The 114,937-nt window shown below is 64.5% G+C and carries 93 protein-coding genes (1 of these 93 only partly in view); 48 read left to right on the top strand and 45 right to left on the bottom strand.

Features of this window, described 5'->3' with window-relative positions; translation table 11 throughout:
- Window positions 1-178: 178 nt before the first annotated feature.
- The 7 genes from gabT to C4K38_RS16285 all read left to right on the top strand — a co-directional run bounded on the left by gabT (window position 179) and on the right by C4K38_RS16285 (window position 8,146).
- Window positions 179-1,468: a 4-aminobutyrate--2-oxoglutarate transaminase gene (gabT, locus tag C4K38_RS16315; RefSeq protein WP_041983656.1), complete on the top strand. Its 1,290-nt coding sequence runs from the start codon at window positions 179-181 to the stop codon at window positions 1,466-1,468.
- A gap of 96 nt (window positions 1,469-1,564) precedes the next feature.
- Window positions 1,565-2,224, top strand: a complete 660-nt coding sequence (locus C4K38_RS16310) for an HAD family hydrolase (protein ID WP_009049165.1) — start codon at window positions 1,565-1,567, stop codon at window positions 2,222-2,224.
- 43 nt (window positions 2,225-2,267) lie between these two features.
- The gene (locus C4K38_RS16305) at window positions 2,268-2,756 is read left to right on the top strand and encodes an Lrp/AsnC family transcriptional regulator (protein ID WP_009049164.1); all 489 of its coding nucleotides are present in this window, start codon (window positions 2,268-2,270) and stop codon (window positions 2,754-2,756) included.
- Between the two features lie 434 nt (window positions 2,757-3,190).
- Window positions 3,191-3,973 carry a DUF4198 domain-containing protein gene (locus C4K38_RS16300; protein ID WP_231998533.1) on the top strand — a complete coding sequence of 261 codons (783 nt, stop codon included), beginning with the start codon at window positions 3,191-3,193 and terminating at the stop codon, window positions 3,971-3,973.
- Window positions 3,974-4,051: 78 nt separating this feature from the next.
- Window positions 4,052-5,257, top strand: coding sequence for an acetyltransferase domain-containing protein (locus C4K38_RS16295; protein ID WP_038578859.1), 1,206 nt, complete (start codon window positions 4,052-4,054; stop codon window positions 5,255-5,257).
- A gap of 81 nt (window positions 5,258-5,338) precedes the next feature.
- The gene (locus C4K38_RS16290; RefSeq protein WP_053279282.1) at window positions 5,339-6,682 is read left to right on the top strand and encodes an OprD family porin; all 1,344 of its coding nucleotides are present in this window, start codon (window positions 5,339-5,341) and stop codon (window positions 6,680-6,682) included.
- Between the two features lie 204 nt (window positions 6,683-6,886).
- Window positions 6,887-8,146 carry a T6SS phospholipase effector Tle1-like catalytic domain-containing protein gene (locus C4K38_RS16285; RefSeq protein ID WP_053279281.1) on the top strand — a complete coding sequence of 420 codons (1,260 nt, stop codon included), beginning with the start codon at window positions 6,887-6,889 and terminating at the stop codon, window positions 8,144-8,146.
- 14 nt (window positions 8,147-8,160) lie between these two features.
- Here the strand turns inward: C4K38_RS16285 and C4K38_RS16280 are convergent, their stop codons facing one another.
- From C4K38_RS16280 to C4K38_RS16265, 4 genes are read right to left on the bottom strand one after another with little or no spacing between them, the layout of a single operon-like run.
- A complete protein-coding gene (locus C4K38_RS16280) occupies window positions 8,161-8,613 on the bottom strand; it encodes a response regulator (protein WP_009049159.1) in 453 nt (150 codons plus the stop codon).
- Window positions 8,610-10,952: an ATP-binding protein gene (locus C4K38_RS16275; RefSeq protein ID WP_053279280.1), complete on the bottom strand. Its 2,343-nt coding sequence runs from the start codon at window positions 10,950-10,952 to the stop codon at window positions 8,610-8,612. The genes C4K38_RS16280 and C4K38_RS16275 overlap by 4 nt, the downstream gene beginning before the upstream one ends.
- Complete coding sequence (locus C4K38_RS16270) at window positions 10,949-11,617, bottom strand: response regulator (protein WP_053279279.1); 669 nt, start codon at window positions 11,615-11,617, stop codon at window positions 10,949-10,951. Before C4K38_RS16270 ends, C4K38_RS16275 begins: the two co-directional genes overlap by 4 nt.
- Complete coding sequence (locus tag C4K38_RS16265) at window positions 11,614-12,798, bottom strand: sensor histidine kinase (protein WP_053279278.1); 1,185 nt, start codon at window positions 12,796-12,798, stop codon at window positions 11,614-11,616. The genes C4K38_RS16270 and C4K38_RS16265 overlap by 4 nt, the downstream gene beginning before the upstream one ends.
- Window positions 12,799-12,968: 170 nt before the next feature.
- Here C4K38_RS16265 and C4K38_RS16260 point away from each other — a divergent pair, with 170 nt between their 5' ends.
- Window positions 12,969-13,493 carry an SgcJ/EcaC family oxidoreductase gene (locus C4K38_RS16260; protein ID WP_053279277.1) on the top strand — a complete coding sequence of 175 codons (525 nt, stop codon included), beginning with the start codon at window positions 12,969-12,971 and terminating at the stop codon, window positions 13,491-13,493.
- A gap of 63 nt (window positions 13,494-13,556) precedes the next feature.
- On the opposite strand, the gene C4K38_RS16255 is transcribed toward C4K38_RS16260, so the two are convergent.
- Complete coding sequence (locus C4K38_RS16255; RefSeq protein WP_053279276.1) at window positions 13,557-14,561, bottom strand: AraC family transcriptional regulator; 1,005 nt, start codon at window positions 14,559-14,561, stop codon at window positions 13,557-13,559.
- Between the two features lie 250 nt (window positions 14,562-14,811).
- On the opposite strand from C4K38_RS16255, the gene C4K38_RS16250 reads away from it, so the two are divergent.
- The gene (locus C4K38_RS16250; protein WP_053279275.1) at window positions 14,812-15,579 is read left to right on the top strand and encodes an EAL domain-containing protein; all 768 of its coding nucleotides are present in this window, start codon (window positions 14,812-14,814) and stop codon (window positions 15,577-15,579) included.
- A gap of 204 nt (window positions 15,580-15,783) precedes the next feature.
- Here the strand turns inward: C4K38_RS16250 and C4K38_RS16245 are convergent, their stop codons facing one another.
- The 4 genes from C4K38_RS16245 to C4K38_RS16230 form a co-directional block, all read right to left on the bottom strand.
- On the bottom strand, window positions 15,784-16,089 hold the full coding sequence (locus C4K38_RS16245) for a YceK/YidQ family lipoprotein (RefSeq protein WP_053279613.1): 306 nt from the start codon (window positions 16,087-16,089) through the stop codon (window positions 15,784-15,786).
- Window positions 16,090-16,335: 246 nt separating this feature from the next.
- Window positions 16,336-17,637 carry an NAD(P)/FAD-dependent oxidoreductase gene (locus C4K38_RS16240; protein ID WP_053279274.1) on the bottom strand — a complete coding sequence of 434 codons (1,302 nt, stop codon included), beginning with the start codon at window positions 17,635-17,637 and terminating at the stop codon, window positions 16,336-16,338.
- The gene (locus C4K38_RS16235; RefSeq protein WP_053279273.1) at window positions 17,634-18,722 is read right to left on the bottom strand and encodes a polyamine ABC transporter substrate-binding protein; all 1,089 of its coding nucleotides are present in this window, start codon (window positions 18,720-18,722) and stop codon (window positions 17,634-17,636) included. The genes C4K38_RS16240 and C4K38_RS16235 overlap by 4 nt, the downstream gene beginning before the upstream one ends.
- A 127-nt stretch (window positions 18,723-18,849) precedes the next feature.
- Window positions 18,850-20,208: a glutamine synthetase family protein gene (locus C4K38_RS16230; RefSeq protein WP_053279272.1), complete on the bottom strand. Its 1,359-nt coding sequence runs from the start codon at window positions 20,206-20,208 to the stop codon at window positions 18,850-18,852.
- Window positions 20,209-20,352: 144 nt separating this feature from the next.
- Between C4K38_RS16230 and C4K38_RS16225 the strand changes: the two genes are divergently transcribed.
- Window positions 20,353-21,258 (top strand): helix-turn-helix domain-containing protein, encoded by a 906-nt coding sequence (locus C4K38_RS16225; protein ID WP_053279271.1) that lies wholly within the window; start codon window positions 20,353-20,355, stop codon window positions 21,256-21,258.
- A gap of 43 nt (window positions 21,259-21,301) precedes the next feature.
- Here C4K38_RS16225 and C4K38_RS16220 read toward each other — a convergent pair whose 3' ends face one another.
- On the bottom strand, window positions 21,302-24,010 hold the full coding sequence (locus C4K38_RS16220; RefSeq protein ID WP_053279270.1) for a patatin-like phospholipase domain-containing protein: 2,709 nt from the start codon (window positions 24,008-24,010) through the stop codon (window positions 21,302-21,304).
- A 290-nt stretch (window positions 24,011-24,300) separates the two neighbouring features.
- On the opposite strand from C4K38_RS16220, the gene C4K38_RS16215 reads away from it, so the two are divergent.
- From C4K38_RS16215 to C4K38_RS16120, 20 genes are all read left to right on the top strand, one after another.
- Window positions 24,301-26,445 (top strand): phosphocholine-specific phospholipase C, encoded by a 2,145-nt coding sequence (locus C4K38_RS16215; RefSeq protein WP_053279269.1) that lies wholly within the window; start codon window positions 24,301-24,303, stop codon window positions 26,443-26,445.
- Between the two features lie 228 nt (window positions 26,446-26,673).
- Entirely contained in the window at window positions 26,674-27,183 is a 510-nt protein-coding gene (locus C4K38_RS16210) for a sigma-70 family RNA polymerase sigma factor (protein WP_053279268.1), read from the top strand.
- Window positions 27,183-28,157, top strand: a complete 975-nt coding sequence (locus tag C4K38_RS16205; protein ID WP_053279267.1) for a FecR domain-containing protein — start codon at window positions 27,183-27,185, stop codon at window positions 28,155-28,157. The genes C4K38_RS16210 and C4K38_RS16205 overlap by 1 nt, the downstream gene beginning before the upstream one ends.
- Before the next feature lie 68 nt (window positions 28,158-28,225).
- On the top strand, window positions 28,226-30,649 hold the full coding sequence (locus C4K38_RS16200) for a TonB-dependent receptor (RefSeq protein WP_053279266.1): 2,424 nt from the start codon (window positions 28,226-28,228) through the stop codon (window positions 30,647-30,649).
- Between the two features lie 363 nt (window positions 30,650-31,012).
- The gene (locus C4K38_RS16195; protein ID WP_053279612.1) at window positions 31,013-32,389 is read left to right on the top strand and encodes a diaminobutyrate--2-oxoglutarate transaminase; all 1,377 of its coding nucleotides are present in this window, start codon (window positions 31,013-31,015) and stop codon (window positions 32,387-32,389) included.
- A 222-nt stretch (window positions 32,390-32,611) separates the two neighbouring features.
- Window positions 32,612-34,411, top strand: a complete 1,800-nt coding sequence (locus C4K38_RS16190) for an IucA/IucC family protein (RefSeq protein ID WP_053279265.1) — start codon at window positions 32,612-32,614, stop codon at window positions 34,409-34,411.
- Entirely contained in the window at window positions 34,404-35,624 is a 1,221-nt protein-coding gene (locus C4K38_RS16185) for a type III PLP-dependent enzyme (protein WP_053279264.1), read from the top strand. The genes C4K38_RS16190 and C4K38_RS16185 overlap by 8 nt, the downstream gene beginning before the upstream one ends.
- Entirely contained in the window at window positions 35,621-37,036 is a 1,416-nt protein-coding gene (locus tag C4K38_RS16180) for a DHA2 family efflux MFS transporter permease subunit (protein WP_053279263.1), read from the top strand. Before C4K38_RS16185 ends, C4K38_RS16180 begins: the two co-directional genes overlap by 4 nt.
- 18 nt (window positions 37,037-37,054) lie before the next feature.
- On the top strand, window positions 37,055-38,923 hold the full coding sequence (locus tag C4K38_RS16175) for an IucA/IucC family protein (protein WP_172833176.1): 1,869 nt from the start codon (window positions 37,055-37,057) through the stop codon (window positions 38,921-38,923).
- Window positions 38,917-39,690 (top strand): HpcH/HpaI aldolase family protein, encoded by a 774-nt coding sequence (locus C4K38_RS16170; RefSeq protein ID WP_053279261.1) that lies wholly within the window; start codon window positions 38,917-38,919, stop codon window positions 39,688-39,690. The genes C4K38_RS16175 and C4K38_RS16170 overlap by 7 nt, the downstream gene beginning before the upstream one ends.
- A 4-nt stretch (window positions 39,691-39,694) precedes the next feature.
- Window positions 39,695-41,578, top strand: coding sequence for an IucA/IucC family protein (locus tag C4K38_RS16165; RefSeq protein ID WP_053279260.1), 1,884 nt, complete (start codon window positions 39,695-39,697; stop codon window positions 41,576-41,578).
- Complete coding sequence (locus C4K38_RS16160; RefSeq protein WP_053279259.1) at window positions 41,571-42,464, top strand: ABC transporter substrate-binding protein; 894 nt, start codon at window positions 41,571-41,573, stop codon at window positions 42,462-42,464. The genes C4K38_RS16165 and C4K38_RS16160 overlap by 8 nt, the downstream gene beginning before the upstream one ends.
- On the top strand, window positions 42,461-43,456 hold the full coding sequence (locus C4K38_RS16155; RefSeq protein ID WP_053279258.1) for a FecCD family ABC transporter permease: 996 nt from the start codon (window positions 42,461-42,463) through the stop codon (window positions 43,454-43,456). The genes C4K38_RS16160 and C4K38_RS16155 overlap by 4 nt, the downstream gene beginning before the upstream one ends.
- Window positions 43,449-44,480 carry a FecCD family ABC transporter permease gene (locus C4K38_RS16150; RefSeq protein WP_053279257.1) on the top strand — a complete coding sequence of 344 codons (1,032 nt, stop codon included), beginning with the start codon at window positions 43,449-43,451 and terminating at the stop codon, window positions 44,478-44,480. Before C4K38_RS16155 ends, C4K38_RS16150 begins: the two co-directional genes overlap by 8 nt.
- 10 nt (window positions 44,481-44,490) lie before the next feature.
- Window positions 44,491-45,282 (top strand): ABC transporter ATP-binding protein, encoded by a 792-nt coding sequence (locus C4K38_RS16145; RefSeq protein ID WP_009043984.1) that lies wholly within the window; start codon window positions 44,491-44,493, stop codon window positions 45,280-45,282.
- Window positions 45,279-46,058: an IucA/IucC family C-terminal-domain containing protein gene (locus C4K38_RS16140; RefSeq protein WP_053279256.1), complete on the top strand. Its 780-nt coding sequence runs from the start codon at window positions 45,279-45,281 to the stop codon at window positions 46,056-46,058. Before C4K38_RS16145 ends, C4K38_RS16140 begins: the two co-directional genes overlap by 4 nt.
- Window positions 46,055-46,669 carry an RraA family protein gene (locus tag C4K38_RS16135; RefSeq protein WP_053279255.1) on the top strand — a complete coding sequence of 205 codons (615 nt, stop codon included), beginning with the start codon at window positions 46,055-46,057 and terminating at the stop codon, window positions 46,667-46,669. Before C4K38_RS16140 ends, C4K38_RS16135 begins: the two co-directional genes overlap by 4 nt.
- A gap of 392 nt (window positions 46,670-47,061) precedes the next feature.
- Window positions 47,062-49,623 carry a nitrite reductase large subunit NirB gene (gene nirB / locus C4K38_RS16130; protein WP_053279254.1) on the top strand — a complete coding sequence of 854 codons (2,562 nt, stop codon included), beginning with the start codon at window positions 47,062-47,064 and terminating at the stop codon, window positions 49,621-49,623.
- A complete protein-coding gene (gene nirD, locus C4K38_RS16125) occupies window positions 49,623-50,012 on the top strand; it encodes a nitrite reductase small subunit NirD (RefSeq protein WP_053279253.1) in 390 nt (129 codons plus the stop codon). The genes nirB and nirD overlap by 1 nt, the downstream gene beginning before the upstream one ends.
- A 95-nt stretch (window positions 50,013-50,107) precedes the next feature.
- On the top strand, window positions 50,108-50,548 hold the full coding sequence (locus tag C4K38_RS16120; protein WP_053279252.1) for a CBS domain-containing protein: 441 nt from the start codon (window positions 50,108-50,110) through the stop codon (window positions 50,546-50,548).
- Window positions 50,549-50,623: 75 nt separating this feature from the next.
- Here C4K38_RS16120 and C4K38_RS16115 read toward each other — a convergent pair whose 3' ends face one another.
- From C4K38_RS16115 to C4K38_RS16085, 7 genes are all read right to left on the bottom strand, one after another.
- Window positions 50,624-51,046, bottom strand: coding sequence for an NUDIX hydrolase (locus C4K38_RS16115; protein WP_053279251.1), 423 nt, complete (start codon window positions 51,044-51,046; stop codon window positions 50,624-50,626).
- A gap of 149 nt (window positions 51,047-51,195) precedes the next feature.
- Window positions 51,196-51,657 carry a DUF6392 family protein gene (locus tag C4K38_RS16110; protein WP_053279250.1) on the bottom strand — a complete coding sequence of 154 codons (462 nt, stop codon included), beginning with the start codon at window positions 51,655-51,657 and terminating at the stop codon, window positions 51,196-51,198.
- A 39-nt stretch (window positions 51,658-51,696) separates the two neighbouring features.
- On the bottom strand, window positions 51,697-52,158 hold the full coding sequence (locus C4K38_RS16105; RefSeq protein WP_053279249.1) for a DUF6392 family protein: 462 nt from the start codon (window positions 52,156-52,158) through the stop codon (window positions 51,697-51,699).
- Complete coding sequence (locus C4K38_RS16100; RefSeq protein ID WP_331711841.1) at window positions 52,159-52,668, bottom strand: DUF6392 family protein; 510 nt, start codon at window positions 52,666-52,668, stop codon at window positions 52,159-52,161.
- On the bottom strand, window positions 52,661-53,122 hold the full coding sequence (locus tag C4K38_RS16095; RefSeq protein ID WP_053279248.1) for a DUF6392 family protein: 462 nt from the start codon (window positions 53,120-53,122) through the stop codon (window positions 52,661-52,663). The genes C4K38_RS16100 and C4K38_RS16095 overlap by 8 nt, the downstream gene beginning before the upstream one ends.
- A 38-nt stretch (window positions 53,123-53,160) precedes the next feature.
- Window positions 53,161-53,634: a DUF6392 family protein gene (locus tag C4K38_RS16090; protein ID WP_053279247.1), complete on the bottom strand. Its 474-nt coding sequence runs from the start codon at window positions 53,632-53,634 to the stop codon at window positions 53,161-53,163.
- Window position 53,635: 1 nt separating this feature from the next.
- Window positions 53,636-55,027, bottom strand: coding sequence for an S-type pyocin domain-containing protein (locus C4K38_RS16085; RefSeq protein ID WP_053279246.1), 1,392 nt, complete (start codon window positions 55,025-55,027; stop codon window positions 53,636-53,638).
- A gap of 273 nt (window positions 55,028-55,300) precedes the next feature.
- On the opposite strand from C4K38_RS16085, the gene C4K38_RS16080 reads away from it, so the two are divergent.
- Window positions 55,301-55,531: a hypothetical protein gene (locus tag C4K38_RS16080; protein WP_053279245.1), complete on the top strand. Its 231-nt coding sequence runs from the start codon at window positions 55,301-55,303 to the stop codon at window positions 55,529-55,531.
- 5 nt (window positions 55,532-55,536) lie between these two features.
- On the top strand, window positions 55,537-56,292 hold the full coding sequence (locus C4K38_RS16075; RefSeq protein ID WP_053279244.1) for a phytanoyl-CoA dioxygenase family protein: 756 nt from the start codon (window positions 55,537-55,539) through the stop codon (window positions 56,290-56,292).
- An 11-nt stretch (window positions 56,293-56,303) separates the two neighbouring features.
- Here C4K38_RS16075 and C4K38_RS16070 read toward each other — a convergent pair whose 3' ends face one another.
- Window positions 56,304-57,206 (bottom strand): LysR substrate-binding domain-containing protein, encoded by a 903-nt coding sequence (locus tag C4K38_RS16070; RefSeq protein ID WP_053279243.1) that lies wholly within the window; start codon window positions 57,204-57,206, stop codon window positions 56,304-56,306.
- Window positions 57,207-57,366: 160 nt separating this feature from the next.
- On the opposite strand from C4K38_RS16070, the gene ydiJ reads away from it, so the two are divergent.
- On the top strand, window positions 57,367-60,435 hold the full coding sequence (ydiJ, locus tag C4K38_RS16065) for a D-2-hydroxyglutarate dehydrogenase YdiJ (RefSeq protein ID WP_053279242.1): 3,069 nt from the start codon (window positions 57,367-57,369) through the stop codon (window positions 60,433-60,435).
- A 187-nt stretch (window positions 60,436-60,622) separates the two neighbouring features.
- Here ydiJ and C4K38_RS16060 read toward each other — a convergent pair whose 3' ends face one another.
- The 8 genes from C4K38_RS16060 to C4K38_RS16025 form a co-directional block, all read right to left on the bottom strand.
- On the bottom strand, window positions 60,623-60,847 hold the full coding sequence (locus tag C4K38_RS16060) for a hypothetical protein (protein WP_025808827.1): 225 nt from the start codon (window positions 60,845-60,847) through the stop codon (window positions 60,623-60,625).
- A gap of 199 nt (window positions 60,848-61,046) precedes the next feature.
- Window positions 61,047-62,582 (bottom strand): FAD-dependent oxidoreductase, encoded by a 1,536-nt coding sequence (locus C4K38_RS16055; RefSeq protein WP_053279241.1) that lies wholly within the window; start codon window positions 62,580-62,582, stop codon window positions 61,047-61,049.
- Between the two features lie 228 nt (window positions 62,583-62,810).
- A complete protein-coding gene (locus C4K38_RS16050; RefSeq protein ID WP_053279240.1) occupies window positions 62,811-63,269 on the bottom strand; it encodes a metallophosphoesterase family protein in 459 nt (152 codons plus the stop codon).
- Between the two features lie 299 nt (window positions 63,270-63,568).
- Entirely contained in the window at window positions 63,569-64,468 is a 900-nt protein-coding gene (locus C4K38_RS16045; protein ID WP_053279239.1) for a hypothetical protein, read from the bottom strand.
- On the bottom strand, window positions 64,465-65,433 hold the full coding sequence (locus tag C4K38_RS16040; protein WP_053279238.1) for a hypothetical protein: 969 nt from the start codon (window positions 65,431-65,433) through the stop codon (window positions 64,465-64,467). The genes C4K38_RS16045 and C4K38_RS16040 overlap by 4 nt, the downstream gene beginning before the upstream one ends.
- A 4-nt stretch (window positions 65,434-65,437) precedes the next feature.
- Window positions 65,438-67,120, bottom strand: a complete 1,683-nt coding sequence (locus tag C4K38_RS16035; RefSeq protein ID WP_053279237.1) for a hypothetical protein — start codon at window positions 67,118-67,120, stop codon at window positions 65,438-65,440.
- A gap of 105 nt (window positions 67,121-67,225) precedes the next feature.
- A complete protein-coding gene (locus C4K38_RS16030; protein ID WP_053279236.1) occupies window positions 67,226-69,523 on the bottom strand; it encodes a hypothetical protein in 2,298 nt (765 codons plus the stop codon).
- Window positions 69,524-69,897: 374 nt separating this feature from the next.
- Entirely contained in the window at window positions 69,898-71,289 is a 1,392-nt protein-coding gene (locus C4K38_RS16025; RefSeq protein ID WP_053279235.1) for an aldehyde dehydrogenase family protein, read from the bottom strand.
- Between the two features lie 101 nt (window positions 71,290-71,390).
- Between C4K38_RS16025 and ptrR the strand changes: the two genes are divergently transcribed.
- A complete protein-coding gene (gene ptrR, locus C4K38_RS16020) occupies window positions 71,391-72,287 on the top strand; it encodes a putrescine utilization regulator PtrR (RefSeq protein WP_053279234.1) in 897 nt (298 codons plus the stop codon).
- Here the strand turns inward: ptrR and C4K38_RS16015 are convergent.
- Complete coding sequence (locus C4K38_RS16015) at window positions 72,284-73,807, bottom strand: sensor domain-containing diguanylate cyclase (protein ID WP_053279233.1); 1,524 nt, start codon at window positions 73,805-73,807, stop codon at window positions 72,284-72,286. The genes ptrR and C4K38_RS16015 overlap by 4 nt on opposite strands.
- A gap of 561 nt (window positions 73,808-74,368) precedes the next feature.
- Here C4K38_RS16015 and C4K38_RS16010 point away from each other — a divergent pair.
- The 5 genes from C4K38_RS16010 to C4K38_RS15990 all read left to right on the top strand — a co-directional run bounded on the left by C4K38_RS16010 (window position 74,369) and on the right by C4K38_RS15990 (window position 79,055).
- A complete protein-coding gene (locus C4K38_RS16010) occupies window positions 74,369-75,367 on the top strand; it encodes an NAD-dependent epimerase (RefSeq protein WP_053279232.1) in 999 nt (332 codons plus the stop codon).
- Window positions 75,368-75,448: 81 nt separating this feature from the next.
- Window positions 75,449-76,189, top strand: coding sequence for a glycosyltransferase family 2 protein (locus C4K38_RS16005; protein ID WP_053279231.1), 741 nt, complete (start codon window positions 75,449-75,451; stop codon window positions 76,187-76,189).
- A 1-nt stretch (window position 76,190) separates the two neighbouring features.
- Window positions 76,191-76,493, top strand: a complete 303-nt coding sequence (locus C4K38_RS16000) for a lipid-A-disaccharide synthase N-terminal domain-containing protein (RefSeq protein ID WP_053279230.1) — start codon at window positions 76,191-76,193, stop codon at window positions 76,491-76,493.
- 63 nt (window positions 76,494-76,556) lie between these two features.
- Window positions 76,557-78,020, top strand: a complete 1,464-nt coding sequence (locus C4K38_RS15995; RefSeq protein WP_053279610.1) for an ArnT family glycosyltransferase — start codon at window positions 76,557-76,559, stop codon at window positions 78,018-78,020.
- Window positions 78,021-78,095: 75 nt separating this feature from the next.
- Window positions 78,096-79,055, top strand: a complete 960-nt coding sequence (locus C4K38_RS15990; protein WP_053279229.1) for an SdiA-regulated domain-containing protein — start codon at window positions 78,096-78,098, stop codon at window positions 79,053-79,055.
- Window positions 79,056-79,142: 87 nt separating this feature from the next.
- On the opposite strand, the gene C4K38_RS15985 is transcribed toward C4K38_RS15990, so the two are convergent.
- Window positions 79,143-81,557: a DUF3772 domain-containing protein gene (locus C4K38_RS15985; protein ID WP_053279228.1), complete on the bottom strand. Its 2,415-nt coding sequence runs from the start codon at window positions 81,555-81,557 to the stop codon at window positions 79,143-79,145.
- A gap of 494 nt (window positions 81,558-82,051) precedes the next feature.
- Between C4K38_RS15985 and C4K38_RS15980 the strand changes: the two genes are divergently transcribed.
- The 4 genes from C4K38_RS15980 to C4K38_RS15965 are packed head-to-tail and all read left to right on the top strand — an operon-like array spanning window position 82,052 to window position 87,950.
- The gene (locus tag C4K38_RS15980; protein ID WP_053279227.1) at window positions 82,052-84,127 is read left to right on the top strand and encodes a type VI secretion system Vgr family protein; all 2,076 of its coding nucleotides are present in this window, start codon (window positions 82,052-82,054) and stop codon (window positions 84,125-84,127) included.
- Window positions 84,124-84,978, top strand: coding sequence for a DUF4123 domain-containing protein (locus tag C4K38_RS15975; protein ID WP_053279226.1), 855 nt, complete (start codon window positions 84,124-84,126; stop codon window positions 84,976-84,978). The genes C4K38_RS15980 and C4K38_RS15975 overlap by 4 nt, the downstream gene beginning before the upstream one ends.
- Window positions 84,978-85,751 carry a hypothetical protein gene (locus tag C4K38_RS15970; RefSeq protein ID WP_081001516.1) on the top strand — a complete coding sequence of 258 codons (774 nt, stop codon included), beginning with the start codon at window positions 84,978-84,980 and terminating at the stop codon, window positions 85,749-85,751. Before C4K38_RS15975 ends, C4K38_RS15970 begins: the two co-directional genes overlap by 1 nt.
- Window positions 85,752-85,763: 12 nt before the next feature.
- Window positions 85,764-87,950, top strand: a complete 2,187-nt coding sequence (locus C4K38_RS15965; RefSeq protein WP_053279225.1) for a lipase family protein — start codon at window positions 85,764-85,766, stop codon at window positions 87,948-87,950.
- Between the two features lie 170 nt (window positions 87,951-88,120).
- Here the strand turns inward: C4K38_RS15965 and C4K38_RS15960 are convergent, their stop codons facing one another.
- Window positions 88,121-89,140: a helix-turn-helix domain-containing protein gene (locus tag C4K38_RS15960; protein ID WP_053279224.1), complete on the bottom strand. Its 1,020-nt coding sequence runs from the start codon at window positions 89,138-89,140 to the stop codon at window positions 88,121-88,123.
- Between the two features lie 78 nt (window positions 89,141-89,218).
- Between C4K38_RS15960 and C4K38_RS15955 the strand changes: the two genes are divergently transcribed.
- Complete coding sequence (locus C4K38_RS15955; RefSeq protein WP_053279223.1) at window positions 89,219-90,085, top strand: phytanoyl-CoA dioxygenase family protein; 867 nt, start codon at window positions 89,219-89,221, stop codon at window positions 90,083-90,085.
- 48 nt (window positions 90,086-90,133) lie between these two features.
- Here the strand turns inward: C4K38_RS15955 and C4K38_RS15950 are convergent, their stop codons facing one another.
- Entirely contained in the window at window positions 90,134-91,477 is a 1,344-nt protein-coding gene (locus C4K38_RS15950; RefSeq protein WP_124345286.1) for an erythromycin esterase family protein, read from the bottom strand.
- Between the two features lie 330 nt (window positions 91,478-91,807).
- On the opposite strand from C4K38_RS15950, the gene C4K38_RS15945 reads away from it, so the two are divergent.
- Window positions 91,808-92,557 carry an SDR family NAD(P)-dependent oxidoreductase gene (locus tag C4K38_RS15945; RefSeq protein WP_053279222.1) on the top strand — a complete coding sequence of 250 codons (750 nt, stop codon included), beginning with the start codon at window positions 91,808-91,810 and terminating at the stop codon, window positions 92,555-92,557.
- Here the strand turns inward: C4K38_RS15945 and C4K38_RS15940 are convergent.
- Both C4K38_RS15940 and C4K38_RS15935 read right to left on the bottom strand, forming a co-directional pair.
- Window positions 92,554-93,516, bottom strand: coding sequence for an AraC family transcriptional regulator (locus C4K38_RS15940; RefSeq protein ID WP_053279221.1), 963 nt, complete (start codon window positions 93,514-93,516; stop codon window positions 92,554-92,556). The two genes, C4K38_RS15945 and C4K38_RS15940, sit on opposite strands and share 4 nt — an antisense overlap.
- Before the next feature lie 108 nt (window positions 93,517-93,624).
- Window positions 93,625-94,518 carry a LysR family transcriptional regulator gene (locus tag C4K38_RS15935; RefSeq protein ID WP_053279220.1) on the bottom strand — a complete coding sequence of 298 codons (894 nt, stop codon included), beginning with the start codon at window positions 94,516-94,518 and terminating at the stop codon, window positions 93,625-93,627.
- Between the two features lie 150 nt (window positions 94,519-94,668).
- Between C4K38_RS15935 and C4K38_RS15930 the strand changes: the two genes are divergently transcribed.
- Both C4K38_RS15930 and C4K38_RS15925 read left to right on the top strand, forming a co-directional pair.
- The gene (locus tag C4K38_RS15930; RefSeq protein WP_009049100.1) at window positions 94,669-95,442 is read left to right on the top strand and encodes an SDR family NAD(P)-dependent oxidoreductase; all 774 of its coding nucleotides are present in this window, start codon (window positions 94,669-94,671) and stop codon (window positions 95,440-95,442) included.
- A gap of 43 nt (window positions 95,443-95,485) precedes the next feature.
- On the top strand, window positions 95,486-96,793 hold the full coding sequence (locus C4K38_RS15925) for an MFS transporter (protein ID WP_053279219.1): 1,308 nt from the start codon (window positions 95,486-95,488) through the stop codon (window positions 96,791-96,793).
- Window positions 96,794-96,890: 97 nt separating this feature from the next.
- Here the strand turns inward: C4K38_RS15925 and C4K38_RS15920 are convergent, their stop codons facing one another.
- The 13 genes from C4K38_RS15920 to C4K38_RS15860 form a co-directional block, all read right to left on the bottom strand.
- Window positions 96,891-98,027: an MFS transporter gene (locus tag C4K38_RS15920; protein WP_231998534.1), complete on the bottom strand. Its 1,137-nt coding sequence runs from the start codon at window positions 98,025-98,027 to the stop codon at window positions 96,891-96,893.
- Window positions 98,028-98,284: 257 nt separating this feature from the next.
- The gene (locus C4K38_RS15915) at window positions 98,285-98,998 is read right to left on the bottom strand and encodes an SGNH/GDSL hydrolase family protein (RefSeq protein ID WP_053279218.1); all 714 of its coding nucleotides are present in this window, start codon (window positions 98,996-98,998) and stop codon (window positions 98,285-98,287) included.
- Window positions 98,999-99,130: 132 nt separating this feature from the next.
- Window positions 99,131-101,623 carry a TonB-dependent receptor plug domain-containing protein gene (locus C4K38_RS15910; RefSeq protein ID WP_053279217.1) on the bottom strand — a complete coding sequence of 831 codons (2,493 nt, stop codon included), beginning with the start codon at window positions 101,621-101,623 and terminating at the stop codon, window positions 99,131-99,133.
- Window positions 101,624-101,657: 34 nt separating this feature from the next.
- Entirely contained in the window at window positions 101,658-102,155 is a 498-nt protein-coding gene (locus C4K38_RS15905; RefSeq protein WP_053279216.1) for a RidA family protein, read from the bottom strand.
- Window positions 102,156-102,195: 40 nt separating this feature from the next.
- Window positions 102,196-103,770: a flavin monoamine oxidase family protein gene (locus C4K38_RS15900; RefSeq protein WP_053279215.1), complete on the bottom strand. Its 1,575-nt coding sequence runs from the start codon at window positions 103,768-103,770 to the stop codon at window positions 102,196-102,198.
- A 34-nt stretch (window positions 103,771-103,804) separates the two neighbouring features.
- Entirely contained in the window at window positions 103,805-105,952 is a 2,148-nt protein-coding gene (locus tag C4K38_RS15895) for a TonB-dependent receptor (protein WP_053279214.1), read from the bottom strand.
- A 412-nt stretch (window positions 105,953-106,364) separates the two neighbouring features.
- Window positions 106,365-107,324 carry a D-isomer specific 2-hydroxyacid dehydrogenase family protein gene (locus C4K38_RS15890; RefSeq protein WP_053279201.1) on the bottom strand — a complete coding sequence of 320 codons (960 nt, stop codon included), beginning with the start codon at window positions 107,322-107,324 and terminating at the stop codon, window positions 106,365-106,367.
- Window positions 107,321-108,508: an acyl-CoA dehydrogenase family protein gene (locus C4K38_RS15885; protein WP_053279200.1), complete on the bottom strand. Its 1,188-nt coding sequence runs from the start codon at window positions 108,506-108,508 to the stop codon at window positions 107,321-107,323. Before C4K38_RS15885 ends, C4K38_RS15890 begins: the two co-directional genes overlap by 4 nt.
- A gap of 36 nt (window positions 108,509-108,544) precedes the next feature.
- On the bottom strand, window positions 108,545-109,540 hold the full coding sequence (locus tag C4K38_RS15880) for an ABC transporter substrate-binding protein (RefSeq protein WP_053279199.1): 996 nt from the start codon (window positions 109,538-109,540) through the stop codon (window positions 108,545-108,547).
- Window positions 109,537-110,889, bottom strand: coding sequence for an LLM class flavin-dependent oxidoreductase (locus C4K38_RS15875; RefSeq protein ID WP_053279198.1), 1,353 nt, complete (start codon window positions 110,887-110,889; stop codon window positions 109,537-109,539). Before C4K38_RS15875 ends, C4K38_RS15880 begins: the two co-directional genes overlap by 4 nt.
- 27 nt (window positions 110,890-110,916) lie before the next feature.
- Window positions 110,917-111,888: an ABC transporter substrate-binding protein gene (locus C4K38_RS15870; protein ID WP_053279197.1), complete on the bottom strand. Its 972-nt coding sequence runs from the start codon at window positions 111,886-111,888 to the stop codon at window positions 110,917-110,919.
- Window positions 111,889-112,008: 120 nt separating this feature from the next.
- Entirely contained in the window at window positions 112,009-113,592 is a 1,584-nt protein-coding gene (locus tag C4K38_RS15865) for a rhodanese-related sulfurtransferase (RefSeq protein ID WP_053279196.1), read from the bottom strand.
- The gene (locus C4K38_RS15860) at window positions 113,589-114,197 is read right to left on the bottom strand and encodes a cysteine dioxygenase family protein (protein ID WP_053279195.1); all 609 of its coding nucleotides are present in this window, start codon (window positions 114,195-114,197) and stop codon (window positions 113,589-113,591) included. Before C4K38_RS15860 ends, C4K38_RS15865 begins: the two co-directional genes overlap by 4 nt.
- Before the next feature lie 233 nt (window positions 114,198-114,430).
- On the opposite strand from C4K38_RS15860, the gene C4K38_RS15855 reads away from it, so the two are divergent.
- Window positions 114,431-114,937, top strand: the 5' portion of a protein-coding gene (locus C4K38_RS15855) for a LysR family transcriptional regulator (RefSeq protein WP_009049085.1). 399 nt of this gene lie beyond the right edge of the window; the window shows 507 of its 906 coding nt (coding positions 1-507); the start codon lies at window positions 114,431-114,433; the stop codon falls past the right edge of the window.

Genomic DNA, 114,937 nt, shown 5'->3' with positions numbered 1-114,937 from the left:
GCTTCGAGGCCCTGGCCGGCAGATTCGGCGGGGCTGAAGGAATCTGCCGTTTGCCGGGGTGAAAACAGTGGATCCGGATTTCTCAGGGGCCAAGTTCGGCTAAGTCGGTTCCGCCGAAGCCTTAATCTGAAGCCATCGCAACCGCTTCCCGGTTGCCTGGCTCAGTATGAGGAACGCCATGAATAGCAAGGTCGACGAAACACCTCATTTGCTCCAGCAGCGCGATCAGTTCGTGCCGCGGGGCGTGGTCACTGCCCATCCGCTGGTCATCGACCGCGCCGAGGGCTCCCAGGTGTGGGACGTGGACGGCGAGCGCTATCTGGATTTCGTCGGCGGGATCGGCGTGTTGAACATCGGCCACAACCACCCGCGGGTGGTGGCGGCGGTGCAGGCGCAGTTGCAGAAAGTCTCCCACGCTTGCTTCCAGGTGGTGGCCTACAAACCGTACCTGGACCTGGCCCGGCGCCTGAGCCAGATGATCGGCGGCGCCGAGCCCTACAAGGCGGCATTCTTCACCTCTGGCGCCGAGGCCGTGGAGAACGCGGTGAAGATCGCCCGCGCCCATACCCAGCGTTCGGCGGTGATCGCCTTTCGTGGCGGTTTCCATGGCCGCACCTTGCTCGGCAGCACGCTGACCGGCATGAGCCAGCCGTACAAGCAGAACTTCGGCACCGCCCCCGAGGTGTTCCATACGCCGTACCCGAACGCCTATCGCGGGGTCAGCAGCGAGATGGCCCTGCAGGCGTTGCAGGAGCTGTTCGCCACCCAGGTCGCACCCGAGCGCGTGGCGGCGATTATCATCGAACCGGTGCAGGGCGACGGCGGTTTCCTCGCCGCTCCGGCGGAGTTCCTCCAGGCCTTGCGCGCCCTGGCGACGCAACACGGCATCGTGCTGATCCTCGATGAAATCCAGACCGGCTTCGGCCGCACCGGCAGCTGGTTCGGCTTCCAGCACGCCGGTATCCAGCCGGACCTGGTCACCGTGGCCAAGAGCCTGGCCGGTGGCTTGCCATTGTCCGGCGTGGTGGGCAAGGCGCAGATCATGGACGCGCCGCTGCCCGGCGGCCTCGGTGGCACCTACGGCGGCAACGCCCTGGCCTGCGCCGCGGCGCTGGCGGTGCTGGATGCCTACGAAGAGGAACAGTTGCTGGCCCGTGGCGTGGCGCTGGGCTTGCGCCTGCGCGAAGGGTTGCTGAGCCTGCAGAGGCTGTACCCGTGCATCGGCGATGTGCGTGGCAGCGGTTTCATGCTGGCGCTGGAACTGGTCAAGAACGATGCGGCGCACAGCCCCGATGCCGAGTTGACGCAACGGCTGATCGACCAGGCGCGCCTGGGTGGGTTGCTGGTGATCAAGTGCGGGGTGCACCGTAACGTCCTGCGCTTCCTGGCACCGCTGGTAACAACTCCCGAGCAGATCGACGAAGCCCTGGCGATTCTCGATGCCGCGCTGGCACGAGTCTTGAACTGAGCTGATGCCCCGGTCGGCGCCGGGCTGCCGGGCGCCACCGATGGGCATTTTTGGAGCATGGATCGATGGAACGCATCATAGGAGGCTGTACACGCCATGGGGCTGACTGATTATCGTGCGTTGCTGATCGACTGCGACGCGGTCCTGGTGGACCGTGACTCGGGGGTCTGGGCGGCCTTGCAACCCTTGCTCGACAGTCGCCGTGGGCAACCGGACAAGGAGCAGGTGCTGGGCGAGTTCGCCGAGACGGTGCGGGGCCTGTACCCGCGCTTCGCCGAGCTGGGGTTCAGCGGCCTGCTGTGTTTCGCCCATCGCCAGCTGGCCGAACGCTGGGGCCTGAAGGCGTCCTGGGAGGAGGGCATGAGCTTCGCCCGTTCGGTGGCGGGCTGGTCTCTGTTCGAGGATGCACCGGGGGCGATGCTGTACCTGCGCAAGTTCTATCGGCTGCTGGTGCAGGGCGATCGCGATGCCGAGGATCGCGCGCTGTTGTGCGAGCGGCTGGGGATCGCCCAGGACGATTTCATCTCCCTGGCCAGCCAGCCGTTGCAGGATCGCCAGTGGCTGGCGGACAACGACCTGCGGGCCCAGGACATCCTCCAGGTGACCCGGCCGCCGGCCGCCGCGGCGCAAGCGACGGCGGGCCTGTGCCTGATCTGCCGTGCCGGCAGCCGCAACCCGCAACCCTGCGCCGCCGACTACTGCATCAACAGCATGGCCGACCTGGTGGCCCAGCATCAGGCGTCGTTACGGCGCTGATCTTGCTTGTCGATTGCATCCCACAGCAATCAAGAGGTAAACGATGGAAGGTTTAGTCAAACTGGACCGTATTGATATCAACATCTTGGTTGAGCTGCAAAAAGACGGACGCATGACCAATGTCAGCCTCGCCGACGCCGTGGGGTTGTCGGCCAGTCCGTGTCTGCAGCGGGTCAAGCGCCTGGAATCGGCCGGCTACATTTCCAGCTACAAGGCACACCTGAACCTGGCCAAGATCACCGACTCGGTCACGGTGTTCACCGAGATCACCCTGAGCGACCACAAGCGCGAGGACTTCGCCAAGTTCGAGTCCAATATCCGCCTGGTGGACGAGGTGCTGGAGTGTCATCTGATCAGCGGCGGCTACGACTATCTGGTGCGGTTCATGACCCGCAGCATCCAGCATTATCAGGAGGTGGTGGAAAGCCTGCTGGACAAGAACATCGGTATCTCGAAGTACTTCAGCTACATCGTCATCAAGTCGCCGGTCCTCAAAGACGGCGTGCCCCTGCGTAAATTATTGCGCCACTGACTCGTTCTTCTCTCAAAATGAAATGTTATCTGATAACATTTTGCCGTCTGATCAATCACTCATGCGCGCGCCTCTCACCGGGCGCGCTTGCGTCTGGGCCGGCCATTTTGCCTGGCCGGTGAGTGCACAGCGGGTTACGCGCAAGCAAGCGACACCGGCCATGCAGGCCTCGCGTGCACCCCGATCGGACAATCCACGCACCGTTTACCCCTAGATGCTTCAGCCTGGCGCACACCGCATAAATCGCTGTTTGCCTTGAGAAAACAGCAGGCAACGGGCTTGTGCCGCGGCAAATCGGAACAAAGCACAGAACGGCCTGCGCTGTAATGCCAGCCAGTGGTAGGTGCGCATCGTCTCCCCGGGAAGTTCAACGCCATCAGAGCGGGGGCGGCGATTCGTTGAATGAGAGCACAAAGGAGCGCAACACGATGCGAATGAGTACGGCAAATACCTTGATAGGGCTGGGCGCGCTGATGCTGGCCAGCGGTACCCAGGCTCACCAGATCTGGTACGAACACACGCCGGGGCAGCCCCTGACGCTGTATTACGGCGAGTACGACAAGAACATGCTGGAAGTGACCCCCGGTGGCCTCGATCGCTTCCGCCAGCTCAAGGGCTGGTCGGCGGCGAATCCGCTGCCGGCCCCGGCATTGGGTCTGAGCCTGGGCCTGCAACGCCAGTCGTTCAGCGTTGACCATCAGCCCAAGGCCGATGAAAGCCTGCTGGCGCAGGACTCGCAGTATCCGCTCTTCGACCTGCATGAAGGCGGCAAGACCCTCAAGACTCATTGGACGCCCGCCACCCGCTGGGTCGGCGACCTGCGCGCGCGCCAGCCGGAACTGGCGCTGGACATCGTCCCCACCGGCGTGGCCGCCGCGGGCAAGGCGCAGTTCCAGGTGTTCTATGAACTCAAGCCGCTGGCCGCCCAGGAAGTGATCCTGGAAACCGGCTCCGGCGAGGTCTTCACCCAGACCAGCGACCAGGACGGCAAGGTCAGCTTCGCGCTGCCGTGGCAGGGCACCTATGTGGTGGCCGCCGAATACAAGGACCGCACCCCGGGCACTCGCCAGGGCCCGGACAGCCAGGCCGAGGCCTACGACCTCAAGAGCTTCAGTTCCACGCTGTCGTTCCACCAGCCACAGGGCAAGCCGCCGTTGCCACGGGCGCCTGCAACGCTGCCGGCCTCGGAAGTCGCGCGCTTGAAAAAGCAATCCTGACCCGCTGCCCCGACCCCTGTGCCGTGTCGGCGACAGAGGGTTGCCCAGGCTTAACGACCTTCAACATGAGTGACTGATATGACTCTTTCTACTGGATTGGCAGGGCAGGCGGGCGTTGCGTCCCCTGCGCTGGCGGGCAGCGTGGCCAAGGCCAATACGCGGATGCTGGCGATCGATGCCCTGCGCGGCTTCGTCATGCTGTGCATGCTGGTGGACCACGTGCGCGAGACCTTCCTCCTGCATCGCCAGGTCACCGACCCGATCGACGCCCTGAGCGTGACCCCGGACCTGTATTTCACCCGCCTGCTCAGTGAGATCTGCGCGCCGGTGTTCATCTTCCTCACCGGCCTGTCGGCCTGGCTCTACAGCCAGAAACACAGCCTCGGGGAAACCTCGGTGTTTCTGCTCAAGCGCGGCCTGTTCCTGGTGTTCCTCGAACTGACCTTCGTGTGTTTTGCCTGGAACGCCGAGTTCCCGCCCAAGACCCTGTGGCTGCAGGTGATCTGGTGCATTGGTATCTGCATGATCGTGCTGGCCGGCTTGCTGCACTTCAAACGCGGCTGGCTGATCGTGCTGGGGGTGGCCATAGTCGCCGGGCACAACCTGCTGGATGACGTGGTGGTGGGCCCCGAGTCGCCGTTCTTCGTGCCCTGGTCGATCCTGCACCAGCGGGTGTTCATCGACATCACCGAGTTCACCCGGGCCCGCACCACGTACCCGGTGCTGCCGTGGATCGGCGTGATCCTGCTGGGCTGGGCCATCGGCCCGTGGTTCGGCAAGGACATGCAACCGGCGGCGCGGATTTCGCGGTTGCTCAAGGTCGGCGTCGGCCTGCTGGTGGCGTTCGTGTTCATTCGCTACCTGAACGTCTACGGCGAGAAGCCCTGGGTCCAGACCGGCGATGCGCTGCGCACCTTCATGAGCTTCATGAGCGCCAAGAAATACCCGCCGTCGCTGATGTTCCTGATGCCGACCCTGGGCCTGGGGCTGATCCTCCTGGCGTACTTCGAGAAGGTCCAGGAACGCTGGTCGACCGCGCAACTGGCGATCTACGGCGGCGCGCCGATGTTCTTCTACCTGCTGCACCTGTACGTGCTCAAGGCCATGTACCTGGTGGCCGTGGCCATCTGGGGCGCCAACCAGGGCACTTACTACGGCTTCGACAACCTGTCCGGGGTCTGGCTGTGGAGCCTGATCCTCGGCGTGCTGCTGTTCTTCCCGACGCGCTGGTTCGCAGGCCTCAAGCAGCGTCGCCGCGATATCGCGATCCTCAAATACCTTTGAGTTGGGGTCCCGGTGGTGCGCCCGTACAGCGGCGCACTGCCTGATATCGCCCGCCATTTATCGATTTTCGGGAGTTCGACAGTGAAGACCTTGACCCGACACACCCTGCTGTTGGCATTGGGAGGCCAGAGCCTGCTCGCGCTGGCCGCGGAGCAGGACAATGCCAAGGGTTTTATCGAAGACAGCCAGTGGAGCCTGTTCAACCGCAGCCTCTACGACCGTCGCGACTATGAGCACGGTTCCTTGAGCAACGGCGCGCGCAATGCCTACAAACCCCGCGCCGAACGCAGCGACCTGGCGCAGGAGTGGGCTTACGGCCTGATGGCCGACTACAGCTCCGGTTTCACCCAGGGCACGCTCGGCTTCGGCCTGGATGCCCACGTCTATTCCGGCTGGAAACTCGACAGCGGCGGTGGCCGGGCCGGCAAGGCGCGGCTGCTGGGGGTGGACAACGACGGCCATCCCAAGGATGAATTCAGCCGTGGCGGCGCGGTGGCCAAGCTGCGTTTTTCCTCCACCGAACTGCGCTACGGCGAGCAGCGGGTCAAGACCCCGGTGTTCGGTTCCTCCGACAGCCGTCTGCTGCCCGAGACCGCCACCGGCTGGTTCCTCACCAGCCGCGAACTGAGCCATACCACGCTGTACGGCGGCCACTTCAACGAAAGCACCGACCGTAACGCCAGCAGCCACGACCAGGGTTTCGTGGTCAATTATTCCAACGGCAAGCAGGGCGACAGCTTCGACCTGATCGGCGTGCGCAACACCTCGATCAAGGGCCTCAACGCCAGCCTGTTCAGCGCCTTGTACGAAGACACCTGGCGCCAGCAGTACCTTGGCGCGCTCTACAACCTGCCGCTGAGCCAGGGCCAGGACCTGACGTTCGATTTCAACCTGTACCGCACCCAGGACACCGGCAAGGCCCTGTCCGGGCGCATCGACAACACCACCTGGAGCCTGATGTCGACCTACAGGAGCGGCACCCACAGCTTTGGCCTGGGCTACCAGAAGGTCGACGGCGACACGCCTTACGACTACGTCACCCGCGGCGCGATCCTGCTCAGTAACGCGGTGGCCCTGTCGGACTTCAATGCCCCCGAAGAAGCCTCCTGGCAGGCCCGCTACGACCTCAACATGGCCGGCTACCAGGTTCCCGGCCTGACTTTCAGCGCCCTGTATGTGCGTGGCAGCGGCATCGACGGCAGCCACATGGACCCGCGCGGCGGCTACGCCTGGCTGGGCTACGGCGAAGGCGGCAAGCACTGGGAGCGCGACCTGCAGGCCAAGTACGTGGTGCAGTCCGGGCCGGCGAAAAACCTCGCCGTCACCCTGCGCCACGCCGTGCACCGTGGCAACAAGGCCCAGGCCGAACTGGATGCCGACCAGCTGCGGCTGGCGATCGAGTATCCGTTGGGCGGCAGGTTCTAGGGCCAGGCAAGGCCTGTCAGTGACCAGCCCCTCCCGGTGGAGGGGTTTTTATGGCCGGGCGCCGTTAATGCTGCTATGCCTTGGATAGCCCTTCAGGCTTTACCGCAGCAGTTGTCATGACACGGACGTAGGGTGACACCGGTCCTCGCCTGGCCGACTGGCCGCGCGGGAACCTCACTTGACGACTCTCGAGGGAACCAGGTCGTGGACAACACAAGGATCAAGGCGCGCCAGCTGATTGTTTGCATCGACGGCACCAACAACCGTTTCAGTGACGAGCCGACCAACGTGGTCCGGCTGTTTCGCTCGCTGCCCAAGGACAGCGAAACGCTGCTGGCCTATTACGACCAGGGCGTGGGCACCTTCGGGCTCAGCGAAACCCTGTTCGAATGGCAGAAGGTGCCGTCGCGCATCGCCGGGCTGATGTTCGGCTGGGGTATCAAGCGCAACGTGCTCAATGCCTATCGCTTCCTGATGGAGAACTACAGGGACGGCGACCAGATTTTCCTTTTCGGTTTCTCCCGCGGCTCCTACGCGGTGCGGGTGCTGGCGGCGCTGCTGTATACCATCGGCCTGTTGCCGGCCCATCAGGCCCAGTTGATGGACTTTGCCTGGTCACTGCTGACCACTCGCCAGCGATCCGCTGATAATTCCAAACCGAATCGCCAACGGGCCATGAGTTACACCTGGTGGCGCATGAGCGCGGATAAAAAGCCGGACTTCGACTTGATGGAGGCGTTCAAGGGCAGCTTTGCCCGGAAGGTGAGCATTCACTTTCTCGGGCTGTTCGACACCGTGAGTTCGGTGGGCTGGGTGTATGACCCGCTGATCGTTCCCTACACCCGCAGGAACGAGGACGTGAAGATCATCCGCCATGCGGTGTCCCTGGACGAACGCCGCAGCTTTTTCCGGCAGAACCTCTGGGCAGAAGGCAAGGGGGTGAACCTGAAACAGGTCTGGTTCGCCGGCGTGCATTCGGATGTGGGCGGCGGTTACCCGGTCGGCGAGTCGCAGCTGGCGCTGATTGCCTTGCGCTGGATGATCGGCGAGTGCCTGGAGGCCGGGTTGAGCATCGATGCCGAAGCCTGTCGCGCCGAACTCTATCCAGCATCCTCGGTGCTACGGGATCCGCTGGCCCAGGCCCACAATTCCCTGACCCGCAACTGGCTGATCGCCGAGTGGGTGCCACGCCTGGTCTGGAACCCGAAGACCCACAAGCGAACCCTTGAGTACGGTTCGATGCCGCCGTTCGGCAAAGCCCGGTCGCGGGAGATTCCCACCCCTGAAAACGGACAGAAAATCCGGGTCCATGCCTCAGTGGCCGCTCGGCTGAAGGGGCCGCTGAACAGCGACCAGCCGTGGGGCAGCCAACTGAGCTACCAGCCGCAAAACCTGCCGGACATCGATTCCGAGTCGATCGAGCAGGTGGGCGACTCGCCGAGGCTGGATGAGTACAACCTCTAAGGCTGCCAACCCACTCACTGCCGATGCCGGCGCAGCAGCTCGATCTGCTGCGCCGGTACCTGCTGGCGCAGGGCTTTGTACAGGGCGCGGGTTTCCAGCAGGTTCCAGATCCGCAGCAGGGTTTCCAGGGCGTCCAGCGGCTTGCTGATGAAGTCGCGGGCGCCCAGGGCCAGGGCCCGCAGGCGGGTGTCGCGGGTGGCGTCGGCGGTCAGCACCAGGATCGGCAGGTAGTCGTCGGCCGGGATCCGCCGGTTGAGCTGTTCGAGCACGGCGAAGCCATCGAACTCGGGCATGTGCAGGTCGAGGATCACCAGGTCCGGCTCGAAGCTGTTGAACAGGTCCAGGGTGCGCAGTGGCTGGGTGCTGCTCAGCACGTTGTGCAGGCCTTCGCGGGCCAGCAACTGCTCCATCAGGTCGAGGTTGGGGCGCTGGTCGTCGATGATCAGGATGCGCAAATCGTGGTTCATGCGGGCTCCGGTAGATGTTGCTCAAGGTGGGCGAGAAACGCCGGGATATGAATGGGCTTGGTCAGGATCGCCGTGGCCCCGGCCTGCAACAGGGCGCGGTGGGTCAGGGCGCTGGCGTCGGCGGTGATCATCAGCACCGGGGTACTGGCGGTGGTCGGCGATTCCCGCAGCCGGCGCAGCACCTCCAGGCCTTCCAGGTCAGGCAGGCTGACGTCCAGCAGGATCAGCTGCGGTGCATGCTGGCGCGCCAGGTCCAGGCCCATCTGGCCCTGCATGCTCGACAGCAGGCGAATGCCGGGGCGGCGTTGCAGCAGGGTTTCGATCAGCGCCAGGCTCGACAGGTTGTCTTCGATGCACAGCACCTGGCCACGGTATTCCACAGTCTCGACCCGGGCCGGCAGCACCGACACCGGTTGCTCCAGCGCCTGCTGCTCCAGGGCCAGATGCGCGCCGGCCGCGGCCACCTGGACAAAGGGCATCTGCAAGGTAAAGCAGCAGCCCTGGCCCGGCGAACTGTGCACCCGCAGGCTGCCGTCCATCATCTCCAGCAGGCTCTTGCTCAGGGCCAGGCCCAGGCCGGTGCCTTCCACCCGCGGGTCGGCACCCAGGCGCTCGAAGGGCCGGAACAACTGGTCCAGGCGCTCCAGGGGAATGCCGGCGCCGGTGTCGCTGACCGCCACCTCGACCCGGGTGCCCAGGACCTTGACCGCGATCCGCACCTGGCCCTGGGGCCGGTTGTACTTGATGGCGTTGGACAGCAGGTTGAGCAGCACCTGGATCAGCCGCTGGCGGTCGGCGATCACCCCGCTGCGTTCATTCAGCGCGGGCAGGGCGGCCAACTGGATGCCGGCGTCGGTGGCCATCGGCGAAACCAGGGTCAGGGCCTCGTGCAGCACCGAGGCCAGGGCGATCGGCTCGACATTTAGCGGCAGGTGCCCGGCCTCGATGCGGGCGATGTCCAGCACCTCGTTGATCAGGGTCAGCAGGTGCTGGCCGGCGCGCAGGATATGCCCGACCTGGGGCCGCTGGCCGCTGGGCGAGTCCATGTCCAGCAACTGGGCGAAACCGAGGATGGCGTTGAGCGGGGTGCGCAGTTCGTGGCTCATGCGCGAGAGGAATTCGCTCTTGGCCCGGCTGGCGCTTTCGGCTTCTTCGCGGGCGGTGCGCAAGGCGATTTCCGCGGCGCGACGGTCGGTGATATCGCGAGTGATCTTGGAAAATCCGCGCAGCGCGCCACTGGCAGCGTACTGCGCGGTGATCACCACGCTGGCCCAGAAGCGGCTGCCGTCCTTGCGGCAGCGCCAGGCTTCTTCCATGTAGTGACCGTCGCGGGTGGCCTCGCGCAGGGCCATGTCCGGGTGCGCCGGGCATTCTTCCGCCAGGTAGAACAGCGAGAAATGCCGGCCGAGGATTTCCTGTTCGCTGTAGCCCTTGATCCGCTCGGCGCCGGCGTTCCAGGTGGTGACCCGGCCCTGGGTGTCGAGGGCGAAGATCCCGTAGTCCTTGACCCCATCAATGATCAGCCGCAGGCGTTCCTCGTTGTCGCGCAGGGCCCGCTCGCGTTCGGCCAGCAGTTGCCCAGCCTCCACCAGGCGGGTGCCGAGCTGGCCGATTTCGTCCTGCTCCGGGGCTTGCGGCCGCAACGGTTGACCGAGGGCCAGGCGCTGGGCGTTGCCTTGCACCTGCTGCACCCGGGCGACTATGCCCTTGGACAGGAACAGCACCGCGACAATAGCCCCGAACAGGCCGCAGACCGCCGCCAGCAGCGTGGCCAGCAGCAGGCGCATGCGGGTCGCCGAGGCCGCCGCGCTGCGTTCGGCGAGCAAGCCGTCCTCGCGGATGCGCATGGCGCTGATCTGCTCACGCAGCACGTCCAGCACCTGTTTGTTCTCGATCAGGATCGCCGTGATGCTGGCGCTGTCGTCGGGCCGGCCGTTGCGCAGGGCCACCAGGCCGTCGAGCTTGTTGCCGATCAGCGGGGTGATGGCCTTGAGGTGGTCGCGCATGCGCGCGTCGCGAATGTTGCTGTCCAGCCGTTGCAGCGCGGCCTGGATCAGCGGCTGGGCGCGTTCGTAGCTGGGCAGGAAGTCCTCGCGGCGGGTCAGCAGGTAGCCGCGCACGCTGGCCGCCGCTTCGGCCAGCAGGGTATGCACGGTCTGGATATCGCCCTGGACCAGCAGCACCCGGCGCACGTCTTCCTCGGCGCGGGCGGTCTGGCGTTCGGTGATATAGATCAGCACCAGCGACAGCAGGAGGATCACCAGCGGCAGGGAAATCACCACCAGGGCCTTGCTGCGCAGGGGCAGGTCGAGCCAGTGCCGGCTGGCCAGCAGCCTCATGGCCAGTCTCCCGCGGGCTGCGCCACCAGCCCCAGGGCGATGCCGCGCACCGCGGCCTGGGTGCGGTCCGCCGCGCCGAGCTTGCCGATCACCCGTTCCACATGGGCCTTGGCGGTGCCGGTGGTGATGCCGAGTTTTTCGCCGATCTCGCGGTTGCTGAAGCCGCCGGCCACCAGCCCCAGCACCTGGCGCTCGCGGGCGGTCAGGGCGGCAGCCTGGGTGCCGCTGCCGGCGTTGCGTTCGGCCATGCGCCGCAGCAGCCGGGCGCTGACCGTACTGTTGAGGGCTTCCTCGCCCTGGGCCACCCGCTGCAGGGCGCCGAGCACTTCGCTGCGGCTGGCGTCCTTGAGCAGGTAGCCGACCGCGCCGGCGGCAATCGCCGCTTCCAGGTGATCGGGGCTGTCGTCCATGGTGAAGATCACCACCTTGATCGCCGGTTGCCGCTGTTGCAGCAGGCGCGCGGCGCCCAGGCCGTTGAGCAGCGGCATGCGGATGTCGAGGATGGCGATGTCCGGTTGCAGGCGTTCGCACAGGTCGAGGGCTTCCTGGCCATCGCGGGCCTGGCCGACCACCTCGAACTGCGGGTGGCCGGCGAGCAGAGCGACAAAACCGGTGCGGGTGACTTCGTGATCGTCCGCCAGCACCAGGCGCAGGGCAGGGCTCATGGGTGTTCTCCAACTGTGGGCAGCGGCACCCGGGCTTGCAGGCGGGTGCCATTGCCGGGGGCGCTGTGCCAGGACAGCTCGCCGCCCAGCAGGTTGGCGCGCTCTTGCATCGCCGCCAGCCCCAGGTGTTGGCCGCCGCAGCTGGACAGCGGAGTGTCCAGGGCGAAGCCGACGCCGTTGTCTGCCAGCGCCAGCCTGGCTTGGCCGTCCACCAGTTGCAGGCTCAACTCCGCACGGCTGGCCCGGGCATGCTTGAGGATGTTGTTGATGCCTTCCTGGGCGATGCGAAACAGGGCGATCTCGCTGGCGCCCGACAGGCGCGCGCTGGACTGTTGCTGCCAGTGCACCTCGATGCCGGCGTCGCGCAGGCGGTCGGCTTCCTTGTCGATGGCCTTGTACAGGCCAAAGTCGTCCAGCACGTTGGGGCGCAGGCCGCCGATCAGTTGCCGGCCCTCGCCGACGCAGCCCTGGGCCAGGGTCAGGATGGTCTGCAACTCGTTGTGCAGCTCCTCGGCCAATGTCGGGCAGCGCCCGGCAAAACCCTGCAGACGCTGGTGCAGCCCGGCCAGGGTTTGCGCCAGACCGTCGTGCAGGTCGTAGGCCACGCGCTTGCGTTCGTCTTCCTGGGCGCTGAACAGGCGGTGCACCAGTTCCGACATGGTTCTTTCCCGGGCTTGCAGGGCTTCCAGCAAACGCTGGTTTTCCAGATGCGCGGCCAGCAGGGTGGCCAGCAGTTGCAGGGATTCCAGGTCCTCGCTGTCGGGCGCGGCCAGGGCCACGCTGTTGGCCAGCAGCAGGGCGCCGAAGGCCTGGCCGTCGGCGCCGGGCAGGGGAATGCGCAGCACCTGGGGCAGGGCGGCATCGCTCTGCGGCAGCCATTCGGGGTGCAGGGTCGCAGACTTGGCCAAGGGGTGCAGGGCGGCCAGGCGTTCGCTGCTGCCATGCTGGGCGGTGGCCCGGGGCGGCTGGGCGGCGTGCCACTCCAGCAGCAGGCCGTGGTCCATCGCCATAAAGGCGCAGGCCCGTTGCAGGGCGCGCTGGCGCATGGCCGCGGGCGGCAGTTGGGTCAGTTCCTGGCCGGTGTCCACCAGCAGGCGCAGGCGCGCCGCGCGGCTTTGCGACTGGCGATACTGGCTGCGAATGGCCAGGGCGCTGCCGGGGTCGTGGGTCGGGCTTTGCATGAAAAACAGGCTCCAGCGTGAAGGGCGTGCGCTCGCGAGCAGGCATTAGACCCGCTTGCCGGCCGTGGGCCTATCTGCCGAATGGCATAGGCCACAGGCACCGGTTGGCCGATGGCGAGGCTGCGCCGGGTGGGCAAAGTGGGCGCATTGAAACCCACTGGAGCCTTCCGATGAAACTGCCAACTACCGCCATTGCCCTGTTGCTGGCCCTGACCGCGCCCCTGGCCCAGGCCCTGGACGCCACGCCTTATGTGTACCGTACCGTCGCCGCGCAGCCGCAGAGCCAGGGCGACCGGGAGATCGCCGGCCTGTTCGATCGCTGGAACGCGGCCCTGCAAACCGGCAGCGCAAAAAACGTAACCAGTCTTTACGCCGCCGACGCGATCCTCCAGCCGACCGTGTCGAACCAGGTGCGCACCACCCCGGCGCAGATCCAGGACTACTTCGAGCATTTCCTCGCGGGCAAGCCGGTGGGCCAGATCAACTTCCGGGAAATCCGCCACCTGGGCCCGGACGCGGCCATGGACAGCGGCGTCTACACCTTCACCCTGCACGAGGCCGGTGGCGCGACCCGCCAGGTGCAGGCGCGCTACACCTTCCTCTACGAGCGCATCGACGGCCAGTGGAAGATCCTCAACCACCACTCTTCGGCCATGCCCCAGGCGCAGCCGCAATTGCAGGCCAGCCATCGCTGAACAGCCACCTGCCGCGCCCTGTAAAAACGCCGGGCCCAGTGCCCGGCGTTTTTGTCTGTGGCTTCAGCCTTCCTGGCGATAACGCCCCGGGGTCATGCCGAACCAGCGGCGGCAGGCCTTGTGAAAGCTGCTCTGGTCACGAAAGCCGAGCAGGGCGCCGATGTACTTGACGCTGCGCGCCGAGTTGCGCAGGAAACTGTGGGCCAGCATCAACCGTGCCTCGTCGAGCAGGGCCGAGAAGTGCATGTCTTCGTTGTCCAGGCGCCGTTGCAGGCTGCGGCTGCTGACTCCCACCAGCTGCGCGATGTGCCGCAGGTCGCTGGGTCCGCCCTGGGCCAGGCGTTCGGACAATACCCGCCGCACCCGCGCGGTCATCGAGCCGTCGAGCAGCAGCTTGAGGCGGGTCCGTGCGTATTCCATGTGCAGCACATCCAGCGCCGGGTCGGCGCTGGGCAGGGCGGTCGCGCAATCGCGCGGGCTGAAGCTCAGGCTGTTGTAGGGCGCGTCGAACTGCAGGTTGGGGCCCAGCAGACGCTCCAGGGCGCGGGTGTCCGGCGGTCGCGGGTAGGTGAAGCTCGCCGCCAGCGGTCGAGGCTTGTGGCCGGGCAGCAGCCAGTGCACCAGGCCCAGGGTCTGTGCGACGCCGGCATCGATAAACGCCCGCGGCACCAGGCCGGGTTCGAGGGCGATGTCGAAGCCGATCAGGGTGACGGCCTGGGGGCTGCGCTCCAGGCACAGGTAAAAGCCGTTGCTGACCAGCGAGTGATAGTCCACCAGGCGTTGCAGCGCGGTGTCCAGGGTGGCGCCGGACATCAGCGCATAGCCGAGCACTTCCAGGTTGGCCGGGTGGGCCTTGGTGTACGCCAGCAGGCCGAGGTCCGGGTTGCCGCAGAGATGCACGGCGTCTTGCAGCAACTCGTAGACCAGCTCCAGCCTGACGCCCGTGGGGTTTTCATGGACCTCCTGGTGGCTGCTGCCGTGGCGCTTGAGCAAGGCCTCGACCTTGACGCCGGCATCGGTCAGGACATCGGCAAGCACCCGGAAACTGGTGCCGGTCATTCTGTGCATAGTACTTCCTGGACTGGTGGCTAATTGATGTCATTGGCGCTGGCGCATGATCGCAATAAACCCTGGGCCACAGTCGAGAAAGGGCGGTGCGGTGTTTCCGAGGACAAACGAAAGGTATCCGGGAACACTTTCGAGTCGCTCGGGCAGGGGGGATCATAAGTGGCAATGAGCCATTATCTCGTCGGGCGCGCCGACGCATCCTGGCCAAGCCCACCCGGCGCGCTGTCGCCGCTTCGACTACGGATCTGTCATGCAAAGCGTCAAAGACTTTTATCGGGAACTGGCGCAGGGGCGACTGGCGCTGGCCTTCCAGCCGGTGGTGTGGCTGCCCGACGCCAGCCGGGTGCTATACCAGGAAGGCTTGCTGCGCCATGTCGAGCAGCCCGGCAATGGCGTCTACCCCTTCGCCATGCTCGAGCGCCATCAGGTGATGCGCGAGCTGGACCGCAGCGTGGTGGGGTGCGTGATCGAGCGCCTGCTGGAGGACGAGCACCTGCGCCTGGGCTGCAATATCTCGGCGCAGAGCGCGATCATCGATCCGTTCTGGTCCGCCACTCTCGCGCAATTGCGCGCCGCCCCTTCGGTGGCCGCGCGGCTGGTGATCGAAATCACCGAAAGCGCCACGCCGCCGAGCACCGAGGCGGCCATCGAGTTTGTCCTGTGCCTGCGCGAGCTGGGCTGCCGGGTGGCGGTGGACGACTTCGGCGCCGGCCTGGGTACCCTGGAATTCATCCGCCAGACCCGCCCCGACATGGTCAAGATCGACCAGGGTTACCTGCAACGCGCCCGCAGCGAACCCAACAGCGTGCAGACCCTGAAACACCTGGTGCAGCTGTGCAAGACCCTGGCGCCCTGCGTGATCATCGAAGGCATCGAGAGCGAAGCCGACCGCGCCCTGGCCACGGCCTGCGGTGGCGAGTGGGGGCAGGGCTACCTGTTCGGCCGGCCACGACTCGACCGGCTGGGCGCGCCGTGCCGGTTGCGTGGGGTGGCGGCCGAGCCTGTGGTGGCGGGCTGAGGGGTGGCGGTTTGCCGATGCTTGTCAGGGATGACAGCGGCGTATTTGCAATCGCCATCGCCGGCAAGTCGGATCGCCGCCCGCTGGCTCCTACAGAATCATGGGGATCATAGTTTCGCGTCTGGCGCGCGCTTCTGTAGGAGCCTGGCTTGCCAGCGATAGCGGCGGACCATTCACCCATGCCGCCAGCGACCGGCCACGGCTTCAGTAATAAACGCCCTTGGCGTCATAGGGCAGCAGCACTGTATCAACCGCCGCGTCCACCGGCAGGCTCACCACCGCCACCAGTGGGCAGACGATGCTCATCCAGCAGTAGATCGTGGCGTAGCCGTCGTAGCCGCGGGCGCCGCGCATGGTCAGCAGCTGGATATTCTGCTGGGTGCCTTTGTAGAAGTCGTAGGAAATGTACTGATTGCTGGCACGGGCCATCAGGGTGCCGCAGCCCGAGAGGGCGAGTGTCCCAAGCAGGACGAGAGCAGTGAGCGCTTTGATGATGCCATTCCTTAGCAAGCCGATTTGCGGCGCGCATCTTCGCACCGCTCGAGGCTTCAGGCCAGCCTGGGGGGCAATGATCGCAGCGAGCTGCCAGGGATGACGACGGCGCATTTGCAACCGCCATCGCCGGCAAGTCGGATCGCCGCCCGCTGGCTCCTACAGGTTTGTGGGACGCCCGGTAGTCCGCATCTGGAACCCGCTTCTGTAGGAGCGAAGCTTGCTCGCGATAGCGGTGGTCCATTCGCTTGCGTAGTTACTGTCTTAGCCCAGCACCTCACGCAACCGATGCCACAGCATGCCCAGCGCCAGCAGCGGCGCGCGCAGGGCCGGGCCGCCGGGGAAGGTCATGTGCGGCACTGCGCTGAAGATGTCCAGGCCCTGGCTGTGACCGGCGTGGATGGCTTCGGCCAGCAGGCGCGCGGTCCAGTGGGTGACGTTGACCCCATGCCCGGAGTAGCCCTGGGCGTAATACACGTTGGGGTACTGGCGCAGGCGCCCGACCTGGGGGAAGCGGTTGGCGGTGATGCCGATCTTGCCGCCCCATTGGTAGTCGATGCGCACGTCCGCCAGCTGCGGGAACGCCTTGAGCAGCTTCGGTCGCATGTAGGCGCCAATGTCCGCCGGGTCGCGCCCGGAGTAATGGCAGGCGCCGCCGAACAGCAGGCGCCGGTCCGCCGAGAGCCGGTAGTAGTCGAGGCCGACCTTCTGGTCGCACAGCGCCAGGTTCTGCGGGATCAGCTCGGCAGCCAGGGCCGGCGCCAGGGGCTCGGTGGCGATGATGTAGCTGCCCGCCGGCAGCACCTTGCCGCTCAGCCGTGGCTCCAGGTCATCCAGGTGGGCGTTGCAGGCCAGCACCAGGCTGCCGGCGCGCACCGTGCCGCTGGCGCAACGCACCTGCACGCGGTCGCCGTGGATCAGCTCCAGCACCGGGCTCTGCTCGAAGATCCGCACCCCCAGCGACCGGGCCAGGGCGGCTTCGCCGAGCACCAGGTTGAGCGGGTGCAGGTGCCCGGAACCCATGTCCACCAGACCCCCGGCATACCGCGACGAAGCCACCACCTGGGCCATGTCCTGTGGGGCCACCAGGCGGGTTTCATGCACGTAGCCGAGCGCTGCCAGGTGCTCCTGCTCGGCCCGGAACGCGGCGAACTGGGCCGGGGTGTTGGCCAGCTCGCAGAAGCCCCAGCGCAGGTCGCAGTCGATGCCGTGTTCGCGCACGCGCTGGCCGACCAGCGCCACCGAGTCGATGCCGGCCTGTTCCAGGTAGCGCACGCCCTCGACGCCGACGTAGCGGGCGAAGCCGCTGACGTCGTGGCCGATGCCGCGGATCAGTTGCCCGCCGTTGCGTCCGCTGGCGCCCCAGCCGATGCGCCGGGCTTCCAGGAGAATCACCGACAGGCCGCGTTGCGCCAGTTCGATGGCGGTATTGACCCCGGTGAAACCGCCGCCGATCACGCAGACATCGGCGTTCAGGTCCGCGCTCAGGGGCGGGTAGTCCGGCAGCGCGTTGGCCGAGGCGGCGTAATAGGAACGGGTGTGTTGCGCGTGGCTGTGCTGGTTCATTTGTTGGACTTCACTTTGCTCCAGGCGCGGGTCATCAGGCGCATGGTCTGCGGGCTCTGGGTGCTGGAGATATACAGCTTGTCGAGCACCGCCTGGGGTGGGTAGACCTCGGGGTTGTTCACCAGCTCAGGGTCCATGAATTGCTGGGACGCCGGATTGGGGTTGGCGTAGCCAACGTAGGCGCTGACCTTGGCGATCACGTGCGGGTCCAGCAGGTCGTTGATGAAGGCATGGGCCTCCTTGGGGTTGCTGGCGTCCGCCGGGATCGCCAACAGGTCGAACCACAGGTTGCTGCCTTCCTTGGGAATCGAATAGGCGATCTTCACCCCGTTCTTGGCTTCCTTGGCGCGGTTGGCGGCCTGGAACACGTCGCCGGAATAACCGAAGGCCAGGCAGATATTGCCGTTGGCCAGGTCCGAGACGTACTTGGAGGAGTGGAAATAGGTGATGTAGGGACGGATCGCCAACAGCTTGGCCTCGGCTTTCTTGTAGTCCTCGGGGTTCTCGCTGCGCGGGTCCAGGCCCAGGTAGTTGAGCATCGCCGGGAACACTTCGTCCGGCGAGTCCATCATCGACACGCCGCACTGGCTGAGCTTCTTCAGGTTCTCTGGCTCGAAGAACACCGCCCAGGAATCGATATGGTCGACCCCCAGCACCTGCTTGACCTTGTCGAGGTTGTAGCCGATGCCGTTGGTGCCCCACAGGTAAGGCACCGAGTATTGGTTGCCGGGGTCGTTCTGTTCCAGCAGGGTCAGCAGTTTCGGGTCGAGGTTCTTCCAGTTCGGCAACTGCGCGCGGTCCAGCTTGAGAAAGGCCCCGGCCTTGACCTGCCGCGCCAGGAAGTGGTTGGACGGCACCACCACGTCATAGCCGGTGCGGCCGGCCAGCAGCTTGCCCTCCAGGGTTTCGTTGGAGTCGAAGACGTCGTAGATCACCCGGGTCCCGGTTTTTGCCTGGAAGTCGGCGAGGGTGGTCTCGCCGATGTAGTCGGTCCAGTTGTACACGCTGACTTTCGATTCAGCCTGGGCCGTGGCGCCAAACAGCACTGTCAGGGCCAGCGGAACCACTGATTTCCATAGACGCATAGCGATACCCCTTTTTGCGGTTGTTATTGTGTTTGCCAAATTCATGAAGCCGCCTGTGGCCCTGTAGCCGCTGCCGAGCGACAGCGACCACAACGGTGAGCGTGGCAACGCGCCAAGCCGCGCAGCCTCAGACGCTGAGCAACAGGAACTCGCGCTCCCAGGAACTGATCACACGCTTGAAGTTCTCGTGTTCGGCGCGTTTCACCGCCACGTAGCCGCGCACGAACTTGCTGCCCAGGTAACGTTCGATGGTCGGGCACTCTTCCATGCGGGTCAGGGCGTCTTCGATGGTGATCGGCAGGCGCAGGTTGCGCCGCTCGTAGGCCCGGCCTTCCACTGCGGCGCTCGGTTCGATGCCCTCGACCATGCCCAGGTAGCCGCACAGCAGGCTGGCGGCAATGGCCAGGTAGGGGTTGGCGTCAGCGCCGGGCAGGCGGTTTTCCACGCGCATGGCTTCCGGGCTGGAGGTCGGTACGCGCAGGCCGACGGTGCGGTTCTCTTCGCCCCATTCGACGTTGACCGGCGCCGAGGTGTCCGGCAGGAAGCGGCGGAACGAATTGACGTTCGGCGCGAACATCGGCAGCACCTGGGGGATGTACTTTTGCAGGCCGCCGATGTGGTGGCGGAACAGCTCGCTCATGCGGCCCTCGGCGTCGGCGAAGATCGGCTTGCCGGTGGCGCTGTCGACCACGCTCTGGTGCAGGTGCATGGCGCTGCCGGGCTCGTCGGCCACCGGCTTGGCCATGAAGGTGGCGGTGACGTTGTGCTTGAGCGCGGCCTCGCGCAGGGTGCGCTTGAACACGGTGATCTGGTCGGCCAGGTCGAGGGCGTCGCCATGGCGGAAGTTGATTTCCATCTGCGCCGGGCCGTCCTCGTGGATCAGCGTGTCGAGGTCCAGGCCCTGGGCTTCGCACCAGTCGTAGACGTCCTCGAACAGCGGATCGAATTCGTTGGCGGCGTCGATGGAGAACGACTGACGCCCGCTTTCGGCCCGGCCGGAGCGGCCCAGCGGCGCCTTCAATGGCAGGTCCGGGTCTTCGCAGCGCTGGGTCAGGTAGAACTCCATCTCCGGCGCGACGATCGGCTGCCAGCCCTTGTCGGCGTACAGCTGCAGAACTTTTTTCAGCACGTTGCGCGGCGACAGTTCGATGGGGTTGCCGAGCTTGTCGAAGGTGTCGTGGATGACGATGGCGGTCGGTTCGATGGCCCAGGGCACCAGGTAAATGCCCGAAGCGTCGGGGCGGCAGATCATGTCGATGTCCGCCGGGTCCAGCAGGTCGTAGTAGATATCGTCGTCGACGAAGTCCCCGGTTACCGTTTGCAACAGCACACTTTCCGGCAGGCGCATGCCTCGCTCATGCAGGAACTTGTTGGTGGGCGCTATCTTGCCGCGGGCGATACCGGTCAGGTCGCTGACCACGCATTCCACTTCGGTAATCTTGTGTTCTTTCAGCCAGGCAGACAGCTGATCGAAAGGGGCATTCATAAAGACCTCGTAAATGATTGTCGGTGACGCGCCCAGTCGCTTCCCCTGTGGCGCGTTGACGACTATCTTGGGCAAGCCTTGCGGTTCCATCTATCCACTTTAAGCAGCACCAAAGCGCACCAAAAGAGTGCGCAAGGTTCCTTTATGACAGCGTCGACAGCTCTCCAGGTCCAGGCCTTCAACACCTTCGATGTGGCCGATCAGATCCGTGCCACCCCGGGTTGGGTGCAGCATTACCAGCAGATGTCGCCCGGGCATTTCGCCGGGCAGGTGCGTTATCTGGACCTGCAAGGGGTGCAGATCTACGAGGAGTGCATGAACACCCGGGTCGAGCAGAATTTCAGCGCGCCCGAGGACTCCCTGGCGTTCTGTTTCGATCGCAGCGACAACGCCCTGTACCTGCTCAACGGCGAGAGCCGCAATATCTGGATCACCCCGGAGAACTACCAGGAAATCGCCGTGGTGTTCGGCCCGGAATTCGTTCGCGGCCATGGCCTCGACGCGCAGCGCCTCGACGGCCTGTTCCTGGCGCCGCTCAACTGCGGGCAGAACGCCTTGTTCAGCCGCTGGCTCAGCACGACCCTGACCCGCCTGTCGCAGACCCTCGACCCACCCAGCCGCGAAGCCCTGACCCAGCAGTTGCTCGACGACTGCCTGTTTATCCTCGACAACGCCTGTGTGCGCCTGGACGGCGGCGGCCTGCGCCGGCGCGCCGAGGAACGGGCGATCATGCAGCGGGTGGCCCAGTGGGCGGCGGACGGCCCGGAAGACAGCCTCAACCTGCTGGAATTGTCGCAGGTGGCCGGGGTTTCCCTGCGCCAGCTGCAAGGCGCGTTCAGGGCCTTCGCCGGCATGGCGCCAACCCAGTGGCTGCGCCTGCGCCGGCTGAACAGCGCGCACCGCGAACTGCTCAGGCGCGGCCCGGACGAAACCACCGTGGCCGAGGTGGCCATGCGCTGGTCGTTCTGGCACCTCGGACGGTTTTCCAGCAGCTACCGGGCGCTGTTCAAGGAGCTGCCGAGCGAGACCCTGCGCCGCGGCCAGCGTTGAGGCCTTCCTGACTGCAGGCTCGCAGGGCCATCGTCATTTCGCGTCATGCGGGGGGATGCCTGTCTGCCGAAGGGCGGCGGTGGCCATTGCGGCTCGGCCGCGGCGGCTTGGGCTGGTCATCCTCGTGCGCGACGCCCGTAGGGTGTTCGCGCAGGTAGCGCCACAGCGCCTGGGCGATGGTATTGCCGTTGAGCCCATTGCCGAAGACCTCCTGGCCGATGCTCAGGCCGAGCTTGCGATAGCTTTCGAACTGGGCTTCGTCGAAGAACTGGTCGGCGGTGGGCTGGTTGGGGAAGGACTTGTTGAGCAGCGCGTAGTTCTGGACGTCCGGCGATACCGACGCGATCAGCCGCGGCTTGAGCACCAGGATGCGGCTGATCAGGGTGCCCGGCTCAAGGCAGGAGTAGACGTCGAGCAGCAGGGCGCAGCGGCGGTCCGCCTCTGACGGCGCGGTCTTGAAATGCGCCATGCGCCCGAACACGCTGCCCAGCACCTCGTCCTCGGTGATTTGCCTGTCTTCCCTGATCTCCAGGCCGTGGTCGATGCGCGCCAGGCGGATGAAATTGCTCAGGTCGTCGAACTGGTAATCGGGATCGCAGCCACAGTCGCACATCACGATAAGTTCGACCTGGCGCTCCTGGCGCAGCAGTTCGTAGGCCGCCGTGTTCTCGAAGTGGCCGCCGTCGGAGAGGTACTGATAGGCGCGCCGATGGCCATGGAAGTGGGCGGTCAACTCGTAGAACAGGTAGGTCTGGGTCGGCAGCCAGCGCGACATTTTCGCGCCAAAGGTCTCCTTGGTTTCCTGTTGTTTCGCGTCGACGAAGCGGCTGGGCCACCAGTTGCCCAGGCGTACGTTGGCCAGGCCCAGCAGCAACGACATGCCGAGGCTGGTGGCGCGCCCCAGGCCGGTGGTGAAGGCCGCGCCGGAGATGCCTATCCATTGGCCGATGGTCAGCGGGTAGGCGATTTCCGAAGCGGGGATGTTGTCCAGGTCGCGCTGATAGACCTTGCCATCGAGGATAAAGGTCCCTTCACCCTTGACACTGCCTGGCGCCAGGCACAGCGGCTTGCCCTTGCGATCGCGCTGCACCAGTTGTTCGGCGGGGTCGACCGTGAGGTTCATGGTCACGTTGATCAGGTGCAGCGGGCCGGCGCTGGGCGTGCCGTAGTAGTGCTCGACGCTGATGTCGTCGTTGCTCAGCGGCTCGGCCACGCTCATGTGCTTGCGTCGTTGCTCGGGCGTGCCATCGAAGCGCTTGCCGTTGGTGGCGCCCATGTAGGCGCGGATCAGGCGGGCGCTGTAGTAGGCCTGCAAGGACGAGGTGTTGAGGAAACCGACGAAGCGGCTGCTGACCCAGGTCAGGGCCGCCGCGACGCCCGCCAGCAGGGCCAGCCGCAGCATATGGCCGTCTTCCAGCAGATTGAAGCTGCCATCGGCGGTGACCCACACCACGAACAACATCCACACCAGGCAGACCGCCGCCAGCAACAGCATGCCGCCCAGCAGGCTCATGACCTCCAGGGGCAGCAGGCGCAGCCAGTCCGGCAGGATCTTCTCGTCCCGCGACAGCGCCAGGCGGCGCACCAGCCAGATCAGCACCGGGAGAACGCCGATGGTGCCCTGGGTCAGGGTCTGCAGGTGCAGGTAGATGGTTTCGGACAGCGACACCAGGAACGCGGCGAACAGCACCGCGCCGAGGGTCATGATGATCTGCGACAGCACCCGGGTGACCTCGACCCGGTAGTTGCGCACGGTAAAGATCCCGTCTTCGTCGTTGGCCTTGCGGGTCCGGTACTTCAGGCGCCAGACCAGCAGCCAGGCGTAGAGGATGCCCAGCAGCGCGATGACGGCGAACCCGAAGAACAGATAGCGTACGTTCGGCCTGTCGTCCGACTGATGCAGCAGCGCCCAGATGCCGACGAAGACCAGCGCCATCACCGTGCAGGCCGCGATCGCCAGATTGCTCAGGGCCGGAGGGTTGCTCAGGCTGTTTTTCGGCAGCACCAGCCAGTAGGCCAGGCAGCTGGGCAGCAAACCGAGGACAAACACCGCGCCGGGCAGCAGGTACAGATTGGGCAGGTACTTCACCTGTAACAGCATCAGCAACGACAGCAGCAGGACGATCGGCATGCCGATGACGAAGTGCAGCGACAGCCAGTTGCGCCAGGTGATCGCCAGGGCGTAAAGCGCGTCCCCCGAGCCGGTCGGGGTCAGGTAGCGGCCGTTCTCCCGGAGCCAGGCAGTGGGGCCCTTGCCGATGTCTTTGTCGCTGGAATAGTCGATGCCGGTGCTGATGCGTCCCGGCGGCTCGTAGCGCAGGACCTCATAGGCGTTGACCGCCGCGGTCCTGGCCGCTTGCTGGGCAGGCGACAGGTGCGAGGTTTCGGCGCGCTCCTGGGCCTGCTCCCGGCGCAGGCGATTGGGGATGAACAGGCTGGAGAAGAAACTGCCGATATAACCACCGCCGCTGACCGTGGAGAGGTAGTCGAAACGCGGCAGCAGGGTGGTGGTGAGGTTGTCTTGTGGTGTTCTCGACTTTCGTGGGTTGGCCTGTTCCGGCGCATTGGCCCGGGCCATCGCCTGCAGCACCCCCAGGCAAAAGGTGGCGCTGCGGATGCCACCGCCGGACAACGCCAGCCCCCAGGTCTTGAGGGGTTGGCCGTCCGGCGCGGGAAGGTATTTGAGACCCAATGCGGTACGGCGGTTCTCGATACGCTTCCTTTCCCCCTCGTAGTGCTGGGTCGGGTCCATGATTGCTCCTTGCAAACTGAAGTAGTGGCATTGTGCAAATAGGATTAAAGCAGAACGCCGTCACATTTTTCCGAATACAAGGAGCAACTCGGGATGAAGTTCACGAAATATTCTTTATTTAGAAATGTAATTAAAAATCATCGGTTTAGAGAGTTAATACAGCTTTATCAGGATCAATGAATGCCTTGACCCCGGCCTGCAACCGCCGTGTAACTTGCTTGTTACTTGAGGTCACTACTTTGCGTGGGTCGCTATTTCCCGCCCTGTAACTTCAAGGAATTCAACCGCGTATGCCTATTCTCACTCGCAGGAAGCTCATGCAGGCCGCCGCCATCGGATCGGCCTTTACCTTACTGCCAGACTCCATCCGCCAGGCCCTGGCGATCCCCGCCAACAACCGCACCGGCACCATCCGCGATGTCGAGCACGTGGTGATCCTGATGCAGGAAAACCGCTCCTTCGACCACTACTTCGGCACCTTGCCCGGGGTGCGCGGTTTCAGCGACCGCTTCACCATTCCGCTGCCCGGCAAGCGTTCGGTGTGGGAGCAGCAGGGCGTCGGGCGAGTGGTGCTGCCGTATCACCTGGACAGCTCGCGGGGCAACGCGCAGCGGGTCAACGGCACGCCGCATTCGTGGATCGACGAGCACGCGGCCTGGGGCAGCGGGCGCATGAGCGCCTGGCCGACCTTCAAGACCAACACCTCCATGGGCTACTACCGCGAGCAGGAGCTGCCGTTCCAGTTCGCCCTGGCCAACACCTTCACCCTGTGCGATGCCTACCACTGTTCGGTGCACGCCGGGACCAACCCCAACCGCCTGTTCCACTGGACCGGCACCAACGGCCCGACCGGCGCCAACGTGGCGGCGGTGGTCAACGAATGGGACGGCCCGGGTGCGGTGGACGTCGGCTACACCTGGAAAACCTACCCCGAGCGCCTGGAAGAGCGGGGCGTCAGCTGGAAGATCTACCAGTACCTGCCGGACAACTTCGGCGACAACCCCCTGGCCGGTTTCCGCCAGTACCGCCGCGCCAGCGTGGCGGCCGGCAACCCGGCGCAGCCGCCGGAAGACTTCACCGCCTTCGTGCCTTACAGCGATGCGCTGAATGCCCGGGTGCCGCTGTACAAGGGCAATGGCAACACCTTGCCGGCCCGCAGCGGCAGCGACCTGGAGGGCATGATCGCGGGGTTCCGCAACGACGTGCAGCAGGGCAAGCTGCCCAAGGTCAGCTGGATCGTCGCGCCGGCCACCTATTCCGAGCATCCGGGGCCGTCGAGCCCGGTGCAGGGGGGCTGGTTCACCCAGGAAATCCTCAAGGCGCTGACCGACAACCCCGAGGTCTGGAGCAAGACCGTGCTGCTGGTCAACTACGACGAGAACGACGGTTTCTTCGACCATGTGCCGTCGCCCTCGGCGCCTTCACGACGCCTGGACGGCAGCTTCGCCGGCAAATCCACGGTGGATTTCGACAGTGAGGTGTTCACCCACCCGGCGCCACCGGGGACCACCCAGCAACCGCGTCCGGACGGTGGCATCTACGGCCCCGGCCCACGGGTGCCGATGCTGGTGCTGTCGCCCTGGAGCCGTGGTGGCTGGGTCAACTCCCAGGCGTTCGACCACACCTCGGTCCTGCAATTTCTCGAGAAGCGCTTCGGCGTGCGCGAGCCGAACATCAGCGCCTGGCGCCGCGCGGTGTGCGGCGACCTGACCTCGGCCTTCAACTTCGTCAATCCCAACAGCGAGATCCTCCCGCCGCTGCACACCACCACCCGCCAGGCCGCGGACCTGCTGCGCCAGCGCCAGGAACAACTGGCCCAGGTGCCGCTGCCGGACGCCAGCCGCCAGCAATTGCCGCAGCAGCAGCGCGTGGCCCGGCCGTCGCGGGCCTTGCCGTATCGGCTGAATGTCGAGGCCAAGGCCAAGCGCAAGGCATTGAGCCTGACCCTGAGCCTGGAGAACAGTGGCGAGCAGGGCGCGGTGTTCCATGTCTACGATCGCCTGCACCTGCTGGACGTTCCCCGTCGTTATACGGTGGAGGCAGGCAAGCAGCTCAAGGACAGCTGGCAGACCGCCGGGCACTACAAGCTGTGGCTGCTGGGGCCTAACGGTTTCCACCGCAGCTTCCACGGCAACCTGCTGCTGCGTCAGCCCGAGGTGTCGACGTTCAGCCGCGGCAACAACCTGCAGCTGACCTTGAGCAACCCGAGCAAGGAGCCGGTGTCGATCACCATCGACCGTTGCCCCTACACCCATCAGGGGCCGTGGCGTTTCGATGTGCCAGGGCGCAGCGAGATCCACCAGATGTTCGCCTGCCAGGCCAGCGGCGGCTGGTACGACCTGACCCTGCGCGCCGAGGGCGGCTGGCTGCGGCGCCTGGCCGGGCGCCTGGAAACCGGGGCCCACAGCATCAGCGACCCGTTGATGGGCGTGTAAGCCGCGTACCCGTGCCCGGCCCGCAAGGGGCCGGGCACCGTTTCAGCTCCCCGCCAGGCCAGGCGCCTGGAACGCTGCATGCCCCTGGGACCATGGTTCCAGAGCACCCGCCGATTTTCCCCGTCAGATGAAAACTACAAGCGAATCACACGAAAGGACTTGGTTTGCCTTATGAATATTAATTAGAATCAGTCTCATTTGAATAATCCTTCGCGCAGGGCTCTTGACATGATTGAAGCAGCGACGCCACCGGAGCAAAGCCTGGATGCCCTGTACCGCGATCATCGAAGCTGGCTCGAGAGTTGGTTGCGCCAGCGCATGGGCAACGCCTGGGATGCGGCGGACCTGAGCCAGGACACCTTCCTGCGCGTGCTGACCAGCTCCCAGCAACTGGTCGACCTGCGCGAACCGCGGGCCTACCTGGTGACCGTGGGCAAGCGCCTGCTGAGCAACTTCTACACCCGGCGCAAACTCGAACAGGCCTACCTGGACGCGCTGGCCAGCCTGCCCGAAGACAGCGTGCCGTCCCCGGAACAGCGCTGGGTGCTGCTGGAAACCCTGCAAGCCCTCGATGAACTGCTCGACGGCCTTGCGCCCGTGGTGCGCCGGGCGTTTCTCTGGAGCCAGCTGGAAGGGCTGGGCTACCGCGAGATCGCCGAACGCCTCGACGTCTCGGAACGCACCGTCAAGCGCTACATGGCCGAGGCCTACGAACACTGCCTGCTGGTGGAGCTGTGATGCGCTCGGCGCCGTCCAGCGAAACCCGTGAAGTGGCCCGCGCGGCGGCCCAGTGGCTGGCGCTGCTGGAGTCCGGCGCGGCCAACGCCGACGATCACGCCCGCCTGCAGCACTGGCGCAACAGCAACAGCCAGAACGAAAGCGCCTGGCAGAAGGCGCAGCTGCTGCGCCAGCGTTTCTCCGCGCTGCCTTCGGCCCTGGCGCTGGCCACCCTGGATCGTCCCGACCCGTCGCGGCGCGCGGTACTCAAGCGCGCCCTCGGCGTCGCCGCGCTGGTGCCGACCGCCTGGTTGCTGGGGCGCCAGTTGCCGCTGGACGTGTGGCGCGCCGACCTGCAGACCAGCACCGGCGAACACCGCAAATTATCCCTGGCCGATGGCAGTGCCTTGCAGTTGAACACCGCCAGCGCGGTCAACGTCGACTTGGGCGCCCGACAGCTGACCCTGGTGCGCGGTGAGATGGCGCTCAAGGTGGCGGGCAGCGCGCCGCTGACCATCCAGGCGCGTTATGGCCGCATCATCGTCAGCCGCAGCGAAGTCTGCGTGCGCCTCAACGAGCACGATTGCCGGGTGTCGGTGGTCAGCGGCTCGGTGCAGCTGCAACCCTTGTTCGGGCCGCAACTGGTGTTGCGCGAAGGCCAGCGGGTCCGGCTGCGGGCGGAGGGCGCCGGGCAGATCGACGCCTTCGACGCACAGCTGCCGGGCTGGCGCGACGGCGTGCTGATGGCGCAGAACCAGCCCCTGGGGGATTTCCTGCGCGAGCTGAGTCGCTATCGTCCGGGCCTGCTGCGCTGGGAGCCGGAACTGGAAGCCCTGCGCGTCACCGGCAGCTTCCGTCTCGACAACACCGACCGCGTGCTGTCGCTGCTGGCCGCCAGCCTGCCCGTGCAAGTGCATTCGCGCACCCGCTACTGGGTGACGCTGATCCCGCAGAAAAACCAGCCGAAAAACACCCCGCCAAAAAATATTGGCTGAAGCCTGTCCCTTTTTTTCGCCTCGCCGGTCATTCCAGGTAAGTGAACAAAAAACGAGAGCTTCCTCCCATGCCCGCAGTATTGCCTTTCCGTTTGCGCCCGGTTTCGCCGGGCCTGCGTCCGTTGTTGCATTTGGGCCTCATGCTGACCCTGAGTTCCAGTCCGTTGCTTATCCAGGCCAGCTGGGCGGCCGACGCCGCGCGGCGCAGCTACCAGGTGCCGGCCGGCCCGCTGAGCGCCGCGCTGACCCGTTTCGCCGGCCTGGCGGGGGTCAACCTGTCGGTGGACCCGCAATTGGTCAGCGGTCGCAACAGCAGCGGCCTGTCCGGCGAGTATGGGGTGGAAGAGGGCTTTGCCCGCTTGCTGCAGGGTTCCGGCCTGCAACTGCAACCGGTGGGTGAGCAGGCTTACATCCTGACCCCGGCGCCACAAGGCAGCAGCCTGCAACTGGCGCCGACCTCGATTCTCGGCGCCAGCGGCGCGACCGACAGCGACGTCTTCGCCGGCGGCCAGGTGGCGCGCCGTGGCTCCCAAGGCCTGCTGGGCTCGAAGGACTTCATGGAAACGCCGTTCAGCATGACCACCTACACCAGCGAGGCGGTGAAGAACCAGCAGGCGCGGACCCTCGGCGACCTGATCGCCAGCGACCCTTCGGTGCGCGCCACCAACCCGGCGGGCGGCCGCTACGAGCAGTTCACTATCCGCGGCTTCAGCCTGTTCAACAGCGATGTCGCCTACAACGGCCTGTACGGCGTGCTGCCGACCTACACCATCGACATGGAAATGGCCGACCGCGTGGACATCCTCAAGGGCCCGACCCAGCTGATCAACGGCATCTCGCCGCGGGGCAGCGTCGGCGGCGGGATCAACGTGGTGCCCAAGCGCGCCACCGACAAGCCGATCACCGAATTCACCGGCAGCTACGCCTCCGACAGCCAGGTCGGCGGCGCGGTGGACATCGGCCGGCGCTTCGGCGAGGACAACAAATTTGGTGTGCGCCTGAACGCGGTCAAGCAGTCCGGCGACACCAAGTGGGATCACCAGAGCGTCGATCGCGAGATGGCGGTGCTGGGCCTGGACTTCCGCGGCGAGCGCCTGCGCCTGTCGACCGACATCGGCCACACCGAGCGCGATACCGACGCGCCCCAGGAGCGGGTGCAGATCGGCGCCAACGCCAAGGTGCCGGACGCCGACGATGTGCGGCACAACTATGCGCAGTCCTGGAGCAAGGCACGGACCAAGGACACCTTCGGCACGGTGAACGCCGAATACGACGTAAACGACTCGATCATGCTGTACGGCGGCGTCGGCGCGCGCAAAAGCAACCACGACTTCCTGCGCCATGCGGTGTCGATCACCAACGACGCCGGCGACTTCAGCGTCCAGCCCCGCGACTTCACCCGCGACGAAAACGTGCGCACCACCACGGCGGGCGTGCGCAGCTGGTTCCACACCGGCCCGGTGAGCCATGAGGTCAACCTGGCGGCCAGCTACTTCTACATGGATTTCGAAAACGGCGGCGCGCGTTATGCCGCGTCCCCGAGCAACCTCTACAACCCGCGGCCGACGCCGACCCCGTCGCGGCCGACGCGCTTCGACCCCAAGGTCTACACCGAGAACCGCTTCAGCGGCGTGGCGCTATCCGACACCCTGGGCTTCTTCGATGACCGCCTGCTGCTGACCCTCGGCGCGCGCTGGCAGCGGGTCAAGGTCGACGACTGGAGCGACGGCGTCAAAGGCGACACCGCCTACGACGAGGAGAAGGTCTCGCCTTCGGGTGGCCTGCTGTTCAAGGCCACCGATCAGTTGTCGCTGTACGTCAACTACATGGAAGGCCTGAGCCAGGGCAAGATCGCGCCGTCGACCTCGATCAACGAAGACGAAATCTTCCCGCCGTTCATCAGCCGCCAGGTCGAGGCCGGCGCCAAGTACGACGCCGGGGCATTCGCCCTGACCGCCTCGGTGTTCCGCATCAAGCAGCCGGCCTATGAAACCAACGCCACCACCCGGGTCTTCGGCCCGAACGGCAAACGGCAGAACGACGGTGTGGAATTGAGCGTGTTCGGCGAGCCGCTCAAGGGCTTCCGCCTGCTGGGCGGGGTGATGTACATCGACAGCGAACTGAAGGACACCACCAACGGCACCTACGACGGCAACCGCGCGCCGGCCACGCCGAAGTACAACGTCAACCTGGGGGCCGAATGGGATGTGCCGAAGGTCCAGGGCCTGACCCTGACCGCGCGCGGCATCTATTCCAGCTCGCAGTACCTGGACCAGGCCAACAGCAAGGAAATCGACTCCTGGGAACGTTTCGACCTGGGTGCGCGCTACGCATTCAAGCTCGACGACAAGGACATCACCTTGCGGGCCAATGTCGAGAACGTGCTGGACAAGCGTTACTGGAGTTCGGCCGGGGCCTCGGATGACAGCGAGCCGGGGTTGACCCTGGCGACGCCACGGACCCTGTTGCTCTCGGCAACTCTGGGTTTCTGAGAAAACGACGCAGGCAGGCGCCACAGGGAAGGGCGCACCGCTGTGTTGATCGACCATGACCGGCTTCCGGTCGAGGAAGGATGTATGCCCGTTATTACATGATGAACTTGCCCGCCTCTTGAATGAGGTATTGGCCATTTAATGGCAACTAACGAAGTTGTCAGAAAGATGGCAATAACATGGCGAACTCATGGCGTCATTAATGACTTTTTCCAGGTTTATCAACTTGGCTCTTGGTGTGCGCGTAATATTTAACTTATATCCGAAAGCGGTATGTGAATATTCCAAATAAGTTTGAATAAGCAGTTGCGCCTTTTTATTAATGATAATAATTTGCATGTCGAATTTAACGAGGGTGAACAGATGTTGAATGATGGCATATTGCGCACTAGTCCTCTGCAAAAGACCAATGCCGACTATCTGGCCAGACAAGGCAAGTTCGAATCCAATGTGCGCAGTTATCCGCGCAAGTTGCCGCTGGCCATCGCCAAGGCGCATGGGGTCTGGGTCACCGACGTCGAAGGCAAGACCTACCTGGACTGCCTGGCCGGCGCCGGCACCCTGGCCCTGGGGCACAACCACCCGACGATCATGGCCAGCCTCGACAGCTTCCTGGCCTCGGGCATGCCCATGCACACCCTGGACCTGACCACGGTGGTCAAGGACGCTTTCAGCGAAACCCTGCTCAGCCTGTTGCCGGGCCAGGGGCGCGACTACTGCCTGCAATTCTGCGGGCCGTCCGGGGCGGACGCGGTGGAAGCGGCGCTGAAACTGGCCAAGACCCACACCGGGCGGCACAACGTCATCAGCTTCTCCGGGGCCTACCACGGCATGACCCACGGCGCCCTGGCGCTGACCGGCAATACCGCGCCGAAGAACGCCATCGCCGGCCTGATGCCGGGGGTGCAGTTCATGCCGTACCCCCACGAATACCGCTGCCCCCTGGGTATCGGCGGCGAAGCCGGGATCGAGGCGCTGACCCATTACTTCACCCAGTTCATCGAGGACGTGGAAAGCGGCGTGTCCTTGCCGGCGGCGGTGATTCTCGAAGCGGTGCAGGGCGAGGGTGGGGTCAACTGCGCGCCGGCCAGCTGGCTGCAAGCGATCCGCGAAGTGACCCGCAAGCACGGCATCCTGCTGATCCTCGACGAAGTGCAGGCCGGTTTTGCCCGCACCGGCAAGATGTTCGCCTTCGAGCACGCCGGCATCGAGCCGGACATGATCGTCATGTCCAAGGCGGTGGGCGGCGGCCTGCCGATGGCGGTGCTGGGCATCAAGCGCGAGTTCGATGCCTGGGAGCCTGGCAACCACGCCGGCACCTTCCGCGGCAACCAGATGGCCATGGCCGCGGGCCTGGCAACCTTGCAGGTGCTGCGCGAGCAGAACATCGCGGCCCTGGCCGAGCGCCGCGGGCAGTGGCTCAAGGAGCAATTGACGGCCTTGCAGCAGCGCTATCTGGCCTTGGGCCAGGTGCGCGGACGCGGCCTGATGCTGGGCATCGAGATCGTCGACGAGCGTCAGCCGGCCGACCGCCACGGGCATTTCCCGTCGGACCCGAGCCTGGCCGTGGCCATCCAGCAGCACTGCTTCAAACAGGGCCTGCTGCTGGAGCGCGGCGGACGCCGGGGCAACGTGATTCGCCTGTTGCCGCCGCTGGTCATCGACGACGAACAGTGCCAGCAAGTTATCCAGCGGTTTACCCGCGCGGTGGCGGACGCTTTATTGCAGACCCGTTCTTGAAGTGCGATTCCGGGGATTAACCGGATTCGATAAAAGTGTGTCGCTTTTCACACTTTAAGTTCCTGATGGAAGAACTGTCAGATGAAAAGTTTTATTTGAAAGTGCAAGCGGACGATTTCGTCCGACGGGTATCTGTCGGCTTTTCAGTGTGGCCGAAGAGCAACTAACTATTTGCCGCGACATTGCGCAGCCAGTGACCGCACGGGCTACTGTGGAGCACCTATGAATTATTCGGATCGCGATGTTTTATCAAAGCATGTTTTATCGAAGATGGTCAGTGAACTGGCGACCACACGCGCCTTGCTCAATTGCCTGATCAAAGAGTTCGCCTTGCCGGAAAACTGCCTCAGTTACAGCTGGCCGACGCAGATGCAGGGCATTGCGCCCGGCAGTTACCTGGACGGCCTGGAATGGAAGGGCATTCCGCTGACCATCGACCTGCCCAACCGGCAGCAGTTCTTCGTCATGGTCGATCGCCGCGACCACCTGGGCAGCCACCGTTACCTGTCGGACGTGTACGCCCGGCGCGAGGGCGAGACCTGGCGTTGCCTGGCCTTCGCCGAGTTCGTCGAACAATTGCTCGGCGCCTGCGAGCACATGACCCGGGCCAGCAACGACGAGCTGCTGGACCAGGTGCTGCAAAGCCAGTTGCTGACCGCCGCCATCGTCGCCCACAACATGGACGGCCAGGGCCCGGCGCCACTGAGCGGCTACCTGGCCAGCGAGCAGGGCCTGTGGTTCGGCCATCCCAACCACCCGGCGCCCAAGGCGCGGCTGTGGCCGGCGCACCTGGCCCAGGAAACCTACGCCCCGGAATTCCAGGCCGAGACCGCGCTGCACCTGTTCGAAGTGCCGCGCCAGGGCCTGCGGGTGACCGCCAGTGGCCTCAGCGAGGCGCAGGTCATGGCCGGTTTCGCCGACCAGGGTCGGGCGCGCCCGGGGCACGCGATGATCTGCATGCACCCGGTGCAGGCCGAGCTGTTCATGCAGGACCGCCGGGTGCAGCGCCTGCTGGAACTGGGCGAGGTGGTCGACCACGGGCCGACTGGGCCGCTCGCCAGCCCGACGGCGTCGATGCGCACCTGGTACATCGAGGACCATGACTTCTTCATCAAGGGCTCGCTGAACGTGCGCATCACCAATTGCGTGCGCAAGAACGCCTGGTACGAGCTGGAAAGCACGCTGATTATCGACCAGCTGTTCCAGCGCCTGCAGCGGACCCAGGCCGACACCCTTGGCGGGCTGTCGGCGGTGGCCGAGCCGGGCTCCATGAGCTGGGCTCCGTTGCAGGCCAGCGAGGCCGATGCCCATTGGTTCCGCGAACAGACTGGGGCAATCCTGCGGGAGAACTTCTGCCGCAGCGCCGGCGCCGAGCGCAGCGTGATGGCCGGCACCCTGTTTGCCCGCGACATCCATTCGCGGCCGCTGGTGCATGACTTCCTGCAAGGCTTCAACGCCAGCGAACTGGCGGACGAACAACTGGTGGATTGGTTCGACCAGTACCAGGCGCTGCTGCTGCGGCCGGTGCTGGCGCTGTTCTTCAACCACGGCGTGGTGATGGAGCCGCACCTGCAGAACAGCGTGCTGATCCACGACCAGGGCCAGCCGCAACAGTTGCTGCTACGGGACTTCGAGGGGGTCAAGCTCACCGACGAACTGGGCATGGCGCAGATCGAGGTCGGCCTGCACCCGCGGGTGCGCCAGTCGCTGCTGTATTCCCGCGAGCAGGGCTGGAGCCGCATTACTTACTGCCTGCTGATCAACAACCTGTCGGAAGCGGTGCTGGCCCTGAGCTGGGAACGCCCGCACCTGGCGCCGCTGATGTGGCAACGGGTCGAGCAGCAGCTGCGGCGCATCCGCGACGAGCTGGTGCGCCCGGCGCCGGAGCTGGACGCGCTGATCGCCGGCCAGCCGATTGCCTGCAAGACCAACCTCAAGGTGCGCCTGGCCGCCAAGGCCGATCGCCAGGCCGGCTACGTCAACCTGAGTTCGCCGTGGAGCGAGGAGGCCCGTTATGGCTGAGTTGTCCCAGGCGGTCCTGAGCGCCATCGACCAGGCCCGGGCCGGCAGTGCCGACCCGCTGGCGGCCTTTATCTACGATCTGGATGCCTTACAGGCTCATGTGCGCCAGGTGATGGCGGTGTTACCGGCCGGGGTCGAGCTGTATTACGCGATCAAGGCCAACAGCGAAGCGCCGGTGCTGGCGGCGCTGGCTCCGCTGGTCACTGGTTTCGAGATTTCCTCGGGCGGCGAGATCGAGCGGGTGGTGGCCTGTCCGACCCGCAAGCCCTATGTGTTTTCCGGCCCCGGCAAGCTCGATTCCGACCTGCGCGCGGCCCTGGCCCATCAGGTGGAAGCCGTGCACCTGGAAAGCCTCAACGAGATCGAGCGCCTGCAACGCCTGGCCGAAGAGGCCGGGCGGGTGCAGCCGGTATTCATCCGCATCAACCCGCAGTTACCGCAGAACCAGTCGAGCCGGCTGGCCATGGCCGGCACCGCCACGCCGTTCGGCATCGACGAGGCGGAACTGGCCGAGGCCGTGCAAAGAGTCGAGCGGGCCAGCCATCTGCGCCTCAAGGGCTTCCATGTGCACGCCATGTCCCACCAGCAGTCGGTGGAGCGCCATGAGCAGTTGCTGGATTTCTATCTGCAACGCTGGCCGCTGTGGAAGGCCCTGGCGGCGCACCCCGAGCAACTGACCCACCTGAATGTCGGCGGCGGCATTGGCGTCGATTACCTCAGCGGCCAGCAGTTCGACTGGCGGCGTCTGTGCCGCTACCTGGAACGCCGGCTGGCGGAGCAGGGCAGCGAGGCGCCGATTCTGCGCTTCGAGCCCGGGCGCTTTATCAGCGCCTTCTGCGGTTACTACGTGATCGAGGTGCTGGACACCAAGACCAGCCATGGCGAGCATTTCCTGGTGTGCCGCGGCGGCACCCACCAGTTCCGCCTGCCCGCGGCGCAGAGCCACAACCACCCGCTGATTCACCTGCCGCGCACCCCGCAGCCGGCGCACACGGCGGAGCAGGCCTGGACCGTGGTCGGCCAGCTGTGCACGCCCAAGGATGTGCTGAGCCGGGCCCAACCGCTCAAGGGTGTCAGCGTCGGCGACCTGCTGGTGCTGCCCATGGCCGGGGCCTATGGCTACAACATTTCCCACGCCGACTTTCTCTGTCATCCACGGCCGGCGCAGCACTTCCTGCGTCAGGGCGAGCTGCTCGAAGGAGCTGCGCTGTGAGTTTCAAGGCACCGCGCGCTTGGGTGGTGGTCAACGTGCTGCTTGGCACCATGACCGTCAGCCTCAACAACAGCTCGCTGAACCCGGCGCTGCCGGCGTTCATGGAAGCCTTCGCCATCGGCCCGCTGATGGCCACCTGGATAGTCGCGGCCTTCATGACCAGCATGGGCATGACCATGCCGCTCACCAGTTTCCTCAGCCAGCGCCTGGGCCGCCGGCGCCTGTACCTGTGGGGCGTGGCGCTGTTCATCGGCGGTTCGCTGCTCGGTGCATTGGCGGATTCGATTGCCCTGGTGATCACTGCGCGGGTGGTGCAGGGCATCGCCAGCGGGCTGATGATTCCGCTGTCCCTGGCGATCATCTTCTCGGTGTACGCCAAGGACGAGCGCGGCCGGGTCACCGGCCTGTGGGGCGCGGCGGTGATGCTCGCGCCGGCGGTGGGCCCGCTGTGCGGCAGCCTGCTGCTGGAGTGGTTCAGCTGGCGTTCGCTGTTTTTGATGAACGTGCCGATCGGCGTTGTCGCGCTGCTGATGGGCCTCGCGGTACTGCCGGCTGCCGAGCCGGCCGAACGCAAGCCGTTCGACCTGACCGGCTACCTGCTGATCGCCTCGGGCATCGGCCTGCTGATGATCGCCATCAGCCGCCTGCACCACGCCGCCGGGCTGGTGGACCCGTTAAACCTGGGCATGCTGCTGGTGGCGCTGCTGTGTCTGGTGGCCTTTGTCCGCCTGGAGCTGCGCCGCGAGGCGCCGCTGCTCAACCTGCGGATCTTCGCCCTGCGCGGTTATCGCCTGAGCGTGATCATCGCCGTGGTGCAGTCGGTGGGCATGTTTGAGTGCCTGGTGCTGCTGCCGTTGCTGGTGCAGACGGTGCTCGGCTACAGCGCCATCTGGACCGGCCTGGCGCTGCTGTGCACCGCGGTATTCGCCAGCCTGTTCGGGCGCATGGGCGGCAGCGCCCTGGATCGCCACGGGCCGCGGCTGGTGGTGTCCGTTGGCTTGCTGCTGACCGGCCTGTCGACCCTGGCCCTGGGCCTGCTCCGGGCCGATGCGGCGATCGGCCTGGTGTTCGTGTTGATGATGCTGCGCGGCGCCGGCCTGGGCCTGTCCTACATGCCGGTGACCACCGCCGGGCTGAATGCCTTGCCCGAGCCGATGGTCACCCAGGGCGCGGCGATGAACAACATCTCGCGGCGCCTGGTGTCGTCCCTGGCCATCGTCATCGCCTCGCTGTGGCTGGAGTTCCGCCTTGTCGACGGCGGCGTGCAGGCCCAGGCGAACATGTCCGGAGCCATCAGCGAAGTGTTCGTGGTCACCGGCCTGCTGATCCTGCTGGCACTGCCCTGTGCCTGGCGTTTCCCCCTTTCCGACGAGACCGCCGAGGCAGTGCCCGGCGCCCTCGAACACCGTTAACCCTTCTTTGCACAAGGTATGAACATGGCGACTGCAATCTCGACAACCTCAAGCCCGCACTCCGGCCCCGGCGCCTGGCTGGCCAGGGTGGATGGGCGTATCGACGAAAAAGTGCAGCAGCGGGTGGTCGGCCAGCTGTTGCAGGCCCTGTTGTACGAAGGCGTGCTGCCGTTCGACAGCCAGCCGCTGGAAGACGGCCAGCGGCGTTTTGTGGTGCTCGGCGTCGATGGCCGGCAGGAGCGGGTGGAATACCACTGCAACGGCCTGCTCAGCGCCAGCTTCGAGCTGATCCGCCTCGATTCCGCCAGCCTGGAGCGCCTCGACAGCCGCGGCCAGCGCAGCGTACCGGACCTGCACCAGGCCCTGGCCGAACTGCTCGGCGACTACCAGGACAGCCCGCACCTGGGGCGCTTCATCCAGGAACTGGAGCAGACCCAGCTCAAGGACCTGCAAGCCCGCAGCCAGGGTTACCAGGCCGAAAAGCCGGCCCACCAGCTGGACGTGGACGCCCTGGAGCAGCACTTCATGGACGCCCACAGCTATCACCCGTGCTACAAGTCGCGCATCGGTTTTTCCCTGGCCGACAACCAGGCCTACGGCCCAGAGTTCGCCACGCCAATCGCCGTGGTGTGGCTGGCGGTGGCGCGTAACCGCGCCTCGTTCAACCATTCGCAAAAACTCGATTTCCCAGCCTTTATCCGCCAGGAGCTGGGCGCCGATCGCTGGCAGCAGGTCGAGCAGCAACTGGCCAGCCAGGGCAGGGCGCTGGACGACTACCAGCTGCTGCCGGTCCACCCGTGGCAGTGGGAAAACCTGATTGTCTCGACCTTCTACCCGGAGTTGCTCAGCGGCGAGCTGATCTACCTCGGCACCTCGGACGACCAGTACAAGGCCCAGCAGTCGATCCGCACCCTGGCCAACGCCACGGCCAAGGAGCGGCCCTACGTCAAGCTGGCCATGAGCATGACCAACACTTCCAGCACGCGCATCCTGGCTCGGCACACGGTGATGAACGGGCCGATCATCACCGACTGGCTGCAACAGCTGATCACCAGCGACAGCACCGCGCGCCAGCTGGATTTCGTGATCCTCGGCGAAGTGGCCGGGGTCAGCTTCGACTACCAGCACCTTCCACAATCCCGTGGGCCCCAGGCCTACGGCACCCTGGGGGCGATCTGGCGCGAAAGCATCCACCACTACCTGAAGGCGGACGAACAGGCGGTGCCGTTCAACGGCCTGAGCCATGTGGAGAACCGCTACGCCAGCGGGCTGCAGCTGCCCTTCATCGACGCCTGGATCAAGCAGTACGGGCTGCAGGCCTGGACCCGCCAGCTGTTGCAGGTGACGGTGCCGCCGATCATCCACATGCTCTACGCCGAAGGCATCGGCATGGAATCCCACGGCCAGAACATCGTGCTGATCGTCAAGCAGGGCTGGCCGCAGCGCATCGCCCTCAAGGACTTCCACGACGGCGTGCGCTACTCGCCGGCGCACCTGGCGCGCCCCGAGCTGTGCCCGGAGCTGGTGCCGCTGCCGGCCAGCCACGCCAAGCTCAACCGCAATTCCTTCATCCTCACCGATGACGTCAACGCGGTGCGGGATTTCTCCTGCGACTGTTTCTTCTTCATCTGCCTGGCGGAGATGGCGATCTTCCTGCGCCAGCACTACCAGCTCGACGAAGGCCAGTTCTGGCAGATGACCGCTGAGGTGATCCTCGACTACCAGAACGCCCATCCCCAGCACCGCGACCGTTTCGGCCTGTTCGACGTGTTCGCGCCGAGCTACGAGGTGGAAGAGCTGACCAAGCGCCGCCTGCTGGGCGACGGTGAACGGCGCTTCAAGTCGGTGCCCAATCCACTCCATGCCTACAGGCCGCAAGCATGCTGAGAAGCAACCAGCTGAAACGCAAACTGGCGGCCGGGCAGGCGGTGTACGGGCTGATCAGCTCGATCCCGGCGCCGGCGGCCATCGAGCTGATCGCCGAGGCCGGGTTCGACTTCGTGATCATCGACATGGAGCACGTGCTGATCAATCCGGAAACCGTCGAGCACATGATCCGCACGGCAGAGGCCTACGAGCTGACGCCGCTGGTGCGGGTCGCCGACCTCAATCCCAAGACCCTGCTGCGCCTGCTCGACGGCGGCGCCCAGGGCATCGTGCTGCCGATGATCGAATCCGCCGAACAGTTGCAGGCGGCGATTGCCGCCTGCAAATACCACCCGCTGGGCCAGCGCAGCCTCAACGCCGGGCGCCCCGGCAGTTTCGGCAAGCACAGCCTGGCGCAGTACGTGGCCGAGGCTAACGAACAGATCATGCTGGTGGCGATGATCGAAAGCGCCGCCGGCGTGCGCAACGCCGCGCAGATCGCCGCGGTGCCGGGCCTGGACATGATCCTCGAAGGCGCGGCCGACCTCTCGCAATCCCTGGGCATGCCCTGGCAGATCGACCAGCCGCAGGTCCAGCAGGCCCTGCTCGATGCCTGGCAGGCGGCGGACCATGCCGGCGTGCCGTACTGCGCCATTCCCCGACAGCAGGGCGACCTGGGCCGCTGGCGCGAGCGCGGGGTCCGGGCCTTTGTCCTCGGCGACGAACGCGGCATTGCCTTTCGTGCTCTCCAGGCCAGGTTGGCCACCCTTTCTCTAGAAGGAAACTGATCCGATGAACTTCACAACCATGGCCGCCGAACTGGTGATGCAGGACCTGATCGATTGCCTGCTGGCCGAAGATTTCTTTGGCCGCGAACCCTTGCCGCTGCTGACGGCCAGCCAATGGTGCCAGGCCCATCCTGAAGCCCCGGCCCTCGAAGCCCCAACCCTTGAAGGCATGGATGCCCGGCAGCGAATCTGGGAATGGTGCTGCGATGCCCAGGAACAGCGCTTCATCAGCATCGCCCTGCGCCCGGGCATTACCCAGCAGTGGGAAAAGGTCCCGGGCACGCAGGTTCTGGCCCGCCAGGAGCAGCGTTGGACCGCGCTGACTCCGGTGGACTTCATGCGCCGGGTGTTCACCGGCATGGGCCCGCGTTTCCAGGACAACGAAAAGGGCCTGACGCTGTTCCTCGAAGTGCTGCATATCAGCGTCTGGCAGACCGCCCTGTCCCTGGAGCATCGGGTCGACCACCAGGGCCTGATGGCCCAGGACGGCGCCACCTTCTTGCGCACCATGGAGCAGTGGGCTTCGCTGCGCGATCGCCCGTACCACCCGCTGGCCAAGGCCAAGCAGGGCTTGCTGCAGGCCGAATACCAGCAGTACCAGGCCGAGTTCGCCCAGCCGGTGGCGCTGAACTGGGTGGCGGTGCACAAGAGCCTCTTGCAATGCGGCGAGGGCGTGGCGGACCTGGAGCAGGTCTACCCGGCGCGCTACCTGTTGCCCGAAGCCTTGCAGGCACGCCTGGCCGGGGAGCTGCGCGAGCGCGGTATCGGTGACAGCCACGTAGCCTTGCCGGTACACCCGTGGCAGTTCGAGCATGTGTTGCAGGCGCAGCTGGGCGATGCCTTTGCCCGTGGCGACTGCCAGCGCCTGGACTTCAGCGAAGCCACGGTGTTCGCCACCTCGTCGCTGCGTTCGATGACGCCGTGCTTCCCCAGCGCCGACTACCTGAAGCTGCCCATGGCTATCTATTCCCTGGGCGCCTCGCGTTACCTGCCGGCGGTGAAGATGATCAACGGCGGCCTCAGCGAGGCGTTGCTGCATCAGGTGCGGCGCCTCGACCCGGTGCTGGAACAGAGCCTGCACCTGTGCGACGAGAGCAAGTGGTGGGCCTTCATGCCGCCCCAGGCGACCCTGTTCGACGAGGCGCCGCGGCACCTGTCGGCGATGGTCCGCGGTTACCCGCAAGCCTTGCTCGACGACCCGGACTGCCGCCTGCTGCCGATGGCCGCCCTGGGCACGCCATTGCCCGGCAGCAACCGGCACTTCTTCGATGAGTGGATGCAGTACCGCCAACTGCCAGTGACTCAGGCTTCGGTGCTGACCCTGTTCAGCGAACTGTGCCAGCGCTTCTTCGACGTCAACCTGCGCATGTTCCGCCTCGGCATGCTCGGCGAGGTGCACGGGCAGAATGCGGTGCTGGTGTGGAAGGCCGGCCAGGCCCAGGGCCTGCTGCTGCGCGACCACGATTCGCTGCGGATCTTCGTGCCATGGCTGGAGCGCAATGGCATGGCCGACCCGCAATACCGGATCAAGAAAGGCCACGCCAACACCCTCTACCACCAGCGTCCCGAGGACCTGCTGTTCTGGCTGCAAACCCTGGCGATCCAGGTCAACGTGCGGGCGATCATCGACACCCTGGCCCAGGTCTACGCAGTGCCGGCGACCGAGTTGTGGAGCGCCTTGCGCCAGGTATTGGACGGGCTGCTGCAGAGCATCGACTTCGACGACGAGGCGCGGGCGATGATCAGGCACCAGCTGTTCGAAGCGCCGCGTTGGCCGCAGAAGCTGCTGCTGACGCCGATGATCGAACGCGCCGGCGGCCCGGGCAGCATGCCGTTCGGCAAGGGCGAAGTGGTCAACCCGTTCCAGCGGCTGGCCGCCGATGCCTGATCCGCTGCTCCATCCTTGCAGGCGCACGCTGTTGCGCCTGTCCCTGGGGCTGCTGGCATTGCCGCAGATCGCCCGCGCCGAACCGCTGCGCCTGGTCACCCTGTTCCAGGGCGCCACCGACAGTGCCGTGGCGCTGGGCGTGACGCCCTGCGGCGTGGTGGAGTCGTCGAGCGAGAAACCGACCTTCCGCTACCTGCGCCCGGCGCTGGCGAATGTCCCCCAGGTTGGCCTGGAAACCCAGCCCAGCCTGGAGGACATCGTGCTGCTGGAGCCGGACGTGATAGTCGCCTCACGCTTTCGCCACCAGCGCATCGCGCCGCTGCTCGAACGCATGGGCACAGTGCTGATGCTCGAGGAAGTCTTCGAGTTCAAGCGCACCCTGGCGCTGATGGGCGCGGCCCTGAACCGGCAACAGCAGGCCAGCAGCCTGCTGGGGCAATGGCAGCAGCGGGTGGCGAAACTGCGCGAGCAGTTACAGGCGCAGATGGGCGGGCGCTGGCCGCTGACGGTGTCGGTGCTGGACGTGCGCGAGGACCATATCCGCAGTTTCCTGCCGGGCAGCTTCGCCGGCTCGGTGCTCAGCGAACTGGGCTTCGCCTGGAGCCCGATCGCCCGTGAAGCCCGGGGCACCTATTTGAAACTCACCAGCAAGGAGAACTTGCCCGTGGTCGATGCCGACCTGTTTTTCGTTTTCCAGCGCGCGGACAGTCCGGCGGTACAGCGCAACTATGAGCAACTGGTGCATTACCCCTTCTGGCAACAGTTGCACGCCGTACAACAGGGCCAGGTGTGGCGGGTCGATGGCATCGCCTGGAGTTTCTCCGGCGGGATCCTCGGGGCCAACCTGATGCTCGATGACATTGCCCGCCTGGTGGCGCCTTCATGAGTCGTGGCCTGAAACTCGGCTTGGCGTTTGTCGTCCTGCTGCTGTGCGTTGGCCTGAGCCTGGCGGCCGGGGCGACCTGGATCGAACCCTCGCAACTGCTCCAGGGCCTGTTACAGCCGGACAGCCTGAGCGCCGGCCAGCAGTTGATCTTCAACAGTCGCTTGGCGCGCACCCTGATGGCCGTCGCCGTCGCCGTGGGCGCGAGCCTGGCGGTGGCGGGGGCGCTGATGCAGGCGCTGACCCGCAATCCGCTGGCGTCGCCGGGGCTGTTCGGGGTGAACGCCGGGGCGACCTTCGCGATCATCCTCTGCTCGTCGCTGTTTGCCCTGTCGTCCATGAACCAGTGGTTGTGGTGCGCCTTTATTGGTGCCGCGCTGGCCGGCAGCCTGGTGTGGCTGATCGGCAATCGCGGGCAGGGCAGCCTCAACCCGCTGCGCATCGTCCTGGCCGGGGCGGCGATCACCGCGTTGTTTTCCGCCTTCAGCCAGGCGTTGCTGGTGGTCAACGAGGAGGGGCTGGACACCGTGCTGTTCTGGCTCGCCGGGTCGCTGTCCGAGCGTGACCTGGCACCTGCCGCGCCGCTGCTGGTGGGCGTCTCGCTGACCTTGCTGGGGTCGTTGCTGCTGGCCGGGCAGGTCAATGTGCTCAACGCCGGCGAAGCCATCGCCATTGGCCTCGGGCAGCGCACCGGCTTGATCCGCTGGCTGATGAGCGTGCTGATCATCTGCCTGGCCGGCAGTGCGGTGGCGCTGGCGGGCAGCATAGGTTTCATTGGCCTGCTGGTGCCGCACATGGTGCGCAAGAGCCTGTCCATCGACCATCGCTGGTTGCTGCCGGGCTGCGCGGTGCTGGGGGCGATCCTCCTGCTGCTGGCCGACACCCTGGGGCGCCTGGTGATCCTGCCGCAGGAGGTGCCGGTGGGGGTGATGACCGCTTTGTTCGGCGCGCCGTTCTTTATTTTCCTGGCGCGCCGTGGAGGTCGTTATGAGTAATACCCTGACCCTGCGCAGCGCCGGTTTCTCGCGGCGTATCGACCTGGCGACCCTGGGGCGGCTGTTGCTGGCCGTGCTGGTGACGGCGCTGGTGATGCTCGGCGCCTTGTCCCTGGGCAAGCTCAAGCTGTCGCCGGTGGCCGTGCTGGAGCTGCTGTGGCACGGCGGCGACGAGCGCCTGCTGTTTATCGTCGAGCAACTGCGCCTGCCGCGCCTGCTGCTGGCGGCCCTGGTGGGCGCGGCGCTGGCGGTGTCCGGCTTGATTTTGCAGAGCATCATCCGCAACCCGCTGGCGTCCCCCGATCTGCTGGGTATCACCAGCGGCGCCAGTGCCGCGGCGGTGCTGTACCTGTCGTTCTTTTCCCTGCTGCTGGGCCCGCAGTTCTTGCCACTGGCGGCGATGCTCGGCGCTGGATTGGCGGCCCTGGCCATTTATCTGCTGGCCTGGAAGCAGGGCACGTCGCCGCTGCGCCTGGTGCTGATCGGCGTCGGCGTATCGGCGCTGCTGGCGGCGGTGACCACCTTTGTCCTGGTGTTCAGCCCGCTGACCACCACCTTGTCGGCCTATGTCTGGCTCACCGGCAGCGTCTACGGCGCCAGCTGGCCGGAGTCGCGGGCCCTGGGCGGCTGGCTGCTGGCGATCCTGCCGTTGCTGGTGTGGCTGGCGCGCCAGGTGCGGGTGCAACAACTGGACGATGCCTTGGCCCAGGGCATCGGTGTGCGGGTACAGTGGCTGCGCGCCGGCCTGCTGCTGGTGAGCGTGGCCCTGGCCGGGGCGGCGGTGGCCTGGGGCGGGGCGATTGCCTTTGTCGGGCTGATCGCGCCGCATATCGCCAAGCGCCTGGTGGCCCCGGGGTTTGCCGGGCAGGCGGTGATGGCGGCGCTGGTCGGCGCCAACCTGGTGATGCTGGCCGACCTGATCGGGCGCACCCTGTTCCTGCCCCTGGATCTGCCGGCGGGGATCTTTGTCGCGGTGCTGGGCACGCCGTTCTTTCTTTATCTTTTGATCAACCAGCGGCACTAAGGAATTCCCGATGTCCTCGATGGCAACCCAGCAACTGACCCTGGGCTATCAGCGCCAAGTGATTATCGACGGGCTGGACCTGCAACTGCCGGCGGGCCAGGTGTCGGTGCTGATCGGCAGCAACGGCTGCGGCAAGAGCACCCTGCTCAAATCCCTGGCGCGGCTGCTCAAGCCGCAGCAGGGCTCGGTGATCCTCAATGGCGAGGATATCCAGCGCAAATCCACCGCGGCGGTGGCGCGGGAGCTGGCGATCCTGCCGCAGATGCCCAGCGCCCCCGAAGGCATCACCGTGCGCCAGCTGGTGGCCCTGGGGCGTTATCCCTACCAGAACTGGATGCAGCAATGGTCGGCCCAGGATGAAGCCATGGTCGAGCGCGCACTGCTGCAGACCGGGGTGCAGGCCCTGGCGGAGCGGCCGGTGGATGCCTTGTCCGGCGGCCAGCGCCAGCGGGTGTGGATCGCCATGACCCTGGCCCAGGACACCGAGATCGTGCTGCTCGACGAGCCCACCACCTTTCTCGACCTGGCGCACCAGATCGAGGTACTGGACCTGCTGCGCGAACTCAATCGCCAGGAGAACAAGACCATCGTCATGGTCCTGCACGACCTCAACCTGGCCTGTCGTTATGCCGACCATATGGTGGCGGTGCACCAGCGCACCGCGTTCGCCCAGGGCCGGCCCGCCGAGATCCTCACCGAGGAACTGGTCAAGCAGGTGTTCGACCTCAATTGCCGGATCATCCCCGATCCGTTTTTCGGCACGCCGCTGTGCATTCCCTTTGGCCGGGAACTGCCGCAATGAACCTGCAAGCCGCCTTCAACCCGGCAGACTGGAGCGTGCTGAGCGGAGCGCTGCGGCTGAAACCCATGGCGCAATGTGACCGGCAGCGCTCCCTGAGTGCCCGGGCCTTGCTCGACGATGAAACCTGCATCGCGCTGCTCGACCAGTTGGGACCAGTAATCGGTTCGCCGACCCGAGGGATCACCGCCTCGCTGCTGGCCAAGCGTTTTTCCTTCCTCGCCACCGGCGCCTGCCTGTACGCCATGTCGGTGTGCGACCAGGGCCTGCTGCTGTCCCTGGACGATTGCGTGATCGAGTACGGCCACGACGACGGGCTCTGGACTTCGTCGATGCCGTTGCCGGACCGGGCTCCCCAGGCTTATGCCGCGGGCGAGCGCGAAGCCTGGCGCGCTTCCATCGTCGAGTCGTTGTTCGCCGGGCTGCTGGCGCCACTGTGGCAGACCTTCAACCGGGTCAGCGGCATTTCCCGGCGCATCCTCTGGGAAAACACCGCGGTTCGGGTCTATTCGCTGTACGAAAAACGCATGAGCAAGGTCGAGGACCCGCTGATCCGCCTGCGCCACGAAGCCGACTTCGACTGGCTGCTGCACGAGGCCGGGCCGCAGCTGTTCGGCCTGGACTACAACCCGCTGCGGCACTTCCGCCGGCCGCCGACGCAGCTGGAGGAGGGCAAGAGCATCCGCTTTCGCCGGACCTGCTGCTTCTATTACGAGGCCACCGAGCCCGCCGAATACTGCTCCACCTGCCCGCTGCTGCGCCCGAGGAAATGCCGATGATCGCTCCGCGCCAACCACCCACCAGCGCTGCCGTGCTTGAGCATTACCGTGGCATTGCGCCTTCGACCCTCGGCCACTTTGGCGACGAGGGTTACCTGCGCGGAATCCGTCCGCTGTTCGACGGGCTGCGGATGCTCGGCACTGTGGTCACGGTCAAGGTCTTCGCCCCGGATGGCGCCATCCTGCGCGACGCGCTGCTGCTCAGCGAGCCGGGGGACGTGCTGGTGATCCAGTGTGTGGGGGATCAGGAGTGCGCCTGCTGGGGCGAACTACGCACCCTGGCCGGGCTGATCAAGGGCCTGGCCGGGGTGGTGGTGGAGGGCGCGGTCACCGATGTCGCGGCCTTGCGCGAGCATCGCCTGCCGGTGTTCAGCCGTGGCGTCAGTGCCTACACCACCCGCGGCATCGGCGAGCAGGGGGAGGTCAACCACCCGATCGAGGTGGCCGGGGTACAGGTCAACCCGGGGGATATCGCCATCGGCGACGATGACGGTGTGTTCATTCTCGACGGGCAACGGGCCGAGGCGTTGTTGCCGGAGTTGCTGGCTAAAGAAGAGCAGGATCGAGAGCGGCGCGGGGCATTCTTGCAGCGCCTGGCTTCTATCGGCTGAGTTGGGGCGCTGCGGTGGATTTGCACTTTTATAAGGCGTCGCCGACCCGATCTTGCACCAGGCTAAGGCGATTCAGGGCCCCTGGCAGGGTATCCGGGAGCCTTGCAGAATTACCGCGCAAGCCCGCCAGCACGGCGTTTCAAGACTTGCGACGCAGCCTGGCACAAAGGCTGCAAGACAGCCGATAACGCCCCACCGCGCATGTCGCGGGCGGGCCGCCCCGTCGGTCAACGCAGATCGATTGGCCAACAGGCCGCGGGCACTCGGTGAGTCAGGCACAGCAGCCCGATCGCACACCGCAAATAACAGGCAAAGGCGCCTGGAACCGTGAGGTTTCAGGCGCTTTTTTTTGCTTTAAAAAAACCGTGATTGGCTTGGGTCGGGTGCTATTTATGAATGCCATTGTTGCCCCTTTGAACACACACAAAACCCTGATCGTGATCGGCAACGGCATGGTCGGACATCATTGCGTCGAACAGCTGGTGGCGCGCGGCGCCCTCGAGCAGTACCGCCTGCATGTCTTCAGCGAAGAGCCGATGCGCGCCTACGATCGGGTGCACCTGTCCGAGTATTTCACCGGTCGCGACGCCGAATCCCTGGCCCTGGGCGATGCCGCGCTGTACCAGACTCCTGGCCTGACCCTGCACCTGGGGGTGGCGGTGCTGCGCATCGACCGCGCCAACCGCCAGGTGCTCACCGCCGCCGGCCCGGTGCACTACGACAAGCTGGTGCTGGCTACCGGCTCCTATCCCTTCGTGCCGCCGATCAAGGGTGCCGAGGGCGACTCGCGCCTGGTCTATCGCACCCTGGAAGACCTCGACGGTATCCGCGCCGCGGCCGCCAATGCCCGGCGCGGCGTGGTGGTGGGCGGCGGGCTGCTCGGCCTCGAGGCGGCCAACGCCTTGAAGAGCCTGGGCCTGGAAGCCCATGTGGTGGAGTTCGCCCCACGGCTGATGCCGGTGCAGCTGGACGAGCAGGGCGGTCGCGCGCTGAAGGCGCGGATCGAAGCCCTGGGCGTCGGCGTGCATCTGGGCAAGGGCACCCAGTCGATCAGCACCGGCGAGCAGTACCGCTACCGGATGAACTTCGCCGGTGATGACTTTCTGGAAACCGATCTGATTGTGTTCTCCGCCGGGATTCGCGCCCAGGATGCCCTGGCCCGGGACTGCGCCCTGGAGATCGGCCCGCGCGGCGGTGTGGTGGTGGACAACCAGTGCTTGAGCGGCGACCCGCATATCTACGCGATCGGTGAGTGCGCCAGCTGGAACGGCAGCATCTTCGGCCTGGTGGCCCCGGGTTACCAGATGGCCCGCAGCGTCGCCGCCCAGCTGTGCGGCGAGCCTGGCGAGCCTTTCATGGGCGCGGACATGTCGACCAAGCTCAAGCTGCTGGGGGTGGATGTCGGCTCCATCGGCGACGCCCAGGGCCTGACCCCGGGGGCGCGCAGCTACCAGTTCATCGACGAAGCCACGGCCAGCTACCGGCGCCTGGTGGTGGACGCCAGCGGCAAACAGGTGCTCGGCGCGGTGCTGGTGGGCGACAACAGCTACTACGACACCTTGCTGCAATACATGCAGAACGGCATTGCCTTGCCCGCCGAACCGGCCGGCCTGATCCTGCCGTCCAGCGCCGGCGCGCCGACCCTTGGCCCGGGCGCCTTGCCCGAGTCGGCCACGGTCTGCTCCTGCCATAACGTGACCAAGGGCGCGATCTGCTCGGCCGTCGACGGCGGCTGTTCCGACCTCGGCCAGCTCAAGGCGCAGACCAAGGCCTGCACCGGCTGCGGCGGCTGCGCCGGCCTGCTCAAGCAGGTGTTCGAGCACGAGCTGATCGCCCGCGGCGTCAGCGTCGACAAGAGCCTGTGCGAACACTTCGCCTACACCCGCCAGGAGTTGTACGCGCTGGTGCGGGTCGAGGGGATCCTCAGTTTCGACGAGATGCTCGCCAAGCATGGCCGTGGCCACGTCGGCTGCGATATCTGCAAGCCGGCGGTGGGCTCGATCCTCGCCTCGTGCTGGAACCAGCCGATCATGGAGCGCTCCCTGGTGCCGCTGCAGGACACCAACGACACCTTCATGGCCAACATGCAGAAGAACGGCACCTACTCGGTGGTGCCACGGATCGCCGGTGGCGAAATCACCGCCGACAAACTGATCGTGATCGGCCAGGTGGCGAAGAAATACGACCTCTACACCAAGATCACCGGCGGCCAGCGCATCGACCTGTTCGGTGCCCAGCTGCACCAGCTGCCGGACATCTGGGCCGAGCTGATCGCCGCCGGTTTCGAGACCGGGCATGCCTACGGCAAGTCGACCCGCACCGTGAAGTCCTGCGTGGGCAGTACCTGGTGCCGCTACGGGGTGCAGGACAGCGTGCGCATGGCCCTGGAGATCGAGGACCGCTACAAGGGCCTGCGTTCGCCGCACAAGCTGAAGTTCGCGGTGTCCGGCTGCACCCGCGAATGCGCCGAGGCGCAGAGCAAGGACGTCGGCGTGATCGCCACCGAGAAGGGCTGGAACCTGTACGTCTGCGGCAACGGCGGCATGCGCCCGCGCCACGCCGAGCTGTTCGCCACCGACCTCGACGACCAGACCCTGATTCGCTACATCGACCGCTTCCTGATGTTCTACATCCGCACCGCCGACCGCCTGCAACGCACCTCGGTCTGGCGCGAGAGCCTGGAAGGCGGCCTGGATTACCTCAAGGCGGTGATCATCGACGACAGCCTGGGGCTGGGCGCCGAGCTGGAAGCGCAGATGCAGCTGGTGGTGGATCGCTACGAATGCGAATGGGCCAACGCCCTCGAGGACCCGGAAAAACTCAAGCGCTTCCGCACCTTCGTCAACGACCAGCGCCCGGACCCGGACATTCACTTTGTCCAGGAACGCGGCCAGCGCCGGCCGATCATGGCCGCCGAACTCAACCTGATCCCTGTCACCGAGGAGGTGCTCTGATGAGCCTGTCGCCAAGCCTGCAACCTATCGAAAGTGGATTCGCCGAGCAGCCCGATGTGCAGTGGCTGGCTGTGTGCAGCCGCCAGGACCTGGTCAGTCACAGCGGCGTGGTGGTGTGGCACGACGGCGCCCAGGTGGCGCTGATCTACCTGCCGGATGCCGCGCAGCAGACCCTCTACGCCATCGACAACCATGACCCGCAGTCCGGCGCCAACGTCATCGGCCGCGGCCTGGTGGGCTGCATCAAGGATGAACTGGTGATCGCCTCGCCCTTGTACAAGCAGCACTTCCGCCTGGCCGACGGCACCTGCCTGGAATACCCGGAGCAACGCCTGCGGACCTGGCCGGCGCGGCTGCGCGGCGACGTGGTGGAAATTGGCGTGCGGTAAACCACTCGCGCCTCATTCAATTCAGATCCATATCTGACTCCGCGCCTCCCGGCGCGGGGCCGGAACCCCTGTTGCTCAAGGTATCGGAGACGCCCATGAAAACCGCTGCTCAGTTGCTCAAGTTGAAGGCCGTGGAAAACCGCCAGGTGCACAGCATCGGCCCGGACCAGATGGTCCTCGAAGCACTGCAGATAATGGCGCAGAAAAATGTCGGCGCACTGCCGGTGATGGAAGCCGGCCAGGTGGTCGGCGTCATCAGCGAACGCGATTATGCGCGCAAGGTAGTGCTGCAAGGCCGCTCATCGGTAGGCACCCCGGTCCGCGCCATCATGAGCGCACCGGTGGTGACCGCCGACAGCCAGCACAGCATCGAATGCTGCATGGCCGTGATGACCGACAGCCACCTGCGCCACCTGCCGGTGCTGGAAGGCCAGCAACTGATCGGGCTGCTATCGATTGGCGATCTGGTGAAGGAAGCGATTGTCGAGCAGGCGGATCTGATTCGGCAGTTGGAGCACTATATTCGCGGGCATTGAGGGGAGGGGGTGGGTGAGTGGGATTGCCGGGTTGTTGCCGCATAAATGGGCGTGCCGTAAAGAGGCAACTGGCTGTCAATTCTCCATGGGGGCTTTTGCGAGACTAAGTCTTATAAACCCCAAAGCATCTTTGTAAATCTGATGCCAGGCTTCAGAAGGCTCACTCATTAATGGATGCCAGAAAAACCTGAACTCATGCCCTCCGTCATCCTCAGTATGATGAACCCAGGTATCAGGGAGGTCTTGCGCGACATGACACTCGTGGAATGCCCACATCTGTCCGGTTATAGGCGAGCGCCACGCCCCCAAATCTCGTATCACCTTGCCTTGAATCCCGGCTTCTTCGAACAGCTCCCGGGCAGCGGCCGCCTCGGTCGACTCTCCGGGTTCCACGCTACCCTTGACCAGTTGCAGACCTGCCAGAGGATGCTCAAATGCCAGAATTTCTAGCGTCTCACTGCTCCGCAGTACTATCGGACAGGCTTTCTTTATCGTCATGCCATCTTCTCCTTGGCTTGTAATTTCGCATCCTGATCAGCTGAAAACCTTCCCGGAAGGGATCATTTCGGGATAGGTGAGGCCAAGACATTTAGCCAGGTCATCGATCATTGCGGCGTTCATATTCGTGCCAGCTGTGCCCTGTAGAGCTAAGCGTGGGATTTTTCGTTAAGTCTGAACACGATTCCTTCCACTTCCATTTCAATGGTGTACTTGAACAACACATTGATGTTTTTGGACATGCCTGGAAAACGATAGGTTTCCCACCCGCCTACCAGCCCACGCACAGGGATTTTGTAAGGCCCTTTTGATTCCAGGGGCTCACCGTATTGTGATCTAACCCAGCTCTGGTTCATTTTGGTCTTGAGCTGATAGGGAAGCCCTCCTTTGTAGGTTGGCCTTCCGGGAAACGTTTCCAGGAAAGTAATGAACAGATCTTCAAATCGCTGATTGCTGGCCCAGAATCCCAGCTCAATACCCGGTTCAGGCGACATAGATAAGGTGTCGCTGTCCTCGAAAATACCTGTTGGCGGACCGCCGGGGAGATGTATCCCAGAGGCAACCAGTGCGGGAGAGGTACGCCCGAGGCTTTTAACTAGGTCATCAATCATTGCTGAGTTCATATCAATACCAGCCTTGTTTCAGCAGAACTAAGCACGTGATTTCTCGATCAACCTGAACACCACCGTTTCCACGTCCAGATCGGCGTTGTATTTGAAAACCACCTGAGTCCCTTTAGGTATGCTCGAAAAACGATAGGTATCAGACCCACCTGTCATACCTCTAATGGGCATTTTGAAGGGAGCTCGGGATGTAAAAGGCTCTTCGTACCGGGATCGCACCCACTGTTGGCTCATTCGATTTTCAAGTTCGTAAGGCAGTTTTCCCTTGTAGGTGGATTCTCCCTCGAAGCTTTCGAGCAAGCTGATAAAGAGAGTCTCAAACCGTAGACTGCTGGCCCAGAACCCCATCTCGAGACCCGATTCAGGGGCCATCGATAAGGTATCGCTGTCGTCGAAGATACCTTTTGGCGGCCCTCCGGGAAGGTACATTCCAGAGGCAATCAGCTCCGGATAAGTACGGCCAAGGCTTTTAACCAAGTCATCGATCATTTAAGCGTGTGATCTTTCGTTCAGCTCGAACACTATCGTTTCAACCTCCATTTCGGCGCTGTATTTAAAAACCGCCTGCGTTCCTTTGGGTATGCCCGGAAAACGATAAATGTCCCACCCCCCCGTCATGCCCCGTATGGGCATTTTGAAAGGTGCTTTTGATTCCAATGGCTCTCCACAACGGGACCGTATCCACCCCTGATTCATCCGGCTTTTAAGTTGAAAAGGTAGGTTTCCCTTGTAGAGCGACTTCCCTTGGAAGCTTTCCAGCAAGCTGATGAACAGCATTTCAAAGCGTTGACTCTTAGCCCAAAAGCCTAATTCGACTCCGGGCTCAGGTGACATTGCCACTGTGTCACTGTCCTCGAAAATACCTTTAGGTGGGCCGCTTGGAAGATACATTCCTAAAGCGATCATTTCGGGGTAAGTATGTCCGAGACTTTTAACCAGCTTATCGATCATGGCGGCGTTCGTTTCCTCGCTCACTGCACTTTCTGCATAACTACGCATGTGATCTTTCGTTCAGCCTGAAGACGATGCCTTCCACTTCCATTTCAACGGTGTACTTGAACAACACATGGACGCTCTTGGACATGCCTGGAAAACGATAGCTATCCCAGCCACCTGTCATGCCGGAGATAGGAACTCTATAAGGCGCTCCTGACTCCAGCGGCTCGCCATATTGAGATTTAACCCAGGTCTGATTCATCTTCGTTTTGAGCTGGTAGGGAAGACTCCCTCGGTATATGGGCTCTCCTTCAAAACCCTCAAGAAAGGTGATGAACAGGTTTTCAAAACGTTGAGTGCTGGCCCAAAAAACCAATTCGATCCCTGGCTCCGGCGACACCGTCACCCTGTCGCTGTCATCAAAGATGCCCTTTGGTGGTCCTCCTGGGAGATACATTCCAGATGCGATCAACTCGGGATAGGTCCTCCCCATATTTTTAATCAGGTCATCGATCATTGCGGCGTTCATATTCGTGCCAGCTGTGCCCCGTAAAACTAAGGGTGGGATTTTTCGTTAAGCCTGAACACTATCCCTTCCACTTCCATGTCGACGGTGTACTTGAACCGCACATGGATATGTTTGGGGAAACCTGCAAAACGATAAGTATCCCAGCCGCCAGTCATACCCAGCACCGGGATTCTATAGGGGGCTCCTGACTCCAGAGGTTCGCCTTGATGGGATCTGACCCATTTCTGATTCATCTTGGTTTCGAGGTGGTAGGGCAGTTTTCCCTTGTAGGTTGATTGTTCTGGGAAGCGCTTTAGTAAGGAAATATATAAGGCTTCAAAGCGTTGGGTACTGGCCCAAAACTCAAGTTCGATACCTGCCTCCGGTGACATGGCTATGGTATCGCTGTCCTCGAAGATGCCTTTTGGCGGCCCTCCCGGGAGATACATTCCGGAGGCAATCATTTCAGGATAGGTATGGCCAAGGCTCTTAACCAAGTCATCAATCAGTGCTGCGTTCATATCAATACCAGCCTTGTTTCCGATGGAGGTTGTGCAGCTCAGAGCGTGCCGTATCAATCTGTTCTTCGGTGAAGCCTTCTTCCTGCAAGAAGGGCTTGATGGCATCAAGATTAGCGTCTACGGCGGCCTGGAGGTCAGCAGCATCCTTTGCCTGGCGGGCCTTGTTGTTTCTGCCACCGTACGTCTCACTGTAGTTTTGATGTACTGCGCTAGGAATAGCGATACTTGGGGCTTTTCGTAGAGCTTCCTTCATGTGGTCGTCATGTATATCCGGCACGTTGGATTTCAGAAACGTCTCCAACGCCTTCTGCGACGGTATGTGATCAATATCCAACCCATCCTTGGCGCTTCTACTGGAAAGATCATTCGCCGGCCCAACCTCCAGCGGGTTGACCATGGGCTTGGCGAAGACCAGGTACAGCGAGCGGATGCCGCTGTCCGCCGGGAAGGTGATGATGCAGTCTTCGACCTTGAACTCGTCGAGGGGCGCGCCCTGGAGCTGGCTGTCGCCGCCTTCGGCGATGGGGTGGACCATGAGGCGGGCCAGTTCGTCGATCACCCCCGGGTAGGGCGTCGGGGCGGTGATGACCGGGCCGTTGTGGGGTGTCCAGGTGATGGTGAGCGTGCCGAGGTGGGCCTGCATGGCGTTTTTGTCGGCGTTCCAGCGGGCCTTGATCACCGGGACGCTGTCCTGGCCCGACTGGGCGCTGGTGTGGATGCCATGGATTTGCAGCACGCCCTGGCTGTCGCGGCGGAACTGGAAGCGCACCCGGGTAGTGGCGGCGCGTAGCTCGCGCAGTTGTTCTTCGCTGTAGAAGGAATCGTCGCCAAGCTGGGTCGGGGTCATGGCCAGGAGCAGCACCTGTCCCGCCGGGCCGCCGACGGTCCTGGCCGCGGTGCCGGCCATCTGCAGTGACCAGGCGAAACTCCTGAGGATCAGTTCGCCGGCGACCCTGCCGAGCCCGACCTCGGTCGCCGAGGAGGCCATCAGCATGGTCTTGCCGAAATTGCCCGCGGGCTCGCTGGCGGTGCCGGCCTGGGTGGTGCCCCAAGGGGCGCTGCTGATGGACTTGGCAAAGACCAGGTCGGTGCGGGGAGCGGGATCGGGCCAGGGGTCTGGCCGAAGGTAGACCGGGTCCGCTTCAGGAGCGGGGCAGACCAGGCTGCCGCTGGCTGTTACGGCGGAACTGTCCGTGACCAGTACCCAGTCGCCGTTTCTGACGGCGGCAAGAATGTCCCGATCGCTGTTGACCGTGTAGTGCTCCCGTAGCAACTCCTCCAGGCCTTCGATGCTCGACCTGTTGCGTTGCAGCGCCATGCGCACCCGGATTTCCGCCTCATGGGCACTTTGCGCATGCCGTGCCTCAGGGGCGGAGCTTTTCAGTAAACGCATGTCAGTAAACCCATGGCCGACCTCGGTATCTGGATCAGCCACCCATGCTAGGGGGCCGCCCCGGCGCGGCGCTTTAGGCCCTTTCTGAAACGCTCGAAAGAAAACTCGCTTAATGGGCCGCGGATAAAACCGGCCGTCCGGAACTGGCGATAAAGCCTGCCGTTCGTCACGGCGCGCCGAGCTGGATTCGACTTTTGCCGAGAATGGATTAATAGCTGTTGTGAGGGCCTCGCCAGGCCCGGCTGGGTTGCCATCCGCTGGAGGTTGCGCCAGATGAACGACTACTTGCTCGACGAAACCCTCGAGGAGCGCCGCCAGCGCCGGGTGGCGCAGGCGCTGAGCCTGAACCCCGACGAGGTGGCGCGCTGGGTCCTGACCATGGAAGAGGACGGCAGCGGCATGGGTTATGTCATCGAGTTTTCCGCCGCGACGCCGGTCGGGGTGCTGGCCAGGGTGCCGGGGCTGGGCAGCGATCGGCTGATCAATATCGGCCCCGTCGACTAGCCACCATGGCCGCCGTATCGATCCCCGAGTGCCTGCGGGCGCTACACAGCGAGGGTTTTGTGCTGCTGCCCGGAGTGCTCGACGGGTTGCAGATCCAACGGCTGCGCCGCGCCATCGACGGCCTCGAACCCCAGCATTGGGACTACAGCGGCTTGCTCGAACACTACAAATGCGTGTTCAACCGCGACCCGCTGTGGCTGCCGTTTCTCGATCTGCCGGGGGTGATCGAGCTGGCCGAAGCGGCGCTGGGCGACGATTGCCATGTCATCGGCCAGACCGCCTGGCGCTGTCATCCGGGCTTTCAAGGGATGGGGTTGCACCTGGATTACCTGGCGCTGCAACTGCCCCGCAGCCTGCTCAGCGATCCGGCATTCGAGCTGCCGATGCAGATCTGCACCTGCCACCTGTACCTCGACGATATCGACCAGGACCTGTGCCCGACCCGGGTGGTGCCGGGCAGCCATCGCGCCGGGCGGCCGCCACGGGCCGGCGAGGAGCATTGGCATGGCCAAACGGCCCAGGCCGTGCTGTGCCAGGCCGGCGACGCGCTGATGTTTCGCAGCGAGCTGTGGCATGCCGGCAGCGAGAACAGCAGCGCCGGACGCATCCGCTACCTGCTGCAAGTGCACTATGGCCGGCGCATGGTGGCGCAGAAGTTTTCGCCCTACCTGCACTGGCGCTTCAACCCCGAGGTGCTGGCGGCGGCCTCGGCGCGCCAGCGGCGCCTGCTGGGCGAGCATGAGGAAGCCGAGTACGACTGAGCGAGGGACTGTCAGCTGTCGGGAAAGGGGATCGACAGTAGCCAGCGACTGAACGCCTGCAACGACGGCAGGTGCTGATAGCGGCTGGGGTAGGCCAGGTAATAGCTGCGACCGCTGTCCACCGGTTCGAACAGCGCCACCAGTTCGCCGCTCTGAATCTCGTCCTGCACCAGGATGCGCGGCACCAGGCCGATGCCGATGCCGGCGACCACCGCCTGGATCAGGTGCGCGGTCAACTCGAACCCCGGCCCCATGCGCATCGTCCGCTGCTGCAGGCCGTTCTGCTCGAACCACTCGGGCCAGGCGTCGGGGCGCGACACCACGTTCAGCAATAGCTGTTGCGCCACGTCGGCGACAGACATCGAGCCGTACTCGGGCAGGGCCTTGGGGCTGGCCACCACCGTGAGTTTTTCCGACAGCAGCCGATGGGCCTCGTAGCCGGGCCAGTGACCGGTGCCGGCGCAGATGATCGCGTGCATGTCGGCGGTGTCTTTCGACAGGTCGCTGGTGACGATCCGCGAATGGATATGCACCAGGGTGCCCGGATGGCTGGCGTAAAAGTCATGCATGCGCGGCAGCAGCCATTTCGAACCGAAGGTCGGCAGCACCGCCAGGTGCAGCGGGCCGCCGCCGGCCTTGTGGGCGATGGTCTGCAAGGTGGCGTTGCGGATCCGCGCCAGGGCCGCCGCCAGTTCGTGGTGATACAGGGCACCGGCGGCGGTCAGCTCGATATGCCGGCCGTCACGGCTGAACAGCGGCACTTCCAGCAGCGACTCCAGGGCCTGGACCTGGCGGCTGACGGCGCTCTGGGTCAGCGCCAGTTCTTCGGCGGCCTTGGTGAAGCTGCCATGCCGCGCCGCGGCCTCGAAGGCCACCAGCACCGACATCGACGGGGTGAGACGTCTGGGGTTCATTCATAAAACTCATGAAAAAAGCACGTGAAATACGTTTGCCTGGGGGGCAATGCTTCAGGAAAATAGGCGTTTTCGGCTGGCCGCCGCCCCTGGGGCTGTGTGCAAGCATACGTGTTTTGCATGCACCGCTGCGCCTTTTCTCTGTCTGGAAGCCTTTTTGATGATTGCTCTGCTTGCCCCCGAACGCGACCCGCTGGCCCACTACCAGGGCTTTCTCGACGCCTTGGCCGCCGACGGTTTTCGTGGCGAGATTGCCCGTGACCTGGGCCTGCGCACGGTGCTGGCCACCGACAACTCGATCTACCAGCGGCTGCCGCAAGCCGCGGTCTTTCCCCGGGATGTGGCGGACGTCGAGCGGCTGGCCCGGCTGGCGGCGAGCCCGGAACACCGCGCGGTGGTGCTCACCCCCCGTGGCGGCGGCACCGGCACCAACGGCCAGTCGCTGACCGACGGCATTGTGGTCGACCTGTCGCGACACATGAACCAGATCCTCGAGATTAACGTCGAGGAGCGCTGGGTGCGGGTGCAGAGCGGGGTGGTCAAGGACCAACTGAACGCCGCCCTCAAGCCCCACGGCCTGTTCTTCGCCCCGGAGCTGTCGACCTCCAACCGCGCCACCGTCGGCGGCATGATCAACACCGACGCCAGCGGCCAGGGCAGTTGCACCTACGGCAAGACCCGCGACCACGTCCTGGCGCTGAGTACCGTGCTGCTGGGCGGCAGCCGCCTTGACAGCGCGCCCATCGACAACCGGCAATTGACCGACGAGGCGGCGCGGACCGACCGCATCGGCGAGGTCTACCGCTGCGCCCAGGACATCGCCGACCACCAGGCCGAGCTGATCGAGGCGATCTTCCCCAAGCTCAATCGCTGCCTGACCGGTTATGACCTGGCGCACCTGCGCGAGACCCCGGAGCAATTCAACCTCAACAGCGTGCTCTGCGGTTCCGAGGGCTCCCTGGGCTTTATCGTCGAAGCACGGCTGAATGTGCTGCCGATTCCCCGGCACTCGATCCTGGTCAACGTGCGTTACGCCGGCTTCATGGATGCGCTGCGCGACGCCAAGGCCTTGATGGCGCTGAAACCGCTGTCGATCGAGACGGTGGATTCCAAGGTGCTGATGCTGGCCATGCAGGACATCGTCTGGCACGGCGTGGCGCGTTATTTCCCCGAGCAGGCGGACACCCCGACCCTGGGCATCAACCTGATCGAGTTCAGCGGCGACGACCAGGAGGCGCTGGAACAGCGGGTCGACGCCTTTGTCCGGCACCTGCAGCAGGACAGCTCCGTGGTGCGCCTCGGCCATACCCTGGCCATCGGCGCCCAGGCGGTCAACCAGGTGTACGCCATGCGCAAGCGCGCGGTCGGCCTGCTGGGCAACGTCCAGGGCGAGGCGCGGCCGCAGCCCTTTGTCGAAGACACCGCGGTGCCGCCGGAGAACCTGGCGGATTACATCCTCGAATTCCGCGCGCTGCTCGATGGTTATGGCCTGCAATACGGCATGTTTGGCCATGTCGACGCCGGCGTGCTGCATGTGCGGCCGATCCTCGACATGAAGGACCCCAAGCAAGCGGCGTTGGTCCGGCCGATCTCCGACGCGGTGGCGGCGCTCACCCACAAGCATGGCGGCCTGCTGTGGGGCGAGCACGGCAAGGGTCTGCGCTCGCAATACGTGCCGGACTATTTCGGCGAGCTGTACCCGTCGTTGCAGGCGCTGAAAGCGGCGTTCGACCCGTTCAACCAGCTCAACCCCGGCAAGATCGCCACCCCGGCCTCGGTGCCTGAAGCGCGCCTGACCCGGGTCGACGAAGTAGTGCTGCGCGGCGAACTCGACCGCACCATCGACGAACGCGTCTGGCAGAGCTATGACAGCGCCCTGCATTGCAACGGCAACGGCGCCTGCTACAACTTCGACCCGGACGACGCCATGTGCCCGTCGTGGAAGGCCACCCGCAACCGCATTCATTCGCCCAAGGGCCGCGCCTCGCTGATCCGCGAGTGGCTGCGCCTGCAGGGCGAGCAGGGGGTGGATGTGCTGAACGGCGGTGGCGCCCGGCTTTCCAACCTGGCCCGGCGCGTCTATAACAGCGCGGCGCGGCTGGCCGGGCGCGAGGACTTCTCCCATGAGGTGTACGACGCCATGGCCGGCTGCCTGGCGTGCAAGTCCTGCGCGGGGCAGTGCCCGGTCAAGGTCAATGTGCCGGAGTTCCGCTCGCGTTTCCTCGAGCTGTACCACGGCCGTTACCTGCGCCCGCTGAAGGATTACCTGATCGGCTCGCTGGAGTTCAGCGTTCCCTATCTGGCGCGCCTGCCACGGCTGTACAACGCGCTGATCGGCGCGGCGCCGGTCAGCCGTGCCCTCAAGCACCTGGCGGGCATGGTCGACAGCCCGTTGCTCAGCACCCTGGACTTCCAGGCGGTGTGCCGCCGGCGCAATGTGCGCATGGCCAACGCCGCGCAGCTGGCGGCGCTCTCCGAAGAACAGCGCCAGCGCAGCGTGATCCTGGTGCAGGACGCCTTTACCCGGTTCTTCGAGACGCCGCTGGCGGCCGAGTGGCTGGAGCTGATCGAGCGCCTGGGCTTCCAGATCTACCTCGCGCCTTTCGCCGCCAATGGCAAGCCCTTGCAGGTCCAGGGTTTCCTCGGCGCCTTTGCCCGGGCCGCGCGCTACAACGCGCAGTCGCTGCTGAAACTGCAGGCCAGCGGCGTGCCCCTGGTCGGCCTCGACCCGGCGATGACCCTGGTCTACCGCCAGGAGTACCGCAAGACCCTGGGTGCGGCTCAGGCGCCCGAGGTGCTGTTGCCGCAGGAATGGCTGGCCCGGGTGCTGCCCGCAGTACCTAGTGAGGCATCGGCTGAAGCGAGCCCGATCGCCGAGGCCGAGCCCTATCAGTTCCTTGCGCACTGCACCGAAAAAACCAACGAGCCCGCCAGCATCGGCCTCTGGCAACAGGTGTTCGCGCGTATGGGCCTGAAGTTGCAGGTGCTGGCCAGCGGTTGCTGCGGTATGTCCGGGACCTACGGTCACGAGACCCGCAACCTGGCCACTTCGCAGGTCATCTATCAGCAATCCTGGCAGCCGCTGGTGGCGCGCCACGGGCAGGGCGGACGGTTGCTGGCCGACGGTTATTCCTGCCGCAGCCAGGTCAAGCGCCAGGAGGGGCAGGGGCTGCAGCATCCACTCCAGGCGTTGCTGGAACAACTGCGCAAGCACCCGCTCAAGGCCTGATCAGATCCACCGTGGCGCCGGTTCTACGAGCGCTACGTCGGAATGCCGCCCAGCCCGATCGCAGCCTTCGGCAGCGGCTACAGCACTGTGTTGCCTGTGTAGCCGCCGCCGAGCCCGCGAGGCTGCGATCGGTTGCGCAGCGACCGCAAACTCGGAATCCCGGATATCCCTGCCGGCGCCGGTGGCTTCAGTCGGTGCTGTCCATCAGCTGCTTGATGCGCAGCCAGTCGTTGCGTGCTTCCAGGTATTTTTCGTTGGCCCGCTGCTTGGCGCTGCTGAACAGGGCCAGGCGGTGGTCGTCGACATGGTCGGTGTTGAGCAGCTCATAGGCCTGGACATCCAGGCGGTCGGCTTCGGCGAACAGCCGGGCGTTGTTCGCCAGCTCGCGGTTGAATCGTTCGGTCCTGCTCATGGCTGCGTCATCCTCCTTAATCCTGCATAGGGCCGGCCACGGCAAGACACCTGGGCCGATGCTCTTCCTGACCCCGGGTGCCTCGACCGCTGGCCGAGATATCGAGACCTTGCCTGGATTTGGAGAATCGCCTTTTACCCGTGGTTCCATGGCGCTGCCCAGCGGTTGTCGGCAGCGCCGTGGATGGTTACTCATCAACTTATTCCGGCGTCCGCTGGATCAGATCCAGGGCCTCGCTGCGCGACAGTGGCCGCTGCATGCGCTGCGACAACACCGCCATGGCCCTTGGGTACTCGCAGGCGACCACCGATTCCACCTGTTCGTTGAAGCACAGCAGGGCGATAAAGCGGTACTGCTCCGGCTCGCCCTCGAAGACGATCTGGTTCCACCGGCGGGCGTGGCCGAGCACCTCGAAGGTCTGGTCGTAGAAGTAGGTCCAGAAGAAGGGCACCACGCTGAAACTCAGCTGTTCGCCGAGCATGTTGCAGGCGGCGAGCCGACCCTGCTGCTGGGCCACGCGCCAGTGTTCGATGCGCTGGGAGCGGCCGTCGCAGGGGAAACTCACGATGTCGCCGGCCGCCCACAGGCCGTCGGCCACGGCCAGGCTGGCATCGGCCTTGAGCGAACCGTCCTCGGCCAGTTCGAGGCCTTCGACGAAGGCCGTGGCAGGGCTGACGCCGGTGCCGAACAGCACCAGGTCGACGGCGATGCGCTGGCCGTTGTCGAGGACCACCTGTTGCACCTGGTCCTCGCCGACCAGGGCCCGGGCTTCGCAACCGGCGTAGTAGATCACCCCGTGCTGTTCGTGCAGGGCACGCACGGCGCTGCCGATGCGTTCTCCCAGCTGGCGTTGCAGCGGCACCTGGTGGCGGCCGATCAGGTGCACCATCAGCCCGCGTTTGCGCAGGGCCGAGGCGGCTTCCAGGCCGATGAAACTGTCGCCGATGATCGCCACCCGTTTACCGGGCCGGGCCTGTTCCAGCAGGCGCGCGGCATCTGCCCGCGAGCGCAGCATGAACACCCCCGGCAGGTCGGCCCCTTCGATCGCCGGCAGGCGCGGTTCGGCGCCGGTGGCCAGGAGCGCGGCGTCGTAGTCCAGGCACTGGCCGTCGGCCAGGAGGATCTGCCGCCGCCCCGGGTCGAGGCGCAGGACCTCGGCCTGCAGCAACTGGACATCGGCCTCGCGATAAAACTCCGGTTCGAGCAGGGGCGGAACCTCCGAAGGCGGCATCTCGCCGGCCAGCACGTATTTGCTCAGGGCGGTACGGTCATAGGCCGGCTGCACTTCCTTGTCGATCCAGGTCAGGTTGTTGCCCAGGCCCTCGGCCCGCAGGGTCGCCACCGCCGCGGCACCGGCGGCGCCGGCGCCGATCACCACGAACCGTCGCGGATCGGCCGGGCGTGGCACCACGGGGTCGGCCATGGGCTGGTCGGCGACCCAGACCCGGTCGTCGTGACGGATGTCCACCCTGTAGCGCTTGAGGCTTGCCAGGGGCGGCGGCTCGCAGAGTTGCCCGCTGTCGCAGGCAAAGGCGCCCTTGTGCCAGGGGCAGATCAGTTGCCCCTGATACACCGCGCCCTGTTCCAGTGGCGCCCCGGCGTGGGGGCAATCGGCCTGGTAGGCCTGGACCTGATCGCCCGTGCGAATCAGCAGCACCGCTTCGGTACCGACCTGGACCCGGGTGCCGCGGTCTTCGGGCAACTGGTCGAGGCGGGCCACGACATAAAAGGTCATCGCTTTTCTCCTGCGCGTTCCGCGCCCTTGATCCTCCTTGCGCGTCATCCTCCCTGGTGCGGGGCCGGGATCTTCTGTCAGAGGGCGCAATGCAGCCCGGCCAGGTGGCTTCGCTTGGCGTTCGTCACAAGCGCCGGAAGTCGCTGGGTTAAGTGTGGACCCTGCAAAGCCCGGTCGATGGGCGCGCCCCGATAGCCGGTCATGCCCGACCCGACAGGTGGCGGGCCGCTAGACCGCCAGTTCGACCAGGTGGCCTTCGACCTGGCCGGCCTCGAGGATCAAATAACCCAGGCTGACCGGCAGCTTGAAGCGCCTCGGCCCGGCGCTGCCCGGGTTGATATAGAGCACGTCGTCCTGCCAGAACTGTCGCGGCTGATGGGAATGGCCGGTGACCACCACCCGTATGCCCGGCGGCAGAGGCTTCGGCACCTCGGCCAGGACATGGCAGAGCAGCAGGTCGAGGCCATCGAGCTTCACGGTGATGTGACGGGGCAGTGCGTGGGCCCAGTCATGGGGCTGATCGACATTGCCGAACACCGCGGTCACCGGCGCCAGGTGTCCGAGGGTGGCAAGTATCTGCGGGTCGCCGATATCGCCGGCATGCAGGATATGCGCGCAGCCCTGCAGCGCCGCCAGCGCGCCGGGACGAAGCAAACCGTGGGTGTCGGAGATCAGGCCTATTTTCATCGGTTCATGCTCGGGATGGGGGTCAGTGATTTCAGCTCCCGCGAGTGGGAAAGACCGTCTGAAAGAGCTTTTCCCGGCAAGACAGATGAGCTGAATCGAGTGCTGACAGGCTATTTAGCGTAGCGCAAGCCATGGAAAAGGGCGCCGGCGGCTATTCCTCCCCTGCAGGAATACACAGTTAGTAGGGGGGATGCCGCTAGCATGATCGCGCCAACGAATCACCACATGGAGCCGCTTGCAGCAACACGGGAGACTCCCGTTCCCCGTCATCGACGCCTATCGGGTGTCTGGAGCAACGCCTACGCGGAATGCGAAGCTGGCGGTGACAGGCGGCGACAGAGTTGCCGCGCTTGCTGGAGCAGGGGCGCACGCCAGACGATCCGGCCATCGTCCGAGCTGCAGAGCGGGGTATCGAGCGGCCAGCCGGCAGGATCGGCCGCGTATGACCAGCCGAGGCCCCGCAGTTTGTCCCGGCACGGCAGCAATTCGGTCACGCCCAGGCGGATCGCGCGATCGAGCGCATGGCCAAGTTCGGCCGGATGCGGATAGTAAGGCGTCAGCAGGAACGCGCGCTGCAGCGACGCGCCCGCCCAGGTGAGCCCGGCATCCACCATGTCGACGATCGCGGCCAGTGCGCAGGCATGTTCCGGCCCCGCGCGCTTGAGCAACGCGGCAACGTTGATGTTCACGCAAAGATCGACGACGTTCGGATATTGCAATTCATCCAGCCAGGTCAGATAGACGCCTTCGCGATGCCAGGGCCTTGCATCGGCCGCGACCCACCTCAGGCGAAACACCTCGAGCACCTGGCGCACGGCGTACGTCAGCCGCTGCGCCGGCCAGCGGCCGCCGTCGACCAGCGCGAGCATGAACAGCGCGGTGTCGTCGGCGTCCGGCAGCAGCGCAATAGGCATCCACTCCGGCTGGCGATCGGGCGGGTAGAACGAGAACGCGCCACTCCGGTCCGTCCGCTCGCAGCACGCCAGGAAGTCGAGCGCGCGCCTGCGGGCCGCGGTCAGCGCCGGTGTGGCGGGCCATGCCGAGAGTTCATGGAGGACGAGCGCGGTCACGAAGCCGTTCTCGTCGGCGGCCGGGCCTGTCGGCAGCTCGACGATGGAGCCGAACGCACCGCTGGGCGATTGCGCGGCGAGCAGCGCATTCAGCGCGGCTTCGGTAGCGGTCGGATGGAAGACGCTCATGCCGGCTCCAGCGGCGGCGCGACGCCAAAGGTGACGCCGAGCCCGGCATCGCCGTGCACGGTGATGCCAAACATCGTGTGATGGGTCGTCGGGTCGTCGAGCGCGGCGAGCGGCTCGGTCAATTGCGCGTAGAAGCGCAGGTCCCATCCGTGGCGCCGGCCAAGCTCCAGGATACGCGCACGGGCCCGTCCATCGCCGCCGAACAGCGCGCGTGCGTGGGTGTAGAGGGTGAACGCGGTCGGCTCGCCCCTAGCGCTGACCGAATAGCTGAACCCGTACAGATCGCCCGGAAGCTCGCGCCAGATCGGCGCGCCGCAGCATTCGCCCAACAGCTCGACGAGTTCGCGGTAGCGCGACGCGAGATTCACCCGCGCGAGCAGCGCCACCAGGTCCGGCGCGATCATGCCTTCGATGCGCGAGTAGAACTCCGTGCGCTGCGAGTCGGGGTCCACGCCGATCAGCTCGATGTGCTGGCGCTTGTCCGGGAGCGACTTGGGCCTGCCGATCACCTCGGCGGCGAAGGCGTCGGCATCGGCCGCCGCGTCCTTCGGCACCTCGACGTAGAGCTTGGTGCGACACTGCCCCGCGCGATGCCGTCCACCGATATACGCGCCGAAGCGCAGCGGCTGACCGGCCTGGAGCCGGCGCACCGCGTCGACGGTGGACGTGGGTGCCGGTGTGGCGCCAAGCGCCGCGAGCTGACCGAGCGCGGTATCGACCGCGCGGGGCGGATCGCTGCCCGGCAGCGCCGGGTCGAGCGTATAGCGCAAGGCATCGTCGGCGGTGGAGAACGCGATCTCGACCGGGAAGCCGCTCATGGTCAGCAGGCTGCCGGTGAAGCCTTCGGCTGCGCGGGCGCGATCGTCGAGCAGGCACAGGAGCTGCGCGCGCGCCTGCTCCGCGTCGTTGCCGTGAAAGTGCCGGGCGATCTGCAGCGCGCGTTCCAGTGCCGGAGGCCAGGCCATCGCGCTACCCCTGCCCGGTGCCGCGGGGGGGCAAAACCAGCAGCATGCTCGTCTGATTGTCTGCGGACTCGATGCGCGTGGTCCCGTCCGCCAGGTAATAGAGGGCAAGGTAGTCGTAGATCGGTGTCACGCCGTCGACGGACGTGCTGCTTGCATACTCGTAGCCGCTTTCGCGCGTGAACAGGAAGTCTTGCCCGTCGTTCGGCGCGCTCCTGAACGTTACCGTCACCTTCACCTGATCGTTCACAATCCAGTCGATCCGCGACGGATCGAGCGTGACCGACGCGGGCAGCGTATCGGGCGTGATGTCCACGCTGACGGCGGCCGTCGGGACATCGAACGGCGTCAGCTCGTCGTTGACCTGCAGCGTGCCGGTGAAGCTGGTCGCGGCGCAATCCGGGTCGACCACCAGGTACCTGTAGGTGACGGACGGATGGACGCGGTCGAGCGTGACATACGCCGGACCGATGCTCTGGATCGCCCATTGCCATGACGGGATGCCCAGGTTGCCCGATTCGCTCGTGCTGAGCGCAAGCTGCACCTGATCTCCCGCGCCGAGCTTGTGCGCGGTCAACCTGACCGATTTCTCCTGTAACGGAGACACGGCCCTGACGAACGCGAGGGCGGGCTGCGTACCGGGCTGGAAGACGGTGCCGGTCTCCTCGCCGCTGGAGTCCGGCGTCTCGCCGGAGAGACTGTATTCGAGCCAGTACGAGAACAAGCCCGGCGTATAGTTGCGGCGCGCGACGAGGCGCACCGGCAGCGTGCTCTTCTCGCGCTTGCCGTCGGATTCATAGTGCACGCTGACGCTCTGGATAAGGCTGGGCATCTGGTCGGCGAGGACGAAGTCGCGAATGCCGACCTCGTCGAGCGTGACCGATGTCGCGCCCAGCCCGTCGATCTCGCCCGAGTCGAACGGCTGGAGTTGCGCATCCGGCTTGAACGTGACCACGTAGCGATAGCGGTAGTCGAGCCGCCAGGCGACCGGGGAAATCGCCGTCTGGAAGATGCCGGTCGACCACGGCTGCGTGTGCCCCGGGTTGAAGATGCTGTGGCCAGGCGACCCGCCCGGGTTTGTCACGCTCAGCGCGATCGATTCGATCGGCAGCGTTTCGAAGTAGTCCGCGACCGGCGAGAAAGTGACCGGCGTGACGGGCGGCAGCGCCGGCAGCACCAGCAGCGGCGGCGAACCGGCTCCCGATTGCTCCCAGGTCGAACCGTCGTTCAGCGTGTAGGTCGCCGCCCATGGATAGCCTGCGGCCGGCAGCGGCAGCCAGCGGGCGGTGGTGCTGGCAGCGGTGAAGGTCAGCGGGTGGCCGGCGAGTTCCGCGTCGACGAGGGTGACCCGGCTCCAGTCGATCAGCAGCGGTGTGACGGTGACGGCGATGGTGGCGGGAATACCGGCACCGACCTGGATCGTCGTGCCGTCGGCCACCGTGAGCGGAATCGGCGTGACTTCGCCGGTGGGGCCGAACTGCTGGCCGTCGTACAGGACGACGCCGGCGGTGGCGGGGCCAGGGTCGAACTGCCAGGTATCCTGAGGATCCTCAGCAGTGAGTGCGCACCAGTGGTTCGCGCAGTAATTGTGATCCGTGTCGAGGTAAACGAGGTTCAGCACGATCAAGCTGAGCGGCGGGGTATCCCCGTCCAGCCCGTGACCGACGATACGATAGAGGATGTTCGCCATGATGGCTCCGAACCGCTGGGTGCGTGCAGGAAATGCGGGGGGCGACCGCGTCGCTTCCCCCGCGGCAGTGCAGTCCGCCCGGCGTGAGCCGGGCGGTGGCGCAGGTTATTTCACACTCGCGAGTTCTTCCTCGTAGGCCAGGTTGATGCCCGTAAGCAGGCGCAGGTGGGCCGCTTCGATCGCGTGCGCATGCTCGTGCGGAACGAGGTAGGGCCGTTCGTTGGCCAATACCTGCTTGTTGCTCCACATCCTCGGCAGCACGAGCAGCGCCGACGTCATCTTCGTCTGCTGGATGACGACTGGCGATGCACCCTTCGGATAGTAGGCGCCCGAGTAGTACCAGGTCAGGCTGGGCTCCTGTCCGTCGAGCATGAACGAGTAGTACTGGCTGCCCGTTCCCCTGAGGAACTGGAACGGGTGTTGCTTGATCGGTTGCCCGGTCGCATTCAGCAGGTAGACGTCGATCTTGACCATGTCATACAGATCCCACTGGATCAGCGACGGATCGATGGTCACCATGGTCGGGGTCTGCTTCGCGGTGACGTTGATCGGTTGCCGCTGCGGCACGTACCACGGCGTCGGGTAACTGATGATTTCGCCGTCGTCCACGTACTGCACCGTCACATCGCAGTAAGCGTTCTTGTTGTTCGGCGCGAGGAATTTCCACGGCGTGATCGGATCGCCTTTCTTGTCGATCTGCCAGACATTGCCCTGCACCGACACGCTGTTGTCCGGATCGACGTAGTACGCGGACACATAGACGTTTTCCATGTCCTTCGCCCATACCGGATACAGGGTGACTTGCTGCAGGGCCAGCGGTGATCCGATCTGCACGGAGTTCTGGTTGGTCGGCTGGCTGGGCGCGAGGGTCACGCGCGAGCCGTCTCCCATGACGTAGAGCACCGAGTAGGTGTAGTTCGTCGTATAGGGGAGCGCCGTCAGGAACGATACGGGCCACTTTTCCTCGTTCGCATGGAACACATAGTTCTCCGTCTTGGCCTCTGCCGCCTGGCCGGGGGCCACGTTGGTGTTGACGAATACGAAGTCGACTTGCACTTGCTTCACCGATTGCGCAGAGGCGCCAAACTGGATGCCCGAGGTCTCGAACGTAACGGCCAGCGCTGCGAGCGAGCCGGCATTGAACGTCACGCTCGCCTCTCCCACGAGGGCCGCGTTGCCCTGGATCGTCGGCGACTCATACGACGTTCTGTCCGTGTAGGTAACGATGTATTTGTACGAATAGCGCAAGTTGGGCGAGCCATCCGGATTGGTGACCGCGGGGCGCTTGAAGATCCAGCTGGTGGTGTCCTTGGTCAGGGTCTCGGAGTCGTTGCCCGACGGTGATTGCGCCAGGACCTGCACCGACGCGACCCGGGAGCTGATCAGGTCGACGTTGGTAAGCTGGAAAACGACCGAGAGCGGGCTGTAGTCGACCACCTCGTAAACCCGGTCCCACACATCATTCGCGAAGGCGGGCAGCAGGGTCGACGACTGCGCAATCCAGTCGACCACCGTGTTCTGCGTGTAGGTGTACGAGAACGAACTCACCTGGCTCATGCTGAACTTGTAGTCGTTTCCTGACGGATTATTCGCCTGCATCATCGCGATGGTCGAATTGACCGACTGGGTGACGGCATTCTGCAACGTCTGCTGCGCCCAGTTGGTGATCGCCTGCCCCTGTGCCGACATCGGGTCGATCTTGCCCCAGATATAATCGATCGTGCCGGCCTGCGACTGGCTCAGGTACTGATTGACTTCGACGGTGCGGCTGGTTTCCGAACCCCAGACGTTTTTGTCGACGTGGATGGTCTGCTCGTACTGATAGGCGACGCTCGAATCGAATCCAACCGTGACCGCCACGCCCGGCAACGACCCCGGCACGTGCATCTGGTACTGGACATCGTATGCGCCGCCGTCCTGGCCGCTGAACGCGGTGATGAACGCAGCGACTGCGGCCTGGTCCGGCAGGGAGATCGAGAACGACGCGCGGGCACTCGCCTGCCCGATGTCACCGGTCGTCGGCGCCAGAGAGGGCCAGGCCACTGCCGAATAGCTGCCCATCTGGCCCTTGTCGTCGGGATACTGGTAGTTAAACCAGGTCGTCCCGAGGGTCCAGTCCCAGCCGCCGATCCGGATGTCGTTGCCGAACTTCTTCTGCACGGCCTCGATGGCCCCCGGCGGCGTTTGCAGCACGGTCTGGAAATTGCACTGTCCGGAAACGCCTTTGCCATTCTTGAACTGCCGCAGCGAGAATTCCGGCAGGCCGCTCGCGGCGATCGCGAATTGCGGCTGCGGAACGATGTAATACTTTTTGGCGTCCTGATTGTCCTTGTAAATCTGGATCGTGTATGACCTTCCGCCGAAATCGTACTTCAAGGTATCCGAGCTTCCGATATCCAACATGACTCTGTCTCCCGTAACGTCCTGTGACATGAAGTGAGTGCGGTGTCGGAACGCTCGACCTTGTCGTCCGCTCGCCGGCGGGCGTTGTTTGAGTCGTTGATACGGCCGAGTGTGCGACCGGATCATCATTCGGCCATTTTTGAGCACTGGCAACCACCAGAAATGGTAGATGCGCATGGCATGTATTTTGCGCGTTTTGCATCGAAGCGAATGCTGTCCGATCGCGGCTTTTCAGTGGCCGAATGGCGTCGGTCTGTTGCGGGCGGGAATGCGCCTTTCGTTTCGAGCGTCCACGGCATCGGTGGCCAGGAGAGCCCGCCGGAGAGGTTGCCGGGGGCTCGAGGATGTGTTTCGGGTTGACTGCGGTCGTCGGATCAGTTGCGGTCCAGCCACACGGTCTGCGCGTTGCAGAACTCGCGGACGCCGAAGTGCGACAGCTCACGGCCGAAGCCGCTTTTCTTCACGCCGCCGAAGGTCACCCGTGGATCGCTGGCGCAGTAACCGTTGATGAACACGCCGCCGGTTTCCAGTTCGGCGGTCAGGCGTTCGGCCAGGGCCAGGTCCTGGGTGTAAATGGTGGAGGCCAGGCCGAATTCGCTGTCGTTGGCCAGCGCCAGGGCGTGTTGCGCATCCCGGGCGCTAATGATCGAGGCCACCGGGCCGAACAGCTCCTGCTGGAACGAGGTCATCTGGTCGGTGACGCCGGCCAGCACCGTAGGCTGATAGAAGTTGCCCGGCCCTTCGGCCTTGGCGCCGCCCAGCAGCAGGGTCGCACCTTCGCGCAAGGTGGCCTGCACCTGTTCGTCCAGCTCGTCGCGCAGGTCGAAGCGCGCCATCGGGCCGATGTAGGTGTCATTAGCCAGCGGGTCGCCCACCAGCAGCTTGCGGGTGGCGGCGACGAACTTCTCGGTAAAGGCCTCGACCACCCCTTGTTCGACGATCAGCCGCTTGGCGGCGGCGCAGACCTGCCCGGTGTTCTGGTAGCGGCCGATGACCGCGGCCTGCACGGCGGCGTCCAGGTCGGCGTCGTTGAGCACGATAAAGGGATCGGAACCGCCAAGCTCGAGCACGCATTTCTTCAGGGCCGCGCCGGCCTGGGCACCGATGGCCATGCCGGCGCGCACGCTACCGGTCAGGGTCACGGCGGCGATCCGTGGGTCGGCAATGGCCCGGGACACGCCGTCCGGGGTGACGTTGATCACTTCGAACACGCCTTGGGGGAAACCGGCGCGCTGGAAGGCTTCCAGCAGCAGGTAGGCACTGCCCATGACGTTCGGCGCGTGCTTGAGCACATAGGTATTACCGGCGATCAGCGCCGGCACCGCGCCGCGCAGCACCTGCCAGACTGGGAAGTTCCACGGCATCACCGCGAGGATCGGGCCCAGCGGTCGGTATTCGATGCGCGCCTTGCCGTTCGGCACCCGGGCCGGCTCGGGTGCGAGCATCGCCGGACCTTCGGCGGCGTACCATTCGCAGAGCTGGGCGCATTTCTCGATCTCGCCGCGGGCCTGGGCGATCGGCTTGCCCATTTCCAGGGTGATGCTGCGGGCCAGGGTTTCGCCGCTGTCGCGCAGGGCCTTGGCCAGGGCGAGCAGCAGGGCCGAACGCTGTTCGAGGCTGCTGCGGCGCCACTGGGCGGCGGCCGCGGCGGCGCGGGTCAGGGCGGCGTCCAGCGCCTCGGCGGATTCATAGGGGTAATGGGCGATCTGCTCGCCGCTGGCGGGGTTGATCGAAAGGGCGTGGGTCTGGCTGGAAACCTTGGTCATGGCGGCGTCCTGTGAGCTGAGGAATGGCCGCAGGTTAGGCTGGCAGGTTGCTTATGAAAACTGAATAATAAAGAGCATATCTTTCACGTTTGGAGAATGAGATGGATCTGGTGCAGCTGGAAATCTTCAAGGCGGTGGCCGAGCAGGGCAGCATCAGCGCGGCGGCCCAACTCATCCACCGGGTGCCTTCCAACCTGACCACGCGGATCAAGCAGCTGGAGCAGGACCTGGGGGTGGAGCTGTTTATCCGCGAGAAGAGCCGCCTGCGCCTGTCGCCGGCCGGCTGGAGTTTTCTCGACTACGCCCGGCGGATTCTCGACCTGGTGCAGGAAGCGCGGCTGACGGTCGCCGGGGAAGAACCCCAGGGCCCGTTTTCCCTGGGCTCCCTGGAGAGCACCGCGGCGGTGCGGATTCCGGCGTTGCTGGCGGCCTACAACCAGAAGCACGCCAAGGTCGAGCTGGACCTGTCCACTGGCCCCTCCGGGACCATGATCGATGGCGTGCTGTCCGGGCGCCTGGCCGCGGCCTTCGTTGATGGCCCGGTGCTGCACCCGAGCCTGGAAGGTGTGCCGGTGTTCGATGAGGAAATGGTCATCATCGCACCGCTGGGGCATGCGCCCATCACCCGTGGGCGCGACGTCAACGGCGAGAACATCTACGCCTTTCGCGCCAACTGCTCCTACCGCCATCACTTCGAGCGCTGGCTCAGCGAGGATGGCGCGGTACCCGGCAAAATCCATGAAATGGAGTCCTACCACGGCATGCTGGCCTGCGTCAGTGCCGGCGCCGGCCTGGCGCTGATGCCCCGCAGCATGCTCGACAGCATGCCGGGCTGCGGCACGGTGAGCATCTGGCAGCTGGCGCAGCCGTTCCGCTTCCTGCAGACCTGGCTGATCTGGCGCCGCGGCACGGTCTCGCGCAGCCTGACCCACTTCGTGCACTTGCTGGAGGAGCGCGGGGCGCTGCTGGATAGCCCGCTTCCCGAACTGCAGCCCTAGGACGTCGGCACGGTCTGGTTGCGCCCCGCGCGCTTGGCCATGTACAGCGCCGAGTCGGCCTGCATCAGCAGGCTCTTGAATTCGGTGGAGGCGGGCACGCAGCTGTAGACGCCGAGGCTGACGGTGACCAGGCCAGCGGGGTTCTCCGTGTGCTCGATCGCCAGGTCCAGCACCGCCAGCCGGATGTTCTCGGCCAGTACGTAGGCACCGCCGGGCTCGGTGTCCGGCAGCAGGATCGCGAACTCCTCGCCGCCGTAGCGCACCACCAGGTCCGAGGGTCGGCGCACGCACTGGCTGATGGCCTGGCCAACGGCGCAGATGCAATGGTCGCCCGCCACATGGCCATAGTGGTCGTTGAAGCTCTTGAAGAGGTCGATGTCCAGCATGATCAGGCTGATCGACGAGCGCTGCCGGGACGCCCGCAGCCACTCCAGTTCCAGGTTGCGCTCCAGGTGGCGCCGGTTGGCCAGGCCCGTCAGGCCGTCCTGCAACACCAGGGTCTCCAGCACCGCGCGCGCTTTCTTCAGATGGTTTTCCACCCGCAGGCCCTTGCGCACCTGTTTGAACAACAGGATGCCGACCAGCAGGTTGATCAGCAGCACCACGGCGATCATCGCGGTCATCTTGTAGGTGTCGGCGCGCCAACTGCTGAGAATGGATTCCCGGGAGTTGGCCGCCGCCACCACCAGCGGGTACTTGTACAGCACCCGGTAGCCGAACAGGCGGTCGACGCCGTCGATGATCGACTTGACCATCACCGAACCGGCGGGGGCCTTGGGGATATGGACGGAGAAGATTTCGCCCTTGGCCAGGGACGTGCCGATCAGTTTTTCGTCGAACGGCCGTCTGGCGATGAGGGTGCCCTGGGGCAGGGCGAGGAAGATCGCGCCCTGGTCGTCGATGTTGAAGCGAGCGAAGAACTTGTCGAAATAGTCCATCTTGATACTCGCCAGCACCACGCCCTTGAAGTGGCCCTGGGCGTCGTTGACCCGGCGCGTGAGGGGGATGACCCATTCGCCGGTGGTCCTGCTGCGCAGGGCCGCGCCGACCCGCGGCGACAGGGTCACGTTCTCCTGGTGGAACTTGAAATAGTCGCGGTCCGAGTTGTTCGCCGCCACTGGCTGGTAGTCGAAGGAGGTGAGTATCCAGCGGCCCTGCTGGTCATAGAAGAACAGGCCATGCAGCTGTTCGGTGGTGAACACGCGCTTTTTCAGCAGCTTCTGGGTCTTTTCCAGGGCCTGGGGCGACTGGTCGTCGAGGCGCTCTATCAACTCTTCCAGGATCAGGTTGGCTTCGTCGAAGGTATCGGTGGCCTGTTGCGCGATGGACAAGGCCAGGTTGCCGGAGGTCAGCCGGGCCTGCTCCAGCTCATGGGCCTTGCTGTTGGTGACCTGGATGCCATAGATGCTCAGGATCGAAATCGTGACCACCATCAGGAAGGCGATGGTGATCGCCAGTACGGGAAGTCGTTTCGACTCCAGGGCAATGTCCTCGGTGCTGCTGTCGGGTATTCCGTCCACGGTCTTCCTTGTCTTGCCTGGAATGAAACAGGGCTGTCGTCAGGATCCTCGATGACAGCGGCCGTCCGGGTTGAAAAAAGTCGCAAGGGTATCAGTCACGATAGCGCAGGGTTTCCAGCAGCAGGGCAAAAGTCGGCTGCCGCCAGGCGCATGCGAGATGTCCGGGTATTGCGCCGGTACTTTCTCGAAGCATCGATGAGGGGCCGTCATGAATGTTTCATGATTCTAGCGGCTAATACTGGGAATGCGCCGGTAGCTGAATCTCATAGCTGCCTGTCGAGCGCAGCCGCACAGGCCTCCCACCCGGACTCCTCAGTTCTTCCAGGCAAAAAATGAAGATTCGCCATTACCTGCTACCGTTGATTGCTGGTACAGCAATGTACTGCTTCGCAAGGAGTGAAGCGCATCACAGGGTCAACCTGGGCAAGAGCGGCATAGAACAACGCTCAAACTATTCAAGGAACGAATTGTGACGCTCAATCTTTTGGGAACTGGCCTCGAGCCTTTGGTTCCGGAGAATCCCGCGGCCATTGCTCGCCCTGTCATGGGGGTGGCGCTGGCATGAAGATTCTGATCACCGGCGCGGCGGGTTTCATTGGCTTCCATACGGCGACCCGGCTCTGTCAGGCCGGCCACGAGGTGGTCGGGGTCGACAACCTGAATGATTACTACAGTGTCGACCTCAAGCTGGCGCGCCTTGGGCAATTGCGCCAACACAGCAACTTCACCTTCGAAAAACTCGATATAGCGGACAGACAGGGCATGCGGGCGCTGTTCCAGGGGCAGCGCTTCGAGCGGGTGATCCACCTGGCGGCGCAGGCCGGGGTCCGCTATTCGCTGGAATGTCCCGACGTCTACGCGGACTCCAACCTGACAGGCTTTGTGAACCTGCTCGAAGGCTGTCGGCACAGCGCCGTGGGCCATCTGGTCTATGCCTCCAGCAGTTCGGTGTACGGCATGAACAGCAAGCTGCCGTTTGCCACCACGGACGCCATCGACCACCCCATCTCGCTCTATGCCGCGACCAAGCGGGCCAATGAGCTCATGGCCCACACCTACGCCCATCTTTACGGCCTGCCGAGCACCGGGTTGCGCTTCTTCACCGTGTACGGCCCCTGGGGACGGCCGGACATGGCGCCGTTCAAGTTCACCAAGGCGATCCTCGACGGCCAGCCGATCGACATCTACAACAACGGCGATATGTCGCGGGACTTCACCTACATCGACGATGTGGTGGAAGGGATAGTGCGCATCCAGGACTGCCTGCCCATCCCCGACGAGCGCCAGGCGAACGGGCAGGGCGCACCCGCGGCCCCCACCAGGCTCTACAACATCGGTTTGGGTTCGCCGGTGCGGCTGCTGGACTTCGTCGGTTGCATCGAGGCGGCGACCGGTGTCGAAGCGGTCAAGCACTACCTGCCCTTGCAGCCCGGCGATGTGCTGCAGACCTGGGCGGACGTCGACGACTTCGCCAAACGGGTGAACTTCCAGCCCAGCACGCCCCTGAGCGTGGGGGCCAGGCATTTCGTCGAATGGTATCGGGACTATTACCGGGTATGACCCGTGCCGTCGTACCTGAACACGGCAAGACGACCACGCATTGCCGCATAACCAGAAGATCAATCCGTCAGTGAATCCATTATGTCGAATACACCCTACGTCTCAGTGCTGATTCCGGCCAAGAACGAAGCAGAGAACTTGCCCTACCTGCTGCAGGAGGTTCGCCAGGCACTCCATGGCGAGTCCTTCGAAGTGATAGTCGTCGATGACGGCAGTACCGATAACAGCGCGGCAACCTTGCTGGCGCTGAAGAACTCCGGCTATTCGCAACTGCGCATCCTCAGCCATGACCGTTCCCTGGGCCAGAGCACTTCGATCTACCACGCCGCTCAAGCCGCGCAGGGCAGGTGGCTGGCGACCCTCGATGGCGACGGGCAGAACGATCCGGCGGACATTCCCGGCATGCTGGCGATCGTCCGCGCGAGCCAATGCCCCGGCGACCTCAAGCTGATCGCCGGGCACCGGGTGAACCGACGCGATAGCGCCAGCAAGCGCTGGGCCTCGCGCTTCGCCAACAGACTGCGCGGCCACCTGCTCAAGGACCAGACCCCGGATACCGGCTGCGGCCTGAAGCTGATCGAGCGCGAGGCTTTTCTACGCCTGCCTTATTTCGATCACATGCATCGCTTCATTCCAGCGCTGATCCAGCGCCACCGGGGCCGCATGCTGGTGCACCCGGTCAACCATCGTCCGCGGGGCGCGGGTGTTTCCAAGTATGGAAACCTGGATCGCGCGCTGGTCGGCATCCTCGATCTCATCGGCGTCTGGTGGCTGATCCGGCGCACACGCTTCGATACCGCGCCTTGCGAACTGAGGGACTGAAATGGCCAAGGAAACCTTGTGGCTGGTCGTCGGCTTCGCCGGGCAACTGGTGTTCACCGGCCGCTTCGCCCTGCAATGGCTGTACAGCGAATACAAGAAGCGCAGCCTGATCCCCGTCGGCTTCTGGTACCTGAGCCTGGTGGGCAGCGCCTTGCTGCTGGCGTACGCGATCTACCGCCAGGACCCGGTCTTCATCATCGGCCAGTCCTTCGGCTTCATCGTCTACCTGCGCAACCTGCAACTGATCGCCCGCAGCAGAGAAACCAGACCGGAAGAAAACACACTCAAGGACCAGAAGGGCTGAAACGTGCGACTGACCCATTCCCCCCGCATCGAACTGCTTTTGCTGCTGTTGCTGGCGGCGCTCATGGTTGGCGCCGGGATCGGCCTGCGCCAGCCAAGTAACGTCGACGAGGAAAGGTTTCTCGGCGTCGCCCTGGAAATGCTGCAGAACGGCAACTGGTTGATCCCGCACCGCGCGGCCGAGATCTACCCCGACAAGCCACCGCTGTTCATGTGGACGATTGCCCTGTTCACGCGCCTCACCGGCGCGCCGAACCTGGCGCTGTTCCTGCCCGCGCTGATCGCCGGGGTGGTCACCACGGCCTGTCTCTACGATCTCGGCAAGCGCCTGTGGAACCGGCGCATCGGGGTGATTGCCGCGCTGCTGTTCCTGGCCACCTATCAGACCTACAGCGTACTGCGGGCCGGGCAGATCGACGGTTTCCTGTGCCTGTGGATCATGCTCGGCCTGTACGGCATGGTCCGCCACCTGCTGCTGGGCCCGGCATGGGGCTGGTTCTATGTCGCCTGCGCGGCGATGGGCTTCGGCATCATCAGCAAGGGGGTGGGCTTCCTGCCGGTGTTGATGTTGATTCCCTACGCTTATGCCGTGCGCAAGGGCTGGCCGGGCGTGGTGCGGATGCCGGGACAGGGGCGCGCCTGGTGGCTGGGCCTGGGGGTGGCCCTGGCGGCCATCGCGGTGTGGCTGCTACCGCTGGTGCTGTATGTGACCCTTTACGGTGACGAGGCCAGTCGCGCCTACGTCAGTGAGATCCTGCTGCGCCAGACCGCGCAACGCTATGCCAATGCCTGGCACCATCAGGAACCGTTCTGGTACTTCTTTCTCAAGGTCATTCCCAAATACTGGCTGCCCCTGGTGCTGGCCTTGCCCTGGCTGGTGCCTGCCTGGCGGCGTCAGTTGAGCAAGCACGATGGCCGGGTCCTGGTGCTGCTGGGCTGGGTCGTGCTGGTGCTGCTGTTTTTCACCCTGAGCAGCGGCAAACGCAAGCTCTACATCTTTCCAGCCCTGCCTGGCCTGGTGCTGGTGATGGCGCCGCTGGTGCCCTGGTTGTTGCGCCGCTGGTTCGCCCAGCGCCCACGGGCGCGGAAGGTCTTCATCGGCCTGGCGGTTTTCTGGTTCGCCGCCTGGTTCGCCCGGGGCTTCATCGAGCCGATCAAGGAACACCTCAACGTGCGCCAGGCGCTCATGGCCGAAGTGGCCGGCATGACCCAGGGCGCCGAGCTGATGCTGACCCATTGGCGCGAAGGCCAATGGCTGTTCGCCCGCCAACCCATCGTGCATTTCGGCATGGATGCGGCGCACCAGACCCAGAAGGCCGCCGACTGGCTCAGGAGCAACCCGACAGCCTTCGCCCTGATCCAGGCCGATGAACTGGCGCAATGCTTCAAACCCGACAAAACGCGAAAAGTCGATGACCACTCCGCCGGGGAGTGGTTCCTGGTGCAGGCCGAGGCCGACAACGGCCAATGCCATGAGCGCTCTGCGTCCGTGCCATTCCGTTTCGCCTGGCAACTGCCTCATCTCTGAAACCTGTAGCGATGCCGTTATCTCATCCGGGAACCGAGGCAAGGACTAGCCTCGCCCGCCAACAAGGAACGTACGATGAATACAGCTGTCGAGCTTCCCAAGGTAAAGCGCCGGTCCCGACGTTGGTTGCGCATTGGCGCCCTGTGGTCGGTGGTATTGATAGTCGCGGCGCTCGCGAGTGTTGCCGTGGTCAGGTTCCACTGGCATGACCGGCTCTACTTCTACGTCGTGAGTCAACTCGACGCCGCCCGCTGGGTCGACAAAAGCATCTGGCTCCCGGACTACAAGGTGGTGATCGAAGCCAAGCCGGTGGTGGGCATCGATGACGATCTATCGGCCATTACCTACGACTACGACCAGGACCGGCTGCTGGCCATGACCAATGCGGCGCCCTACATGATCGTGGCGTTGAGCAAAAGCGGAGAGATCATCGACCGATACCCCCTGCGCGGCTTCGACGACCCCGAGGGCCTGACTTACATGGGTGATGGGCTGATGGCCATCGCCGATGAGAACCTTCAGCAGTTGGCTTTCTTCAGGATGCCCGAACGCTCCGGCACCGTCATCGATGCCAAGGACATCCAGTTCCTTGCCCTGGGCATCAACCTGAGCCAGCACAACAAGGGGTTCGAGGGCGTGACCTACGATGCCGCCAATGATCGCTTGTTCGTCACCAAGGAGCGGGACCCGCGCCAGCTGTACGAAATATCGGGGGTGAAGAAAAGCCTCGAGGGCAAGTTGCAGATCAGGATTCTCGACCTCACCTCGTGGGTCGACCGCAGTGTCTTCGCCAAGGACATCTCGGATGTCTATTACGACCCCAATACCGGGCACCTGGTGATCCTTAGCCAGGAATCGGCGTTGCTGATCGAACTGAGCGACCAAGGCGAGATGGTCAGCTTCCGGACCCTGCTCGGGCGTTTCAGCGACCTGAAGAAAAGCACCTACGGGGCCGAGGGCCTGACCATGGACAACGACGGCAACCTCTATGTCGTCAGCGAGCCGAACCTGTTCTACAAGTTCAGCAAACCCTGAAAACCCTCGACAACGGACCGGCCTCGGCCTGATCGACAGGCCGCAGCGAAACCAGCGGGCCTGGTTTCGCTTTCGCCGGGGCTGCCCTCAGGAGCTCGAGCCAGAAGGCTCGGCTGCCTTGTCCTGGCTGTCGCTGATCAGCATCAGGTTCTGCGGCGACGACAGGGCGATGCCCACTTCGCGCAGGCGCCCGAGGATGGTGAACAGCAGGTCGCTGCGGGCGCCGGACACCGAGCGCGGGCTGCCGACGTAGCCGCTGACGCTGATGATCAGGCCATTGCTGGTCAGGTCCTTGAACGACACCGAGGTCGCCGGCGTCTTGAGGATCGCCTCATGTTCGGCATAGGCCTGCAGCAACAGCTCGCGCACCCGCAGCACATCGGTTTCCAGGGGCAGGGTCAGGGTGATGCCGACCACGCCCAGGGCATTGTCCATGGTCACGTTGCGCACGTTCTGCGAGATGAACTGCGAGTTCGGCACTATCACCGTGGAGCGGTCGGACATCTGGATCTCGGTGGCGCGCACGTTGATCCGCCGGATATCGCCCTCGACCCCGGCCAGGCTGACCCAGTCGCCGACCTTCACCGGCCGCTCGGTGAGCAGGATCAGCCCGGAAATGAAGTTCTGCACGATGGCCTGCAGGCCAAAACCTATACCCACCGACAGGGCGCTGACCACCCAGGTCAGGTTGGTCAGGTTGATCCGCAGGGTCGACATCACCACGATCGCCAGCAGGACAAAACCTATGTAGCCGACCAGGGTCACCAGCGAAGCGCGCATGCCGGCGTCCATGTTGGTCTCCGGCAGCAGCCGCTCGCTCAGCCAGCGCTTGAGCACCCGCACGGCGAACATGCCGCCGACCAGGAACGCCGCGGCCAGCAGCAGGTCCTGGGGCACGATGTTCAGGTTGCCCAGGGACCGGCCGCTGACATCCAGCTGGGCAAAACCTTCCAGCAGTTCCCCCGGGCTCGACCCGGACGGCATGAACGCCAGCAGCGCCGCGGTGAACAGCAGCAGGGTCCGGCCGATGCCGGCCAGCACGGTGGTGGCCTGGGCCTGGTGGCGTGGCGACAGGCCCAGGGCCGCCGACAGCGCCAGGCCGCCGGGCTGCTTGGGCGACAGCAGGGTTTCGCAGAGGTCGCCAAAGCAGGCGATCAGCAGGTAGGCGCTGGTGGTCACCACGCTGATCCACAGCAGCTTGACGGTGAGGAAGTACGCCAGGCTCAGGTAGCCGCTGAGCAACGACAGCAGGATCACCGCCACCCAGACCGCCACCACGAAGGGCAGCAGCCCGGCGATGCCGGCGGGGCGCTCCAGCTCGAAGCGCCGACGGGTACGGCGATGGCGCACCAGGGCGAAGAAAAAGATCAGCGCGGTGACCAGCGCCGTCAGGCCGTTGACCGCCACGGTCAGGGCCAGGCTGCTGGCGATCACGCTGTTGATCCGTTCTTCGCCGGCGGTGAGCAGCAGGGCCAGCGCCAGGATCAGCGGGAACGGCCCGAGGGCCGTGGCGATCTGGTCGGGGATAGGTGGCAGGCGCCAGGACGGCCGCGACAGCATCAACATGGCCCGGCCGAGACCGACGATAAAGGAGCAGAAAATCAGCAGGGTCAGCCACTGGCCGATCAGGTTGAGCACATCGGCGCTCAGCGTCGCGCTGTTGACCAGCCCCCAGCGCAGCAGCGAGGCGGAGACATTGATGGTGACGATGGTCGCCAGCCCGATGGTCAGCGCCAGGGCACTGCGGCGCAGGCGGCCTTCGGGCAGCCAGCGGATCATCGACCAGATCGCCAGGCGCTCCAGCAGGCGCCGGCCGACCACCCAGATCAGCGCCGCGATGATCAGGGTGGTGATGAACAGCCCGCGATTACCGGGAGCCAGCGCCGTCTCGAACCCTGTCCAGACCTCCTCGGACAGGCGGTTCAGGCGCCCGAGGTCATCCTCGGTCGGGCGGATCAGGGTGGACCAGAAGGCCGGGCTGAGGGGGCTCGCCGAGCGGGTGCTGATCTGCGAATTGAACAGGCTGCGCCGCAGGTTGATGATCTGGGCGGCGAGGTCGCGGCCGGACTGGCTGAGCAGGTTGGCCTGGCGCTCGTCTTCGAGCAGGCCGTCCTTCTGCGCCGCCAGCACCTGGCGCTGGTTGCTCAGGCTCTGCGCCTCGTCGGGCTTGGGCGGCCCGAGGACCTTGAGCTGGTCGTCCAGGCGCTCGATGTCGGTGGCGCGCAGGGCAGCCAGGCTGTCGGCCTGCTTCTGCACCTGCAACGCGGCCTGGCGCAAGTCCGAGAGCAAGTCATCGTTGCCGCTGGCCGACACGCTCTGGCGGATAAACTCAAGTCGATCGTTGAGCTGTTCGAGATCGGCGCCTTCGTCCAGTAGCGGCAACGGACCGCGGGCGACGGCCTGCGGCCCCGGCGCCTGGGGCCCGGCGAAGGCCGGTAAGGCGAAACACAACAACAGGGCCAGCAGCCCCATGCCCCAGCGGTTCTGTCTCATTCGCCGCATCTTTCATGTCCTCTTTTGCTGTTCACCGGCCCTGACGAGCATAGACCGCGCCATCCCGGCAGAAATTCCCCGCTGGGCGGCCTGCTGCCGTGGCGATCAGGGTGGCGCAGCATGCCGGTTTACGCGGCGTTCGAGAACGGGGTGGCGGTGAAAAATCCACCGAGAGTCTCCTAGGTGCAACGGATCGAGCCAGTGCAGCCAGAACCCGTGGCATTCCGAGCGTTCGCGGCTGCCCAGGCCGAGAAAAAACTTAACCTCGTAAATCGCCCCAGCTAAACGGCACCTCCGCTTGAAATGCTCCATAACCGGATCGACATGGCGATGCCTTATCCAACGCATTCTGAATAGCGATAATTCAACCGGTATTTTGGGAAAGCTCCCAAATATTTTCTTTTCCTCGCTTGTTAGCGTGAAGGCGTTTTTGCTTCCTGCATACCCATAGAAGCCTTTGCCCTCTGTGGGTCCACGCAACATGATTGGAAAAGGGACATTGGATGTTCAATGCAAGTCCACAGACGCATTTCAGCCTGACCATTAACGACTTCAAGCACGACCTTCAGGTCCTTTCGTTTACTGGACAAGAATCCATCAGCGCACCCTTTTCCTTTGATCTGGAGCTGGTTAGCGAACGGCCCGATCTGGACATCGAAAGCCTCTTGCACAAGCAAGCCTTTCTGGCCTTCAACGACCAGGGCGCCGGCATTCATGGACAGGTCTACCGCATCGCGCAAGGTGACTCAGGTAAGCGATTGACCCGCTACAGCCTTACCCTGGTCCCGCAGTTAGCCTATCTGGCGCACCGTACCAACCAACGAATATTCCAGCAGCAAACCGTCCCGCAGATCATCGCGCAGATTCTTGAAGAACACGGAATCCAAAGCAACGCCTATCAGTTTCAGCTGGGGTCGATCTACCCAGCACGGGACTACTGCGTCCAGTACAACGAATCTGACCTCTACTTCATTCAGCGCCTGTGCTGGGAAGAAGGCATCCATTACCACTTTCAACATTCAAAACAAGGCCACACACTGGTATTGGGTGACGACCAGACGATATTCCCAAAGCTGGGCAGGCCGACAGCCTATGTGCAGGACAGTGGTCTGGTTGCCGATGACCCCGTGATCAAAGGTTTTCACCTGCGCTTTGCGACCCGCACCAGTCGAACCACGCAACGCGATTACGACTTTGAGAAAGTCCGCATGACGCTGGAGGCCGACTATCGCCCAGCGACCGAGAACGGGCAGCCTGATCTGGAGGACTACCAATACCCCGGCGGTTTCCTTCAGCGCGAACGGGGCAAACTGTTGAGCCAACGGGCTCTGGAAGCCCATCGTGCAGACTACCGTCAGGCCGAAGGTAAAAGTGATCAACCCTTGCTGGTCAGTGGTCACTTTCTGGAGCTGTCCGAACACCCACGCCAAGAGTGGAATGACCTCTGGCTGCTGACCTCGGTTCGCCATGAAGGCTTGCAACCTCAAGTGTTGGAGGAAAGCCTTCCCAGTGACACCAGCGAGCGCAAGGACGATTTCCATCAGGGCTATCGCAACACCTTTACCGCGACACCCTGGGACGTGTTCTATCGCCCACAACAGGCCTACGAGAAACCTCGGATACTCGGCAGTCAGACAGCGTTGGTCACCGGCCCCAGAGGCGAGGAAATCCACTGTGACCAGCATGGGAGGGTCAAGGTACAGTTCCATTGGGACCGCGAAGGCCAGACCGATGATAAAAGCAGTTGCTGGCTACGTGTCGCCTCCAGCTGGGCAGGGACCAGCCATGGCGCGGTGACCATCCCTCGGGTCGGCATGGAGGTACTGGTTTCATTCCTGGAGGGCAACCCCGATTCGCCCCTGATCAGTGGCTGCCTGAGCAACAGCGCTAACCCTGTCCCTTACGAACTACCCGCCCACAAGACCCGCAGCGTCTTTCGCAGCCGCAGTTCACCCGACAGCAGTGGCTTCAATGAATTGCATCTGGAAGACCGTAGCGGCCAGGAGCTGATCTACCTGCGGGCTCAGCGCGATATGGAGCAGAAGGTCGAAAATGACAGTCGGTTGGAAGTCGGTAACGAACGTAAAGAAACCATCAAGGGCAACAGCATTGCCGTATTGGAAGCCGAAGACCACCGCACTGTCACCGCTGACCGCAAAGTCCAGCTCAAGGCCAACGACTATTTGTTGGTCGGTAGCAGCAGCCATACCCGCGTAGGCCAAACGCTGGTCGCCGAAGCCGGGCAGGAGGTCCACCTTAAAGCCGGAGCCAATCTGATTCTGGACGCGGGTGCGAGCATTACCTTGAAGGCCGGTGGTCAACACATCGTGATTGGCCCTGGTGGGATCTTCAGCAGTACTGATATTCAAATCGGTGGCGCCCCAGTAGAAGGGACTGCGGCCAATCCAATATTGCCAGGGGCACTGACAGCCCTGATGGCCCCTCCAGCACTCCCCCCGATGATTGCTCTGTCCCAGAATGCCCTGATGGCCGTCTCCAAGGTGAAAAGCCCTGACTTCTGTCCGATCTGCGAGGTCTGCAAAAATGGTCTCTGCCTGACTGAGGGAGCCACGGCATGACCCGCATATCGCCTCAGCAATGGATGATTGAACAACGCCGCCTTGGGTGCTCTGTGTGCTTGATTCTGGACTCTGAAGGTGAAACCGATATTCGTCAGGCGTTGTTGAACAACCGCGATGCTGATCAGTATTGCAGTGTGTACAGCGAAACGCCGGTCGCCGATCTGGCGAATGCAGGGCCCTTTATATTCCTCATCGACAACCCTGAAGATCGGCGCTTGAACGAGTTGCTCAAGGTGCCTGAAAGGAACTGGGGTTGGCTGGCCAGTGTTGCACCGAAAGCGGGGCGGAACGAGCTGGTCAGACATTGGCGCGAACGGCTGATCGTCGGGATACGACCCCATCAAGCGCTCTACCGCTTTCACGACAACCGCGTGCTGAGCCGCGCACTTGGGCACTTGGCCGCCGGGGCCCTGCCGGAATACCTGGGGCCTGTAATCAGCGTCTGCTACTGGCAGGGAGAACACTGGCAAGCCCGTGCCAATCCGGCTCCAGGCAACTATCCAGTCCCCAAGAACCCTGCATGGTGCAACGTGCCCGCTGAGGGCGACCAATCGGCCCACCTACGCGAGGTCAATGCCCGCCGCTATCTACTGGCGCAACACCTGGATGCCTATGCGCGAATTGCCGAGCAACAAGACCCCGATCTATGGCTCAGCACGCATTTGGCCCTGGCTGATGCCTGGAGTTGGCAATCGCCGGAGCAACTGGAGTTCTTGTTGGTCCAGAGTTTAAAGGAAACAGACGGTACACTTGCCGCGCGCTGGCAGGCGCACCCCGATGAAACTCCGGCAGCTCATTTCCAGCGGGTTTATCAGGCAACGCAATTTTGGCAAGGAGACGCCTCGTAATGACACGAACATTTAAAGGCCTGTTTTTGGGCTCCTGCATGGTCCTGGTAGCAGGGTGCACTATTGGTCAATCGGAAAGCTTTACCTTCACGGCTGATCTGCCTCCTAACTTCGCTTATTACGCGATAGCTAAATATGCACCTGCCGAGGGAGAAACCTGTACGGTCACCCTTGATGACAATCCATACCTTGGTTTTAACCGGGAGTGGCGCACCGAATACAAACCAGAACATGAAGTTCCAATTTACCGAACAGTCAAAGGCTGCCGACTGGCAATCTATAAGATTGACTTGGAAATCAACGCCACCTACGGCAAAGACCGTGGAGACTTCAGCGGTGATACGACAGCAGTTATTATTAGAAAGGAACTGAAAGAAAAATATAAAGGAACTTTTTATACTGCTGAAGAAAGCGCCATAAATGGTCAATGTCAATGGCTGTTCCGTACTGTTGGCCCTAAGCGATATATAAGAAAACTGCTCGATTGCAAGAAGGTTGATGCTCAGGGAATGGTGGCGAAAGGGCGTCCCGTTGGGGCTTACACCCTGGATCAACTACCAGGTAAAACCGTGAAACTGAAGATCAAGCTGGCTGATGAGGAAGCACCGGGGTGGGGTGACACCTGGGTCAAGGTGCCTAATGGCTGGAAGCGCTGCCTGGGCAAAGGCCTTGAAGATCAACACGGTTATTGTCACGGCAATTACAAAGATTTCAGTACTTTCAAAATGCCGGATGACCGTACTTGTACCATTTACCCTGGCTGCACAGAATAAGGAAATCACTTAATGGCTACTTTGGATGAAGAACTGAAGCACCCGCTAAACAGCCGTATGTTTACCTGCCCTGTTCAAGGCAAATGGACCAGCTTCCAGTTGGTGGATGAGATGGGTGAAGGACAGCCTTATGCTGGGCTGACCTACAAAGTTATTGATACCGAAGGCTATACCTACGAAGGCAAACTCGATAGCACGGGGACAGGCAAGGTAGAAAACCATTTTGCAGGCCCAATAGCATTAATTCTTGATCAAGAATATAGCGGCGAGAGCCTCCCCTATGAAGGCTTAAAAAATCGGAAATACTACCCTCTCCCAATAACAGAGTTGCAAGTCAGAGCGGAGCAAACCCGTTACGCTCATAAAGATGGCTTTCGGACCCAAAGTAACCCGGCGCAAGCCTGTGCGGATTTCTTCTGCCAAGTCGAAGTGCGTCATTTCGTCGAACATGTTGCGCACTTACCACCTGAGGTCGATTGTCACTACCCACTCCGTCCGGGATGGGCCAAACTGATGTGCGAACATGGCGAGCGCGGTGTCTGTCTGCTGCCCAACAAGCACAACGTGTTGGAGGTTCGCCCTTTACGGGCCTTGCGCCCGATGCTCTCCACCGATTCACAGTTCTGTGCATTGAATCTGTATCAACTCGCCATCATGGCCACCTTGAGCTACAACCCGTTTGGTCAGGAACCGGATAAGACTCCAATCAAGGAGAAGGCAGTAGGTTTCCCGCAGAAACCGAGCATGGGTAACTGGTTTGGCGACGCCCTGGCCAAGTTCGATGAAATCTGGAAGGTGGACCCTGGGCAAGCCAAGGCGTACTACCCGCTATATGAAGACGTGCCGTACTCCAAGCGTCTGGAAATCGTGCCGTTTGACCCTGACCTGTACCCATCGAACAGCCCGGATTTAGAAGAAGATCAGGAAACCCCTGCCAGTATTCATTTTCTTGATGATCGAGGCCAAAGCAAGGATACCGACACGCAAGCGTTTATCACCCATAACGATGAGCTGGTCCTGATTGCAGTACGCGGCACCAATGAGAAATTAGCGGATGGACTCCGTGATGCTGATGCGCTTCAGGTTCCATTTACACAAGGTGTCGGCCAAGTTCATCGTGGATTCTATGACGCAGCGCTGAAGGTCTATGACCTCACGCTCAAGTATCTCGACAAGTTCTACACCGGGCAGAAACTGATCATTTGCGGCCATAGCCTGGGTGGTGCTATTACCTTGCTGCTCTCGGAGATGCTACGCCGCCAGAAAGAATATGAAGTCGACATCGTGCTGTACACCTACGGTTCCCCAAGAACCGCCGACGCGACCTTCGTAAAAGGCGCTAAAGCCCTGACACATTACCGCATGGTCAACCATAACGACCCAGTGCCAAGCGTGCCGGGGACCTGGATGAACACCAAGCCCAAGGTGTATCTCGCGGGAGCAGCACTCAGCTTCGTAAACGTCCCTGTTGGCCTCTCGGTGTTTGCTGCGGGCATTACCAACCTGAGCGGTGAGCCATATGAACACCACGGCATACTCCGTCACTTCTTCCCCGTAGATTTCGGAGGGAAAGAAGAGTCCTCGATTCTCTGGGCACCGTGCTGCGACACCATTACCCAGCACGCCGCCTGCACCCTGGCCGTACAGCAAATCAATGGACTCCCCGACCGCCCCGGGCTGATTTCCCAAGCGTTTCATGGCGGCAACCATTCAATGGTGGGTGGCTACATTCCCAGTTGCTGGGCCACTCTTCGACGCTGGCAAGAAGCGCTGGAACTCAAGCGTTCTCTGGTTACCGACAGTGAGTTCAAAGCGATAGATGGCCAGCTGAAACGCATTACCGACCAATTGCGCAGTCGGCGCAGTGACTTGCGAGCCCGCCCTGACAAGTACGTCGAGGCCCATGAACCTGCTATTGATGCATTCAGTCGCGAGGTCGATAAAGTGCAAGAGACCCGTGACCGATTAGGGACTTTGCGTCAAGAGAAGGTTAACGAGGCGAAGGTCTATGGCTCACTAACTCAACACGCCGAAGCACTGGCAGACAACTTGCGTCGCTGGCAGGCTCACCCGGAAAACAGAGTGGCCGAACAACTGGCCATGGCCCCCACTGCGAATACAGATGATGGTCTGATGGCTTCGATCTACGGACACACCATTGGTGCGCCACATACGCTTGATATTGACGCACTCATCTAAACCGAAACGATTGCAGCAACGCTACTGAATGCTTGCCTGCAAGGATATCCAGCAGCCTGAATCTCTACGGCTTAAAGAGCCCTTCAAGAGCCTTCGCTACGGTCTCAACGGGCACTCCAGAGTCATAGATGTCAAACGTAATCGTCCCCGAAGGGTGCCCCTGAGCCTGCTCAGCGCCGCCTACCGCGATAGGCCCCTGGCGGCAGTCCGGTCCACTGTTTGAAGGCGCGCTGGAAGGCGCTGGGTTCGGAGTAGCCCAGGCGCTCGGCCAGCTCGGCGACACTCACCGAGCCGCGCGCCAGCAGGGTGCAGGCCAGGTCGCGGCGCAATTCGTCGCGCACCCCGAGGAAGGTCACGCCCAGGGCGGCCAGGCGGCGGGCCAGGGTCTGGCGGGAAATGCCCAGGGCCTTGGCTGCCTGGATTTCCGACAGCCCGGCAAAGGGCTCGGCGGCGCATAGCAAGGCACGCAGGTGGGCTTCGAAAGTGGCCAGCGGGCCGGGAGCGATCACCGCCGGCAACAGTTGGCGAGCGAAGCGCGCAACCTCCGCCGGCCGGCGCATCAGCGGCGCTTGCAGGTTCGCCGCGGGCAGCTCCAGCCAGGCACCGGCGCCAAAGGTGGGCTGGCGCCCGAACAGAAAGCGCGTTTGCGCGGTGAAGCCGGTGAGCTGCCGGGGCAGGACGATTCGCCGCAGCGGCAGGGTTTCGCCGGCGAGCCAGCTCCCGGTATGCCAAAGCGACAACAGCAGCATATGCGGCCACAGCACCGAGTCGGTCTGGGCCCCGGGCCGGGGTGTCAGCCGCAGGCGGGCGATCTTGCCCTCGGTTTCCAGGCGCCAGGGCGGCGCATCATCGAACAGTTTGTAGAAGCGCGCGGCTTCGTCGAAGGCATCGGCCAGTGTCGGCAGGTGCACCAGCAGGCGCAGCAGTTGCTCGAAGCAGCCCAGGGGCACGGGGTGGGCGAAAAAACCGAAGGCTTCGTCGGCGCCGAGGCCAACGCTCAGGCGGCTCAAGGCCCGGTAGTTGAGTGGCGCGACACGATAGCCGTCGCGCAGGGCTTCTATCGGCAAGTCGCAACGCTCCAGCAGGGCCGCGCGTGCGTCGGCATCGAGGCGCAGCTGGCCCAGCATCTCGCGCACAAAACGCGCGGGAATGGTCGGGGCGACGATCCAGTGCGGGTAGGCGCGGGTCATGTCAGTTGAGGCAAAGCGTCATTGGCGGCCACTCCGGCATCCTGCAGATTGATACGACCCACTCCCAGGAGCCAGTCGATGACAACAACAACCTTGCCCGAGCGGCACGACTACATGAGCAACGGATGCGCCAGGACCTATAGGTCGACCGCCGGTACCCAGCCCGCGGTGCCCGCCGCGCAGCTCGATGAACTGATGGGCCAGCTGCAGCGCGACGGTTTCGTGGTGCTCGAACGGCTGTTCGATGACCAGCAGGTTAGCCGCATGCGCGAGGACCTGCTCGAGCGTTTTTCCCATACCGGGCGCAACTCGTTCGAGGGCGCGCTCACCCAGCGGCTGTATGCGGTGATTGCGAAAACCCGGGTCTGCGATGCGCTGGTGGAGCACCCGCTGATCCTCGGCCTGCTGGACCGGCTCCTGGCGCCCAACTACCTGCTGTCCCAGCTGCAGGCCATCAATATCCTGCCGGGGGAGTGCGCCCAGCACCTGCATTACGACGACGCCTTTTACCCCATGGCGCGCCCGCGGCCGCCCTATGGCGCGGCGACGATCATGGCCCTGGACGACTTCACCCACGACAACGGCGCCACCGTGGTGATTCCCGGCAGCCATCTGTGGGACGGGCGCCTGCCCACCGCCGCCGAACAGGCGTCCGTGATGCCGGTGATCATGCCCAAGGGCTCGGTGGTGTTTTTCCTCGGTACCCTCTGGCACGGCGGCGGCGCCAATCACAGCGGCGCGCCACGCCCGGCGCTGACGGCGCAGTACTGCGAACCCTGGGCGCGCCAGCAGGAGAACTTCATCCTGTCGACCCCGCGCCAGGTCGCCCGGCAATGCAGCGAGCATATCCAGCGCATGCTGGGCTACTCGATCCACGCGCCGTTCATGGGCATGGTCAACGGCATGCACCCCAAGCGCATGCTGGAAGAGCCGGAGGGGCATTGAGCACAGGCCGGACGGGCCATGAGGGGGCTTCGTTGCAAAGACCGAGGCCTAGACCCCGAAAGGGAAGGTGTCTTCTTCATGACTAGGGCCGCTGGCCACCGGCAATGGCGTGAGGGCGCTGGTCGCTTCGAACCAGACCAGCGCATCGAACTGCTCGCCCAGGTCGGCTTGGAAATAGTGACTTTGGCGCTCCGTCGCGGGGCGGTAGATGACCCCGATTGCCCGCTCCAGCAGCGGCTCGGATAACGCTTGGCGCAGGTCTTCGCGTTCGGGGGCGCGCCAGTCGGTCAGCGAGGCGGGGATACCCGCCTGGAGAAACTGCTGCTCCCAGCTGTCGGCAAGGGAAGGCCGCACCTCCTTGATCCCCATGTCGCCGTCCCAGTCATCGGCGGCCACGACCTGGCCGCGGTCGGTGCTCATGCCGATCAGCACGGCGCTGTCGCCATAGGCCATGCGGCACAACTGGCCGATGTTGAACTCGCCGCGCCAGCCCATGTAGGTGGCCGCGGCGTTGCCGATGTGCGAGTTATGCGCCCAGACCACAGCCCTGGCGTTGGCACCGCGATGGGCGAGCAAGGCCTGCAGGGTGTCGAACATGTGCTTGTCTCGCAGGTTCCAGGAGGCTGTCGAGCTTCTGAACATGGCCCGGTAGTACTGCTCGGCGCAGCGTATGACCCGCGCATTCTGCGTGGCGCTGAATAGCGCTTCAGGGTTCGCGGCAAGGCGTTCGCTCAACAAGGTGTTCAACTGTTGCACCACCGCTTCTTCGCAGGAGGCCTCGTGGCCGCGCTCGACAGAATGCCCATACAGCGCCGGGTCGTCCTGCCAGGGCGTCAGGCAGCCATAACGCCGGCGCGCTTCACGCGCCAGCTGCGGGTCGGTGCTATCGAGATAGGCCAGTACTTCGCCGATGGAATTGCGCAAGCTATAGACGTCGAGCCCGCGAAACTCGACGCGCTGATCCGCGGGCAGGGACCGGTTGTAGTGGTGCAGCCAACGGGTGAAGTCGCGCACCTCGACGTTGCGCCACATCCAGCTCGGAAAGCGGCTGAATGGCTGTTCCCTTGCGGTCGACGGGCCCAGGTCACGCACGCGCCGGTCGATCTGCCCGGCGTCGGGCCAGTCGGCCTCGATAGCGACGATCCTGAAGCCGTGGTGGGTGATCAGGCGTTGGCTGATGGCGACACGGGCTCGATAGAACTCACGGGTGCCGTGACTGGCTTCGCCGATCAACACCACCCTGGCGTCCGCATAACGGTCGAACAGCTCGCCGAAAGCCGCGGACTCGAGTGGGGGCAGGGGTTCGGCGTATTGGCGCAGCAGGGCCTGGAGCCTACTGAGAGGCTCCTTGCCAGGCCTGGAGATCTCCTGCCGGCCTTTGCGTGGGTTCATGGCGCAGCCTCCTTCCAGGTAGAGGGTCTGAATTGCCAGGGTCGATACAAAGCAGACGTCGCCGCGGGCAGGGTGTTCCCGCCTGGGGACCGAAGGTCAGCCCGTCAACGCCTGGCTGCCACCCGCCCACCAGGCAAACGCCGCTTATGAGCGGGCCATCGAAGAAGCGCGGGCGCAAAGGGTTGCCGCGTCTCTGGACGATGGCGAAGCTATTTTGGAGGACCAACTATTACCCGTCCGGGGCGTGGCTCATAAGCTGGGTTCGTCGATCAGAGGCCAATTGTTCAAGGCCTGATCAGCGTTTCTGAACCTGGAAGAGAAGCCTACGAAATGAAAAGACTGCACAAGAAAATCGCCCTGGTCACCGGCTCGTCCAAGGGCATCGGCGCCGCCATTGCCAAGCAACTGGCCAAGGACGGCGCCACGGTGATCGTCAACTACAGCCGCGGCCGCGAAGAGGCCGACCGGGTGGTGGAAGAGATCCTGCAGGCGGGCGGCCGTGCCCATGCCATCCAGGCGAATGTCGGCGATGCCCTGGAAGTGAAGACGCTGTTCAAGGCCATCGTCCATGCGCATGGCCATCTCGATATCCTGGTGAACAACGCCGGCGTCTACTCCACCGCGCCCCTGGCGGAGATCGAAGAGCAGGAGTTCCACCGCCAGTTCAACCTCAATGTCCTGGGCCTGATCCAGTGCACCCGCGAAGCGGTCGGCGTGTTCAACCCCGAGGGCGGCAGCATCGTCAATATCAGCTCCAGCGTCACCTCGTTCACCCCGGCCAACTCGACGGTCTACACCGCCTCCAAAGGCGCGGTGGACGCCGTCACCCGGACCCTGGCCAACGAACTGGGGCCGAAGAACATCCGCGTCAACTCGGTCAACCCGGGGCTGGTGGTCACCGAAGGCGTGCATGCCAGCGGCTTCTTCGAAGACGCCTTCCGCCAGAAGATCGAAGCCATCACGCCCCTGGGACGTATCGGCAAACCCGAGGACATCGCCCCCGCGGTGGCGTTTCTCGCGTCCAGTGACGCCGGATGGATCACCGGCGAGATCCTGGTGATCGGTGGCGGGCTGCACTAAAGCTTGAAGGCGGCCTTGGCGTCAGCCTCGACCTGAGCCTCGACGGCGGCCGACTGCTCACGCTGGTACTGGCGTGGCGAGTGGGACATGACCCGCTTGAAGGCGGTGCTGAAGGCGCTCTCCGACTCATAGCCCAGGGAGAAGGCGATGGACGCCACCGAGTCGTCGGAGTTTCTCAGGCGGTCGCCGGCCAGCAGCATGCGCCAGTGGGTCAGGTATTCCATTGGCGCGGCGCCGACTATCTGCTTGAAGCGCAGGGCGAAGGCCGAGCGCGACATGGCCGCCAGCCGCGCCAGTTCCTCGACTGTCCAGCGTTGCGCCGGGGCGGCGTGCATGGCGCTCAGGGCGGCGCTGAGGTTGCGGTCCGCCAGGCCGAAAAACCAGCCCATGCCCTCGCTATTCAGGGTGGTGAGGTGAGCCCGCAGCACCTCGACCAGCATGATGTGCGCCAGGTGCTCGTTCATCAGCGAGCGGCCGGGGCGCTGCTGTTGCAGCTCGGCGGTAAAGCGTTCCAGCGCCCAGCGCAGGATCGACGCCTGGGGCGAGTTGCCCTGCACATGCACCAGCGAGGGCAGGGCGCTGAGCAGGAACTGGGTGGGGACGCCGCTAAAGTCGAAGCGCCCACCAACCAGCTGCACATCGTCGCCGCCGTAATCGAGGGTGATTTCGTCCGGCGCCGGGGTTTGAAACAGCCCTTCGGAATCCATGGCCGGCAGCGCCAGGTCGCTGGACAAGGTAAAGGGCACGCCGCGGGTCATCAGGAAGCAGTCGCCTTGCTGGAGCAGTTGCGGCGTTGGCTCGCCACTGACCCTCACCCAGCAACTGCCCTTGACCACGGCCGTGAACTTGATGCCGGCCCGGCTGGGAAAGTCGAAGGCCCAGTCACCGCCCAGCTTCAAGGCCGCCGAATGGTAGTTACGGATTCTCAACAGCGAAAGGACACCGGAAAGCGGATCCATGAGGCACCTTTTTGGACGATTGGCAAAATTAAACCAACTTTAGCATGCCGATAGTCCTGGAATGGGGTCGCCAGGAGGAAATCCTCGGTCCTGGGTTGTCGCTGATCGTCATTGCCCGTGGCCCTCAAGGAACACGTCGCTGATCACCCCGAACACGGTGCTCTTCAGGGCATTATCCAGTTCCACCCAGGCCAGGCCGGTGGTCGCCTGGTAGTCCCCGAGTTCCAGGGGGCGGGCGACCACGTTGGCGGGTAACGCGCGCCCGGCGTGGGCGGGCAGCAAGCCAATGCCGAGCCCGGCGGACACCAGGGCGAGCATGGTGGTGAACTCGCCCAGTTCCGCGGCGACTTCCAGTTGCGCGCCCTGGCGGTTCAGCTCTTGCATCAGTTGATCGTGAAAGCCCGGGGCGTAGCGCCTGGCCAGGATCAACACCGGCAGTCGCGCCAGCGCCGCCGGTTGCAGGGTTGCGCTCGAGGCCAACGGATGATCGTCGGGGAGCGCAACCATGAAACTCTCCCGCAGCACCTCCCGGGTCTGGATGCCGGGAATGATCGCCGGCAGGCGCATCAGGCCGAAATCCAGCTGGCCGTTTTTCAGCGCCGCGGCCTGGTCCGGCCCCGGCATATCCTTGAGTTCCAGCTCGATGCGCGGGAAACGCTCATGCAGGGCGCGGATCAGCGCCGGCAGGAACTCCGGCAGTACCGAAGACACGAAGCCCAGGCGCACCCGGCCGATCTCCCCACGTCCCGAAGCCCTGGCCACGTCCATCGCATGGGCCGCCTGGTGCAGGGTCGCGCGGGCCTCGGGCAGGAAGATCGCTCCGACCTCGGTCAGCGCCACGGCGTGGCGGTTGCGCTCGAACAGGCGCACGCCCAATTCCTCCTCCAGCAGCTTGATCTGCATGCTCAAGGCCGGCTGGACGATAGCCAGCCGTTGCGCCGCGCGGCCGAAATGCAGTTCCTGTGCCAGGGTCACGAACGAGCGCAGGTGTTTGATTTCCATCGACCGACTCCAGGGTTGAAAACGCTTCGAGATGGTAATCACAAAGATTGATTACCAGATCAGCAATGACGATTGGACAGTGCCCGTCAGCTGCGCTGAAGTGCCCGCAAGGCCCATTCCAAAAACAGCGGCCGTCTCGCGGAGGAAAGCATGTCATTCAATCCCGGTAGTTTCCAGCTGGATGGGAGAAGGGCCCTGATCACCGGTTCAGGCAAGGGCATTGGCCTGGAACTGGCTCGGGGCCTGGGCGCCGCCGGCGCCAAGGTGGTGATCAATGATCGTAATAGGGACAAGGCCCAGGCCGTTGCCCGGCAGTTGCGCGACGAGGGCATCGGCGCGGAGATCGCGGTGTTCGACGTCACCGATCGCGCCGGGCTGTTCGAGGCCATCGACACCTTCGAGACGCGGGTCGGCGCTATCGACATCCTGGTGAACAACGCCGGCATCCAGCGACGCGCACCGCTGGAGGATTTCGCCGCCGACGACTGGCACGCCCTGATGCGGGTCAACCTGGACGGGGTGTTCCATGTGTCCCAGGCCGTGGCGCGGCACATGATCGGCCGGCGCCGCGGCAAGATCATCAACATCTGCTCGGTGCAGAGCCAACTGGCCCGGCCGAGCATCGCCCCCTACGCGGCGTCCAAGGGTGCGGTGAAGATGCTCACCCAAGGCATGTGCGCCGAATGGGCGCGCCATGGCATCCAGGCCAACGGCCTGGCCCCGGGCTATTTCGCGACCGAGATGAACCGGGCGCTGATCGACGATCAGGCGTTTTCCCAATGGCTGTGCAAACGCACGCCGGCGGGGCGCTGGGGGCGGGTCGAGGAGCTGTGCGGCAGCGCGGTGTTCCTGGCCTCGGCGGCCTCGGACTTCATCAATGGCCAGACAATCTTTGTCGACGGAGGACTGACCAGCGTCGTTTGAGCAGTACCCGTACCTGGAAAACAACAACAAACAGGGGACACCCATGAGCCATCTCGAAGAACCGGCACTGCCGCCGCACACCCGCGACCCGGCGGGACATCCGTCAACAACCGCCACGGCCTTCGCGCCCAAGCGCTGGCTGTACCTGATCCCGCTGATCTTCATCACCTACAGCCTGGCCTACCTGGACCGGGCCAACTATGGCTTCGCCAGCGCGGCGGGCATCGAGCAGGGCCTGGGCATCAGCAAGAGCACCTCGTCACTGATCGGCGCCTTGTTCTTCCTTGGCTACTTTTTCTTCCAGGTGCCCGGCGCCATCTACGCGCAACGCTACAGCGTGCGCAAACTGGTGTTCTGCAGCCTGATCCTGTGGGGCTTGTGTGCGATGGCCACTGGCCTGGTGACCAATATCCCGATGCTGATGGTGATCAGGGTGTCGCTGGGCATAGTCGAGGCCGCGGTGATGCCGGCGATGCTGATCTTCATCAGCAACTGGTTCACCCGCCAGGAGCGCTCGCGGGCCAATACCTTCCTGGTGCTGGGCAACCCGATCACGGTGCTGTGGATGTCGGTGGTCTCGGGCTATCTGATTCAGGCCTGGGGCTGGCGCGAGATGTTTGTCATCGAAGGCGCGCCGGCGGTGCTGTGGGCGTTTGTCTGGTGGCGCCTGGCGCGGGACAAGCCCGAGCAGGTCGACTGGCTGAGCCGGCAGGAAAAAAGCCGCTTGGCCGCCACCCTTGCCGAGGAACAGCAGGGCCTCAAGGCGGTGCGCAACTATCGCCAGGCCTTCACCAGCCCGGTGGTGATCCAGCTCTGTGCCGTGCATGCCTTATGGAGCATCGGCGTCTACGGTTTCATCATGTGGCTGCCGACCATCATCAAGCAGGCGGCTGCCACGGATATCGTCACGGTCGGCTGGCTGAGCGCGGTGCCTTATGTGGCTGCCGTCGCCGCCATGCTCGTGGTGTCCTGGGCATCGGACCGCTCCGGGCGGCGCCAATCGCTGGTCTGGCCGCTGCTCGGGTTGGGCGCGCTGGCGTTCTTCTGCTCGTACTTGCTGGGGCCTTCGCACTTCTGGCTGTCGTTCGCCTTGCTGACCGTCGCCGGCGCCGCGCTCTACGCGCCCTATGGACCGTTTTTCGCGCTGATCCCGGAAGTGCTTCCGGCCAATGTGTTCGGCGGGGCGATTGGCCTGATCAACGCCTGCGGCGCGCTGGGCGCCTTCGTCGGTTCGTGGATCGTCGGCTACCTGATCGGTCTCACCGGCAATCCCGGGGCGGCCTATGTGTTCATGACCCTCGGCGTGCTGTCTTCGGCGCTGCTGATGGCGGTAGTGAAGGTCAGGCGTTGAAGGCTCGCGGGTATGCGGGCGCGGGCCGGACTCACTACCCGTGCCGGTGGTTGCCGGGCAGGCGCGCGCCGCTGCCGGCCAGCGCGTCCGGGACGACTCAGCGAGCGGCAAAACGAGTACGGCGAGCCAATGCGAACAGGCCCAGGCCAATGACCAGGAACAGCCCCAGCGCGACGTTGCTGGCGGTGACGATGCCGCAGGCGTCCACCAGCAGCCCCAAGGGCACGGGGGTGGCGTTGAACAGGTAGACGGTGGCGTAGAAGTAGGCAATCAATTTGCCGTGGCTATGCCGGGGCGCCAGCTGGTTGACCAGGCGGGCATTGCCGACGAACAGCGCGCCATAGGCATAACCGCCGATCGCCAACCCCGGCAGGGCGAGGTACAGGGCCTGGCTGTAGCAGGCCAGGAGCAGGATCGCCAGCGCCAGGCATTGGCCCAGCCAACCGCTGAGCAGCGCCTGGCGGGCGTCCAGGCGCTGGCAGTAGAGCTGGCTCAGGCCGGCGATCAGCAGGTAGGCGCAGATCACATAACCAAAGACCCCGCGGTCCTGCAGGCCAAACACCTGCTGCGCCACCTGGGGGCCGATCACGAACACGCAGGCAGCGAACGACCAGCTGAAGAATACGCTCCAGGCGCAGAGGTGAAAGGGCAGGCCGATGCCACGCAAGGCTTGCCTGAGGCTGGCTGGGCGGGTGTTTTCCGGAGTGGGTGCTGCCGCATCGCTGGCCGCCCGGGATGGCCAGAGGATCAGGGTCGCGACCGCCGAAGCCAGGCCGAGCGCGGCGATCAGCCAGAAAGGCGATGCCAGGGGACGCAGCTCCAGCTGCAGCGCCGCGCCACTGACCAGGGGCCCCAGGGCCAGGCCCGAGACCATTGCCAGGGTCGCCACCAGGGCCGGCAACTTGTCGTTGTGCCCCGGGTTGAAACGCACCAGCGCCACATTCACCGCCGCGGTCATCACCCCCGAGCCGAGGCCGGCCAGCAACCGCGCCGCGCACAGCGGGCCCAGGGACGTGCCCTGGGCAAAGGCCAGGGCACCGACCAGCACCAGCAGGCTGGCGGGCACGAACAGCCGGCGCAGGTCGCTGACGTTGCCGGCGATCCGCGCCATGGCCACCAGGGCGATCAGCACACCGATGCCGTAGGCGCCGAAAATCAGCGTCAGGTCCAGCGCGCGCAGGTCGAACTGCTCTTTGTAAAAGGGGTAGAGCGGGGTCGGAGCACTGCTGTTCATCAGGGGCACCATCAAGGACAGTGCCAGGCAAAACAAAAAGCAGCTCGAACGCCGCCCACCGGCAAGCGTGGGTGCGGGCATAAGGTATCGGGTCCGTTGGGGATCGAGGTGAGCGTCAGGGTGCCGGTTCAGGGCCGACAGGCGGCGGCGAACCGGCCAGCCAATGATATCGAGCAGGCTGGCCGGCACCATGCGCGAAACCCCGGAGTTTGTTGGCCGGCGTCCAGGGCTGGGCTGGCGTGAGGACAGGGAGTGGCTTAACGACCGCAGCGCTGGCGAATCACCTGCGCCGCTTCATCCGCAAGGATCTGGTAGAGCACCGGGGAGGGGTGGAAGCCGTCGCCGGCCATCAGGTTGGCGGCCGGCTGGAAGCGGGTCGCCAGCAATGTGCAGTGCTCCAGGCCGTCCAGCAGCTCGACCAGCAGGCTGTTGAAACGCCGGGCCCTGAGGCCCAGGTACCAGCGCAGCGGCTGGGGCAGGGCGGGGAACAGGTGCATGGGCGGTACCGGCAGGAAGACGATGTGCCGGGCCTCGAACCGGTCGCTCAAGAGTTCGATCAGGCGCGAGATCCGCGCCTGCCATTCGGCCGCGGCGATGGTGCTAGTGACGTCGTTGACGCCGATGGACACCAGGGCCACATCGAAGGGCTCCGCCGGGCCGTCCGCCAACAGCTGGAACAACTGCCGAGAGTCCAGCCCGGACTGTGCCCGTAGTTGCCATGACAGCTGGAAGTCGCCGGCCAATCCGGCCACCAGCCGGCCGGCGATCGCCTCGTCCTGGGTGCCGGCGCCGACACCCGCCGCCGCGGAGTCGCCGAGGATCAACAGGCGCAGGGCCGGCCCGTTGGCGTCGGCGTGCCCGCCCTGGCGCGGGCCTTCGGCCTCCGGCAATCTGGGGGTGACCCAGCGGGTGTAAAGCCCTTGGGCGAGTAACAGCGGCCCCAGGGCCACCTTGGCGAACACGTCAGTCATGGGCAGCTACGCTCGCGGTAAAAAGGGCGACGTCTGGGGCAGGAACCCGGCGTCGCGACGAAGCCCGGCGCCGGCGCGTCCCATGGGATTGTATTTGCCGCAGGGCATGACAATCGCCAGGGGGCGGGCACCTCAGAAGGCGTATTGCAGACGAGTGTAGTAGTAACCGCCGGTGAAGCCGAAGGGCGAATAGCTGCCCCAGTTGTCGCCGAACGACGAGTTGCTGACGCCGATATGGTCGGGGTACTTGTCGAACAGGTTCTGTGCGCCCACCGCCACCGTCAGCTGTTTGTCGAAGGCATAGGCCACGTCCAGGTCGGTGATCCATTTGGCCGAGTACTCGCGGTCCAGGTCCGGGTTGCTCGAACTGTTGACCTCGGTGTAGGTGCCGTAGCGGGTCAGCCGCAGGTTGACGTCGAAGTCGCGGATCGCCCAGTCGGCGGAGAAGATCATCTTGCTGCTGGGGGAGGTCTTGGTGAGCAGCGCCCGCGACTGGCGCCCCAGCAGCTGGAAGTTGCTGCCCAGGGCGCTCAGTTGCGCGGGGGTGTCGCTGACGCTGAGGATTTGCGTGTGGTTGTAGTTCAGCGCCGCGGTCCATTTCACCGAGCCGTAGCTGGCCAGGTTCTGCCGGTAGTTGCCCACCACATCGACCCCGGAGGTGCGGGTGTTGGCGCCGTTGGTGAAGTACTGCGCGCCAGCGGTGGCGGGCACGCCGATGCTGTCGAGCAGGGCGGCCACGCCCGGACCCTGGAAGCGCTCGCTGAGCACCAGGCGGTCGCGCAGGTTGATCACGTAGCCGTCCACCGTCAGGCTCAGGTCTTCGCTGGGGGTCAGGGCAAACCCCAGGCTGAAGTTGGTCGAGCGCTCCGGCTTCAGGGACTGCGCCCCCAGCGCCTGGGCGCCGGCCGAATCCACCGGCAGGATCACATAGTTGTAGGACTGGTAGACGCCATTGATGGTGTCGAAGCCGGTCGAGCGCGCGGTGAAGATCTGGTTGGCCAGGGACGGCGCGCGAAAACCGTTGCTGATAGTGCCGCGCAGCGCAAACACCGGGTTGAACTCATAGCGGGTGCTGAGTTTGCCGCTGCGGGTGGCGCCTACGCCTTCGTTGTAATGCTCGTAGCGTGCGGCGACGCCCACATACCACTGCTCCACGGGGTAGAAACCCAGGTCGATGTAGCTGGCGACGCTGTTGCGGCTGATCTTCTGCTCATCCTCGGGACTGATGCCATTGGTCACCTGGGCGCCTGGGTCGGGGCGTTGCCCGGCGCGCGGGTGGCCGGCGGGAAACACATAGCCGCCATCGATATAGGAGGCTTCGGAGCCGGCGCGGGTCTCGTAGCTTTCGCGCCGATGCTCGAAGCCGAAGGCCACGTCCAGCGGCTTGGCCAGGCCGATCTCGTAGCTGTGCTTCAGGTCCAGGTTGCTGGTCAGCTGGTCGGCGATATAGATGCCGGAGGTGAATTTGTTCGGGGTGTTTTCCCCCAGCGACGGGTTCTGGTTGTCGTAGGTGCGCTGCTTGGCGTAGTTGCGCCCGTAGGTGCTGCTCAGGTCCCAGGCCCAGCCGCCGAAGTCCCCGCCCTTGGCGCCGAACGCCGACTGGAAGTCGGTTTCGTTGACCAGCCAGTAGGGGCTGTAGCCGTTGGGGTAGCCATTGGGGCCGGTGGTGATGGTGTTGCGGCCGTTGGGCAGGCGGAAGTTCTGCCCGTCGTTGTTCTCCCGGGTCGCCAGGGTGGAGAACGAATACAGGGTGACGGCGTCGTTCAGCGGCAGGTCGAGGTTGTAGCCGACATCGGCCAGCTGGCTGCGGGGCAGGCCGTAGCCCTTGTAGGTGTGGTGGCTGGCGTCGGCCTCGCGCGGGTCGGGCGAACCGTCAGCCAGCGGGTAGTAATGGCTGCTGTAGCCGTTGCTGCCGGCCTTGTTGTCGCGCTCCTGGTAACGGGTGTCCAGCGAGACATTCAGCACCCCGGCCTCGCCGACCTGGAAGCCATAGTTGAGCGCCTCCTGGGCGGTGCCGCGCTTGCCGTCGTAGCCCTGGCCGAGGGTGGTGTCGGAACTGCCGCCGGTGGTCTGCTTGAGGATGATATTGATCACCCCGGAAATCGCGTCCGAGCCGTACTGCGCCGCCGCGCCGTCGCGCAGCACCTCGATATGGTCGATGGACGCCACCGGGATCAGGTCGAGGTCGCTGGGCGCAGCGCCGCTGTTGATGCCGTTGATGTTCAAGGTGGCGCTGGTGTGCCGGCGCTTGCCGTTGACCAGCACCAGCACATGGGAGGCGGTGAGCCCGCGCAGGGTGGCCGAGCGCACCACGCCGCTGGCGTCCCAGCCGGCGCGGTCGGGCAGGTTGAAGGACGGGATGAACTTGCTCAGCGCTTCCAGCAGGCTGGGTTTGCCCACCGCGCGCAGTTGTTCGCCGGTGACCACGTCGATCGGCGTCGGGCTGGTGATCACGGTACGTTCGGCGGTGCCACGGTTGCCCGTGACCACCACCGTATCGAGGGTCGGCGAGGCACCTTCGGCGGCCGCCAGGTTGGATGAAGCCAGGCCGCAGGCAATCGACAGCGGCAGCAACAACGGGCGATAGACCGCTGCAGTACGTCGGGCAGTTGAGCGCTTGAGCATGAGAGGGGGCTCCTGAATATCGGCTAGGTCCGGGTCACTTCTTGCGAGCGGCGACGGCTTCGATTTCCACCAGGCCGCCGGGCAGCGGCAGGGCGACCACTTGCACCGCGGTGCGCGCCGGCTTGTGCGGCTGCTCGGCGCTGCCGAAGAACGGCGTATAGCCTTGCTGCAGCCCGGCGAAATCCAGCTTGCCGCCCTTGGCCGGGTCGCCCACCAGGAACACCCGCAGCTGGATCACGTCCCCCAGGTCGAGGCCCTGGCTGTGCAGCACGCCCTTGAGCTTGTTGAGGATCGAGGTGGTCTGGGTCGCGGTGTCGCCGTAGGCGGCAAAGGAATCCTTCGGCGCTTGCGGGTCGTGCAGATCAGCGAGCAGGCCGCTGACGAACAGCAGCTCGGTCTGCGCCGGCACCGCCACCGCCAGGGAAATCGGAAAGTTGGAATTGGGCAGGGCGATGCGCTTGATTTCGTCGGCGTGGCTGGCGAATGCGGTGGCGGTCATGAACAGTCCTGCGAGCAGTGTGGTGGTTTTCATTGGTCGGTCCTTCTGTCTTGGGGGAAATCAGTGGGGAAAATCAGGCGGCCACGCCCGGTTGCTGGCGTTCGGCATGGCGGCCGATCAGGCTGACGATGCGTCGCGCCGAATCGGCGGCGCTGTTCTGCCAGATGCCGACGCCGCCATGGGCCAGGGCGTCGCTGGCCAGGTAGGTGCGGCCCTGGGGCTGGTTGAGGATGTGATAGGCCTGCTCGCCGACCTCGTCGTTGACGATCCACGGGCCTTTGCTGAAGGGCACCTTGGACCAGTTGATGGCCACCGGTTTTTGCAGCTTGGCGCTGTGCCCGGGGTGCAGCAGCTCGACGGCCAGGCGCGAGGAAGCGAACTGTTCGGCCAGGGATTTCTGGCTGAAGGCCTGGGCCGCCGCGCTGGTGTTGTAGGCGGCGATAAGGATGCCCTGGGCACTGTTCAGCCGGTCGCTGGGGTACCACAGGCCTTTGACCTCGTGGTCCAGGTAGGACAGCCCGCCGAAGATGTTGAAGTCGGTTTCCCAGAAGCGCGGCGACTGCCAGGCCACCTTGTTCGCCTGGTCGCTCTGGGCGCTGAGGATCGCCTGCTTGAACGGCGTGCTGAAGTTGCTCGGCAGCTTGGCCAGCAGCGGCAGCGGTACCGTGACGATGGCGTAGTCGGCGCTCAGGGTCTGAGTCTTGCCGGTCTGGCGGTCCTTGTAGGTGACGCGGCTGCCTTGCTCGGAAGTCTGGATGTCGCTGACCTCGGCATGGAAGCGCACCGCGTCCTTGAGCTTGTCGTAGAACGCCAGGGGAATGCGGTCCATGCCGCCCACCGGCTGGAACATGGTCGAGGAAAACTCGGGGATTTCATCGAACACCAGCGCGCCCCAGAGCTTGGGATTGAGCAGGGTCTGCAACTCCAGCGGCGCCCGGGTGATGCCGGTCTGGTCGCCCGCGCCGGGCAGGCGGGTGTAGCCCGAACGCACCGAACCTGTGTATTTGAAGTCGGCGTTGAGGTCGCCATAGACCTTGAGGAAATTCAGCAGCGCCTGGCGGTCGTCGGCGCTGAGGTCCTGGTCCAGGGCCTTGCGGCTGACGCTGCGCGCCAGCAGTTCGGACAGCTGGCCACGGCTGTCGTTGACCGCCTGGCGCAGCTGGAACGCCGGCTGCCGGGCGTCCGGCAAAGCCAGGGCATTGCGGCTGCTGTTGACCAGCACTTGCAGCTCGACGCCCAGCTCGCGGCAATAACCGAGAAGGGTCTGGTGATGGCTGGGAATACGCGCCGGGCCGGCGTTGAAGAACTGGCCCTCATCGAAGTCCACGGTCTGGCTGACGCCGTCGTCGAACTCCACCTTGCTGCCACGGCGCAGGGTCCAGTTGCGTCCGCCGACCCGCTCGCGGGCTTCGAGGATGGTTACGCTGAAACCGGCCTTGCGCAGTTCATAGGCGCTGACCAGCCCGGAAATGCCGGCGCCGACCACCACCACATGCTTGCCTTTGCCGCTGCTGCCCAGTTGCAACGGGTCGAAGCTCGCCGCCAACGCCTTGGGCGCAAGCCCCAGGGCATCGAGGGCGCCGACGGCGGCGGAATAACCACCGACGGCGGCGATACGGGAAATCAGTTGCCTGCGGGTAAAAGCCATAAGGTACTCCTTGGCATGTTTGCCGATGAGGGGGTCAGAGGTCGTAGCGCACGGACAGCAACAGGGTTCGCGGGTCGTTGACCGAGTAGTAGCGGGCGCCGCTGGACGGCACGTAGCCCACCGACTGCGGGTAGGCGCGGTCGAGCAGGTTTTTCACCGCCAGGGTGGTGGTCCAGTGGCCGTCGCCGGAGATGTAGCGGGTGTTGGCGTTCCAGAAGGTCTGTTGGGGGATTTGCTGGATGTCGTCGTTCAGCGCGTTGGCGTAGGACTTGGTCTGGAACTGCGCATCGGTGCCGGCCAGCCAGGTGCCGGGCTGGCCGGCGGGAATGCTGTAGTTGAGGCCGACGCTGGTGTTCCAGCGCGGCGAGAACACCAGCTGCTTGCCGTTGGCATCGACCCCGGCGCCGCTGGCATTCTCGAAGTCGTCGTACTGGCTTTGCAGGTAGCCGAGGTTGAAGGTCAGCTGCAAGTCGTGGGTCAGGGCGCTGAGGGTTTCCAGCTCGACCCCGTAGGTGTGGGCCTGGCCGACGTTGGTGCGCAGGCTGACGCCCAGCGCCGGGTCGTAGGCGTTGGTCTGCAGGTCCTTGTAGTCGTTGTAGAACAGCGCCAGGTTGGCCCGCAGGCGGCGGTCGAAGAAGTCGCCCTTGAAGCCGGTTTCCCAGGTGGTCACGTCTTCCGGGGAAAACGCCTGCTCGGCGGCGGCGCGGGTCGGCGCGCGGTTGTCGTAGCCACCGGCCTTGAAGCCCTTGGCCACGTAGGCGTACTGGTTCAGGTGCGGGGTCCAGGCGTATTCGAAGCCGAGTTTCGGGCTGGTGGACTGCCAGGACTTGCTCGAATCGGCGCTGAAGTTGCTGCCGGTGATCCGCCGATTGGTGTCGATGGCGTAGTTGTCGTACTCGAAATTCTTGTGCTCGCGGGTAAAGCGCAGCCCGGCGATCAGCGACAGTTGCGGGGTGATCCTGTAGCTGCCCTGGCCATAGAGCGCGTAGCTCTCGGTGTGGGTGGTGCTGTACTGGCCCTGACCGATCACCCGGTTGCGTGCCACCGAGTAGGTGAGGTTGTCGCGCTCGGCGTCGAACTTCTCGCGGTACAGGTACAGGCCGGTGCTGAAGCTGAAGTCGTCGTAGTCGCCGTTGAGCTGGAACTCCTGGGTGGCGTAGTCCTGCTTGTAGAGGATCAGGTTGTTCTGGATCAGCGCCGCCTGGCCCGAGTTGTCGTAGTCCACCGGCTGGTGGAAGGCCGAGTAGGCGGTCACCGACTTGAAGTTCAGGTGCTCGTCGATGGCGTAGATCGCCCGCAGCACCGAGCTGCCCTGGTCGAGACGGTTCTTCGGATCGAGGCTGCTGTAGCTCTTGAACTTGTCGAAGCGGCCGTTGGCATCGAAGGGTGTGTAGCTGGTGGTGTCGCCCCGGTCGAAGGTACCGGCCAGGGTCAGTTGCACATCCCAGGGCGAGTCGTCCGGCTTGTAGCGCAGCTTGCCGCGGTACGACTGGATATCGACGTTGTTCACGTCCTTGCCGCGGGTGGGGTTGGAGACAGTGCCGTCGCGGCTCAGGCGGATTGCCGAGAAACTGCCGAACAGGGCGTTGTCCACCAGCGGCCCGCTGATCAACAGGCGGCCGTTCTGGGCGTTGTAGTTGCCGGCGCCGAGTTCGAGGAAACCCCGGGTTTCCTGGGTCGGGTCGCGGGTGATCACACGGATCGCCCCGGCGCTGCTGTTGCGCCCGTACAGGGTGCCCTGGGGACCGCGCAGCACCTCGACGCGCTCGACGTCGTTGAAATCGAGCATCGAGGAAATCGCCCGCGGGATGTACAGGTCGTCGGCGTAGACCGCGACGGCCGCTTCCTGGATCGGATCGGTCTCGCCGATGCCCCGGATGCCGTAGGTCTGCGCGCTGTAGGAGATCGACTGGCGGCTGAGGGTCAGGTTCGGCACCTGCCCGGAGAGGTCGCGGATGCTCTTGATCTGCTTGTCTTCCAGGGCTTTTTCGTCGAACGCGGAGATCGCCAGCGGGGCCTTTTGCAGGTCCTCGGCATGGTGCTCGGCGGTGACGGTGACCACCGGCAGGGCAGCCTTGTCGGTGCTTTCTTCGGCGTGGGCCGGCAACCCGGCCAGGTTCAGCGAGACGCCGGCGCTCAGGGAGACGGCCAGCGTCAGGCGGTGTGCGGTGAAGTGCTGCATGGTGAACCCCAGGTGTGTAGGTTGGCGTTGTTATGTTTTTTTGGGCAAAGCTGCGCCGGGGCCATGGTTCGAAAGCCATGGCGGCGGGGGCTTGAGCCGGTTTCAGGTTCGGGTGGAGCTATTGACCGTGGAATGGTGTCGGCCGGAAAAAATGCAGTTCCGTGGGCCTCCACCTGGTCGGGTGGTCGGTGCTGGATGTAACAGTATTTGTATAAATACGCGGTGTAAAAGTCTGAATAGTTATAAGTTAATTATAAAAATATGTAATTTAATGCGATTAATAAATGCGTATTCCTGATGTTTATTTTGAGGGTTCAAAAACGAAATCGCGGGCAAGCCTCGCTCCTACGGGTCACACGTAACCTGTAGGAGCGAGGCTTGCCCGCGATAGCGGTGGAGCGTCTGGCGCTACTTAATAGCCGCGCTCCAGGTTCGCCGGGTTCTCCAAGGGTTGGCCAGCAAGAAAACGCTCGAGGTTGGCCAGGAAACCGTCGGCGATCTCATGCCGGCTGTTGGTGGAGACCGACGAGGTATGGGGCGACAGGCGCACCCTGGGATGGCTGTACAGCGGATGGCCGGCCGGCAGGGGTTCGGGTTCGGTGACGTCCAGCGAGGCCAGGCCGATGCGCCCGCTGTCCAGGGCCGCGAGCAGGGCGTCCTGGTCCAGCAGGCCGCCGCGGGCGATGTTGATCAGGTGCAGGCCGGGCTTGGCGCTGGCCAGCACCTCGCGGTTGACGATATGCCGGGTCGCTTCGGTCAAGGGCGCCGCCAGCACCAGATGGTCGCTACGGGCGAACAGCTCATGGATATCCCGCGCCGCCTGCACGCCCTCGACCTCGAACGGCGCCTGGCTCTGGCGCAGGGCAAGCACATTCAGGCCCAGGGCCCGGGCCTTGCTCGCCAGGCTGCGGCCGATCGCGCCAAAGCCGAGAATCCCCAGGGTGCAGCCCTTGAGCGGCGTCAGCGCGGTGAAATTCCAGTGCGGGTCATGCACCCAGATCTGCGGCAGGTGCTTGGCCGCGGCGAAGATCGCGGCCAGGGCGAACTCGGCGATGTTCTCGGCCCCGCTGCCGCGCAGGGTGCTGACCGGCGGGCCGTTGAACAACCACCTGGGGTAGAAGTCGATGCCGGACGACACCACCTGGACCCACTGCAATGCGTAGGGCCAGCCGGGAGGCGGGGTATCCGGGGCCAGGTAACCGCGGACATTGATCGGCCGCGCCAGCAGGATGCTGACCTCGGCCGGCAGGTCGCTGGGTACGCCGACGGGAACGTCGAGCACCTTGGCCCCCGGGTGAGTCAGCGCCAGGCGCTGGCGGATCACAGCGTTGAAGTCGGCATCCAGTTGGCTGGCGATAACGAGCTGGGTCATGACTTGTCCTTGTTCTGGCGCTGAGCGAATACCGCTTTGCCGACACCTTGCAGCACGGCATCGTTCTGCGGGGTGTGGACACGACCGCAGAGCACATCGCGGTAATGCCGTTGCAGCGGGCTGTGGCGCGACAGGCCGGGGTTGCCGGAGGCCTCGATGGCCAGCTCGACGGCGCGAATCGCGTTGCCGGTCACCAGGTACTTCAACTGCGCGGCGTTGCTCGCCGGCGTGCGGCCTTCGGCGGCGGAATCCAGCAGGCTGCGGTTGGCGAACAGCAGGGTGTCGATATGGCCGAGGGTTTCCTGGAAGCGCGGCAGGGTCGCCAGGGCGGCGCCGAGGTTGGACGGCTTGCGCGTCTCCAGCCAGCCCACCAGCCAGTCCCGCGCGGCCTGGGCGATGCCGTCATAGACCGCCGACAGCAGCCCCGCCATCCACAGGAACCCGTCGCCATCCAGCTCCGGCTGCGGCGCGCTCCAGGGGCTGACGCTGACGGCGTGGTCCAGCGGCACCAGTACATTGTCGAACAGCACTTCGTGGCTGCAGGTGGCGCGCATGCCCAGGTGGTCCCAGTCCTCGACGATGCTGATGCCGGGGGTGTCCTTGTGCACCAGCCAGGCGCCGACCAGCGGGTCTTCGTCGGTGCTGCGGGCCCAGACGCTGAACCAGCTCAGGCCATGGCTGCCGGTGGAGTAGATCTTGCGCCCGCTGATGCGCCAACCGGCGGCGGTGCGCCGGGCGATGGTCGCCGGCAGGCCGCCGCGGGCCGGAGTGCCAAGGTCGGGCTCGACCCGCAGGGCATTGATCAGCGCGCCGTCGTGCACCGCGTCGGCGGCCACCCGCAAGCGCAGGGCTTCGGGCCAGCTCTTGCTGTCTTGCAGGCGCGAGTGCTGCAGGTACTGCATCACCAGGATCAGCGCGGTGGAGGGTTCGCCCTTGGCCACCGCGCTGATCACCTTGCGCGCCTGGGCCAGGCTGGCGCCGCCACCGCCCAGGTGCTTGGGCACCGTCAGGGCCAACAGGCCATGCTGATGCAGCAGGGCAAAGTTGTCCCGGGGAAAGGCGCCGCTCTCGTCATACAGGTGGGCCGTGGCGCCGAGTTGCTGGCTGATACGTTGCAGCAAGGCGTCGAAGTCGGCGACCTCGACCGGATGCAGCAAGGGCGGCAGTGGGGAAGAAAGACTCATGGTGAGTTCACTCGATCAAGGAGGCTGGGAGCCGGCTCATAGCGGCAGCAAGGCAAAACTTCGGTCCCACAGGGGACTGACGTCGAGCCGTTCGCTGAGCACGCCGGCGTCGAAGAACAGGTCGGCGACGGCCTGCTGCGAGGCGATGGCCTGGTCGTTGACGGCGATAATCTGCGACGGTTGGCTGCGGTTGTTGTACATGTCGAGGAATACCGCCTTGTCGACGCCCAGCAGTTGCGCCGACTTGCTCGCCCAGGGCTCGGGGTTGTCGTTGATCCACTCCAGGGTGCGCGCCTGGCGCTGGATATAGTCCTGGATCGCCTGTTTGCGCAGCGGCTCTTCCAGGGCCGCGGGCCGCGCGGCGATCAGGTAGTTGCCGGACAGGTAGCCCAGGGCGGTCTTCAGCACCCGGGCGCCACTGCGGAATTTCGCCAGCTGGATAAACACGCCATAGATCACCCAGGCGTCGAGCTGGCCGCTCTGGAAGGCGCTGAAACCGTCCTGGGGCGTGAGCGCTACCGCGGTGATGTCGTTCATGCTCAGGCCCTGTTCCTTCAAGGCCTTGATCAGGAAGTAGTGCGACGTGGTGGAGCGCACATAGCCGACCCGCTTGCCGCGCAACTGGCCGACCGACTCGACTTTCGAGTCCTTGGGAATCAGGAACACCTGGTTGTTCACATCGCCTTGCAGCACCGCGATCATGCGTGGCTGGCGATGGCTCTGGATCGAGAAGATCGGCGGGATCTCGCTCATCCCGCCGACATCCAGGCTGCCCGAGGCCAGGGCCTCGACTATCAGGTTGCCGCCGGCGAACTCCGAGTATTCGACCTTATAGGGGGTGTTGGCGGTGCCGGCGTCCTCGACGAAGTAGGAGTCCTGTCCACGGTAGGTGGCGACTCCCAGGGTCAGGTCGGCAAGGCTGTTGTTTTGGGCGAAGGCGCGCGTGGCCAAGCCTAGCGAGGACAAGCCCAGGGCGCCGAGGGCCAGCGAGCTGGCGGCGAGGAAGCCGCGACGATTGAGGTATTGGCTCATGCCACGGCCTCGCTCTGGGCTGCACTGGCTTGGGACGCAGTGGCGTAGCGGTTGACCGGCACCGGCAGGCCGAGGTTGTCGCGCAGGGTCTGGCCGCTGTACTCATCGCGGAACACGCCGCGCTGTTGCAGCACCGGCACCACCTGCTCGGTGAAATACTGCAGGCCGTCCGGCAACAGCGAGTTGATGATGAAGCCGTCGGCGGCGCCACCTTCGAACCACTTTTGAATGGCGTCGGCGACCTGCTCGGGGGTGCCGACGAAGTCGCGCCGGGGCCGGGAGAAGCGCAGGGCCACTTCGCGCAAGCTCAGGCCCTCGTCGCGGGCCAGCTGCTTGATCCGCTCCGAGCCGCCTTTCTGGCTATTGGCGCCCAGATCGCCGAGTTCAGGGAAGGGCGCATCCAGCGGGTACTGGCTGAAGTCGTGGTCGTTGAACGGTCGGCCGAGGGCGACTATGGCGTCTTCGATGCTCACCAGCGCCACCGCCTGCTGGTAGCGGTCTTCGACCTCCGCCACATCGCGGCCAACGATCGGGCGGATGCCGGGCAAGATCGACAACAGCTGCGGATCGCGGCCAAAGCCGGCGGCGCGGCGTTTCAGGTCCTGATAATAGGCGCGGGCTTCATCGAAGCCCTCGGAATTGACGAAAATCGCATCGGCATTCTCGGCGGCGAAATTGCGCCCGTCCTCGGAGGTGCCGGCCTGGAAAATCACCGGCTGGCCTTGCCGGGAGCGGGCGATGTTCAGCGGGCCTTTCACCGAGAAGAATTCGCCCTGGTGCTTCAGGGCATGCAGCTTGCCGGGGGTGAAGAACTCGCCGCTGTGCTTGTCGTAGGCGAAGGCATCGTCTTCCCAGGAATCCCACAGGCCCTGGACCACCGCCACATGTTCCTTGGCGATGCGGTAGCGCACGGCGTGGGGCGGGTGCTCGGCCTTGCCGAAGTTGTCGGCGGTGCCGCTGAGCCAGGAGGTGACCACGTTCCAGCCGGCGCGACCGCCGCTGATATGGTCCAGCGAGGCGAACTGACGGGCGACCTGGAACGGCTCGGTGTAGCTGACGGTAACGGTAGCCACCAGGCCGATGTGCCGGGTGCTGGCGGCCAGGGCCGAGAGAATGGTCAGCGGCTCGAAGCGGTTGAGGTAGTGCGGGCTGGATTTTTCATGGATGTGCAGGCTGTCGGCGATGAACACGAAGTCGAACTTCGCCGCCTCGGCCAACTGCGCCTGCTGCCTATAGAAGTCGAAGTTCACGCTGGCGTTGGCCAGGGCCCGCGGGTGGCGCCATTCGCCCCAGCCGTGACCGACGCCATGGACCATCGCGCCGAGTTTCAATTGACGTTGTTTGCTCATGGTGGTGCTCCTGAGTCTGTCGCTGGGTCAGCGGGATGCCTGGTTGAGTTGCACACGCGGGGCGTTGAAGCTCTTGTCGAAGCCTTGGGAAACGTCGATGGGGCGGGTGAGGATGCCTTCCTCGCGGTAGATGTCCGCGGTGGTCTGCAGGCCGCCGATGACCTGGTCGTCGATCGCCACCGGCTGCATGTGCGTGGCCTTGGCCACCGCCAGGGGCACGGCCAGGGGCAGGCCAGTGACCTGGGCCTGGGCGGCGGCGAACTCCTGGGGATGGGCATTGGTCCAGCGGTAGGCGCGATCGACCCGGGCGACGAAGTCTTCGAGCTGCTGGCGTTTGTCGGTGATGGCCTGGCGGGTGGCGGCCAGGTACAGGTGGTTGCTCAGCAGGCTGTCGCCGCTGGCCAGCACCTTGGCCTGGCTCTGGGTGGTGGCGATGGTGGTGTAAGGGTCCCAGGTCGACCAGGCGTCGGCGCTGCCGTTGTCCAGGAGGATGCGTGACTCGCTGGGCAGCAGGTAGATGAACTGCACGTCCTGGGTGCTCAGGCCGACGCTGCGCAGGGCCTTGATCGCCAGGAAGTGGCCGATGGAGCCGCGGGTGGTGACGATGCGCTTGCCCTTGAGGTCGCGGGCGTCGTTCAGCGGCGAATCCCTGGGCGCGAGAATGGCCGTGGTGTAGCGCCCCTCGGCGTGGATGATGCTGACCACCTTGAGCGGCGCGCCGGCGCCGAGGGCGAACACATAGGGCGCATCGCCCAGGGCGCCGATATCCACGGCTCCGGCATTCAGCGCCTCGCCCAGGGGCGCGGCGGCGGGGAACTCGGAGAACTGGATCTCATAAGGCACGTCCTTCAGCTCGCCGGAGACCTCCAGCAGGACCTTGATCGTCGACTTCTGGTTGGCCACCAGCAGTGGTTGCAGGTCGGCGGCCTGCACCGTGGCGGCGAGGCAGAGAGTGGCAGCCAGCAACAGCTGGGTGATGAAGGGCAGGGTAACGCGCATGACGACAGGCTCCAGGCGGGTGTCGGTGGTTTGGGGTCACCTCCGCCTGGAGAAAGGGGTCGGTCCGGGTGTTGCGTCGGGTGGCTCAGGTACCTGTTGAGGCACATGAGCCGGGCTGTTTCAGATCACATAAAAACCATGGGTGCCGTCGCGGGCCAGCTGGTCCACCAATCCGAACTCCCAGTCCAGGTAGGCTTGCATGGCTTCGCGAGGGTTATCGGTGCCCTCGTAGGGCCGGCGATAACGATCGATGCGCGGCGAGGCCAGGCGGGTTTCGCCCGTCTCCAGTGGCAGCTGCGCGGCGATCCAGCTGGCGCTGCCCTGGTGCAGCAGGAACACCGCCTTGCCGGTCAGGGCCTCGACCTCGGCGACCGCCAGCCGCGCCAGTTGGCTGCTGCCGCAGGTCAGCACATAACGCTCGGCGGGCGGTAGCTTGGCCAGGACCTCCGGCAACTGCGCGCGCAAGGCCCACCAGGCGCCCGGGATATGCCGTTTGACGTAGTTGGCGCTGCTGGTGAAATCCAGCACCAGAGTGTCGCCTTCGCCCAGCCACTGGGCCAGGGTGTCCGGGCTGATTTCCTCGGCCTGGCGCGGCGCGGGCACCGGTGCCTGCCAGGGACCTTGTTCGCTGAAATGCGCGGGCTGCACGTCGTCCAGCACATAGACCTGCCAGCCCAGCTGCGCCAGCCAGGAGGCGGACATATTGGCGCGCACGCCATCGTCGTCCACCAGCACCAGGCGCGCGCCGCGCACACTGGCGAAGTGATCGGTTTCCTGCACCAGTTGCCCGCCGGGGGTGGAGCGGGCGCCGGGCAGGTGGCCGGCCTCGAATTCTTCCGGGGTGCGCACGTCGAACAGGTAGGTGCTGCGCTGCGTTTCCTGCTGCCAGCGTTGCAGGTCGCCGAGTCTGGCGCGGCCCACTCGGGCCTTGTCGGCCACCCGCCGGGCGTCTTGGGCGGCGCTGTCTCGATGAGCTTCGCTGGTCGCAGCGAAGCGCCGCGACTGGCCGTGTTCCAGTGCCTGCCCGGCCAGGGTCCAGCCGATGGTGCCGTTGCGCAGGGCGGCCACCGGGTTGGCGATGCCGGCATTGATCAGGGATTGGGTGCCGATGATGCTGCGGGTGCGTCCGGCGCAGTTGACGATGATCCGGGTTGCCGGGTCCGGTGCCAGCTCGCGGGCGCGCAGCACCAGCTCCGCCCCCGGCACGCTGATGCCACGGGGAATGCTCATGGTCTGGTATTCGTCGAAACGCCGGGCATCGAGCACCACCAGGTCAGCCTGGCTGTCGAGCAGGGCCTGGACTTCTTCCGCCGCCAGGGACGGCGTATGCCGTTGGCTTTCCACCAGTTCGCCGAAGGCCTTGCTCGGCACATTGACGTCGATGAACAACTCGCCACCGGCGCTGCGCCAACCCTCCAGGCCACCCTCGAGCAGGCTCAAATTGCTGTAGCCCAGCGCTTGCAGGCGTTGCGCGGCGCTGTCCGCCAGGCCTTCACCATTGTCATAGAGGGTGATTGGGGTATCGCGCCGGGGAATCCGCGAATACACCTCCAGCTCCAGTTTCGACAGCGGGATATTGGCGGCGAACAGCGGATGCCCCTGGGCGAAGGGCGCCTCTTCGCGCACATCGACGAGGGCCAGCTCTTCACGGTTCAGCAGCGCCTGGCGGATCTGCGGGTAGGAGCGGGTAGGTGCTGTGCTCATAGGGCTTGGCTCTCTTTGGACAGGTCCCAGATATTGGGCAGGAAGGCGTTGGAATAACCGGAAATGAACAGTTTCTCGCTGCCGTCGCACTGGTACACCGCGCGGCGCACGGCGCCGATATTGGCGCCATAGACATGAATGCTGATGGACACCTGGTCGTCGAAGGCGTTGCTGACCGAATGGATGTCGCCGATCTTCGGCGACACCGCCTCGACCTGGCCGGGCAGCAACTGGATACGATTACCCTCGGCCTGCAGGCTGCCGTCGCTGTGGCGGGCGAAACCTTGCGAGTACTCCGAGCCCCGCAACATGCCGATCAGCCCCCAGACCCGGTGGTCGTGGATCGGCGTGCGTTGCCCCGGCCCCCAGACAAAACTGACGATGCTGAAGCGCTGCCGGGAGTCGGCATGCAGCAAATATTGTTGATAGCGCTCCGGATCGGGGCGGGCGAAGTCCTCGGGCAGCCAGTCGTCATGGCTGACCAGCTGGGCCAGCAGCTTGCCGCCGCGGTGCAGCAGATCGCCTTCGCGGGGGTTGCTGTCGATCAGCTCCGCCAGGGCGCCTATGAATGCTCTGAGTCTCTCCGGGTGTCGGGCCTGGGTCATGGCGATTCCGTGGTCGTGGTCTAGGTTCGATATCAGGGTTCGATATCAGGATTTAAGCATAATGATTTTTCTTAATATGCTATTTTTTTATGATTAGGTTATAGCCGAAAGGAATTTAGAACCCTTGTGAATAGCGTTAGACGTTATCGATAGATGCGCCAGGCTATCCAGCCACTCACATTCAAACTATGCTTTTCGAACATCTTAATGACTGTTCTCTATGTGCGGGCCAAATGAAAATTGATGATATCGACGCCTTTGTCGAAGTGATTCGTTGCCAGTCCATCAGCCATGCCGCCGAGACTTTGCAACTGACGCAGCCGGCGATCACCCGGCGGGTGCAGAACTTCGAGCAGGCCTTGGGCGTGGAGCTGTTCGACCGCAATACCAAGCCGCTCAAGCCGACCCTGATCGGTACCCGGGTGTACGAGCAGTGCCGGCTGATCCTGCGGGAAATGGATGCCCTGCGCGAACTGGTGGCCACCGACGCGCCGCCCACCGGGCTGTTGCGCCTGGGCGTGCCGCAGACCATCGGCGATGTGGTGTTGCTCGATGCCCTCAAGCACCTGCGGGTCGAATACCCCGAACTGCGCGCCCAGGTGGCCACGGGCTGGGGCAGCCAGCTGGTGGGCAAGATCGAGCGCGGCGAGCTGGACGCGGCGGCGGCGCTGTTCCCGGCCGGCAAGATATTCCCGGACAACATCATCGGCGAGTCGATCGGCAAGATGGAACTGGTGGTG

This window comes from Pseudomonas chlororaphis subsp. piscium (genome assembly GCF_003850345.1).
In the GTDB taxonomy this organism is placed as follows: domain Bacteria; phylum Pseudomonadota; class Gammaproteobacteria; order Pseudomonadales; family Pseudomonadaceae; genus Aquipseudomonas; species Aquipseudomonas piscium.
This window is presented reverse-complemented; position numbering and strand designations above follow the sequence as displayed.

Excerpts from the sequence above, each read along its gene's own strand:
- C4K38_RS16275 (WP_053279280.1), bottom strand. The coding sequence starts at position 10,952 with ATGAGGCTGCTGGCCAGCCGGCACTGGCTCGACCTGCCCCTGCGCAGC.
- C4K38_RS16300 (WP_231998533.1), top strand. The coding sequence starts at position 3,191 with ATGAGTACGGCAAATACCTTGATAGGGCTGGGCGCGCTGATGCTGGCC.
- C4K38_RS15900 (WP_053279215.1), bottom strand. The coding sequence starts at position 103,770 with ATGGCTTTTACCCGCAGGCAACTGATTTCCCGTATCGCCGCCGTCGGT.
- C4K38_RS16150 (WP_053279257.1), top strand. The coding sequence starts at position 43,449 with ATGAGTAATACCCTGACCCTGCGCAGCGCCGGTTTCTCGCGGCGTATC.
- C4K38_RS16210 (WP_053279268.1), top strand. The coding sequence starts at position 26,674 with ATGATTGAAGCAGCGACGCCACCGGAGCAAAGCCTGGATGCCCTGTAC.
- C4K38_RS16105 (WP_053279249.1), bottom strand. The coding sequence starts at position 52,158 with ATGATCGATGACTTGGTTAAAAGCCTTGGCCGTACTTATCCGGAGCTG.
- C4K38_RS15920 (WP_231998534.1), bottom strand. The coding sequence starts at position 98,027 with ATGAACAGCAGTGCTCCGACCCCGCTCTACCCCTTTTACAAAGAGCAG.
- C4K38_RS16305 (WP_009049164.1), top strand. The coding sequence starts at position 2,268 with ATGGAAGGTTTAGTCAAACTGGACCGTATTGATATCAACATCTTGGTT.
- C4K38_RS15915 (WP_053279218.1), bottom strand. The coding sequence starts at position 98,998 with ATGACTGACGTGTTCGCCAAGGTGGCCCTGGGGCCGCTGTTACTCGCC.
- C4K38_RS16230 (WP_053279272.1), bottom strand. The coding sequence starts at position 20,208 with ATGAATGCCCCTTTCGATCAGCTGTCTGCCTGGCTGAAAGAACACAAG.
- C4K38_RS15860 (WP_053279195.1), bottom strand. The coding sequence starts at position 114,197 with ATGACCCAGGCCCGACACCCGGAGAGACTCAGAGCATTCATAGGCGCC.
- gabT (WP_041983656.1), top strand. The coding sequence starts at position 179 with ATGAATAGCAAGGTCGACGAAACACCTCATTTGCTCCAGCAGCGCGAT.
- C4K38_RS15945 (WP_053279222.1), top strand. The coding sequence starts at position 91,808 with ATGAAAAGACTGCACAAGAAAATCGCCCTGGTCACCGGCTCGTCCAAG.
- C4K38_RS15890 (WP_053279201.1), bottom strand. The coding sequence starts at position 107,324 with ATGACCCAGCTCGTTATCGCCAGCCAACTGGATGCCGACTTCAACGCT.
- C4K38_RS16025 (WP_053279235.1), bottom strand. The coding sequence starts at position 71,289 with ATGACCAAGGTTTCCAGCCAGACCCACGCCCTTTCGATCAACCCCGCC.
- C4K38_RS15975 (WP_053279226.1), top strand. The coding sequence starts at position 84,124 with ATGACCCGCATATCGCCTCAGCAATGGATGATTGAACAACGCCGCCTT.
- C4K38_RS15875 (WP_053279198.1), bottom strand. The coding sequence starts at position 110,889 with ATGAGCAAACAACGTCAATTGAAACTCGGCGCGATGGTCCATGGCGTC.
- C4K38_RS16045 (WP_053279239.1), bottom strand. The coding sequence starts at position 64,468 with ATGAGCGTCTTCCATCCGACCGCTACCGAAGCCGCGCTGAATGCGCTG.
- C4K38_RS15905 (WP_053279216.1), bottom strand. The coding sequence starts at position 102,155 with ATGAAAACCACCACACTGCTCGCAGGACTGTTCATGACCGCCACCGCA.
- C4K38_RS15955 (WP_053279223.1), top strand. The coding sequence starts at position 89,219 with ATGACAACAACAACCTTGCCCGAGCGGCACGACTACATGAGCAACGGA.
- C4K38_RS16135 (WP_053279255.1), top strand. The coding sequence starts at position 46,055 with ATGATCGCTCCGCGCCAACCACCCACCAGCGCTGCCGTGCTTGAGCAT.
- C4K38_RS16095 (WP_053279248.1), bottom strand. The coding sequence starts at position 53,122 with ATGATCGATGACCTGATTAAAAATATGGGGAGGACCTATCCCGAGTTG.
- C4K38_RS16115 (WP_053279251.1), bottom strand. The coding sequence starts at position 51,046 with ATGACGATAAAGAAAGCCTGTCCGATAGTACTGCGGAGCAGTGAGACG.
- C4K38_RS16170 (WP_053279261.1), top strand. The coding sequence starts at position 38,917 with ATGCTGAGAAGCAACCAGCTGAAACGCAAACTGGCGGCCGGGCAGGCG.
- C4K38_RS16220 (WP_053279270.1), bottom strand. The coding sequence starts at position 24,010 with ATGGACCCGACCCAGCACTACGAGGGGGAAAGGAAGCGTATCGAGAAC.
- C4K38_RS15865 (WP_053279196.1), bottom strand. The coding sequence starts at position 113,592 with ATGAGCACAGCACCTACCCGCTCCTACCCGCAGATCCGCCAGGCGCTG.
- C4K38_RS16175 (WP_172833176.1), top strand. The coding sequence starts at position 37,055 with ATGAACATGGCGACTGCAATCTCGACAACCTCAAGCCCGCACTCCGGC.
- C4K38_RS15880 (WP_053279199.1), bottom strand. The coding sequence starts at position 109,540 with ATGAGCCAATACCTCAATCGTCGCGGCTTCCTCGCCGCCAGCTCGCTG.
- C4K38_RS16215 (WP_053279269.1), top strand. The coding sequence starts at position 24,301 with ATGCCTATTCTCACTCGCAGGAAGCTCATGCAGGCCGCCGCCATCGGA.
- C4K38_RS15940 (WP_053279221.1), bottom strand. The coding sequence starts at position 93,516 with ATGGATCCGCTTTCCGGTGTCCTTTCGCTGTTGAGAATCCGTAACTAC.
- nirD (WP_053279253.1), top strand. The coding sequence starts at position 49,623 with ATGAGCCTGTCGCCAAGCCTGCAACCTATCGAAAGTGGATTCGCCGAG.
- nirB (WP_053279254.1), top strand. The coding sequence starts at position 47,062 with ATGAATGCCATTGTTGCCCCTTTGAACACACACAAAACCCTGATCGTG.
- C4K38_RS16075 (WP_053279244.1), top strand. The coding sequence starts at position 55,537 with ATGGCCGCCGTATCGATCCCCGAGTGCCTGCGGGCGCTACACAGCGAG.
- C4K38_RS15885 (WP_053279200.1), bottom strand. The coding sequence starts at position 108,508 with ATGAGTCTTTCTTCCCCACTGCCGCCCTTGCTGCATCCGGTCGAGGTC.
- C4K38_RS16080 (WP_053279245.1), top strand. The coding sequence starts at position 55,301 with ATGAACGACTACTTGCTCGACGAAACCCTCGAGGAGCGCCGCCAGCGC.
- C4K38_RS16050 (WP_053279240.1), bottom strand. The coding sequence starts at position 63,269 with ATGAAAATAGGCCTGATCTCCGACACCCACGGTTTGCTTCGTCCCGGC.
- C4K38_RS15990 (WP_053279229.1), top strand. The coding sequence starts at position 78,096 with ATGAATACAGCTGTCGAGCTTCCCAAGGTAAAGCGCCGGTCCCGACGT.
- C4K38_RS16030 (WP_053279236.1), bottom strand. The coding sequence starts at position 69,523 with ATGTTGGATATCGGAAGCTCGGATACCTTGAAGTACGATTTCGGCGGA.
- C4K38_RS15930 (WP_009049100.1), top strand. The coding sequence starts at position 94,669 with ATGTCATTCAATCCCGGTAGTTTCCAGCTGGATGGGAGAAGGGCCCTG.
- C4K38_RS15925 (WP_053279219.1), top strand. The coding sequence starts at position 95,486 with ATGAGCCATCTCGAAGAACCGGCACTGCCGCCGCACACCCGCGACCCG.
- C4K38_RS15935 (WP_053279220.1), bottom strand. The coding sequence starts at position 94,518 with ATGGAAATCAAACACCTGCGCTCGTTCGTGACCCTGGCACAGGAACTG.
- C4K38_RS15995 (WP_053279610.1), top strand. The coding sequence starts at position 76,557 with ATGGTTGGCGCCGGGATCGGCCTGCGCCAGCCAAGTAACGTCGACGAG.
- C4K38_RS15970 (WP_081001516.1), top strand. The coding sequence starts at position 84,978 with ATGACACGAACATTTAAAGGCCTGTTTTTGGGCTCCTGCATGGTCCTG.
- C4K38_RS15965 (WP_053279225.1), top strand. The coding sequence starts at position 85,764 with ATGGCTACTTTGGATGAAGAACTGAAGCACCCGCTAAACAGCCGTATG.
- C4K38_RS16195 (WP_053279612.1), top strand. The coding sequence starts at position 31,013 with ATGTTGAATGATGGCATATTGCGCACTAGTCCTCTGCAAAAGACCAAT.
- C4K38_RS16200 (WP_053279266.1), top strand. The coding sequence starts at position 28,226 with ATGCCCGCAGTATTGCCTTTCCGTTTGCGCCCGGTTTCGCCGGGCCTG.
- ptrR (WP_053279234.1), top strand. The coding sequence starts at position 71,391 with ATGGATCTGGTGCAGCTGGAAATCTTCAAGGCGGTGGCCGAGCAGGGC.
- C4K38_RS16185 (WP_053279264.1), top strand. The coding sequence starts at position 34,404 with ATGGCTGAGTTGTCCCAGGCGGTCCTGAGCGCCATCGACCAGGCCCGG.
- C4K38_RS16235 (WP_053279273.1), bottom strand. The coding sequence starts at position 18,722 with ATGCGTCTATGGAAATCAGTGGTTCCGCTGGCCCTGACAGTGCTGTTT.
- C4K38_RS15870 (WP_053279197.1), bottom strand. The coding sequence starts at position 111,888 with ATGCGCGTTACCCTGCCCTTCATCACCCAGCTGTTGCTGGCTGCCACT.
- C4K38_RS16250 (WP_053279275.1), top strand. The coding sequence starts at position 14,812 with ATGCAAAGCGTCAAAGACTTTTATCGGGAACTGGCGCAGGGGCGACTG.
- C4K38_RS16205 (WP_053279267.1), top strand. The coding sequence starts at position 27,183 with ATGCGCTCGGCGCCGTCCAGCGAAACCCGTGAAGTGGCCCGCGCGGCG.
- C4K38_RS16255 (WP_053279276.1), bottom strand. The coding sequence starts at position 14,561 with ATGCACAGAATGACCGGCACCAGTTTCCGGGTGCTTGCCGATGTCCTG.
- C4K38_RS16035 (WP_053279237.1), bottom strand. The coding sequence starts at position 67,120 with ATGGCGAACATCCTCTATCGTATCGTCGGTCACGGGCTGGACGGGGAT.
- C4K38_RS16280 (WP_009049159.1), bottom strand. The coding sequence starts at position 8,613 with ATGAACCACGATTTGCGCATCCTGATCATCGACGACCAGCGCCCCAAC.
- C4K38_RS15895 (WP_053279214.1), bottom strand. The coding sequence starts at position 105,952 with ATGCAGCACTTCACCGCACACCGCCTGACGCTGGCCGTCTCCCTGAGC.
- C4K38_RS16060 (WP_025808827.1), bottom strand. The coding sequence starts at position 60,847 with ATGAGCAGGACCGAACGATTCAACCGCGAGCTGGCGAACAACGCCCGG.
- C4K38_RS15960 (WP_053279224.1), bottom strand. The coding sequence starts at position 89,140 with ATGACCCGCGCCTACCCGCACTGGATCGTCGCCCCGACCATTCCCGCG.
- C4K38_RS15950 (WP_124345286.1), bottom strand. The coding sequence starts at position 91,477 with ATGAACCCACGCAAAGGCCGGCAGGAGATCTCCAGGCCTGGCAAGGAG.
- C4K38_RS16110 (WP_053279250.1), bottom strand. The coding sequence starts at position 51,657 with ATGATTGATGACCTAGTTAAAAGCCTCGGGCGTACCTCTCCCGCACTG.
- C4K38_RS16010 (WP_053279232.1), top strand. The coding sequence starts at position 74,369 with ATGAAGATTCTGATCACCGGCGCGGCGGGTTTCATTGGCTTCCATACG.
- C4K38_RS16085 (WP_053279246.1), bottom strand. The coding sequence starts at position 55,027 with ATGCGTTTACTGAAAAGCTCCGCCCCTGAGGCACGGCATGCGCAAAGT.
- C4K38_RS16155 (WP_053279258.1), top strand. The coding sequence starts at position 42,461 with ATGAGTCGTGGCCTGAAACTCGGCTTGGCGTTTGTCGTCCTGCTGCTG.
- C4K38_RS16265 (WP_053279278.1), bottom strand. The coding sequence starts at position 12,798 with ATGCAAAGCCCGACCCACGACCCCGGCAGCGCCCTGGCCATTCGCAGC.
- C4K38_RS16005 (WP_053279231.1), top strand. The coding sequence starts at position 75,449 with ATGTCGAATACACCCTACGTCTCAGTGCTGATTCCGGCCAAGAACGAA.
- C4K38_RS16120 (WP_053279252.1), top strand. The coding sequence starts at position 50,108 with ATGAAAACCGCTGCTCAGTTGCTCAAGTTGAAGGCCGTGGAAAACCGC.
- C4K38_RS16295 (WP_038578859.1), top strand. The coding sequence starts at position 4,052 with ATGACTCTTTCTACTGGATTGGCAGGGCAGGCGGGCGTTGCGTCCCCT.
- C4K38_RS16040 (WP_053279238.1), bottom strand. The coding sequence starts at position 65,433 with ATGGCCTGGCCTCCGGCACTGGAACGCGCGCTGCAGATCGCCCGGCAC.
- C4K38_RS16000 (WP_053279230.1), top strand. The coding sequence starts at position 76,191 with ATGGCCAAGGAAACCTTGTGGCTGGTCGTCGGCTTCGCCGGGCAACTG.
- C4K38_RS16160 (WP_053279259.1), top strand. The coding sequence starts at position 41,571 with ATGCCTGATCCGCTGCTCCATCCTTGCAGGCGCACGCTGTTGCGCCTG.
- C4K38_RS15980 (WP_053279227.1), top strand. The coding sequence starts at position 82,052 with ATGTTCAATGCAAGTCCACAGACGCATTTCAGCCTGACCATTAACGAC.
- C4K38_RS16055 (WP_053279241.1), bottom strand. The coding sequence starts at position 62,582 with ATGACCTTTTATGTCGTGGCCCGCCTCGACCAGTTGCCCGAAGACCGC.
- C4K38_RS16140 (WP_053279256.1), top strand. The coding sequence starts at position 45,279 with ATGAACCTGCAAGCCGCCTTCAACCCGGCAGACTGGAGCGTGCTGAGC.
- C4K38_RS16165 (WP_053279260.1), top strand. The coding sequence starts at position 39,695 with ATGAACTTCACAACCATGGCCGCCGAACTGGTGATGCAGGACCTGATC.
- C4K38_RS16270 (WP_053279279.1), bottom strand. The coding sequence starts at position 11,617 with ATGAGCCCTGCCCTGCGCCTGGTGCTGGCGGACGATCACGAAGTCACC.
- C4K38_RS16190 (WP_053279265.1), top strand. The coding sequence starts at position 32,612 with ATGAATTATTCGGATCGCGATGTTTTATCAAAGCATGTTTTATCGAAG.
- C4K38_RS16260 (WP_053279277.1), top strand. The coding sequence starts at position 12,969 with ATGAAACTGCCAACTACCGCCATTGCCCTGTTGCTGGCCCTGACCGCG.
- C4K38_RS15910 (WP_053279217.1), bottom strand. The coding sequence starts at position 101,623 with ATGCTCAAGCGCTCAACTGCCCGACGTACTGCAGCGGTCTATCGCCCG.
- C4K38_RS16090 (WP_053279247.1), bottom strand. The coding sequence starts at position 53,634 with ATGAACGCAGCACTGATTGATGACTTGGTTAAGAGCCTTGGCCATACC.
- C4K38_RS16100 (WP_331711841.1), bottom strand. The coding sequence starts at position 52,668 with ATGCGTAGTTATGCAGAAAGTGCAGTGAGCGAGGAAACGAACGCCGCC.
- C4K38_RS15985 (WP_053279228.1), bottom strand. The coding sequence starts at position 81,557 with ATGCGGCGAATGAGACAGAACCGCTGGGGCATGGGGCTGCTGGCCCTG.
- C4K38_RS16310 (WP_009049165.1), top strand. The coding sequence starts at position 1,565 with ATGGGGCTGACTGATTATCGTGCGTTGCTGATCGACTGCGACGCGGTC.
- C4K38_RS16145 (WP_009043984.1), top strand. The coding sequence starts at position 44,491 with ATGTCCTCGATGGCAACCCAGCAACTGACCCTGGGCTATCAGCGCCAA.
- ydiJ (WP_053279242.1), top strand. The coding sequence starts at position 57,367 with ATGATTGCTCTGCTTGCCCCCGAACGCGACCCGCTGGCCCACTACCAG.
- C4K38_RS16070 (WP_053279243.1), bottom strand. The coding sequence starts at position 57,206 with ATGAACCCCAGACGTCTCACCCCGTCGATGTCGGTGCTGGTGGCCTTC.
- C4K38_RS16240 (WP_053279274.1), bottom strand. The coding sequence starts at position 17,637 with ATGAACCAGCACAGCCACGCGCAACACACCCGTTCCTATTACGCCGCC.
- C4K38_RS16225 (WP_053279271.1), top strand. The coding sequence starts at position 20,353 with ATGACAGCGTCGACAGCTCTCCAGGTCCAGGCCTTCAACACCTTCGAT.